Origin of the sequence: Caldivirga maquilingensis IC-167, from assembly GCF_000018305.1 — an archaeon.
In the GTDB taxonomy this organism is placed as follows: Archaea; Thermoproteota; Thermoprotei; order Thermoproteales; family Thermocladiaceae; genus Caldivirga; species Caldivirga maquilingensis.
On the sequence record NC_009954.1, the window covers coordinates 230686 to 346028 of the forward strand.

117 protein-coding genes, 2 tRNA genes, 1 pseudogene and 1 CRISPR repeat array (2 of these 121 only partly in view) are annotated in these 115343 nt (G+C 42.8%); of the genes and pseudogenes, 57 read left to right on the top strand and 63 right to left on the bottom strand.

The window, feature by feature from the left end; genetic code table 11:
* Positions 1-398 carry the 3' portion of a M48 family metallopeptidase gene (locus tag CMAQ_RS00990; protein WP_048062587.1) on the top strand. 1294 nt of this gene lie to the left of the window's left edge, so only the last 398 of its 1692 coding nucleotides appear in the window; its start codon lies beyond the left edge, outside the window; the stop codon is at positions 396-398.
* Positions 399-646: 248 nt separating this feature from the next.
* Entirely contained in the window at positions 647-1783 is a 1137-nt protein-coding gene (locus tag CMAQ_RS00995; protein ID WP_156769804.1) for a hypothetical protein, read from the top strand.
* A 39-nt stretch (positions 1784-1822) separates the two neighbouring features.
* A CRISPR array of direct repeats spans positions 1823-2185; the repeat unit is 25 nt; unit sequence CTTTCTAATCCCTTTTGGGATTTTC.
* Between the two features lie 846 nt (positions 2186-3031).
* Here the strand turns inward: CMAQ_RS00995 and CMAQ_RS01000 are convergent.
* Positions 3032-3403 (bottom strand): hypothetical protein, encoded by a 372-nt coding sequence (locus tag CMAQ_RS01000; protein WP_012185264.1) that lies wholly within the window; start codon positions 3401-3403, stop codon positions 3032-3034.
* Positions 3404-3557: 154 nt separating this feature from the next.
* Here CMAQ_RS01000 and CMAQ_RS01005 point away from each other — a divergent pair, with 154 nt between their 5' ends.
* From CMAQ_RS01005 to CMAQ_RS01020, 4 genes are read left to right on the top strand one after another with little or no spacing between them, the layout of a single operon-like run.
* Positions 3558-5741 carry a sodium-translocating pyrophosphatase gene (locus CMAQ_RS01005; protein ID WP_012185265.1) on the top strand — a complete coding sequence of 728 codons (2184 nt, stop codon included), beginning with the start codon at positions 3558-3560 and terminating at the stop codon, positions 5739-5741.
* Positions 5742-5794: 53 nt separating this feature from the next.
* On the top strand, positions 5795-7036 hold the full coding sequence (gene eno, locus CMAQ_RS01010) for a phosphopyruvate hydratase (protein ID WP_012185266.1): 1242 nt from the start codon (positions 5795-5797) through the stop codon (positions 7034-7036).
* 31 nt (positions 7037-7067) lie between these two features.
* Positions 7068-7769 (top strand): ribosome assembly factor SBDS, encoded by a 702-nt coding sequence (locus tag CMAQ_RS01015; RefSeq protein ID WP_012185267.1) that lies wholly within the window; start codon positions 7068-7070, stop codon positions 7767-7769.
* A 42-nt stretch (positions 7770-7811) separates the two neighbouring features.
* The gene (locus tag CMAQ_RS01020; RefSeq protein WP_012185268.1) at positions 7812-8492 is read left to right on the top strand and encodes a translation initiation factor IF-6; all 681 of its coding nucleotides are present in this window, start codon (positions 7812-7814) and stop codon (positions 8490-8492) included.
* 148 nt (positions 8493-8640) lie between these two features.
* On the opposite strand, the gene CMAQ_RS01025 is transcribed toward CMAQ_RS01020, so the two are convergent.
* The 4 genes from CMAQ_RS01025 to CMAQ_RS01040 all read right to left on the bottom strand — a co-directional run bounded on the left by CMAQ_RS01025 (position 8641) and on the right by CMAQ_RS01040 (position 9815).
* Positions 8641-8841 carry a 30S ribosomal protein S27e gene (locus CMAQ_RS01025; RefSeq protein WP_048062588.1) on the bottom strand — a complete coding sequence of 67 codons (201 nt, stop codon included), beginning with the start codon at positions 8839-8841 and terminating at the stop codon, positions 8641-8643.
* Positions 8842-9035: 194 nt separating this feature from the next.
* Positions 9036-9296, bottom strand: coding sequence for a 50S ribosomal protein L31e (locus CMAQ_RS01030; RefSeq protein WP_012185270.1), 261 nt, complete (start codon positions 9294-9296; stop codon positions 9036-9038).
* A 4-nt stretch (positions 9297-9300) separates the two neighbouring features.
* Positions 9301-9459, bottom strand: a complete 159-nt coding sequence (locus tag CMAQ_RS01035) for a 50S ribosomal protein L39e (RefSeq protein WP_012185271.1) — start codon at positions 9457-9459, stop codon at positions 9301-9303.
* A gap of 5 nt (positions 9460-9464) precedes the next feature.
* On the bottom strand, positions 9465-9815 hold the full coding sequence (locus CMAQ_RS01040; protein ID WP_012185272.1) for a DNA-binding protein: 351 nt from the start codon (positions 9813-9815) through the stop codon (positions 9465-9467).
* Positions 9816-10120: 305 nt separating this feature from the next.
* Between CMAQ_RS01040 and CMAQ_RS01045 the strand changes: the two genes are divergently transcribed.
* The gene (locus CMAQ_RS01045) at positions 10121-11395 is read left to right on the top strand and encodes a Glu/Leu/Phe/Val family dehydrogenase (RefSeq protein ID WP_012185273.1); all 1275 of its coding nucleotides are present in this window, start codon (positions 10121-10123) and stop codon (positions 11393-11395) included.
* 51 nt (positions 11396-11446) lie between these two features.
* On the opposite strand, the gene CMAQ_RS01050 is transcribed toward CMAQ_RS01045, so the two are convergent.
* Entirely contained in the window at positions 11447-12949 is a 1503-nt protein-coding gene (locus CMAQ_RS01050; protein WP_012185274.1) for an APC family permease, read from the bottom strand.
* Between the two features lie 120 nt (positions 12950-13069).
* On the opposite strand from CMAQ_RS01050, the gene CMAQ_RS01055 reads away from it, so the two are divergent.
* A complete protein-coding gene (locus CMAQ_RS01055; protein WP_012185275.1) occupies positions 13070-14122 on the top strand; it encodes a M42 family metallopeptidase in 1053 nt (350 codons plus the stop codon).
* Positions 14123-14188: 66 nt separating this feature from the next.
* Here CMAQ_RS01055 and CMAQ_RS01060 read toward each other — a convergent pair whose 3' ends face one another.
* Both CMAQ_RS01060 and CMAQ_RS01065 read right to left on the bottom strand, forming a co-directional pair.
* Complete coding sequence (locus CMAQ_RS01060; protein ID WP_012185276.1) at positions 14189-15361, bottom strand: UxaA family hydrolase; 1173 nt, start codon at positions 15359-15361, stop codon at positions 14189-14191.
* A complete protein-coding gene (locus CMAQ_RS01065; protein WP_012185277.1) occupies positions 15358-15678 on the bottom strand; it encodes a UxaA family hydrolase in 321 nt (106 codons plus the stop codon). The genes CMAQ_RS01060 and CMAQ_RS01065 overlap by 4 nt, the downstream gene beginning before the upstream one ends.
* Before the next feature lie 110 nt (positions 15679-15788).
* Between CMAQ_RS01065 and CMAQ_RS01070 the strand changes: the two genes are divergently transcribed.
* From CMAQ_RS01070 to trxB, 3 genes are all read left to right on the top strand, one after another.
* Positions 15789-16667 (top strand): NAD(P)-dependent oxidoreductase, encoded by an 879-nt coding sequence (locus tag CMAQ_RS01070; RefSeq protein ID WP_048062849.1) that lies wholly within the window; start codon positions 15789-15791, stop codon positions 16665-16667.
* A gap of 49 nt (positions 16668-16716) precedes the next feature.
* On the top strand, positions 16717-17346 hold the full coding sequence (locus tag CMAQ_RS01075) for a V-type ATP synthase subunit D (protein ID WP_012185279.1): 630 nt from the start codon (positions 16717-16719) through the stop codon (positions 17344-17346).
* A 77-nt stretch (positions 17347-17423) separates the two neighbouring features.
* Entirely contained in the window at positions 17424-18455 is a 1032-nt protein-coding gene (gene trxB, locus CMAQ_RS01080) for a thioredoxin-disulfide reductase (RefSeq protein ID WP_012185280.1), read from the top strand.
* Positions 18456-18584: 129 nt separating this feature from the next.
* Here the strand turns inward: trxB and CMAQ_RS10630 are convergent, their stop codons facing one another.
* From CMAQ_RS10630 to CMAQ_RS01090, 3 genes are all read right to left on the bottom strand, one after another.
* A complete protein-coding gene (locus CMAQ_RS10630) occupies positions 18585-18728 on the bottom strand; it encodes a hypothetical protein (RefSeq protein ID WP_156769805.1) in 144 nt (47 codons plus the stop codon).
* Between the two features lie 125 nt (positions 18729-18853).
* Positions 18854-19090, bottom strand: a complete 237-nt coding sequence (locus CMAQ_RS01085; protein ID WP_012185281.1) for an Lrp/AsnC ligand binding domain-containing protein — start codon at positions 19088-19090, stop codon at positions 18854-18856.
* A gap of 123 nt (positions 19091-19213) precedes the next feature.
* Complete coding sequence (locus CMAQ_RS01090) at positions 19214-19417, bottom strand: hypothetical protein (protein ID WP_156769806.1); 204 nt, start codon at positions 19415-19417, stop codon at positions 19214-19216.
* A 179-nt stretch (positions 19418-19596) separates the two neighbouring features.
* Here CMAQ_RS01090 and CMAQ_RS01095 point away from each other — a divergent pair, with 179 nt between their 5' ends.
* On the top strand, positions 19597-20223 hold the full coding sequence (locus CMAQ_RS01095) for a superoxide dismutase (RefSeq protein WP_012185283.1): 627 nt from the start codon (positions 19597-19599) through the stop codon (positions 20221-20223).
* Between the two features lie 9 nt (positions 20224-20232).
* On the opposite strand, the gene CMAQ_RS01100 is transcribed toward CMAQ_RS01095, so the two are convergent.
* The 9 genes from CMAQ_RS01100 to CMAQ_RS10510 form a co-directional block, all read right to left on the bottom strand.
* Complete coding sequence (locus tag CMAQ_RS01100) at positions 20233-20490, bottom strand: hypothetical protein (protein WP_048062589.1); 258 nt, start codon at positions 20488-20490, stop codon at positions 20233-20235.
* A 100-nt stretch (positions 20491-20590) separates the two neighbouring features.
* Positions 20591-21082 (bottom strand): Lrp/AsnC ligand binding domain-containing protein, encoded by a 492-nt coding sequence (locus CMAQ_RS01105; RefSeq protein WP_012185284.1) that lies wholly within the window; start codon positions 21080-21082, stop codon positions 20591-20593.
* Between the two features lie 138 nt (positions 21083-21220).
* Entirely contained in the window at positions 21221-22240 is a 1020-nt protein-coding gene (locus CMAQ_RS01110; protein ID WP_012185285.1) for a hypothetical protein, read from the bottom strand.
* Between the two features lie 185 nt (positions 22241-22425).
* Positions 22426-24213 (bottom strand): V-type ATP synthase subunit A, encoded by a 1788-nt coding sequence (locus CMAQ_RS01115; protein WP_012185286.1) that lies wholly within the window; start codon positions 24211-24213, stop codon positions 22426-22428.
* The gene (locus tag CMAQ_RS01120) at positions 24210-24809 is read right to left on the bottom strand and encodes a V-type ATP synthase subunit E (protein ID WP_048062590.1); all 600 of its coding nucleotides are present in this window, start codon (positions 24807-24809) and stop codon (positions 24210-24212) included. The genes CMAQ_RS01115 and CMAQ_RS01120 overlap by 4 nt, the downstream gene beginning before the upstream one ends.
* Before the next feature lie 223 nt (positions 24810-25032).
* Positions 25033-25329 (bottom strand): V-type ATP synthase subunit F, encoded by a 297-nt coding sequence (locus CMAQ_RS01125; RefSeq protein ID WP_048062591.1) that lies wholly within the window; start codon positions 25327-25329, stop codon positions 25033-25035.
* A 46-nt stretch (positions 25330-25375) separates the two neighbouring features.
* Complete coding sequence (locus CMAQ_RS01130; RefSeq protein ID WP_012185289.1) at positions 25376-25861, bottom strand: hypothetical protein; 486 nt, start codon at positions 25859-25861, stop codon at positions 25376-25378.
* Positions 25862-25867: 6 nt separating this feature from the next.
* Positions 25868-26146, bottom strand: coding sequence for a DUF211 domain-containing protein (locus CMAQ_RS01135; RefSeq protein WP_012185290.1), 279 nt, complete (start codon positions 26144-26146; stop codon positions 25868-25870).
* A 98-nt stretch (positions 26147-26244) separates the two neighbouring features.
* Positions 26245-27228, bottom strand: a complete 984-nt coding sequence (locus tag CMAQ_RS10510; RefSeq protein WP_012185291.1) for a DUF8196 domain-containing protein — start codon at positions 27226-27228, stop codon at positions 26245-26247.
* A gap of 239 nt (positions 27229-27467) precedes the next feature.
* On the opposite strand from CMAQ_RS10510, the gene CMAQ_RS01145 reads away from it, so the two are divergent.
* From CMAQ_RS01145 to CMAQ_RS01170, 6 genes are all read left to right on the top strand, one after another.
* On the top strand, positions 27468-28793 hold the full coding sequence (locus tag CMAQ_RS01145) for an MFS transporter (RefSeq protein ID WP_198002082.1): 1326 nt from the start codon (positions 27468-27470) through the stop codon (positions 28791-28793).
* Positions 28790-29647, top strand: coding sequence for a carboxylating nicotinate-nucleotide diphosphorylase (gene nadC, locus CMAQ_RS01150; protein WP_012185293.1), 858 nt, complete (start codon positions 28790-28792; stop codon positions 29645-29647). Before CMAQ_RS01145 ends, nadC begins: the two co-directional genes overlap by 4 nt.
* A 249-nt stretch (positions 29648-29896) precedes the next feature.
* A complete protein-coding gene (locus CMAQ_RS10325) occupies positions 29897-30259 on the top strand; it encodes a hypothetical protein (protein ID WP_052290676.1) in 363 nt (120 codons plus the stop codon).
* Between the two features lie 136 nt (positions 30260-30395).
* Positions 30396-30602 carry a hypothetical protein gene (locus tag CMAQ_RS01160; RefSeq protein ID WP_156769807.1) on the top strand — a complete coding sequence of 69 codons (207 nt, stop codon included), beginning with the start codon at positions 30396-30398 and terminating at the stop codon, positions 30600-30602.
* A gap of 202 nt (positions 30603-30804) precedes the next feature.
* Complete coding sequence (locus tag CMAQ_RS01165; protein WP_012185295.1) at positions 30805-31494, top strand: helix-turn-helix domain-containing protein; 690 nt, start codon at positions 30805-30807, stop codon at positions 31492-31494.
* A 99-nt stretch (positions 31495-31593) separates the two neighbouring features.
* Positions 31594-32049, top strand: a complete 456-nt coding sequence (locus tag CMAQ_RS01170) for a peroxiredoxin (protein WP_012185296.1) — start codon at positions 31594-31596, stop codon at positions 32047-32049.
* Between the two features lie 38 nt (positions 32050-32087).
* Here CMAQ_RS01170 and CMAQ_RS01175 read toward each other — a convergent pair whose 3' ends face one another.
* The 6 genes from CMAQ_RS01175 to CMAQ_RS01205 form a co-directional block, all read right to left on the bottom strand.
* Positions 32088-33395, bottom strand: a complete 1308-nt coding sequence (locus CMAQ_RS01175; protein WP_012185297.1) for a hypothetical protein — start codon at positions 33393-33395, stop codon at positions 32088-32090.
* Positions 33396-33709: 314 nt separating this feature from the next.
* On the bottom strand, positions 33710-35098 hold the full coding sequence (locus CMAQ_RS01180; protein WP_012185298.1) for a glycoside hydrolase family 28 protein: 1389 nt from the start codon (positions 35096-35098) through the stop codon (positions 33710-33712).
* A 256-nt stretch (positions 35099-35354) separates the two neighbouring features.
* Complete coding sequence (gene fni / locus CMAQ_RS01190) at positions 35355-36488, bottom strand: type 2 isopentenyl-diphosphate Delta-isomerase (protein WP_012185299.1); 1134 nt, start codon at positions 36486-36488, stop codon at positions 35355-35357.
* Positions 36489-36847: 359 nt separating this feature from the next.
* A complete protein-coding gene (locus tag CMAQ_RS01195) occupies positions 36848-39211 on the bottom strand; it encodes an ABC transporter substrate-binding protein (protein WP_012185300.1) in 2364 nt (787 codons plus the stop codon).
* A 133-nt stretch (positions 39212-39344) separates the two neighbouring features.
* Positions 39345-40448, bottom strand: a complete 1104-nt coding sequence (locus tag CMAQ_RS01200; protein ID WP_012185301.1) for a hypothetical protein — start codon at positions 40446-40448, stop codon at positions 39345-39347.
* Positions 40449-40699: 251 nt separating this feature from the next.
* The gene (locus tag CMAQ_RS01205) at positions 40700-41680 is read right to left on the bottom strand and encodes a glycoside hydrolase family 172 protein (RefSeq protein ID WP_012185302.1); all 981 of its coding nucleotides are present in this window, start codon (positions 41678-41680) and stop codon (positions 40700-40702) included.
* A gap of 217 nt (positions 41681-41897) precedes the next feature.
* Here CMAQ_RS01205 and CMAQ_RS01210 point away from each other — a divergent pair, with 217 nt between their 5' ends.
* Complete coding sequence (locus CMAQ_RS01210; RefSeq protein WP_012185303.1) at positions 41898-42104, top strand: hypothetical protein; 207 nt, start codon at positions 41898-41900, stop codon at positions 42102-42104.
* Between the two features lie 211 nt (positions 42105-42315).
* Here CMAQ_RS01210 and CMAQ_RS01215 read toward each other — a convergent pair whose 3' ends face one another.
* Entirely contained in the window at positions 42316-43659 is a 1344-nt protein-coding gene (locus CMAQ_RS01215; RefSeq protein WP_012185305.1) for a sulfatase family protein, read from the bottom strand.
* Between the two features lie 9 nt (positions 43660-43668).
* Positions 43669-43980 carry a hypothetical protein gene (locus tag CMAQ_RS01220; protein ID WP_048062596.1) on the bottom strand — a complete coding sequence of 104 codons (312 nt, stop codon included), beginning with the start codon at positions 43978-43980 and terminating at the stop codon, positions 43669-43671.
* A 167-nt stretch (positions 43981-44147) separates the two neighbouring features.
* On the opposite strand from CMAQ_RS01220, the gene CMAQ_RS01225 reads away from it, so the two are divergent.
* The 3 genes from CMAQ_RS01225 to CMAQ_RS01235 all read left to right on the top strand — a co-directional run bounded on the left by CMAQ_RS01225 (position 44148) and on the right by CMAQ_RS01235 (position 46848).
* Positions 44148-44798, top strand: a complete 651-nt coding sequence (locus tag CMAQ_RS01225; RefSeq protein WP_048062597.1) for a hypothetical protein — start codon at positions 44148-44150, stop codon at positions 44796-44798.
* Positions 44799-44902: 104 nt separating this feature from the next.
* Entirely contained in the window at positions 44903-45679 is a 777-nt protein-coding gene (gene nucS / locus CMAQ_RS01230) for an endonuclease NucS (protein ID WP_232203778.1), read from the top strand.
* Between the two features lie 293 nt (positions 45680-45972).
* Positions 45973-46848: an SMP-30/gluconolactonase/LRE family protein gene (locus CMAQ_RS01235; protein ID WP_012185309.1), complete on the top strand. Its 876-nt coding sequence runs from the start codon at positions 45973-45975 to the stop codon at positions 46846-46848.
* 3 nt (positions 46849-46851) lie between these two features.
* Here the strand turns inward: CMAQ_RS01235 and CMAQ_RS01240 are convergent, their stop codons facing one another.
* Positions 46852-46998 carry a TFIIB-type zinc ribbon-containing protein gene (locus CMAQ_RS01240; RefSeq protein ID WP_156769912.1) on the bottom strand — a complete coding sequence of 49 codons (147 nt, stop codon included), beginning with the start codon at positions 46996-46998 and terminating at the stop codon, positions 46852-46854.
* Between the two features lie 163 nt (positions 46999-47161).
* Between CMAQ_RS01240 and CMAQ_RS01245 the strand changes: the two genes are divergently transcribed.
* The 3 genes from CMAQ_RS01245 (at position 47162) to CMAQ_RS01255 (ending at position 49347) form a co-directional block, all read left to right on the top strand.
* The gene (locus tag CMAQ_RS01245) at positions 47162-47800 is read left to right on the top strand and encodes a hypothetical protein (protein ID WP_012185311.1); all 639 of its coding nucleotides are present in this window, start codon (positions 47162-47164) and stop codon (positions 47798-47800) included.
* 62 nt (positions 47801-47862) lie between these two features.
* The gene (locus CMAQ_RS01250; protein WP_012185312.1) at positions 47863-48777 is read left to right on the top strand and encodes an ornithine cyclodeaminase family protein; all 915 of its coding nucleotides are present in this window, start codon (positions 47863-47865) and stop codon (positions 48775-48777) included.
* Positions 48778-48783: 6 nt separating this feature from the next.
* Positions 48784-49347: a DUF6884 domain-containing protein gene (locus CMAQ_RS01255; protein WP_012185313.1), complete on the top strand. Its 564-nt coding sequence runs from the start codon at positions 48784-48786 to the stop codon at positions 49345-49347.
* 465 nt (positions 49348-49812) lie between these two features.
* Here CMAQ_RS01255 and CMAQ_RS01260 read toward each other — a convergent pair whose 3' ends face one another.
* Positions 49813-50097, bottom strand: coding sequence for a MoaD/ThiS family protein (locus tag CMAQ_RS01260; RefSeq protein ID WP_012185314.1), 285 nt, complete (start codon positions 50095-50097; stop codon positions 49813-49815).
* Between the two features lie 434 nt (positions 50098-50531).
* On the opposite strand from CMAQ_RS01260, the gene CMAQ_RS01265 reads away from it, so the two are divergent.
* The gene (locus tag CMAQ_RS01265; RefSeq protein WP_012185315.1) at positions 50532-51689 is read left to right on the top strand and encodes an alkaline phosphatase family protein; all 1158 of its coding nucleotides are present in this window, start codon (positions 50532-50534) and stop codon (positions 51687-51689) included.
* Between the two features lie 5 nt (positions 51690-51694).
* Here CMAQ_RS01265 and CMAQ_RS01270 read toward each other — a convergent pair whose 3' ends face one another.
* Positions 51695-52129 (bottom strand): metal-sulfur cluster assembly factor, encoded by a 435-nt coding sequence (locus tag CMAQ_RS01270; protein ID WP_012185316.1) that lies wholly within the window; start codon positions 52127-52129, stop codon positions 51695-51697.
* Positions 52130-52329: 200 nt separating this feature from the next.
* Here CMAQ_RS01270 and CMAQ_RS01275 point away from each other — a divergent pair, with 200 nt between their 5' ends.
* Positions 52330-53787 (top strand): dihydrolipoyl dehydrogenase, encoded by a 1458-nt coding sequence (locus CMAQ_RS01275; protein ID WP_156769808.1) that lies wholly within the window; start codon positions 52330-52332, stop codon positions 53785-53787.
* 8 nt (positions 53788-53795) lie between these two features.
* Here CMAQ_RS01275 and CMAQ_RS01280 read toward each other — a convergent pair whose 3' ends face one another.
* On the bottom strand, positions 53796-54647 hold the full coding sequence (locus CMAQ_RS01280) for an ARMT1-like domain-containing protein (protein ID WP_012185318.1): 852 nt from the start codon (positions 54645-54647) through the stop codon (positions 53796-53798).
* Positions 54648-54701: 54 nt separating this feature from the next.
* Here CMAQ_RS01280 and CMAQ_RS01285 point away from each other — a divergent pair, with 54 nt between their 5' ends.
* The 6 genes from CMAQ_RS01285 (at position 54702) to acs (ending at position 63193) form a co-directional block, all read left to right on the top strand.
* A complete protein-coding gene (locus tag CMAQ_RS01285; RefSeq protein ID WP_012185319.1) occupies positions 54702-56153 on the top strand; it encodes a cobyric acid synthase in 1452 nt (483 codons plus the stop codon).
* Positions 56154-56206: 53 nt separating this feature from the next.
* Positions 56207-57490, top strand: a complete 1284-nt coding sequence (locus CMAQ_RS01290; protein ID WP_012185320.1) for an amidohydrolase — start codon at positions 56207-56209, stop codon at positions 57488-57490.
* Between the two features lie 921 nt (positions 57491-58411).
* Positions 58412-58711, top strand: a complete 300-nt coding sequence (locus CMAQ_RS01295; protein ID WP_012185321.1) for an ATP-binding cassette domain-containing protein — start codon at positions 58412-58414, stop codon at positions 58709-58711.
* 465 nt (positions 58712-59176) lie between these two features.
* Positions 59177-59932 carry a DUF1614 domain-containing protein gene (locus tag CMAQ_RS01300; protein ID WP_156769809.1) on the top strand — a complete coding sequence of 252 codons (756 nt, stop codon included), beginning with the start codon at positions 59177-59179 and terminating at the stop codon, positions 59930-59932.
* A 24-nt stretch (positions 59933-59956) separates the two neighbouring features.
* Complete coding sequence (gene nagA / locus CMAQ_RS01305) at positions 59957-61102, top strand: N-acetylglucosamine-6-phosphate deacetylase (RefSeq protein WP_012185323.1); 1146 nt, start codon at positions 59957-59959, stop codon at positions 61100-61102.
* Between the two features lie 90 nt (positions 61103-61192).
* The gene (acs, locus tag CMAQ_RS01310) at positions 61193-63193 is read left to right on the top strand and encodes an acetate--CoA ligase (protein ID WP_012185324.1); all 2001 of its coding nucleotides are present in this window, start codon (positions 61193-61195) and stop codon (positions 63191-63193) included.
* Here acs and CMAQ_RS01315 read toward each other — a convergent pair.
* Positions 63177-63899: an HAD family hydrolase gene (locus CMAQ_RS01315; protein ID WP_012185325.1), complete on the bottom strand. Its 723-nt coding sequence runs from the start codon at positions 63897-63899 to the stop codon at positions 63177-63179. The genes acs and CMAQ_RS01315 overlap by 17 nt on opposite strands.
* A gap of 124 nt (positions 63900-64023) precedes the next feature.
* Between CMAQ_RS01315 and CMAQ_RS01320 the strand changes: the two genes are divergently transcribed.
* Both CMAQ_RS01320 and CMAQ_RS01325 read left to right on the top strand, forming a co-directional pair.
* A tRNA-Arg gene (locus tag CMAQ_RS01320) sits at positions 64024-64098 on the top strand.
* A 156-nt stretch (positions 64099-64254) separates the two neighbouring features.
* Complete coding sequence (locus tag CMAQ_RS01325; protein ID WP_052290677.1) at positions 64255-64638, top strand: PIN domain-containing protein; 384 nt, start codon at positions 64255-64257, stop codon at positions 64636-64638.
* Here CMAQ_RS01325 and CMAQ_RS01330 read toward each other — a convergent pair whose 3' ends face one another.
* Positions 64639-65520, bottom strand: a complete 882-nt coding sequence (locus tag CMAQ_RS01330) for a fumarylacetoacetate hydrolase family protein (RefSeq protein ID WP_012185327.1) — start codon at positions 65518-65520, stop codon at positions 64639-64641.
* A gap of 285 nt (positions 65521-65805) precedes the next feature.
* On the opposite strand from CMAQ_RS01330, the gene CMAQ_RS01335 reads away from it, so the two are divergent.
* Positions 65806-67563: an aldehyde ferredoxin oxidoreductase family protein gene (locus CMAQ_RS01335; protein ID WP_232203780.1), complete on the top strand. Its 1758-nt coding sequence runs from the start codon at positions 65806-65808 to the stop codon at positions 67561-67563.
* On the opposite strand, the gene CMAQ_RS01340 is transcribed toward CMAQ_RS01335, so the two are convergent.
* Both CMAQ_RS01340 and CMAQ_RS01345 read right to left on the bottom strand, forming a co-directional pair.
* The gene (locus CMAQ_RS01340; RefSeq protein ID WP_012185329.1) at positions 67550-68476 is read right to left on the bottom strand and encodes a homoserine kinase; all 927 of its coding nucleotides are present in this window, start codon (positions 68474-68476) and stop codon (positions 67550-67552) included. The genes CMAQ_RS01335 and CMAQ_RS01340 overlap by 14 nt on opposite strands.
* On the bottom strand, positions 68458-69237 hold the full coding sequence (locus CMAQ_RS01345) for a thioredoxin family protein (RefSeq protein ID WP_012185330.1): 780 nt from the start codon (positions 69235-69237) through the stop codon (positions 68458-68460). The genes CMAQ_RS01340 and CMAQ_RS01345 overlap by 19 nt, the downstream gene beginning before the upstream one ends.
* A 150-nt stretch (positions 69238-69387) precedes the next feature.
* On the opposite strand from CMAQ_RS01345, the gene CMAQ_RS01350 reads away from it, so the two are divergent.
* Complete coding sequence (locus CMAQ_RS01350; protein WP_048062856.1) at positions 69388-71268, top strand: aldehyde ferredoxin oxidoreductase N-terminal domain-containing protein; 1881 nt, start codon at positions 69388-69390, stop codon at positions 71266-71268.
* A gap of 8 nt (positions 71269-71276) precedes the next feature.
* Here the strand turns inward: CMAQ_RS01350 and prf1 are convergent, their stop codons facing one another.
* A complete protein-coding gene (prf1, locus tag CMAQ_RS01355; RefSeq protein WP_232203818.1) occupies positions 71277-72383 on the bottom strand; it encodes a peptide chain release factor aRF-1 in 1107 nt (368 codons plus the stop codon).
* 156 nt (positions 72384-72539) lie between these two features.
* Here prf1 and CMAQ_RS01360 point away from each other — a divergent pair, with 156 nt between their 5' ends.
* Positions 72540-73709 carry a DUF763 domain-containing protein gene (locus CMAQ_RS01360; RefSeq protein WP_012185333.1) on the top strand — a complete coding sequence of 390 codons (1170 nt, stop codon included), beginning with the start codon at positions 72540-72542 and terminating at the stop codon, positions 73707-73709.
* A gap of 20 nt (positions 73710-73729) precedes the next feature.
* Here the strand turns inward: CMAQ_RS01360 and CMAQ_RS01365 are convergent, their stop codons facing one another.
* The 3 genes from CMAQ_RS01365 to CMAQ_RS01375 form a co-directional block, all read right to left on the bottom strand.
* Positions 73730-73936: a hypothetical protein gene (locus tag CMAQ_RS01365; protein WP_012185334.1), complete on the bottom strand. Its 207-nt coding sequence runs from the start codon at positions 73934-73936 to the stop codon at positions 73730-73732.
* A gap of 128 nt (positions 73937-74064) precedes the next feature.
* Positions 74065-75252, bottom strand: coding sequence for a hypothetical protein (locus CMAQ_RS01370; RefSeq protein WP_012185335.1), 1188 nt, complete (start codon positions 75250-75252; stop codon positions 74065-74067).
* Positions 75253-75335: 83 nt separating this feature from the next.
* Positions 75336-76163 (bottom strand): putative RNA uridine N3 methyltransferase, encoded by an 828-nt coding sequence (locus tag CMAQ_RS01375; RefSeq protein WP_012185336.1) that lies wholly within the window; start codon positions 76161-76163, stop codon positions 75336-75338.
* Between the two features lie 97 nt (positions 76164-76260).
* Between CMAQ_RS01375 and CMAQ_RS01380 the strand changes: the two genes are divergently transcribed.
* The 8 genes from CMAQ_RS01380 to CMAQ_RS01415 all read left to right on the top strand — a co-directional run bounded on the left by CMAQ_RS01380 (position 76261) and on the right by CMAQ_RS01415 (position 83662).
* Complete coding sequence (locus CMAQ_RS01380; protein ID WP_012185337.1) at positions 76261-77664, top strand: FAD-binding oxidoreductase; 1404 nt, start codon at positions 76261-76263, stop codon at positions 77662-77664.
* Entirely contained in the window at positions 77654-77962 is a 309-nt protein-coding gene (locus CMAQ_RS01385; protein WP_012185338.1) for a 4Fe-4S dicluster domain-containing protein, read from the top strand. Before CMAQ_RS01380 ends, CMAQ_RS01385 begins: the two co-directional genes overlap by 11 nt.
* A 73-nt stretch (positions 77963-78035) precedes the next feature.
* Positions 78036-78881, top strand: coding sequence for a hypothetical protein (locus CMAQ_RS01390; RefSeq protein ID WP_012185339.1), 846 nt, complete (start codon positions 78036-78038; stop codon positions 78879-78881).
* Positions 78881-79366, top strand: a complete 486-nt coding sequence (gene aprB, locus CMAQ_RS01395; RefSeq protein ID WP_012185340.1) for an adenylyl-sulfate reductase subunit beta — start codon at positions 78881-78883, stop codon at positions 79364-79366. Before CMAQ_RS01390 ends, aprB begins: the two co-directional genes overlap by 1 nt.
* 5 nt (positions 79367-79371) lie before the next feature.
* A complete protein-coding gene (aprA, locus tag CMAQ_RS01400; RefSeq protein ID WP_012185341.1) occupies positions 79372-81279 on the top strand; it encodes an adenylyl-sulfate reductase subunit alpha in 1908 nt (635 codons plus the stop codon).
* Positions 81280-81289: 10 nt separating this feature from the next.
* A complete protein-coding gene (gene sat / locus CMAQ_RS01405) occupies positions 81290-82666 on the top strand; it encodes a sulfate adenylyltransferase (RefSeq protein ID WP_012185342.1) in 1377 nt (458 codons plus the stop codon).
* A 5-nt stretch (positions 82667-82671) separates the two neighbouring features.
* Complete coding sequence (locus CMAQ_RS01410; RefSeq protein WP_012185343.1) at positions 82672-83031, top strand: DUF6955 family protein; 360 nt, start codon at positions 82672-82674, stop codon at positions 83029-83031.
* 100 nt (positions 83032-83131) lie between these two features.
* The gene (locus tag CMAQ_RS01415; protein WP_012185344.1) at positions 83132-83662 is read left to right on the top strand and encodes a nicotinamide-nucleotide adenylyltransferase; all 531 of its coding nucleotides are present in this window, start codon (positions 83132-83134) and stop codon (positions 83660-83662) included.
* A gap of 80 nt (positions 83663-83742) precedes the next feature.
* On the opposite strand, the gene CMAQ_RS01420 is transcribed toward CMAQ_RS01415, so the two are convergent.
* Both CMAQ_RS01420 and CMAQ_RS01425 read right to left on the bottom strand, forming a co-directional pair.
* A tRNA-Met gene (locus CMAQ_RS01420) sits at positions 83743-83817 on the bottom strand.
* 57 nt (positions 83818-83874) lie between these two features.
* Positions 83875-84324: a VOC family protein gene (locus tag CMAQ_RS01425; RefSeq protein ID WP_012185345.1), complete on the bottom strand. Its 450-nt coding sequence runs from the start codon at positions 84322-84324 to the stop codon at positions 83875-83877.
* A gap of 77 nt (positions 84325-84401) precedes the next feature.
* Here CMAQ_RS01425 and CMAQ_RS01430 point away from each other — a divergent pair, with 77 nt between their 5' ends.
* Positions 84402-86942 carry a M1 family metallopeptidase gene (locus CMAQ_RS01430; RefSeq protein ID WP_012185346.1) on the top strand — a complete coding sequence of 847 codons (2541 nt, stop codon included), beginning with the start codon at positions 84402-84404 and terminating at the stop codon, positions 86940-86942.
* 90 nt (positions 86943-87032) lie between these two features.
* Complete coding sequence (locus tag CMAQ_RS01435) at positions 87033-87236, top strand: hypothetical protein (RefSeq protein ID WP_048062601.1); 204 nt, start codon at positions 87033-87035, stop codon at positions 87234-87236.
* A 507-nt stretch (positions 87237-87743) separates the two neighbouring features.
* Here the strand turns inward: CMAQ_RS01435 and CMAQ_RS01440 are convergent.
* Both CMAQ_RS01440 and CMAQ_RS01445 read right to left on the bottom strand, forming a co-directional pair.
* Complete coding sequence (locus CMAQ_RS01440) at positions 87744-88049, bottom strand: hypothetical protein (RefSeq protein WP_012185347.1); 306 nt, start codon at positions 88047-88049, stop codon at positions 87744-87746.
* Positions 88050-88057: 8 nt separating this feature from the next.
* Positions 88058-88384: a hypothetical protein gene (locus CMAQ_RS01445; protein WP_232203782.1), complete on the bottom strand. Its 327-nt coding sequence runs from the start codon at positions 88382-88384 to the stop codon at positions 88058-88060.
* A 331-nt stretch (positions 88385-88715) separates the two neighbouring features.
* On the opposite strand from CMAQ_RS01445, the gene CMAQ_RS01450 reads away from it, so the two are divergent.
* From CMAQ_RS01450 to CMAQ_RS01465, 4 genes are all read left to right on the top strand, one after another.
* The gene (locus tag CMAQ_RS01450; RefSeq protein WP_048062603.1) at positions 88716-89774 is read left to right on the top strand and encodes an L-threonylcarbamoyladenylate synthase; all 1059 of its coding nucleotides are present in this window, start codon (positions 88716-88718) and stop codon (positions 89772-89774) included.
* Positions 89775-90006: 232 nt separating this feature from the next.
* On the top strand, positions 90007-90777 hold the full coding sequence (locus tag CMAQ_RS01455) for a hypothetical protein (protein ID WP_048062604.1): 771 nt from the start codon (positions 90007-90009) through the stop codon (positions 90775-90777).
* 8 nt (positions 90778-90785) lie between these two features.
* A complete protein-coding gene (locus tag CMAQ_RS01460; protein ID WP_156769810.1) occupies positions 90786-91160 on the top strand; it encodes a hypothetical protein in 375 nt (124 codons plus the stop codon).
* A 63-nt stretch (positions 91161-91223) separates the two neighbouring features.
* Positions 91224-92582 (top strand): aspartate aminotransferase family protein, encoded by a 1359-nt coding sequence (locus CMAQ_RS01465; RefSeq protein ID WP_012185352.1) that lies wholly within the window; start codon positions 91224-91226, stop codon positions 92580-92582.
* 97 nt (positions 92583-92679) lie between these two features.
* On the opposite strand, the gene CMAQ_RS01470 is transcribed toward CMAQ_RS01465, so the two are convergent.
* From CMAQ_RS01470 to CMAQ_RS01500, 8 genes and pseudogenes are all read right to left on the bottom strand, one after another.
* Positions 92680-93018 (bottom strand): DUF2175 domain-containing protein, encoded by a 339-nt coding sequence (locus tag CMAQ_RS01470; protein WP_012185353.1) that lies wholly within the window; start codon positions 93016-93018, stop codon positions 92680-92682.
* A gap of 713 nt (positions 93019-93731) precedes the next feature.
* Positions 93732-95927 carry a cbb3-type cytochrome c oxidase subunit I gene (locus CMAQ_RS01475; protein WP_012185354.1) on the bottom strand — a complete coding sequence of 732 codons (2196 nt, stop codon included), beginning with the start codon at positions 95925-95927 and terminating at the stop codon, positions 93732-93734.
* A gap of 98 nt (positions 95928-96025) precedes the next feature.
* The gene (locus CMAQ_RS01480; protein ID WP_012185355.1) at positions 96026-96649 is read right to left on the bottom strand and encodes a helix-turn-helix domain-containing protein; all 624 of its coding nucleotides are present in this window, start codon (positions 96647-96649) and stop codon (positions 96026-96028) included.
* Positions 96650-96704: 55 nt separating this feature from the next.
* Complete coding sequence (locus CMAQ_RS01485) at positions 96705-97241, bottom strand: hemerythrin domain-containing protein (protein ID WP_012185356.1); 537 nt, start codon at positions 97239-97241, stop codon at positions 96705-96707.
* 116 nt (positions 97242-97357) lie between these two features.
* Positions 97358-97711 carry a DUF488 domain-containing protein gene (locus tag CMAQ_RS01490; protein ID WP_012185357.1) on the bottom strand — a complete coding sequence of 118 codons (354 nt, stop codon included), beginning with the start codon at positions 97709-97711 and terminating at the stop codon, positions 97358-97360.
* A gap of 158 nt (positions 97712-97869) precedes the next feature.
* A complete protein-coding gene (locus CMAQ_RS01495; RefSeq protein WP_420805659.1) occupies positions 97870-98997 on the bottom strand; it encodes a nitrite/sulfite reductase in 1128 nt (375 codons plus the stop codon).
* A 51-nt stretch (positions 98998-99048) separates the two neighbouring features.
* Positions 99049-99231: pseudogene (locus CMAQ_RS10995) on the bottom strand (nitrite/sulfite reductase); the annotation flags it as partial.
* A 116-nt stretch (positions 99232-99347) separates the two neighbouring features.
* Complete coding sequence (locus CMAQ_RS01500; RefSeq protein ID WP_012185359.1) at positions 99348-99713, bottom strand: indolepyruvate ferredoxin oxidoreductase subunit alpha; 366 nt, start codon at positions 99711-99713, stop codon at positions 99348-99350.
* Between the two features lie 188 nt (positions 99714-99901).
* Here CMAQ_RS01500 and CMAQ_RS01505 point away from each other — a divergent pair, with 188 nt between their 5' ends.
* Complete coding sequence (locus CMAQ_RS01505) at positions 99902-100735, top strand: DMT family transporter (RefSeq protein WP_012185360.1); 834 nt, start codon at positions 99902-99904, stop codon at positions 100733-100735.
* 36 nt (positions 100736-100771) lie between these two features.
* Here CMAQ_RS01505 and CMAQ_RS01510 read toward each other — a convergent pair whose 3' ends face one another.
* From CMAQ_RS01510 to CMAQ_RS01540, 7 genes are all read right to left on the bottom strand, one after another.
* Positions 100772-101128, bottom strand: a complete 357-nt coding sequence (locus CMAQ_RS01510; RefSeq protein WP_012185361.1) for a hypothetical protein — start codon at positions 101126-101128, stop codon at positions 100772-100774.
* Positions 101129-101342: 214 nt separating this feature from the next.
* Positions 101343-101825 carry a PaREP1 family protein gene (locus CMAQ_RS01515; protein WP_012185362.1) on the bottom strand — a complete coding sequence of 161 codons (483 nt, stop codon included), beginning with the start codon at positions 101823-101825 and terminating at the stop codon, positions 101343-101345.
* Between the two features lie 280 nt (positions 101826-102105).
* Positions 102106-103170 carry an RNA 3'-terminal phosphate cyclase gene (rtcA, locus tag CMAQ_RS01520; RefSeq protein ID WP_012185363.1) on the bottom strand — a complete coding sequence of 355 codons (1065 nt, stop codon included), beginning with the start codon at positions 103168-103170 and terminating at the stop codon, positions 102106-102108.
* Between the two features lie 147 nt (positions 103171-103317).
* Positions 103318-104667 carry a signal recognition particle protein Srp54 gene (locus CMAQ_RS01525; RefSeq protein WP_012185364.1) on the bottom strand — a complete coding sequence of 450 codons (1350 nt, stop codon included), beginning with the start codon at positions 104665-104667 and terminating at the stop codon, positions 103318-103320.
* 7 nt (positions 104668-104674) lie between these two features.
* The gene (locus CMAQ_RS01530; RefSeq protein WP_012185365.1) at positions 104675-105637 is read right to left on the bottom strand and encodes an ATPase domain-containing protein; all 963 of its coding nucleotides are present in this window, start codon (positions 105635-105637) and stop codon (positions 104675-104677) included.
* Between the two features lie 93 nt (positions 105638-105730).
* Positions 105731-107296: a PINc/VapC family ATPase gene (locus CMAQ_RS01535; protein WP_012185366.1), complete on the bottom strand. Its 1566-nt coding sequence runs from the start codon at positions 107294-107296 to the stop codon at positions 105731-105733.
* Positions 107297-107394: 98 nt separating this feature from the next.
* On the bottom strand, positions 107395-108138 hold the full coding sequence (locus tag CMAQ_RS01540) for a DUF364 domain-containing protein (protein WP_012185367.1): 744 nt from the start codon (positions 108136-108138) through the stop codon (positions 107395-107397).
* A 336-nt stretch (positions 108139-108474) separates the two neighbouring features.
* On the opposite strand from CMAQ_RS01540, the gene tmk reads away from it, so the two are divergent.
* Entirely contained in the window at positions 108475-109092 is a 618-nt protein-coding gene (gene tmk / locus CMAQ_RS10515; protein WP_012185368.1) for a dTMP kinase, read from the top strand.
* Here tmk and CMAQ_RS01545 read toward each other — a convergent pair.
* Together CMAQ_RS01545 and CMAQ_RS01550 are read right to left on the bottom strand one after the other, a co-directional pair.
* Positions 109006-111198, bottom strand: coding sequence for a hypothetical protein (locus CMAQ_RS01545; protein ID WP_048062605.1), 2193 nt, complete (start codon positions 111196-111198; stop codon positions 109006-109008). The genes tmk and CMAQ_RS01545 overlap by 87 nt on opposite strands.
* Positions 111131-112000 (bottom strand): ABC transporter ATP-binding protein, encoded by an 870-nt coding sequence (locus CMAQ_RS01550; RefSeq protein WP_012185370.1) that lies wholly within the window; start codon positions 111998-112000, stop codon positions 111131-111133. Before CMAQ_RS01550 ends, CMAQ_RS01545 begins: the two co-directional genes overlap by 68 nt.
* 118 nt (positions 112001-112118) lie before the next feature.
* On the opposite strand from CMAQ_RS01550, the gene nuoH reads away from it, so the two are divergent.
* Genes nuoH through CMAQ_RS01565 form a run of 3 tightly spaced genes read left to right on the top strand, consistent with a single transcriptional unit; the run spans position 112119 to position 113919 of the window.
* Positions 112119-113204: an NADH-quinone oxidoreductase subunit NuoH gene (gene nuoH, locus CMAQ_RS01555; RefSeq protein WP_012185371.1), complete on the top strand. Its 1086-nt coding sequence runs from the start codon at positions 112119-112121 to the stop codon at positions 113202-113204.
* Position 113205: 1 nt separating this feature from the next.
* Positions 113206-113706, top strand: a complete 501-nt coding sequence (locus CMAQ_RS01560) for an NADH-quinone oxidoreductase subunit I (protein WP_012185372.1) — start codon at positions 113206-113208, stop codon at positions 113704-113706.
* 3 nt (positions 113707-113709) lie between these two features.
* Positions 113710-113919, top strand: coding sequence for a hypothetical protein (locus CMAQ_RS01565; RefSeq protein WP_012185373.1), 210 nt, complete (start codon positions 113710-113712; stop codon positions 113917-113919).
* Between the two features lie 20 nt (positions 113920-113939).
* Here the strand turns inward: CMAQ_RS01565 and CMAQ_RS01570 are convergent, their stop codons facing one another.
* A complete protein-coding gene (locus CMAQ_RS01570; RefSeq protein ID WP_012185374.1) occupies positions 113940-115133 on the bottom strand; it encodes a citrate synthase/methylcitrate synthase in 1194 nt (397 codons plus the stop codon).
* 40 nt (positions 115134-115173) lie between these two features.
* A protein-coding gene (locus tag CMAQ_RS01575) for a hypothetical protein (protein WP_012185375.1) crosses the window boundary here: on the bottom strand, positions 115174-115343 show its final stretch. Its footprint extends 382 nt past the window's final position; only the last 170 of its 552 coding nucleotides appear in the window; the start codon falls outside the window, past its right edge — the gene reads right to left on this strand; it ends in the stop codon at positions 115174-115176.

Genomic DNA, 115343 nt, shown 5'->3' on the forward strand with positions numbered 1-115343 from the left:
TAATACTAATCACAGGCGTAATAATCATAGCCGCATTTATATTCACCATTGAGTTACTGTACTCCAGTAATAACTCAACCCTATTCACTCTACTCATTGCAATTGCACCGATTACAGTACTATTACTGACAAGGCTACTGTTAAGAAGCGCCGAGAAGAGCGCCGATGCTGAAATACTTGAGGCTGGTTTCAATCCAAGAGCATACATATCTGCACTGGGTAAACTAGCTAGGATCACTGAATTTCCTAATGACATCGACACCATGAGCAAGGCATTACTCACCCACCCAACACCCCTATCCAGGGCTCTTAGAATAGCTGATGAGTACGGAATACCTAGGGAGGAAGCCATTAGAATATTCCATGGTCAAGTTGATTATAGGTCAATGAAGAATTAAGATTCATGTTTAAGCGGAGAATCCCATATATTTAGATAGTTACTGTTAATGTATGATTCAATACCATGATAAAGTAATGATCCTTACATTATTTAAGTGAAATCAAATATCCTGTCTTCTCGGAAATTTAATAAAACTATAGGGAATCCAAGGAACTCATAATGAAGTATTAAGACTAGTGGCTTAGCGATTAATGTGCATAAGGTTAAAGGAAGGTGTTAAAAACTAGGTTATACTACATAATTATAATGCTTATTCGTGAGATTAATCGTGGTGGTACTAGGGGGTCTGAATACGCATATGTTATGTTAAATAATGAGTTAGTTCATGTTTCGGAGGCAGGTAAGAGAATTAGATGTGATGGTGATTTATGCGTATATGAGGTTTTAGCCAATGTTAATTATGTTTACTTCTTCTCCTTCAGTAGAAGTGGCTATAGTTCCGTTGTAAGATGTTTGCCTGGTGATTATCCCGACATTATGATAGACAACAGCATATGTGAGGTTAAGGATGTTGAGGAGGTGCTCAATACCTGGCTTAGGGGTATTAAGTTTAGGATTAGAGATCCAGAGTTGAACAAACTACTCAATGAGTTGAATTCGGACTTCGCGATCATGTCTAGTGAGGTAAAGAGTTACTGGGGATCCGTGGGTGGTGTGTTCAAGGCTGTAGGTCACGCTGCCCGGTTTAATGAGTTTCTTAAGGATCCGAGGATTTATTACTTCACAGGGATGAGCATACCCAATGATAATGGTAGGGTTAGAAGTATTAAGGTCCTAATGTCCATAATGTATGAGAACTGGGTAGCTATGAAGACCGCTAAGGTGCTGGGTGTTAGAGGTCTCATTAGGAGGAGTTGGGAAGCAAACACAACTAGCTCTATTAGCATGTGGTTTGAGCAGGGTAGTGATAACAGTTTCGCCATACTGGATACTACGTATGGTCCCATTACCATGTGGATTGAGTTCCAGTGGGATCCAGCTATTCACGTATTTCTTGACGCTGAGATAATTAAAAAGAATGGTAAACTGAAGTTCATTAGGAAGCCAGGAAGGAAGGCTGTTAGGCCAGATATAGTACTAGTTAAGGGAGCATTCGATAACGTGAATGCCTTAATGCAAGCTAATAAAGATATTGACGTATTAATAGAGTGTAAGACCTTGCCTTACAATGAATGGGCTTCTGATGCGGATGAACAGGTAATGCAATACCTAAGTAACTTCAGACCCAAGAATATGGCATTAATCACAAGGTACGGCATACCAATCAACATTAAGAATAAGTTGACGAAATATGGAATAAGGGTTATAGATAACGTAAAACCAAGTAGCATGATAGAGAATGAATTAAGTAATTTCATTCAAAACGCCTTTAGCAGTCTATAACACCATGCCCAGCACATGGCCTACACATACTTTGATGACCTTTCTAATCCCTTTTGGGATTTTCTTTCTCTCTCTTTCACACTACGTACATGGATACAGATATATCTTTCTAATCCCTTTTGGGATTTTCTAGTGACACGAAGTTCACTGTATTCGACATTAAGGTAGACTATACTTTCTAATCCCTTTTGGGATTTTCTTGTTTGGTTGAGAATCTGCTCAATAGCGGAGTAAGCCGATCTTTCTAATCCCTTTTGGGATTTTCATGAAAAATTCATGTTAAATTAATTAGAAAAATCATGATTTTCACTTTCTAATCCCTTTTGGGATTTTCTTCACAGTCGGTAACTGCCACACCTGGTTACCGTTAAACCCCACTTTCTAATCCCTTTTGGGATTTTCCGATTTATTGGCTTTTTTAGGGTTTTTAAATTTTACCCTATTACTTGCTTTACTCACCATCAGCACACACCATTCCACCATCCCACACCCCCACATTACTGTGCTGATGATAAACCATAACCACCCAATGGTTGTGCTAATTGAAAGAAATGAAGAATGAAAATGAAACTGTGCCAATGATAATATATAGAATATATATTCAATAGTAGGAGGATGGCCAATGTAAATGGTGAGTGTTTTGGTGATTGTGGATATAAGTGAGTGTGTTGGTTTAATCATTATAAGGCCTTATCTAGCCATAAGGTGTCTTATGCTTAATGCTGGAGTTGGGGGTTGTTGATGTGCTGATTGGTATAGGCCTTAGGCTGGTTAACATGGTATGAGGGCTAATGGTAGTATGGTTATGGATCCTAGTGGTGATGCTATATTACTTAAGAAGACTATTAGTGGTATTGTACTCCATGAGTGTTGCAATGCTTGACTTCAATTATATTAACATGAATATGAGCTAGACGCTATGATGCCTAGGATAAGGTTAAGTTGTATTATTAGTTAAAAGCTTGTTAACTTTAGTGAGCATCAGTTCGTATTGAAGAAGCCTAATTAATAAAACTACATTGATTTGCAATTCTGGTAACTAACACCCCTTAAATAATTCCCTATCTAAAGGCGATACTTAGTATTCGTATTAGTGATTGCCGTAGTTGCAATAAGTGTATCTTAAAGTAGTGAATTGATGTTAGTGAGCTTAGGTTAAGGTTGGTGGAATACTTTCTCAATGCTCGGTGGCTTGGAAATGATAATCGTGAATTCATTTTTCATAGGGGTGTTGCTTATGTTGAGTATTCAGCCCTTTAACTCGATTTTATAAATCCTTAATGGTTCCATGGCCTTATCATCAACGTAAATATAGAAGATTAATGAGCCGGGCACAATATACCTTACATCCTCCACCGACATCTCCACTCTATCACTCGGTACCTTAGCCCCCGCTACCCTTAGGGCTATTGCTGATTCCTTATTATTAAGCATGTTGAATATTTTAAGGCCTTGGGCGACGTAATCGTTGAATTCGTTTATGAAGGATTTAAGTGGAATCTCGGTGAATTTAACTATGGCCATCTCCTCCTCAGTTAATATTGCCGGTGTGAACCAATCTATTAGAAGTATTCTGCCTGTCTCCTTACCTGATTTCTTCTGCCTCTCCTCAAGTAACATTAATTAGATACTTGGCTTATTTGTTTAAAAGCTTTAAGCAGTGGTCTTATGAGTGTTATTGGGAAATATGGTATCACTTTCATAATTATGAATATAGTGCACTCAGTATATTGCCATAAATAATCCTTATAAGACCTATTTACTAATCCATAGTATGGTTACTTCACTAAACCCCCTAAGCCTCCCCCTAGTAATACCATTAATTGGGTTAGCGTACGCACTATACAATACTCACTGGGTCCTCTCAAGGGATCCTGGAGATGAGAAACTGAAATGGATAAGTGATCTAATAGCTAAGGGTGCGGGGGCATTTCTTAAAAGGGAGTATAAGGTTATTCTCCCAACGGGCCTAATCCTAATGTTAATAATAGGTGCCACATATTACTTACTCTTCCATTCACCATCATTAGCAGCCTACTCAATGTTATCATTCGCCCTCGGGGCCGTGGGTAGTGGATTAGCAGGCTACATTGGTATGTATGTCACAACCAGGAGCGCCTCAAGAACGGCTGCAGCGGCTAGGGGAGGTATTGATGAGGCTCTTAAGGTTTCCTTCAGGGCTGGGAGCGTCATGGGTATTATACTGGCCAGTGTAGCGGTGTTAACAGTATCATCACTGTACTTAGCCTACTCCGCATTGGTTAAGGATTGGGCATTAGCCATAGCCCCCGTGGCCCTTGGTGCAAGCCTAATGTCACTCTTCATTAGGGTTGCTGGGGGTATTTACACTAAGGCCGCTGACTGGGGTGCGGACATGGTTGGTAAGGTTGAGTCAAACATACCTGAGGATGACCCAAGGAATCCAGGGGTTATAGCTGATAATGTGGGTGATAATGTTGGTGATGTTGCAGGCATGGCCAGTGACGTCTATGAGAGCTTCATAGTTGTCCTCACCGGGTCACTCATATTAATCTCAGTATTCAATATACCTAAGGTATTCGCATCACTAATACTATCAGTAACATCACTAGTACTCCTCTCAACACTACTGGGTATACAGGTGGTGAGGGGGAGGGTTAGTGGGAGGGATTTAGCCTTAGCATCAATGAGGAAGCTGGGTAATTCCCTAATAGTAACCGTGATCATTAGTTCACTACTTATCATAATTTACTCAATACTGGTTGTTAAGCCCTTGGAGGCCATGGCCCTCTCAATCAGTGTAATAATGGGTTTCGTAACAGCTGTGGCCGTATTATACATAACCCAGTACTTCACCCACTACACCTACGGACCCGTTAAGGATATTGCTAAGCAGGCATCATTATCAGCATCAAATGTAATAGTTGCAGGTTACTCATACGGCCTACTAAGCGCCACGCCAGTAATACTAATAGTTGCAGTAGCCCTCGGGGTATCATTCTACCTCGGTTACGTTTACATCCCAGCCTCAATGCCCATTGAAGGTGGTATAATGGGTACGGCCTTGGCTTCAGTTGGCTTACTGAGCTTAGCAGGCATAGTTATTTCACTTGACTCCTACGGACCCGTTAGTGATAATGCTAATGGTTTAGTGGAGATGGCTGGGCTTGGTGATGAGACTAGGATGGTTACTGACGCGCTTGATGCAATAGGCAATACATATAAGGCTACGACTAAGGGTTACGCCATAGCCAGTGCCGGTTTAGCATCACTAGTGTTATTCATAGGCTTTATTTATGAAGCAGTAAGCTACAGTAATCCAGCTAATGGCGCCTTAACCGTTGCATTAAATTACCTTAATGTAATTAATCCACTACTCCTCGTGGGCATACTAATGGGTGCTGTCTTAGTTTACGTATTCTCATCAAGACTACTCACAGCCGTGGGTAAGGCCGCCTCTGAGCTTGTTGAGGAGATTAGGAGGCAATTCAGGACGAGGAGGATTCTCGAGGGTTTAGATAAACCTGATTACGATAGGGCAATAGACATAGCCACTAGACATGCCTTAAGGGAATTCATGCCTCCCGCATTACTGGCTGTGGCAATGCCAATAATAGTTGGCTTAACCCTGGGTTGGGTTGCCTTAGCTGGCCTAATACTGGGCACTATAATAGTTGGATTCCCCAGAGCCCTACTAATGGCTAACGCTGGTGGCGCATGGGATAACGCTAAGAAACTCATTGAGGCTATGCTTGACCCTGAACTTGGGGGTAAGGGTAGTGTAGCCCATAAGAACGCAGTCATAGGTGACGTGGTTGGTGACCCATTCAAGGACACTGCGGGGCCATCCCTGAACCCATTAATAAAGGTGGTTAACACAGTATCAATAGTGTTCGCGCCTGCAGTAGCCATGGTTAGTGCCGTAAACCCAGTGGCCCACTTAGGTTACTTAATACTACTGCTTATTCACCTGCTTTAATGAAGCATTGAGTGTTAGAAACACATTTTAAACCCAAATTAAGTGGTGAATCCATGGGGACTAGGATAAGTAGATTAGGTATTAGGAAGGTTTTCACAGGGAGGGGTGATTTAACCGTTGAGGTTGAGGTGCATCTTGATGATGGATGGGGTAGGGCTATTGCACCAGCTGGTGCATCAAGGGGTAAGCACGAGGTTAAGTACTTCCCAGATGAGGGCGTTGATGCAGCTATAGACGTCTTCAAGAGGTGGGTTGAACCAGGCCTAATAGGCATGGATGCTGTTAACCAGGTCGCGGTGGATAAGAAGCTTGAGGAGATTGATGGAACCTGGGACTTCTCTAAAATAGGGGGTGCTGTGGCTGTGGCTACATCAATGGCTAATGTAGTGGCTGTGGCTGATTCAAAGGGATTATGGCCGTATCAAGTGATTGGCGGTTCATTAGCCAACGTGATACCATACCCATTAGGCAACACTATTGGTGGTGGTAAGCACAGTAGGGGCCTTGGGCCTGATTACCAGGAATTCCTAATCCTACCCTACGGTGCACCCGACATATATACAGCCGTATACACTAACATGGAGGTTCATAGGGAGGTTGGGAGGATACTGGCTAAGGAGGACCCAACCTTCGCTGGTGGTAGGAATGATGAGGGGGCGTGGACTGCTAAAATATCCACTGATAAGGCCCTTGAGGTACTTAGCTCAGCTGTTAAGGAGGTTTCAAGAAGACTTGGTGTTGAGATTGGCCTAGGTATTGATGCCGCATCATCAAGTATGTGGAATGGTAAAGCCTACGTATACACTAATGAGGGGAGGGAGTTAACTCCAAGGGAGCATTTTGAAAGGATTAAGAGTATAATTGAGAAGTATGATTTAATTTACATTGAGGACCCATTCCATGAGGAGGATTTCCAATCATTCGCTGAGTTAACGGCATTGTTTAAGGATAGGCTTATTGTTGGTGATGACTTATTCACAACCAACCCAGATAGGTTAGCTATTGGTATTCGTGAGAAGGCGACTAACGCCGTTTTAATTAAGGTTGATCAAATAGGTACTGTGACGAGGGCCCATGAGACTGTTAGGCTTGCGTTAAATAATGGCTACAGGATAGTGGTTTCACACAGGTCTGGTGATACTGAGAGTGGATTATTAGCACACATAGCCGTTGGCTTCAAGGCACCCATAATTAAGACAGGCATAATGGGTAGTGAACGCGTTGCCAAGGCTAATGAACTATTGAGGATTTGGGATCACTTAAGTGGTGTAGCCAGGATGGCTAAGATTAAGTAATGTTTTTAACTAACCGAGTTGGTTAACACGCATGTCTAGTAAGAGGGTGGTTACGGTTAAGTATGATGCTAAGGGTGAGCATTTCGAAATAATTGTTGACCCTGAATACGCCCTTGAATTTAAACTAGGTAAACCAATAAGCCTAGATAAGGTTCTCATAACTGATACCGTTTTCAGGGACTCCAAGAGGGGGTTAAGGGCCTCTGAAATAGCCCTTAAGAGAGTCTTCGGAACCACTGACCACAGGAAGGCTGCTGAGATAATACTAAGGAACGCTGAGATACCGTTAACCTCAGAGCAGAGGAGGAGGCTTATTGAGGATAAGAAGAAGCAGATAATAGATTGGATTAGTAGGAATTGCATCGACGCTAGGACAAAAGCCCCCCTACCACCCCAGAGGATTGAGTTAGCCTTAAATAACGTGGATGTGGCAATTGACCCGTTTAAAGGTGTTGATGAGCAGATTAACGATGTGTTAAAGGCTCTTCAAAAGGTCATACCAATAAAGGTTGCTGTAGCTACCCTGGAGGTAACCGTTGGCCCTGAACACGGGCAGAGGGTTAAGTCAGCCTTAGCTAGGATGGGTAGGATACTTAAGGAGCAGTATGATGAGTCAGGTAACTTAATCCTTCAACTGGAGGTGCCGGCTGGGTTGCAGGATACTGTTATTGGGAAGGTTAATGAAATGACCCATGGGGAGAGTGAAGTTAAGTTACTTGGTGTGTCGACTTAATTTTGAATATGGTTTATAAAACGGTTTAATTAAACGGTTCCAGTGTCAGTCAGTAAGTTTGACATAGTGCCCATTAGGATTTACGGCACAGCCAGTATAGGTGTCTACATGGCTACTAATGATGAATACGCCTTAATACCCATGGATTCCCCTGAGAAGATTGATAGGCACATTGAAGAAACCCTTAAGGTTAACGTTGTTAAATTAACCATAGGTAGATCCCCGCTCCTAGGTGTTTTCACAGTCATGAATAATAACGGTGTACTAATACCCTCAATAATTAGGGATGAGGAACTTGAGCAATTAAAGAAGTCACTGGGTGACTTAAACATCACTATCCTACCATCTAAGTACACGGCTATAGCTAATTTAATACTGGTTAATAATAAGAGGGGGTTAGTGTCACCGATAATTGAACGGGAGTACGTGAATCTAATTAAGGATAATTTAGGCGTTGAACTTGAGGTTAGGGATATTAGGGGATTATACATAATCGGCTCACTAGCCGTTGTTAATGATAGGGGTGTGTTGGTTTCCCCTGAGGTTGATGAAGGTGATGTAAGCTTCCTTAGGGAATTCTTTGGCCTAAGGGTTGGTATAGGTACTATAAACAGGGGCATTAGCCTAATTAGGAGCGGCATGATTGCTAATAATAAGGGTGCTGTGGTGGGTGACTCAACCACTGGTTTCGAAATGATGAGGATAACGGAGGTTTTGGGTTAATGACCATTCAGGACGCCCATTAATCTTCACTTCCTCTGACTACCGTCATCTCATCACCAGTTAACAACACCAACCACCTCAAATTTAAACCTTAACCACTCAATCTGAGGCAGGATGAGTTGAAAGGTACCTTAATTGAAGTGGGTTATTAATCAAGCACCCTAACCACTGTACCCAGTACCTCAGCCCTACCCCCAGTTGGCCTGGCTAGGAGGTTACCGCAGACTAGGCATCTAACCTCCACAGTGGCGTGGTCAAATATTATCTGCTCATTACCGCATTGGTTGCACCTAACCCTAATGAACCTTGACTTAGGTGCTGGTATTAACACGCTCCTGAAGTTAGGCATACCATCCATGCAGCCCCATGGGTTTATAAAGATTACACTAACATGCACTTGAAACACCTAAATATGAGCCACCCACCATACCATTAGCATTAAGGGCCCGGGAATTAATTTAATAACCTGCATTCACGTTAATACAGTAACACATACGCATTACTATTATTTAATTTAAATAACCATATTTAATGCTCCTGGAATCAACCCTGGTACTCAACTAATACTGATCCATCCTCACGCTTAGTTACCTTAACCTTAATTCTTGATGGTGGTTTTTGAATACCCCTGCTCCAGAGTAGATTATTTAGGTTTTCATTTAACTTAACCTTATCCTCATCAACCTTAACATACCTAGCGATTATTCTCTTAATGAACCTAGCTGCATAAGGCGCCCTTATTCTCCTTGACGCCTCCTTAACATCCCTTAGGTTTATCGTGAGTATAATCTCATTACTCGACATTCAATCACCCTAACTTAAGCTTAACCCTCCTCCAATTCCTACGCTTAGTATTGTACGTAACCTTCCTGTCTGTTTTAACCATGACCCAGGCTGGTGGATTCCTATTAGACTTCCCTGCTGACGCCAGCCTGAGCTTGAAGCCCAATGGCTTATGGGTAGCCATATTACTCACCTGAACCTTATCCTATACTCCCTCCTGGTTTGGCTATAGACCGTTTCCAGTATCTTTTTAAGTTCTTCGTCTGTTATAGGAACCTTAATTCTACCTGACTGAGCTAGGGCAATTAACTGATTCTCAATTGATTCAACTAACTCAGGTTTAATAAGCCTAAGGTTATCAAGCCTACTCCTAGCCTCTGGGGTTAATATAACCCTTATAACAGCCCTCCTCTGAGCCTCCTCAGCCCTCTTCCTCTCCTCTTCCTCAGCCTTACGCTGAAGCTCCTCAAGCCTTCTTCTCCTAGCCTCCTCAAGCTCATCCTCATCTTGAATATTATCCTCATCGTCGTAGTAACTCATACATCACTAAGTTGCGCATTGGCTTTAAAAACCTAATGCCGGTCGCCTTCATGAAGTAAGCATCATGGTCATGAGGCGATTAATCAATGATTATTACCCAGGCTTTAAGTTAAGTGTAAATTGCTTCCTTATTTTACAAACTACTAAGTGTCAATAATAACTATGAAGCATTTAATCCACTTTAAGAACACATACCTTTACATAATGAAGTAGGGGAATATAAATTATATAATAATATATTGTATTAAATAAAATAACTAGAAAACTTTATAAAGGCATGCAGATAGTACCCTCAGGTGAACTATATGAACTCTGTACTGGGAATGCCCACGCAGTCAATATTCCTCCAGGACACGTTGAAAACTTTAATGAGAGCTGTTGAAGTAGGGGGATTCGATAAGATTGTATATGATTACTTATCCAGACCCATGAGGGTTATCGCCGTGTCAATACCAGTTAGGGTTAATGGGTCAATTACAATATTTGAGGGCTACAGGGTTCAGCACAATAATGCCTTAGGTCCATTTAAAGGCGGTATTAGATTCCACCCAGAGGTTACCTTAGGCGATGACATTGCATTAGCAACACTCATGACGCTTAAGAACTCCCTAGCCGGTATACCATACGGTGGTGGTAAGGGTGCTGTGAGGGTTAATCCAAAGACCCTTAAGGCGAAGGAACTTGAGGAATTGGCAAGGGGTTACGTTAGGGCATTATACAGTGCCCTAGGACCTGATGTTGATATCCCAGCACCGGACGTTGGAACAAACCCACAGATAATGGCCTGGATGGTTGATGAGTATAGTAAAATAGCTGGTAAGAACATTCCCGCAGTATTCACCGCGAAGCCTATTGAACTATGGGGTAACCCAGTGAGGGAGTACGCCACTGGGTATGGTGTAATAGTTGCTGCTGAAACCTTCATGAAGGAGCTCTTCGGCTCAGGATTAAGTGGAGCCAGGGTTTCAATACATGGGTTCGGGAACACTGGGCAGTGGGCGGCATACTGGGCCAGTAAAATGGGTGCTAAGGTTGTAGCTGTGGCCGATACCTCAGGTACGGTTTACGACCCCAATGGTATTGATGTTAATAAGGCCATGGAGGTTAAGAATAAGACAGGTAAGGTTATTGACTACCCCGGTGGCCAGAAGCTTAAACCCGATGATGCATTATACGTTAACGCTGATGTACTGGTACCAGCCGCAATAGAGAACACTATTAATGCAAGTAATGTATCAAGGGTTAAGGCTAAGTTAATAGTTGAGGGTGCCAATGGGCCAACAACCCCGGAGGCCGAGGAGTATTTGACGCAACACGGCGTAACCATAGTGCCCGATATACTAGCCAATGCGGGTGGAGTCATAATGAGTTACCTGGAGTGGGTTGAGAATCTCCAGTGGATGACTTGGAGTGAGGATGAGACAAGGGATAGATTAGGGAAGATTATGGAGAATAATTCAAGGAAAGTAATGAATAAGTACAGTGAGTTAAAGGTCAAGAATGCCACTGTAAGGGATGCTGCATTGGTGCTAGCCATAGAGAGAGTGGAGAAGGCAATGAAACTAAGAGGATGGATTTAATCAGTTGGCTTAAACAATAAAGGTTTATTTAAATTATTTTCACATAAAGTATTATTCAGGCGGTATTTCCATGAACACCAGTGATATATCTAGTCCCCTTCTTAAGTTAATGTGCCTTGCTATGAAGTATATAGCTATCCCCACCAACACAGCTCCTATTTCAACACCGTATGCTAATGGATTACCACCCCAGATGCTTGGGTACTCTAGGAATTGATAAGATATGTAACCCATAACCCCAACCATCAGTATACTTGCCACGGCTAAGGTTACCCTAACACCTCTACTTAACTTAACCTTATTAAGAATAGCCGCAACCGCCGCGGCTACGCCGACTAGGGCGAAGTATATTAATGCCTCCACCACTGCACCGTATAGGCTTGAGAAGGTGCTGTATAATGCTTCAGCTGAGGCTATTAATGCTGCTGTTATGACTAAGTCGAATAAATGCGCATAGACTGGGCTCCTTAGACGTGGACTTACGTATGAGAAGAACTCCGGTAGTATCCTATCAAAGGATAATGCGAATAAGTAGCGTACGATCACTATGGCTCCATAGGCTAACACCGCCAAGTACCATAACACTGACCCAATCCCTATTATCCAAGCCAACACCACATTACCTGAGGCAACCATTGCCGCTGACCAGAAGTTAACGTAACCATTAGCCATAGCCATTGTGGAGAACCTAAACCCCATTGAGTAATACATTGCTGCGAAGCCGAGGGTCACCATGATCATTGATAAGACTGCTGATGTCGGTAGATTCCAGTTAATGGCGCGCCTACTCTTTATCTCCGATGCTATTGCAGGTGCTGCCTGAAGCCATGGGTATATGTATATTGCGAAGAAGGGTAGCATCATTATTGTTGGGCCTAGTGCGAAGTATGGGCCAGTGTACTGTGAAGCAACCTTACTATACGTTACACCACTTGGTAAGAGTGAGCTGACTCGACTTATAACCACTGATTTAGGTACTACGTATAGTACCGCTAAGGCTAAGAAGAGTGTGACTATTGATGCAATGGTTAACACAGTCATTAACCTAATACCATACTTAGTACCCATTATGTTCACGAAGACTACTATGGCGAAGTAAAGGATGCCGATTCCAATAACCTCAAGGGGGGTGAAGCTGATGTTAATGCCTAGGGTTGATAACATTGTACCCAACTGCCCCACCCCAGCTATGGCTATTAAGGCATAGTAGGCCAGTGACTCTATTATGAAGCCTACGACAAGGCCTACTACAAGCCACGTGAACCTTGGGCCAAGTAGCCTACTAACCCATACGTAGTCTCCTCCTGTTCTTGGTATGTGTTTTGTTAGTGTTGTGTATGTTATTATTTGTGGTATTGATAGTGTGAAGGCTATTATTGATGCTGCAACTAGGTTAACACCAGACACTGAGGGTAAGGAGGCTAGTGTAAAACCAACAGTACCCAAAGCAGCACCAACAGACATATTAGCAACATTAACACTAACAGCATCAACAAAACCAGCCTCCCTAACCAAACCAGTAGAACCCCTAACAAACAAACCCTTATCGCTCACGCAACTCCTTAATTAAACCAATTTATAAACCATTTCCCTTAATTAAATGATTCCTTTAATTACTTAATTAAATTTATATGTTAAACTAATTGTTAAATACGCTTAAATCCCAGGAGCATTATGGATGCCGCAACATTATCTAAACTAACCCTTGAGATTGGCCCATCAGGTTTCGAAGATAGGGTGATAAGAACAATAATAAGCATGATTAGAAATCGTGTTGATGAAGTTAATGTAGATAACATGGGTAACCTAATAGCGAGGATTGGTAATGGTCCTTTTAAACTAATGATAAGTGCCCATGCTGATGAAGTAGGTGTTATGGTTTCACACATTGATCAAAGAGGCTTCATTAAGGTTGTTCCAATAGGTGGGATTGATCCATGGGTTATGATTGAGCAGGAGTTAGTTTTCATGGGACGTAACGGTGACATATATGGCACTGTTGGTGTTGATCCACCGCACTTAAGGAGGGATAAGCCTCCATCCAGGTTTGAGGAGCTTTACGTTGATGCCGGCTTCACCTCTAATGATGAAGCCTTTAAGGCAGGTATATTACCTGGTGTGGCAGGGACCTTTGCGGCGTCATTTAGGGAGAGGGGCAGTGTAGTAATAGGTAAGGCGTTAGATAATAGAGTCGGCTGCAGTGTACTTGTGGATTTAGCTGAGGAGGCTGGGGGAATGGTTACCGGTGACTTATCCCTTTACCTGGTTTGGAATACGCAGGAGGAGGTTGGGTTAAGGGGTATAAATGCGGCTGTTAACGCCATTAACCCAAACATGGCCATTGTCGTTGAAACAACCGTTGCCGCAGATGTTCCAACTAATCCCGAGAATGAATGGATAACTAGGATAGGTAATGGTGCTGCAATTAGGGCTTTAGATAGATCCATGATAACTAACCCACGGTTACTATCAGCCGTATTGGAGTTAGCATCATCAAGGGGAATTAAGTACCAGGTTCAAGTCAACCCATATGGTGGCACTGACGCCGGTGCTATACATGTCCACGGTACAGGTGTACCAACAGTAGTTGTATCTACACCAGCCAGGTATATCCACACACCCCACTCAGTGGTTAATCTCAGTGATGTTGAGCAGGTTAAGTCAATGATCACCCTAATAGTGAGGGAACATGCTGAATTAAGTAGGGTAATGAGGATTCAGGCTTAATCAGTGTTATAACTAATTTAGATTTAGAAAATTAATTTAAATTTAAAATAAATGATCAATGCGTATTTAGAAGGATGGTATTATCTTATGTATCATGAATTCCGTATGCCCAAGTAACTCAGCCTTAGTATGCCTACCTCTGGCGACCTCAAGGACAAGGTTAAGTAACCTCTCCCCAGCCTGCTCAACAGTCTCAGTGCCATTAATCACGGTGCTTGCATCGAAGTCAATGTTCTCCTTCATCTTACCGTATGTGTATGGGTTAGCGGTCACCTTAATCACCGGGGCTATTGGATTACCGGTTGGAGTCCCCCTACCTGTGGTGAACACTACTAGTGTTGCTCCCCCAGCCACCATACCCACCACTGACATTATGTCGTAACCTGGAGTATCCATTATCCAGAGGCCCTTACCCTTAACCTCCTCCGCATAATTTAATACGCCTTGAATCTGCCTTGACCCACCCTTAATTATGGCACCAAGCGACTTCTCCTCAATTGTGGATATGCCTCCAGCTATGTTTCCAGGGGCTGGTTGAGTACCAACTAAGTCAACGTTATGTGATGCAGCTAATTCAACCCACCTCCTAATTGCATTGTAAACCTTATCAGCCACCTCCTTTGATGCAGCCCTCTTAGCTAAAATATCCTCAGCCCCTATCATCTCAGGGGTCTCCGATAAAATAACTGTTCCCCCTAAGTCAATTAACCTATCTGACACATAACCCACAACTGGATTTGAGGCTAAGCCTGATGTGGCATCTGAACCACCGCATTCAACACCCATTACTAGTGATGATGCATCCACTTCAGTTGGCCTCTGGGTAAGAGTCTCCTCAGCCATCCTACTGAGCAACTTAACACCCTTCTCAATAGCCGCTGGTGTACCACCGTTCTCCTCCTGTATAACCACCCTCTCAACAGGCTTACCTGTCTTGGCTATTTCATCAGCAAGTTCATCAGCCTGAATCTGCTCACATCCAAGGCCAACAACTAATACTGCACCCACATTAGGGTTCTTAGCCATTCCAGCAAGAGTCCTCTTAGTGACTTGTAGGTCTGGTTCAAGTTGCCCGCAGCCGAAGGGATTCTCAATAGCCACTGCACCCTTTACCTGATCAGCAATTCTACGGGTTACTATGCTTGAGCATATTACTGTTGATAATACTAGGACGTGGTTCCTAATACCAACTCTACCATCTGGCCTAATGTAACCCATTACCGTTGGCCTACTGCTCATGCACCCTCACCCCTACATACACTATGCACTGAGGTTAAGCTTTCAAGGTTATGAACATGAACATGCTCCCCGGCCTTAATATCCCTCTTAGCCCTACCTATGGTGTGACCATACTTCACCACTAGACTGCACTTGGGTATATCCTTTAAGGCGAACTTATGGCCGAAGGGTATGTTATCAATAAGTTTAACAGTTAATCTCAGCGACCCTACGTCAAGCGTTATTAAACTACCTGATTTCAAGTCCCTTAAGGCAACTGCAACATTATCACTAGGACTAAGTACAATAGCCTCCTTAACCGTTGATTCTGCCTTCACATTAGCCTTCCCGCATTAGGTTAATTAAGTGTTTCCAGCTTATTCACTTTACCTAATCATTAATTAAATGCACTGCTTTAAAACACTCTGCCCGTGTTTTAATTATGGGTATTAGGGTTGGTTTCATAGGTTTAGGAACCATGGGTGCCCCAATGGCTATGAATATTCATAAGGCAGGATTCCCATTAATAGTGTATAATAGAACCCGCAGTAAGACTGAACCCTTTGCAAGGCTTAATATCCCAGTAGCCTCCTCACCAAGGGAGGTTGCTGAGAAGTCTGATGTAGTGATATGCATGCTAACTGATGCGCCGGATCTTGAGCAGGTATTATTCGGGAAGGAGGGGGTTGTGGAGGGGAGGCATGAGGGGCTTATTGTGGTTGACATGAGCACTAACTCACCTGAATACTCCTTGGAATTCCATAGGAGGTTGAGGGAATTAGGGGTTGAATTCCTGGATGCACCGGTTACAGGTGGGGATAAGGGTGCTAGGGAGGGTGCATTAACCATAATGGTTGGGGGAAACCGCAATGTCTTCGATAGGGTTAAGCCAGTCTTCGAAGCCATGGGTAAGGTAATAATATATGCAGGTGACGTAGGGTCTGGTCAACTCTTGAAGTTGATTAATCAAGTGGTTGTTGGTTTAAATACATTAGCCATGGTTGAGGCCCTTACGTTAGCTAAGAGAACTGGAGCCGATATTAGTAAGGTTCAGCAGGTCTTAACCAGCGGTATGGGTAATTCAGAAGTAATAAGGCAATTAATGCCCAGGATCCTTTCAGGTGATTTTAAACCTGGCTTTAAGGCCTCCCACTTAAGGAAGGATTTAAAGTACGTAATTGACTTAGCCACGAAGTTAAATACACCAATGCCCGGTGTTAGTATTCTACTTCAACTTTACAATGCCCTCGTAGCCCTTGGGCTTGGGGAGGAGGGGACTCAGGCCTTAATTAAGCTCTACGATACATTAACCCGGACTCAAGCATGACGTAGATTAAAACTTTAATACACCCCATATCAAATACTAGTGAGTAGTTATGTCGATTTCAGCCCTCCAAAGACCGACACCATCTAGGCTAATGTTAATTAGGTTAAGGACCCAGGAGACACTTTACAGGAGGATTAGGAAGACCGTGGAGGATGCTAGAAACGCAACACTACAGAGGCTAAGGGCACTTGTACCAACACTGGAGGAGAGGAGGAAGTTATCCTATGGGGAAATCAGTAAGGTTGCTGAACTTTACCAAATGGCTAAGAATAGGATTGGTGCAGCTGCATTAAGTGTAATGGCTTCATCAACTAAAATTAGGGTTGATGGGTATGTTGAGGATAGGGTCATAGGTGGTTTAAAGTTCGGTATACTTAATGTTAAGGGTTTCGGTGGACCAACATACGGCATATACAGTATACCGGCTGAATTAGATTCATCATTAACCAGCCTAGTGTCTATATTACCCATGCTAATGGAGTACGTTAACCTAGAGAACATATTCTACACACTCCTATACAGGGTTAGGGAGTATCAAAGGATGATTAACGCAATAGATAACGTCATACTACCTAGGATAAGGGACTCAATAGCCTTCATAAGGCTTGCCCTCGATGAAATGGAGAGGGAGGATTTCGTGAGAAGGGTTATAATAAATAGGATAATTGGCACGGAGTAATGATACTTACCTAGATTAAGGCAGGGAAGAGTGAATCTAGGGAAGGGTTTATAAATTATGCACCCCTTGGAGTGGCTATGTCATCCGGAGGCTTATTAACTTCAACAATGCTAAACACAACAGGATTGGAATTATCTGGTGAAGTCGCGGAGAAGCTTAAGGGTAAGGTACTTGATACAGTAATAATAGGCGGTGGGCCAGCTGGCCTTAGTGCGGCAATGTATGCAGCCAGGTTTGGTTTAAGCACCGTTGTAATAACTGAAGAGATAGGTGGTCAAGTTGGTAAGGCCGGTTGGGTTGAGGATTATTTAGGCTATGTTAGGATAACTGGACCTGACTTAGTTAATAAGTTTGAGGAGCATGTAAGATACTATAATGTCCCCATATTAATTGACTCGGTGGAGAGGATTACTATTAGTAATGATTTATTTAAGGTAACCACAGTGTCTGGTGATGAATTCACCTCTAGGACTGTGATAATTGCAGTGGGTGAGAGGAGGAGGAAATTGAATGTACCAGGGGAGGATAAGTATAGTGGCAAGGGAGTAAGCTACTGCGCCCCCTGTGATGCACCCTTGTTTAAGGATAAGGTTGTTGCAGTTGTCGGAGGCGGTGACTCAGCAGCCTCATCAGCATTACTTCTAACAGAATACGCCACTAAGGTTTACCTAATACATAGGAGAAGCAGCCTTAGGGCTCAACCCATATACCAGGATTTACTACTTAAGAATAGTAAAATTACTATAATTTGGAACACAGTGGTTAAGGAACTTAAGGGTGATAAGGTCCTTAAGTCAGCTATCCTACAAAGAACCGATACCGGTGAATTAATGGAATTACCCATTGATGGTATCTTCATTGAAATAGGTGCAGAACCACCCGTGGAGTTCTTTAAGGTTATTGGGCTTGATTTAGATAAGAATGGTTACATAAACGTTAACACAATGATGGAGACTAATATTAAGGGTATTTACGCCGCAGGGGATTGCGTATCCCTAACACCAAGGGGCTTTAGGCAAATCATAACCGCAGCCGCCCAGGGGGCATTAGCGGCGTATTCGGCGTATAACTATATTCTCACAAAATATGGTCAAAACAGGGAGAAATAACTTCATTTAAGAACAGGTTAATCACTGGGCATTAATCAAATCTCGGTTAACAACCTACTCCAAGTTAAATAAACCCTTAAAAGAAAAACATAATTTAAAATCATTTAAGCCTTAAGGCTTAGTAAATGATTAAGCGGTTAGCTTAATCATAGTGTTTGACTTAACCTTAACATTAAGTAGTGTTAGGTTTGAGACCCTGTACCCAAGGCATAATCTAGGGTACAGAATTAGGCAAGGTGAGTACAGGTAACCCCTTAAATTAACTACCGTCACTACACTCACCGGGTAATTATTCATGGAACTGTATTAAAAATCTTACGTGAACATATGCTGCAGATTCTAATGCATTTTTATAATGAATCTTAATAATACTTACATGTATTATTTATAGTTCTATATTAATGCTTTCTAATCACCATTGCTGTTAACGTTCTTTCAACACCATCAATTGAATGAATCATTTTTATTAAGCTCTCTAAGTCATCAACCCTATCAACCTCCGCTAAGGCTATTATATCATATGGCCCAGTAACAGAGTAAGCCACCTTAATCCAATTAATTGATTTTATCTTCTCTGACACCTCAAATACCTTCCCAACCCTGGTCTGTATTAGGAGGAAAACCTCAAACGCCATAGTTAACCTTACGTTCACTAATTTATAAATATTAGCGTTAAATTAGTATTAATAATATGTTTAATAAACATTGTTTCACATATTTAATTCGCCTTTAATGTAAAACCCTCATTATGCAATGATTCAACTACGCCTAATTACTCCAATATCCCTAATATATTGTATAGCCTGTAACCCAGTTAACACTATGTTACCGGTTATCAATATGGGTGTGGGTAATTCATCACCGTAAGCCTTAATTAACTTAACGTTAGTAATGCCCTTACCTAACAATTCCTTTACCAGGTTCATTGTTGACTCATCATATATCAATGTAATTGCTTCCATACCATTAATTCTAATTGAGCGATTTTTAGGTAGCGGATAATATAAGTGGTTATCCCCTTCCACACTACCCTATTAGGGAACTTTAATTTAAACCCCATTATACACCACTTAAAGTTTAAGTCTTAATACTGAGATTAACAGCGAAGTATTGTTTATAAAGGCCTAGGCATCAAGCCAGTATGGCTGCGCAAACCCTATTCAAGAGGTATGAACTACCACCTCTACCATATAATGTGAATGCGCTTGAACCATACATAAGTGGTCAGGTAATCGACGTACACTATAATGGGCATCATAAGGGGTACGTTAATGGAGCCAATGCAGCCATTGATAGATTAGAGAAGATAATTAAGAACGAGGTAACCAGTTACGATATACAGGGGTTATTAAGGAACCTGTTCTTCAATATAAATGGGCATAAGCTTCACACGCTTTACTGGAACAGCATGGCACCAGCGGGTAAGGGTGGTGGAACACCTGGTGGCTACCTTGGTGACTTAGTAATTAAGCAGTTTGGCAGTTACGATAAGTTTAGGAACCTCTTTAATGAAGTAATGAGGTCATTACCAGGTAGCGGATGGGCGGTACTCTACTACGATACTGAGACAGGTAACTTAGTCTTCACAACCTTTGAGAACCACTATAATCAGCACATAGCTGAATTACCTGTAATCCTAATAATAGATGAGTTTGAGCACGCATACTACCTGCAGTATAAGAATAATAGGAACGCTTACCTTGATGCAATATGGAACGTCCTCAATTGGGGAGAAGCTGAGAATAGGCTTAGGAAGTACATTAAGTAAATTCAGCAGTCAGTCTTTAAACAGCTTCCTACTCCTTTTATTGACTCTACCTTTACCTGAAGCCTTCATTATCATGCTTGCCCCAATTAGGTAGAAGCCCAGTATGAATAGGAGTAGGGTTGACGTATACATGATTGCCATTAGACGCTTGAAGAAGGGGAAAACAATAAACAGTAGCAGTGGTGCAAGTATTATTAAGGAGCTTACTGATAATACGTGGTTAAGGTACTTCCTCACATCACCGGGTTTACTTAAACGATGCTTCACGTTAATTAACGTTGAGTCGGCTTAATAAAGGTTAGCTTTATTTTCAGTAATCTTGAAATTAAAATATGCTTTTAAGTCTTTTAATAAGGGGATTACTTGACTACTCCTTAATTACCTCCAGTGATATGAATGTTCTAGTGTCCTCAATACCCTCCATTTGGCTCATTATTCGGAGCAGATCATTAATATGTATCTCCCTGGCTATTATTATTAAGTCATAGTCACCGGAAACCCTGTAGGCCTTCTCTATGGGCATTTCCTTAAGCTTCTCGTAAACCTGCTGCCTATACTTAGGTGCAACCTTAGCCATAACTATAGCCTCTGCACCACTCATCCTGAGAACCCTCAGCGCCTTCTCAGTGACGTCAACGAACTCTCTCCCAGTCCTTATTAATCCAAAGTCCTTAAGCTTCTTCAAGTGCACTGATAGGGCCTGCCTAGTCATGCCTAGTTCCCTAGCTATCTGGTCTTGATCCGCGTAAACAGTGTACACTCTCAGTGGTTGAGCCTTCTTCAGTAGGAACTGCAGTATTTGAAGCTGCCTTTCCGTTAGTTCTCTCCCAATAGGCTCAGACTCAACCTGGCTCTCCATATTTATCGAGAAACTAAAAACAGTACCGGTATATATACTTATTGGTTTATCTACACTATATGCTAAAGGAATAAGATATTGTCTTTAAAAATGGACTCAAACTAAGAATACTCTACCTTATTCTATTTAAATCTTTCTCTAAATCTCAACATGAATCCTCCTACCTGCAGCGTAGTGAATCAATATATCAATAAAGGCAGCATACAGGAGTACTAATGATACGTAAATCACCCAGGAACCAGTATATGGGTAAATTAACCTAAGTAACGCAGCCCCCTCAATCAGTACTGGTATTTCGAAACCATACCCCCTGGGCCATAGCCAGAGGTAACCGGGTATAAGCATGGGGATGCATAGTGAAGACATCATTACTGCAATATAACCTATCAACACCATGTGCAGTGCATCAAGAGGCGTAGCATAGATTGAGACAGCCAATGACACAGCTAAACCAAACCTACCCAACACAGCCCCCACTGGGTATGCCACGGAGAGACCGGTTCGCTTAGGTAATGATGACGGGATCCCAAGCGTCATTAACCCAAAGAGTGCAAGTAAAGCAACTGAGTAGGAGTGGTTTATGAAGTACATTAGAATAGGCATTGTGAAAAAACCCAAGTCAAGGTAACTTGGCCTACGCCTATCCTCCACCCTCCTCATTAAACTGGTTAGTGAGGAGAGGGGGAAGCCTAATAGGGATAAGGGATTATTAGTCAATATTACTGTTAAAGCTGATAATAGACCAATCACAGTGAATGCATTTGGGTAAAACAAAGGTATTTTACCAAGCCCCCTCTCAACGAAGACTAATACGTATAGTAAAACCCAGGCAATTAATAGTATCCTCCAAGCCCACTGATTAAGAATGTACGCTAAGGACCAGGATACAGCTAAGATCCCTATGACTAATGAAACTAGGCGTGAAGGCATGAACCTAGTGAACCCAGTGTGTTGACTATACATTACGCTTAGGTAGAATAAAACCAAGCCACTAATCATTATCCTACCATGAATCCCAGTGTAATTCACAGATAATACTGGCCCAGTGACTAGGAGAATTAATGATACTATTAATACTGCCTGAGATACCCTAACCTGGTACTTAAACAACCTACCGTATGAGGCTGGCGTCAGCTTCTCAGTGGCATGGCCTAGCATTGATTCATCCTTAGGTTAAACTTTATTAAGAATTACTTAAGTTGCCCCCAGTGATGAACACTCCTGATTATGAAGCGGTGAATAAGCCATGCCCCAGACTGATGAGTAATGCCTTATTTATCACCACATGATTCTTCATACCACCGGCTTTTTAAGGAGCAATAAGTATTAGTTATTTTTAAGCATCATTTACTGAACTTAGCCATGAGTCCCCTTATATCATCAATTAGCTTCCTCTCGTAATCAGCCAGGACCTTATAGTCACTGCTCTTAACCTCCATCTTAAGCCTAATAAGCCTCCTCACTGAGTCCAGTTCCCTAATTGCATTAGCCGGTACACCAGCGTTAATGGCCTCTGAGCCAACCCTATAGTAGGTTATCATTAATCTAAGTAGCCAATACTGCTTCTCCGGCGCTGATGGCGTATCCACTGGGTTGAATGCATCCTGTTTAAGGAAGCCTTCACGTATCATTGATGCAACGTTAAGGATATGCTTCTCCTGTTCACTTAAGGCCTCGCTTCCAAGTATCCTAACAATTTCAGATAACTCAGCCTCCCTAGTCAATACCTCTATGGCTATTCTCCTTAACTCAACCCAATCCTCACCAACAGTCTTACTGTACCAGGAGGCTACTGAGTCCACGTATCTGCTGAAGCCTTGAAGCCAATTAATGGCTGGGTAATGCCTAGAGTAGGCTAATCTAGCATCAAGGGGCCAGAAGGCTCCAATGAACCTTAACGTATGGCTAGTCACCGGCTCAGTGAAGTCACCACCAGGTGGGCTTACTGAGGCTGCTATGGTTAATGAACCTAAACCACCGTTAAGTAACTTAACCTTACCAGCCCTCTCATAGAATTCAGCAAGCCTAGTGGGTAAGTAGGCTGGGAACCCCTCCTCACTGGGCATTTCACCAATCCTCAACGCCACCTCACGCATAGCCTCAGCCCAACGGCTTGTGGAATCAGCCATCAATAATACGTCGTAGCCCTGATCCCTGAAGTACTCAGCTATTGTTGCACCCATGTATATACTTGCCTCCCTGGCTGCAACAGGCATATTGGATGTATTAACTATTATCGTCTCCCTCTCAAGCAACGGCCGCCCAGTGGCTGGGTCAGATAATTTAAGTAATCCCTGCAATGCATCAGCAGCCTCATTACCCCTCTCACCACATAGTACTGGGACACTGTACTGGGTCATTGCGTAAAGCATCAATGACCTAATGGTCACCGTCTTACCTGAGCCAAATGGACCTGGTATTGAGGCTGCCCCACCCTTAGCTATTGGGAAAACAGTATCAATTACCCTTATTCCAGTTATTAAGGGGTCACTTGGAGGCAGCTTCTCCTGGAATGGCCTTGGTCTCCTAACGGGCCACTTATGCCACATCTTAACCTTAATTAAGCCATCACTGGTCTCTACCTCCGCGATATCATCATTAAGCGTGTAGTCACCCTCAGGGGCAATGTACTTTATGATGCCGGGCTTATATAATGGGGGATAAAGTATCCTATGCTCTATTAATTGGGTCTCAGGTACAATACCAAGTACCGTGCCGACGTTAACCTTATCACCAATCTTAACCTTAGGTATCCACCTCCACTTCCTACTGAAGTCTAATGGTGGGGCTCTATCATAATTAATACCCCTGGCTATGAATGGGCGCCCAGTTTGATCAAAAATAATCTTCAATGGCCTCTGTACACCATCATAAACCTGACCAATTATCCCAGGTCCAAGCCAGGCACTAAGCATTTCACCAGTCCTAACCACTGGTTCACCTGGCCTTATTCCAGTGGTATCCTCGTAAACCTGTATGAAAGCATTCTCACCCTGAACCCTAACTACTTCACCAAATAACCCTAATTCACCCACGAACACTAACTCATATAGTTTAGCCCCAGGTAACTCAGCCTTTATTACTGGGCCATTAACCACAAGTATCCTACCGGTGCCTTGACTACTCATCATTGCTTAACCACCTCATCAGCAACCTCCTTAATTATACTCCTTATATAGTCTATCATGCGGTTTAACACGTCATCGATCGTTGCCTCATATGTCACTGAACCATCCTTAGTGGAGGCTATTAAACCCAACATATCCTCGCTTCCATCCTTAAACTCCACGCTAATCCCCATCTTTGCGGCCAGTGATGAAATAATAGGCTTATCCCTTGGTGAACACGTTATCGTTAATTCCTTAGACTGTGTAATCTCAATTGCTTGATTAAGGAGAACCATCATTAACTTACCATATGCCTCACTACCCCTTTCGGCGTTAATACGCTTCTTAATACTGTTAATGACATCGCTTGCTAATTCATCGATTAACGCCAGGTACTCTGCCTTAATGCTCATTGATGCATCATACAGCTTATACTCCCTATTCAACATTGCCTGCCTATCCGCCTCCTCAAGTTCACTACTGTGTCTTTTAATCTCATCTTCAACAGTACTCATTAACTCAGCCTCATACTTTAGGCTAAGATTACTAATCCACTCCTCTGAATCAGCCTTAACCTTATCCATTACACTATTTATTAATCTAACCAACTGCTCAGACATACTTAACAGTGGTAAGGGGAGTGCTAGGTTTTTAAGCATATGCTAGTGCAACTATGGTCATGATCATTAGATTTTTGTAAATTAACCCCCATCTTCATAATGCATTAAGCACTAGTAATATGAACGCTAACTATCTTAACATTGAGTACATGGTTTCGTTTATTATTCACAATGCATGAATCATTAAATGAGTTAAGACTACGCCGAGTAACCAGTATGGGGCTTAAATACCTAACACTGATCTAAGTATTGCCATGTAGTTAACCTCCTTACTCTCACCACTGCTCAAGGCAGGTACCTCAAGTATTAGTGGTTTCCTAACCCTTGTCCTTAGGTTAATGAACTCTTGACCAGCCTCACCACTTACATTACTTGTAACAAGTATTGCGGCGACATCATCCATACTCATGAACTCCTTAATCCTAGGTACAAGTGACTTAGGGTCCACTACATAGCCTTCGAATCCAATTAACCTAAACGCATTAACTGTATCCTCATCACCAAGCACTATAACCCTCATAATCCAGATACACTTAAATCCCCTATTAATGCTTAATCCCATGAAACTACACAATGCTTATTGATATGTAGTAGACCATTAATGTTAACACTATGGTTAATGCAGCCAATGGTAGATACCTTGAATCAACAAGCCTAGATAATGCATACATGAATATTAAGGGAGGCGGCAGGTAAAGTAACACTATAAGTGGCCCAGTCAACGTAGTGAAGGCGTACTTAATTGCCAGTGAAGTTAAGGAGCCAGCTAATGATGCTGAAACCCAGTAGACTGTATCCAGTATTGAACCTAAGATTAGGCTCTTATGTAATGCTGAACCTATTAAGTAACCCCTCCTAACTAGTAGCCTCCTTTCAATATTCCTTAAATACGATATGTTCATGACATAGCTTGACAATAAACCAGTCACTGCATTAGTTACAGCTGTTACCGTTAGTAGGATTATTAAATCCCCCTTGGTTAAGTCCTCAAGAATCATTGCAGTATAGTAACCATCCAATACCCCGAGAACCATATATACGTTAAGCCTCATCACTCACTAACCCTTTAGAATATATTCCCCCACTGAAACCTCATCAATACTCCTTATGACTGCACCATTAACTTCAATTACCTTCTTAACATCATTAAAATCCAATGAACCCTCCATAATCACTTTAAGGCCAAGAACACCCACGTCAGTTTCCTCAACCTTAATGTAGACTGCATCAACCCCGGTTATCCTACCCAACTCACTTGCTAACTTAATTATCTCGAGTTCACTGGGTGCATCCACATCAAGCACAATTCTCCTTAATAATGATCCCTTATCCCCCATAGTAAATACTCATTAAATTCAGTAGCTTGGTTAATAAACTTTAACTAAAGCCACTACGTGTTGACTAACACTAGAGTTGGCTAATGGTTCCCTTAAGATCAAAGGGGTGACTTAGTCCTCTCCTTCATGCTTTCAATTAACCAAATCCCCCTCCTCTCAGACTCCTCCATAGCACCAGGCATTGCCCTTAAACAATAAACTACCTTAACTACCTTGCCTGGGAATTTACCTGGAAACATACTAATCGCCTTACTTATCTTTTCATCTATTCTAGCGATTAACCTAGGTCCAACCCTAGTCTTAGCTTCACCAATAATAGTTACTTGATTATTAGTCCCATAAACATCGAACTCAAACCTAGAGTTAAAGATAATCCTATCAGTACTTAGTTCAATACCCTTACCCTTAAGTAAATGCATTACTACATCATTAGCCTCCTCCTCAATGGATGATGTTAAATTATCTAGGGTCCTCTTAATATCATTAATATCTTTCCTCATTCTTCTTATTTCCTGCCATATTTTATTATTCTCCTCCCAAAGCTTATTCTGTCCCTCCCTTAAAGCCTTAACTTCCTCCCAAAGCTTATTTTGTCCTTCATGTAATGCCTTTAATTCCTCCTCATGCCTTTGTTCCACTTCTCTTAACGCCTTTATTTCTTGCCATATTTTATTATTCTCCTCTTTTATTGCTTTGATCTCTTCCCATATTTTATTATTCTCTTCCCTTAATGCCTTTAATTCCTCCTCATGCCTCTGCTCCACCTCCCTCAAAGCCTTAACCTCCTCCCATAGTTTATTCTGTCCTTCTCTTAATGCTTTAACCTCCTCCCAGAGCCTATTCTCACCCTCCCTCAATGCCTTCAACTCCTCCAGTACCTTATCCTGCTTACTTAATGAGTCCTTAAGTATATTAAGCATTGAGTTAGTGACATTAACAACACCACCAACAATCTCAGTAAGCCTATCAATAGAAGCCTTAACATCACTAATACCAAGCTTAGCAGCAACAGCAAGCCTAAACTCCTCATCCTCATCCAAAGCCCTCAAAAACCTCCTCACCTCCTCAGGACTAAGACCCATCCCAACCAAAAAAGTAAACTAAACTAATAAACCTTACGCAAACCTAGTTGTAGGATTAATAATACCACTCAATATGGTGACTGAAGCATGCTAGTAACTAAGCACGTTAATTCTGGGATTAAACACATGATTAATGATCTGTGGCTTACTTTGCACTCTTAGTAATTGTGGGCTTAGTGGTTTAAGCGTGAAAACCGCATGGTTAAGTTAAAGGAGGTATTTGTTTAATGATCATTAGTATGCGGGTGACTGAAGTCCCAAGGATTGTTAAATCCACGGTGTTGGCTGCTGGGTTGGGTACAATGCTTGATTACTATGATTTTCTACTGGCTGCTAATGCAGCTGGCACAGTGTGGTTAAGCCTGTATTTTGAGCCTGCCTTTAAGGTACCGGGTATAGCCTTATCTCTGGCAATGGTCACCTACGCTATTGCCTATGTTATAAGGCCTCTTGGGGCATTCATATTTGGGCACATTGGTGATAGGGTGGGTAGGCGGTTTACCCTGGTTTTAACATTAGTATTAGCTTTCGCATCAATGGTTATGATGGGGTTGACTCCGACTTATAGTCAAATTGGCGTATACTCAATAATAATCCTACTGGTGTCTAGGCTAATACTTGGTGTAGGCTTTGGTGGTGAATGGGGTGGTGGCGCCACTTGGATTAGTGAAGTAATGCTGGCTAATGGGTACGGTGACTTAGAGGGATTCTGGGGTGGTGTGTTTCAGGTGTTTGCAACGGCGGGTATTGCTCTTGCATCATTAGCCTTCTCACTCGCATCACTACTAACGCCTCATCAATTCTTCTACTCATGGGGGTGGAGAATACTATTCCTAATTGGTGCCGCGGTAATATTAGTGGCTGCGGTGATTAGGCATAGGTTAATTGAATCACCACTCTTCATGGATTTAATCAAGAGGGGCGGGGTATTGAGGTACCCTGCCCTTGAAGTCTTTAGGAGGGAGTGGGTTAAGGTACTATTACTTGCCTTCGCCTGGTTCTACATAACAGCGGTAACCGTGGTCGCGGTGTTACCCTACTCAGTGACGTATGTAACTAGGGTATTAGGGTTAAGGACATTAATGGGTATGCAGGCTAACTCATTCATACTACTATCCTACGCAGTATCCTTACTAACAGGTGGTGTTGCATCAACACTCATCAGTGGCTTGTTATCGGATAAGCATAATCCATTAATAATCTTAGTAATCGGCTCAGCGGCAACGGGAATAATGAGCATATTATTCTACCCATTATTGGCTACAGGTAACCCAGTAATAATGCTTACCGCCTTTGAGGCATACATGGTCTCTGAGTACATGGGCTTTGGTTCACTACCGAAATTATTCACACTATTATTTCCAACAATGTATAGGTATTCTGGTTCAGGGTTAGCTTACCAATTAGGTGGCTTACTCACTGGATTAGCATCAGGGTTAATTCTACCTATAATCATAAGTACCTTAGGTTACTCAGCCTGGTATGCGGTATCAGCATTAATGGTTTCAATATCCCTAGTCTCATTAGCCTCATCACTAGTACTACTCAGGGTGACCTCTAAATGATGCCCCAGGAATTAGCTCAACTACTCTTAAACCTGGTTAAGGAGGATGCACCTTTAGGTGACGTCACCACTGAAGCCATTATAGGTAATGTGGAGGTTAAGGCAGTGGTGCTGGCTAAGGAGGATGGCTACGCATGTTGTCTTCCTGATTTTGCCGAGGCATTAAGGATTCTTGGATTAAACGCAAATGCCTTGAAGCGTGACGGTGGGTATTTTAACCCAGGTGAATCATTAATGATGATTTCAGGTAACGCTAGAGTGATTTTAACCATTGAGAGGAGTCTACTTAACGTACTGAGTATAATACTTGGTGTGGTTAAGACTACTAGGGAGGTTGTTGAAACCGCTCACAGGGTTAACCCAAGGGTTAAGGTTGCTGCAACTAGGAAAACAATACCATGCTTAAGGTCATTGATTAAGAAAGCTGTTACCGTGGGTGGTGCTGATACGCATAGGTTATCATTAAGTGATGCCGTGTTAATTAAGGATAATCACCTAGCCATAATCGGTGATGTTGAGAAGGCTGTTAAGGAAGCTAGGGATAAGGCAACATTCATGCATAAGATTGAGGTTGAGGTAAATAACATTGATGATGCTGTTAAGGCTATTAAAGCTGGGGCTGATGCAGTACTTATTGATAACGTCACACCAATACAGCTTAGGCAAATAATAAGTACACTTGAGTCGTTGGGGTTACGTGAAAAAGCCGTAATAGAGGTCTCTGGGGGAATTACACCAAGCAACATTACTGAGTACGCTGAAGCCAATCCAGATATAATCAGTACAAGTTACATAACAATGAAGGCTAAGCCAGTTGACATAAGCCTTGAAATCACCCAGACTACGAAGCCTTAATTAATCTAAGACCCTAAGGCTTAGGCATTAATTAAATCTCATGGAAATTTAAGCTGATTAATAGATATTGCCTCAGTCACCTGGTACCTATCATTACTCGCCTATGGAGCGATAGAGGCTGTTAGATACTGGTTCGCCCTTGCCTTTGATAGGGTTTGGCCAAGCTTCTTCGCTCACCTGAGTCCAAGATTTGGAACACCCATTTACGCACACTTATTTGACCTAGGAATCTCATCGGTCTTAATAATTATGGTTGGCTTATTCTACGGCACATTCACCGCACTCTACGGTGCCGCTGTGGCTGCGTTACTGTACTTCATGGCTGTTGGCGCCGCTGCGGTAATAATGAGTGTGAAGAATTCATTAAAGATCAGCAATACAGTTAGAGTTGCCTTAGTAATCACTGGTTCATTGACAATAGCCGTGATGACTTACTTAACGTACCAATTCCTAGAGTACCCAAGCATCTGGGGTGGTAATCCATTAGCCTACGGTGTAGTGATTGGGGCAATACTACTTGGCATTACATTATACGCCACATCAAGTTACATTAATAGGAGACGGTATGGAATTGATATTTCAATAACGTATACTGAAATACCGCCGGAATAAAAGGGTTTAATGAAGTACACTGTCTGGTGAGTTTCTATATAGTTTATTTATATATGACAATATTATTTATTGATTTTAATCATTGCTACGAAAGGTATATAAAGCCTCAACCCTAAGGAGTACCCAGGTGAGTGAAATGAGTATAAGATCAATAATAGGTATAGGAAAGGTGACTAGGATGAGTGGAAAAGTGGTTAACATTAATGTGAACCACAGCAATGCTAAGGAGTTAGGCATACACAATGCTGAAGATAACACTATTAACGCAATCATAGTGCCAAGCTTCAATATGCCAATAGTATTCGTTTACGATGAAAGGAATAAGGTGTATAAAACACCTTAAGACTACCTAGAATACCATATATTAGTTATTTAGGGTTAAATCCTAAGATTAATGAGCAAGGATAATGAGGATTGAGTTATTGAGTTAATTGACTAATAAATTATCTTTAAGTATTTATGATTATATATATTTTAGTAAAATCACTGCTTTAATTTTCCTTACTGAGAAAAACTTTAATACCAGTAAATATGTTTACATTACTATGCGTAATAGCTTTTCATACCTTAGCTTTGATTATGTGCACTCCACTGACTGGACTATGGGCACTGCGGATGATAATTACGTATTCCACGTGCTTAATTCTTATGTTGATGCCTTGAGGGATTATGTGTTTGAGTTTGCGCTACTTAAGGTTTGGGGTAGGCGTGATCTTAAGCATTTACTGGGGGTGTTTAGTAGGCATAGGAATGTTAAGGGTGTTGTCTCCCTTAGGCCTCTTAATGATGGTTACCCTAAGAGTATTCAAATAACCCTCAAGGGTGATTCATCAGACAGCACCAGATACATAGCCCACATGCTGGGGGGAATAGAGGTTAAGGCAATTTATGAAAACGGTATAGAACACTGGGGATTCCTATTCCCTAACGATGAGTCAGCTAAATCATTTCTAAACATGGTGAATAAGAAGGGTATTGTTAAGAGGTATAATTTGAATGAAGCGGATATGGATAATATAATGGCTAATGCCTTAAGGAAAGCAGAATTATTATTAACGCCCAGTGAATATAAGATAACTAAGATAGCCTACAGTAAGGGTTACTTTGAAGTACCCAGGTTGATTAAATTGGATGAGTTGGCTAGGGAGTTAGGCCTATCCAAGGCCACTATTGATGAATACATTAGGAGCGCAATACGTAAAATACTTGAGCATGTATTCACTGATGAAGCCTAGGCAATAAGACTGGGTAAATCGTGGACTCAGATGAGGCAACCGGTTTCCCTGGTTTCACAGCTGCATAAGGTATAAAAGGTATGAGTTAAATATTGATACATGGTTAAGGAGGGTGAAGAGGCACCTAACTTTGAGTTAAGTGACCATAATGGGAGTACCATTAGGTTAAGTGACTATAGGGGTAGGTGGATTGTACTCTACTTCTTCCCCAAGGCATTCACCCCAGGTTGCACCATTGAGACTAAGGAATTCTCAAGGTTATGGGATGAACTTGAGAAAATGGGTGTCACCGTATTCGGTATAAGCACTGATTCAGTTGAAACACAGAGGAAGTTCGCTGAGAAGTATGGTGTTAAGTTTAAGCTACTTAGTGATCATGATAAGAATGCATCTAAGGCGTATGGTGTATTAGGGTTAATTGGTATGGCTGAGAGGGTAACCTTCATAATTAACCCGGAGGGTAAGGTGGTTAAGGTAATTAAGGGTGTTAAACCTGATGAACACCCCGTTAAGGCGCTGGAGTATTTAAGGGCAGTGATTAAGGTTAATAAGTAGTAATCACTTTAGGGAGCTTTATTTAAATTAAACCTCACTTAATCCTCCTCAATCACCTTAACCCCCAGTAACTTAGCGAACTCCTTAACCTCACTCCTAAAGTCACCATAGATTAATACCCTGTGGTAACCATTATCAACAACCCACTTCTCAGCAACCTTACTGGCGTCACCGGAGGCAACAAGCTTTGTTGCGCATAATTGCTTCCAGTAAATGTTATCCACAGCCTTAGCAACGTGAATACTTAAAACCCCTGTAATTGGGTTAAAGCCCATTACGGTAACAGGCTCATTAATAGGTAACTTAACATGTATTGAAGCATGCTTACTGCCTCCATGAGCATCAGTAATTATGTAAGGTACCTCAGGCCTGCTTAAACCATGTGGATTAGTTGGTGCATAGCAGTGCCAGTAAATGAACCTACCATTAACCACGTCCACACCTGGGTCATTAACGAAACCAGGCCTATTAAAGAGGTATTTCCCAATCAGCAGTGGTATTATTGAGTACACATCTGCCTCACATACTGGTGTAATATCCTCATACCAAAACTGCATATAGCCTAAGCATGGCCATGCATCTATTAAGCCTGTATTAACGTTCATAATGCAGTCGAAGGCCATTACATTAGCCCCAGTGTCCCTTAAGGCTGCCTTCATGGCTAAGTAAAGCCTAGCGGCCTTAACTACATCAATCCTTGATGGGTCAAGGAATTGAGATGCAGTCTTAATCCATCTTTCAGCCCAATCCTCAGCATCCCTTGAATCAACTACATTATAGTACTTATCAATGAATTCCTTAAGATCCATGAATATGAACGTTAAACCAAACCTCCTCTGAAGCTCAGCAACAGCCCTGGAAACCTCAGTGGCGTTTGGGAATGCCCAATTCATGTAACTTATGAGATTCCTAGCCGTCACCAACAGGACCCTACTCCTCCTAATCTTATCGAGGGCAATAAGGTACTTAACCTTATCGATAACGCTCTTACTTAAAACATCCTCAGTAACCACGCCAAGGATTGGGTAACCCTCCCTAACAGCGTCAGCAACATCAATCAGGAAGTTGGGTGAACCCTCCATTGTCCTAGCAACGTAAAGTATGGGCTTACCACTCTTCAGAATAGTCCTAACAATACCCTGAGCCATAACCCTAACGTTGAAGATGAGGAAACCCGAGGCATCGGCCTCAGACTTAAGGAGCATTAAGGCTTCATCAACATTACTAACACTGTACGGCTTAAACTCAACATCAGGGTAAGCATCCTTTAGAACCCTTAAAACATCATCCCTACTCAGGAATTCGGACTCGAAGAAACCGAGGAAAACCACTGGTATATTAACCATGAATCAGAGTGACTCAACACCTTAAAAGTACTTACTAACCATAAGTATCTAAACACGTTTAAGGGAAGCTAATGGGGGCTTTATACCTGTGCTTAATCTAATCGGTAAACGTATCTATACTTGAATTTATAACTAAATCCTCCACTCTAATGTTAGGTTCATAGTAGGGGTGATTATGAGGCGTGGATTGAGTGTCCTCAATGAGACTTATTAATGAATTACTCATAACATTGTTGATTATATCCTTAATTCAATGTGAAGTATAATAAATTCAACTCCATGCATCCTCAATCACCCTGCTCTTATTGAACTATTTACTCCATGGATAAGCCGCTCACGTCGTCTAACGTTATGTTTCTCACGTTACTCATGGTTATGACTGGTATCGCCCTTGAGTTCACCTTAACATTACTGAGCCTAATACTTGAGGCGTTTTCAATGTGAATACCCTTGTTTGATGTTATTCTAGTATTCTCAATTATAATGTCTTCAATGGGCATTTCAGGTAACCCATTTATTAGCACCGCCTGGTCTGCCCCATCACATGATGTGTTCCTAATAACCACACCCCTAATCTTAGGCGTCCTCTCTGATACTGGTTCAACAGGCCTTTTCTCATAGAACATATCCACTACCACTGCCTCATGAATTATGTTCCTCATGTAGATGTTGTTTACGTAAACATTCTCAATTAAACCACCCCTACCCCTAGTTGTCTTAATCCTAACACCCCTCTCAGTACCATCGAATACACTATCCTGAATTGAAACATTCCTAACACCACCTGACATTTCACTACCAATAACGAATCCACCATGCCCCCTCTTCATTAAGCATCCTGAGGCGTGAATATTCTCTGAGGGTATGCCAATCCTCCTACCCTCCTCATCCCTACCAGACTTTATGACTAAGCAATCATCACCAACATCAATCATACAGCCCCTTACCTCAACGTCACTTGAGGAATCCACGACAACACCATCAGTGTTTGGTGAGTAATCTGGGGCAATACTACTAGTGTTTATTAATGTAACATGCCTTGAGTAGAGAATGTGTATTGTCCACATGGGTGAGTCCTTAAACGTAACCCCTTCTATGGTCACGTTCTCAGCATTATAGAGTTGAAGAAGCTGAGGCCTAAAGAACTCCCTATACCTCTCACAATCCTCAGTACTCGGCTTCCCACCTTCACTGGTTATTTTCCTGAAGGCCTCAGCACCCTCCATGGCATTCCTAGTAGGCCACCAGGTTTTACCATCATCACCAACAACACCCCCTGATTCAACAAGCCTCCTCCAGTAATCCTCAGTAACGCGAAACCTCCTAATAGGCCACCATGCGTAACCCTGGCCATCAAACACACCCTCCCCAATAATCCTAACATTCCTAACATCCTTACCGAATATTAACGGCATAACACCACAATGATGAACCCCCTCTCTCCTAGTCTCAATTATTGGATAGGACTTGTAATCGGTTGAGAATTTAACCACAGCACCCTTATCAATGAGTAACATTACATTACTCCTCAGAATAATGTTCCTTGATAAGTAGTTGCCTGGAGGAATATACACAATACCCCTAGTCTCACTGGCTTGGGTAATAGCTTCATTTATAGCCCCAGTACTATCATCCAAACCCTTAGGATCAGCACCATACTCAACAACATTATACGTCCTACCTGAGGGAAGAGAATTAATCATGGTAATGCATTAATAATGTTCCAATTTAAAAGCATTTCTTATCCAGCAGTACGTCATGTAGGTATTAATTAGGGGTGGTTAAGGTTATGATTAATGGTAATCATTATTAAGGGCAAGGACCCCTACAAGGTAAGTGGTTTAATGCCTAATGTAATGAGTAAAACAGGTGTAAGTTTAAATATTGTTAAATTATATTCATGCCATATGAAACACCTGATAACTGAATCCACAAGTAGCCTAAGGAACATTATTAGCTCTAGTGCTCCGTGGTGTTGAACACCTTATTAATGAGCATTGAGGCTATTGGTTTTATTTGGTTGTATATGTTTGTTGTTAGTTTGCATTTTACTCCTCTTTGTATTAGCCATAGTAGTATTGGTAGGTTTGCTACTACTGGTGTTTTCTTTAAGTCCTCCACTCTCCTTGATCCTGTTAGGAACATTGTTGCCTTGAACTCCCACATTAACTTATTAATCAACTCCCTCACTGCCTCATAACCCTTTAATGCCGATACCAGCATTGGTCTTGACATTGTGAATGCATCTGCACCTAGGGCTATTGCCTTAGCACCATCTAAACCATTCCTAACACCACCAGAGGCTATTATCACACCATCGTAGACACTGCTCACTTCGCAAATGGATAATACAGTGGGTATACCCCAATCCCTAAACACATCAGCCTTACTTAATTCACCACCCCTAATTGCCTCAATCCTAATGAATGATGTGCCACCGTGGCCGGCGACATCAATTGCATCGGGTGGAATACTGTTAAGCATTCTAGCAACCTCCATGGATACACCATTACCAACCTCCTTAATTATTAAAGGCCTATTAACAACCCTCCTAATGAGCTTCAACTTACCTAAGACACCGCTGAACCATGGCTCACCCTCAGGTTGGAATAATTCCTGTGCTGGATTAAGGTGTATTGCCACTGCATCAGCGTTAATCATATCCACTGCCTCATTAACCCAATCCACTAAATCCCTATCACTAAGCCTAGAAACCTGGGGTGCACCTAGGTTGGCTATTTTTAGGGCGCTTGGTGCATTATCCTTAACAACCCTGAAGCTCCAAGCGGTCTCAGGCTTCATTAATGCTATCCTCTGTGAACCAACATACATGCCTATCCCAAACTCCTCAGCGGCCTTGGCTAAAACAGCATTAACCCTACCAGCAGTCTCAGTACCACCGGTTAAGGCACCTATTATGAATGGGAAGCTAAGCCTCTTATTAAACAATTCAATGGTTGAGTCAACATCATTAAAATCCATCTCCGGTAAAGCATTGTGAATTAATTGAACACCATCAAACAATGAATCACCAACCTCAACATCACTACTTGAAGCAATCCTAATATGCTCATCCTTACGACCCCCAATCATCCAAAATAGTTTCAATCAATACCCTAATAAACTTTGTTAGGTATCTGGAATAGTTTATCGAATAAGAAGCCTTAAGCTTCATGAATATTAATGTTAAGACATTAACTGCAATGAGCATGCATGATTAAGGTGATTATGATTGAGTATAGCTATAAGTATAAGGCTACAAATACAGCATTACTTCTAAGGGATTGAATTATTTTTGATCCATGATTAGTGTACCAGCGGTTTCGGCTCATTTTTAAGCTAAGTTAATAGGCATTGGCAGTTAATCCCTGAAGGGGACTCACTTTAATCAGAGGATTTAAGAAAAACTTAATTTTAAATTTAAGACCATTGACTTAACGTAAATCATTACCTCATCTTCTTCTTAGTGTTATTATTGCTGCTACTATGGCTATGACTATTACTATTATTACTATTCCTGCTATTAGTGCTGTTGATATTACTGGTTTAGTCACGGTTACTGTGGATACTGCTGTGGTTGTTGCTGTACTAGTCACTGTGCTTACGGCAGTGGTTGTGACTGTGCTTGTAACAGTGCTAACAGCAGTAGTGGTTACTGTTGAAGTAGTAGTTGAAGTAGTGGTTACTGGTGTAGTGGTTGATACTGGAGTATACGGTATATGGAAGTACGATGCAACACACTGCTGTAGGCTTGGATCAGGATTAGGAATACCTAGGTAAGCCGCAAACTGAGGATACTTAGTCCAAAGACTACCATTAGCGATTAATTGAGCTAAAGGTGGTACATTTGGCGGCGGAGCTATTGCTCCAAGGTCAAGCCATTCCCTAGGTGAACCTGCCCATACATTCCATTGGCCACCATTCTCATGAGCATCCAGTATATTGTAGAACATAATTGATGCATAAGGTAATGCACACTTATAGAGCCATAGCGGATCCATGTAACTTGGCTGATAAACTTTTATATATGGGTAATAGACTATCGGTATTACAGGAACATAGTAATCATACCATGCAAATAAGACCTCCGTTAAGTACTCATATAAATTGCTTCCTGGAGTTGACACATCATATGTATTAAACCAATTTGTTAAATTAATGTACCCAAACGTTGAGTTAACACACGTCACAATAGTGCCGTTTAAGTAAGGTGGAGTACTATTATACATTGATGGTACAGTAACTGTTACTGGTGAGCAGTACCAGCCAGTGATCTTGCCGTTTGACGTAGTAGGCCATGCGAATGGCCAAGGCTTACTGATGTTTATGAAAGTAGTAATCCAGGATTGACTAGATAAATAGGTCCATGCGGATTCATAACTATGCACTAGAAATTCTGGCGCCTGAATCTCTGCGGCCTCCCACTCAAGATGAGGCCAAATGGTACCAAAATATGTACTTAAATCAAGGCTTAATTCCTTCGTGGGAACACCGAAAGCTGACCATTCCTCAGCAACAACCTCACCTTGAGTCATAAAGTATGTCCAGCCACTTGGACCAGAGATTAAGATTGTTAATGATGTACCATTAGGTAAGTACCATTGACCATTCTTATAGGTGAGGCCGGCAGACTTGAGTAAGTCACTGGCATAAGTTAAGTTATATGTGCATGGGATGTAGTATTTCAGGACTGATGCCGGGAAAGTGAACGCTACATTTGGTGTAACAGGGGCAGGATAAGGTGCTGGGGAAGATATCCATGATAATGAGACCTCAGTCCTATTTACAGCGTAACAGAAGGCTTGCCTTACTTGAGGTAAGTTGAATGGATATACGTAAGGATTGAGAGCAATACCAAATGACCAGAATCCAGGATACCAAAGAACAGCATAACCTGGTGTACTGTTTATGATTTTAAGCTGCTGAGCAGTCCAGCCAACACTTATGTATCCCATGTTTTGGTGAGCCTCAATCATTGTTAATATTGAGGCTGTTCCCCCTGGGATGAACTTATTAATTATAGTTGGATCATAATAAGTCCATGACTCCCATGGTAATATTTTAAGCCATGTTGCTAGAAGTGGTATACCATTAAAGTATAAGGGCTCTAGTGTATATGCTACAAAGTTAGAGCCTATTGAGGTCATGTAATATGGGCCAAGACCCCAGTATGGTGGTACAAACTTCGTTATATTCGTTGAACCAAATTCTATGGCTTGTGTTACATTCATTGTTTTTAATGCATCGACTATTGGTTTCCAAACTGAGTACGGTGTTGGTGTATTACTTGTTAAGATCCAGTATGGTATGTATGGTGCCCACTTCTGGAATAGGAATTGAATAGTGTAGTTGTTTAGTACTCTAACGTCTTCATCAACAAGGGATTGGTTTATGAACGGCACATACCAACCAAAAGCCTTCATACCAATATAGAAGTAGGCGTAAACATCCCATGCGGTGAAAGGCATTGTAGCTGAACCATTAAACCAATAAATATCATGCCTAAGGTAAATCGTTAAAATACCACTACCATTAGGCAAAACCTCAACAGTCCAATTCTTAGCTAAAATCGGTAATGGCTGACCTGTGAATACGCTCCAAAACGCTAATGGTGGGGCTGATGTAGGCCACCAAATATCATTACCAGGAGCATATGGATTCCATACTGGGCTACCAGGAACATATAATAAAGTACCCCATGTCGGTATTACGAATTGCGGCTTTTGTTGCGCGTGTGCTGTTATTGAGCTGTACAGTATGATTACTGCGGCTATTATGATTACTGGTAGTATCGTGTTTTTATTGAGTTTAGGCATAATTTTTATTAATGCTAATGGTTAATAATTTTTGCTACAATATTGGTGATTAAACATGTTTTAGTAAGTGATTGCTTCTAATGAATTTAATTAAACCATATTCCTAAAACATGTTTACCCCCTTATGAGTAATTTAACCCCACAGGTTAATGACCTTACTTAATCCCCTCCTTAACGTGTACCCATCACTAAGATACCCAATAACGTATGAACCCAATATGACATTACTTGACTCCACGTAATCTGAGTTAGGGGGATTGGTGTTGGCGTTGTTAATTCTGAATATGTTCCCACCACTATTGTCAAGTATTCCTAAATTAGAATTATGCTCTATTACATTAATCATGATTTGATTCCACATTGATCCACCGTTAGGCATTGAACCAGTCATGTCTAGAATTATCCCCACATTATTACCGTAAATGTGTTGAATAAAGAATGTGTTAGCCTGCACACCAAGTGGGGTTTCATTATTACCTATTGTGGCTAAGCCCACCTTATTGAATGTTAATAATCCTATTGTAATAAGATTGTTAAAGAATCCCGCTGCTGGTAATCCACTTATGTTTGGGTATTCATTTGGGTTACCACCCTCATTAATTAATACACCTATGTTACTAGAGTATGAGACCCCAGGTATATCAATTACACTATCATTGACCTGGGACATGACTAAGCCATTAATATTATTTACCGCATACATGGAGGCATTAATATACGGTAAGTTGATTCTTGAGAAGTATATTTGACTACCACTGCTTGGTGATAATATTACTAATGCTGAGTTACGCCTAGTGGGGAAGTAAGGTGAAGGCTGTATGATTGAACCTGGTTCACTCACTACATTTAAGTAGTTGTAGTATGAGGCATAGGGTGGAAATGCCTCCCTGAAATCAATGCTCTCATTAACTTCATATGTACCTGGTTTAATAAGCAAGCTCACCCTACAGTTACCACCCCTTGATAAGCAATCATTCCCAATGTAGTTTAACGCCTCCTGAATACACGCTGTATTGGAGTTCACGCATATTCTTAATCCATGCCAATCAATTGCATAATAATACCCATTTTTCTCATAAACTATAATACGGTATCTACCCCATGCCTCAATAAAGTCACTTACTGAAGCACCCTCCTGAGTATGATTAATTGAATTAACCGCTCTTAACCCAGCGTATACTAATCCCCCTGCACCAGCAGCCGCACCTAGGATCTTAAGGAACCTCCTCCTATCCATAAGCCTAAAGGTTTACCCAGCCTTAAAACTAATACACTATGATTAATTTATAACATATATAAATAACATTATTTTAATAATGCTAAGTTTACCGATTAGTGTCCTAAAAATGTTTAGTACCCACCTTTTTTATTAGAATCCTTAAATACAGGGTAACTGATTGTATTTGCAACTTATGATCTATCGGCACGCTATAGGGTAATTAATGGATCAGCGGCAATAGCGTTAAGGGCGTATGTGGTTGGGTTTACTTAACTTAATTGCCCACAGTTAATTCTATTGAATTCCTTATGTGGCTCGATTTGATACCAGTAAGCCACACTCTCATACCTTGCCAGTACTTCATCGTATTCACCGTGGTGTATCATGACTCTTAATTCCCTTTGGAATGGTATTGGGTCAGGTATGTGGAATCTATATGCTAGGATCCTAAACCTCCCCTCATCCTTAATTATTAGGCCGTGGAATGGTGCATTGAATGGACCCTTAATGAAGTACCAGCCGCTTAGGAAGTAATCCTCAGTACCCGTTGAGCCGTATGCTAATTCACCATCAGCGTAAATCATCATATTGCCCTCAAGGAACCCTAAACCACCTGAGGGTGGGTTGGCTTGGCTTAAACCCTCCATAGCCAGTACAGTACCCATGTAATGCCCCTTCCCTGAGGCATGTAGGATTAAATACGGATTACCTAATGTTGTTGGGTTTTCACTACGCCATACTGCGTGAAGCCTACCCATATTACTAATATCCACACCCTCATAGTAACTAATCATGTAGTATAGGTGATCAACATCAAGATCACTGCAGTTCTCAACCTCAATAATAGCCTTCTCAAAGGGCATTGGAAGGAATGTATAATATCCACCACTGGTAGTACCCATTACCAGTGAGGAGTAGTGGTAATACTCGGTTATAGTGTTTGTTGAGTAGCATGAGCCGAAGAAGCATGATAATGGTGCCTCAATACTTGGGTTTGATTCACCATCCCAATAAGCCCTAATAATAAGTCTCCTCAAGTAATCTTTAACAGCAGGCTTAGAGAAACCACCAGCAATGGTTAACCATAGGCTAACTATAATGCCAGGACCATTAATGCTGAGTAAAGTTACCTTACCATGAGCAGGTATTGAGTAATAGTCAAGCCACTTCTTATGCTCCTCATCAGTATAATGAGTACTTGAAACATACCTTAATTTACCAGTCCTAAACCTAGGTAAATCAAGTAACATTGATTAAAACCACTTCATATATTTAAATTTTACCCATAAGCCTCACGGTGAGCTTAATGAAGGTTTCTCAACATTGGATTCAAAAGTCCGTAATTCTGGGTCATCATCATGAATTACCCCATTACATGGCCACCAATGATTAGGAGTGGCATTGTTACCTGTGGCCCAGCCTCCAGGTGCTTCACAGTGGTGTGTTAAATGACCTTAGTCTACACTAATGGCCCTAATTCATAACACACCTAAGTACTATGGCCTAGTAATTAATTCAAGGGCTGTAGTTACAATAAGCTACATAGTGGCTAAGGGTAGGGATGCATTAAGCTCTAACATTAGACTTAGGTTGGTGAGTGAGGTGGTTGGGTTAGGGGATAAGATTAATATTGATGGCTATGATTATGAGGCTTCCTTCAGGTTTAAACTTTGAATTTTATTGTTGGGGCTAAGGCAATAACATACTTAATGGGTATTAGAATGCCTAAGAATAATGGGGGAACAATAATAGTGGACTTCATGGGATATTAACATAAAATATTAACCGTGAAATGTAAGCAATAATATTCTTCATTTCTTATAACTCATACGTTTAAGATTACTAGGCTTTTATCCAACCTATTAACTTGTTGAAACAATCTTACTCATGGTTTTATTGGTACGCTTATTTCCTGCAGTATTAATGGGTCATTGGCTCCAGCCACCTCCCTATACCTCCTCTCAATTAATCCAAGTAGCCTTAATGTAATTTCACCTTCCTCGGTTGCCATGTTCCTTGATTCAGTTGGGTCTTTAGCTAAATTATATAATTCAACGTGGCCACTCCTCCTACCGTATGTATCATTCCTAATCCACTGTATTAGCTTCCATTCACCAACCCTAATCATCCTAGCAGTCTGCCTAGTATTCTCAAGACTGAACACTGCATCATGACCCTTAGACTCACCCCTAATAACCTTAAGTAGGCTTAAGCCAGTCATGTATTCGGGAATCTTTAAACCTAGTGAATCTAATATTGTTGGTGTTATGTCGGTGTTTTGAACAAATGCATCATACTTAACACCCTTGGCTTTACCACGCCCAACCTCATCAATTAACTTATCAGGTAGCCTAATGATTAATGGTGTCTTAACATCCCACTCATATAAGCCGTGGTGCTCGTAGTATACGTTGTGTTCACCAAGACCCTCACCATGATCTGATGTTAATACTATTAATGTATCCTCAAGTAAGCCAGTATTATTAATAATGCTCATTAATTCACCAATCCTCTCATCAACGTAAGCAGCCTCACTATCGTAAAGAGCCCTAATGTAATCAGGGTCATTAACGCCGGAATTAATTAAATCCCTTATCCAACTATCCTTAAGTAGTAATCTACCCCAAGCTGTTGAGTTAAGCCTACTAACCAAATCACCCTTACTGTAATCCCCATGATAGAACTTCTCAGCATAAGGCTTAGGTGGTATATATGGGGCGTGGGGATCCCAGTAATGTATAAAGAGTAAGAAGGGTTCATTCTTATACCTATTAATTAATTCGAAGGCATCCTTAACCTTAGCATTAACATACTCACCATTAACCTTAATACCGTTAGAAATCACCACTAAACCACCAATATCAATGTAGTACCTGTAGCCCCTAGCGAACCATCCAGCATACATGTGTGTGGCTAAGTTATCAACAGCTATAGTTAAGTAGCCGGCTTCATTAAGTATCTGTGGTAGAGTTAATATGCTTCCACTTAATTGAACCTTACCACCATGACTAACTATACTGTGTATTAATGGTGTTGTTCCAGTAAATATTGTTGTGAAGGATGGGTGAGTGGGTATGGCTTCAGCGTAATGATTCGTAAACGCCACGGAGTCACGGCAGAGGGAGTCAACATTAGGCATAGTTGGGTAACCTGAGCCGAGGCAACCAACCCTATCAGCCCTCAAAGTATCTATAGCTATTAGGATAACGTTGAAATGATCATTAACCATATTAATCACCTACATTACATATAATTGATTATACCATTCATATGGATCCCTCTCCCCTGTTGGTAATGGTTCCAATTTACCACCTGCATCACTAATTATCCTGCTGAATAATTCCTTAACCTTATCGGTGGCTTCATTTACAATATTTCTCTTAAGCTCTGCATCATTCCTAAGATCGTACAATTGAATATTGAGGCCTCTTCTATCACTAATTAACCAGTACTCATTATCACGATACATCACGTAGTTACCGAACGCTGATGTAACATAACCCCTCGCAGCACTCCCCTTACCCTCAACATTATACCGACCACTAACCATGATTACTCTAAGCAGTGATACTTTATAAGCATTAGACATCGTAATTCACCTTAACTTGTTTGTTTTTGTGCGGGTTGTTGGTGCCTTATAATGCCTTTCACTGTGTTAACGTGTTGGGTGTTGTTCATTGTGTTAATGCTTAAATATGTTTAATGACCTTGATTAATATGATTAGTAGGCGTGGTGTATTGCTTGGTGTTGGATTGGCTCTTGCAGGTGCCACTGCTGGTGGTGTTTATGAGTATTTTAGGGGTTTTCAAGCATTACCCCAATCCTCAACCACTACAACCACCGCACTTACTACGCATCCTGAAATCCATACTGCTGGTTTTGGTTGGGAGGTTGTTGATCTTCATAATAATGGTGCTGATGCCTATTTTCAAGCATTAAATGATGTGATTATTCATTGGATTGACTTGGATGCATCATACATGCTCATTAAGCCACCAAGTAGTGAGGGGTTTGCTGAGGTATTGATAACTGTTGGTAAGGCATCAACACCATCATTCAGTAAACCACCTCAAGTATATCAAACACTACCCCAATCAACATCATTCACACCAATAACCATAGTTAATCCAAATAATCTGCAGACTGTTGCAGACGCATACCCAGGGGAGGGTTTCCTGGTGAGGCTTATCTTGAAATCATGGGTTCCAAGTAATGGTACTGCATCATCAGTTCAGAGGCATGTTACACTATACCCAGGTGTGAGGATTAGTAATGGGGAATACTTAATATTCCACATGGACCATGCAGGAGTAGGACCATTGGACTGCGAAATACAGGCAACACTAGGATACAGCCTAATAACTTAACAGATGAAGGAAGCATAAATGCAGCCACCACTGCAGTTGAGTAGCATCCTTAATCTAAGGTACGATAAAGGTTTCATTATAGCCCTATAGTACTTAGCGTCTGTGTGTTTTTTAAAGTTCTTGGTTGGTTGTGTATTTGGATGCTGGGTTACTTGGTTAATCCACCTATTGAGGATGCTGCTCGATTCGTAAGTAGGTATAAGGGTAGTGGGGTGGTTTTGATTTATGGTCAGGTGGAGGCTACTTACAGTGGTAGGGCTGCTGCCCAGATTAGGTTAATGCCTAGGCTGGTGGTCACTAAGCCTGACGGCGTCTTAATGATTCATGAGGGGCGTAGGGAAAAGCCCATAATATGGAATCCACCTGGTTCCCAACTCTTCGTCTCAGTGGATGATGGTGAACTCATCCTTAGGAGTATTAGGCGTAGTCCAAGGGAGTACGTTACAGTGAATATTCCTGAAGTGTACCTTGTCGCCTCAATGGAGTTGGGGTTGAGTGAGGATTTTAAGGTTATTGGCAGTGAGAGGGATATTGTTGATGCCATTGTGGCTAACCCGGGTTTAATTGAGGATGGGTTCAGGGTGATTAGTAGGGAGTATGAGACCATGGTTGGTAGTATTGACTTGCTTGGTGAGGATAAGGCAGGTAACCTAGTGGTTATTGAGGTTAAGAGGAGTGGGGCATCACCTGAGGCCGTTCACCAGCTTAAGAGATACGTGGACTACATCACCAGTAAGAACCCTGGTAGGGTTGTTAGGGGTATATTGGTGGCTGCCTGGATTTCAGCATCAGCCTACAGGTATCTTAAGGATTATGGATTAGAGTTCAGGAGGTATACGCATGCTAACCTCACTGGATTCAGCCTTAGGAGTAATGGCTAATGTACGCGCAATGAATTACTCGCAGCGAATGATTTCTCAATGAGCAGGATTAATCAATAACCCTATTAGTAACTCTAAATCTAATGATGACCTCCCGGCACCTAAAAGTTCCTTCAATCCATTCTGGAGACCCCCAGCTAACAGCTTCATATAATCCTTGCATTAATTCAAGGCCTCGTAACCTCAATACTGAATGTAGAGCAGCATGGTTAATCATGCATGCGAAGTCTGTACTTTATGGGATTACACCCCTAGGTGCTGAATACTTATTAAGGTTAACCTGAGGATTCCTCATGGCTTCAGGATTAAGTAAACCCACGGTTCTAAGTAATGCGCCAAGGTCCATACTGGGTGAGGGACCGGTTTGGCTTCCTGAGTCTGGTGTATTGTATTGGGTTGATATACTTGGTGATAGGGTTCACTCATATAGGTTGAGTGATGGGTTGGTTAACTCAATTAAGGTTGGCCCATACCCAAGCTGCGTAATGCCTAATGATGACGGTAATTTAGTCGTTACCATAAAGGATAAGGTAATCCTAATTAATCCACGGGACGGCTCGGTAATAAGGACGTTAGCCACTGTTAATGAGGGGACTAATAATAGGTTTAATGACTGTAAATGCGACCCCATGGGCCGTCTAGTGGCTGGTACAATGGATATGGGTGAAAGAAACCCCACTGGTTCACTCTACGTCCTTGATTCAGGGGGTTTAAGGAGGATACTGGGTTCAGTAACCATATCTAATGGTATTGCTTGGTCCAGTGATGGTTCAGTAATGTACTATATTGATAGTCCAACAAGGAGGGTTACAGTGTTTAAGTATAATAAGGGTGAGGGGGCCTTGGAGGGGGTTATTGGTTACATTGATTTATCAAGCTTCCCCGGTGTACCTGATGGTATGACTATTGACTCTGAGGGTTACCTATGGGTTGCATTATACGGTGGTGGTAGGGTTCTTAGGATTAATTCAATTAACCGTAGTGTTGTTGATCAAGTGGAGTTACCGGCTCAATACACTACGTCATGCACCTTCGGTGGGGGTGACTTAAGGACATTATTCATAACCACTGCAACGGATAGGAGTAGGCAGTCAAGTGGCCCGGATGGGTATGTGTTTAGCCTTAGTCTTAACGTTAAGGGTACTGTGGTTAATAAGTGTAGGTTCTAGGCGTTAAACAGCGGTTATTGAACTTCCCTTGAATATCCTAACCTTAATAACGATATTGTAGCCGCAGTAGGGGCACCTTATTGTGCTTGCTGATCTTCCAAATATCTCAAGCTCACTCTTACCGAAGGTTCTACCGCAGCTTAGGCACATGTATATCTTCCTCTCCTCAATACCCTCCTCACCAGTCTCCTGCTCCTCAACGGTATTATTACCCTCACTCACAATTCCAGTAACCCCCAACCCTTAAAATACGTTTCCACGCATCATGCTTATCCTAAACGATACACCCTTATATTACCTGGATTACTCATGAATGATGTATAAACCGTTTTCAGAGGATTTAAGCTGTGATGAGGTTAAGAGAATTGAGTTAATGGGTGAGAGCGCGATTAGGGCTTATAGGAGGGTTATTTCAATATTTAAGTCAGGTAAGCCAGGCCTCTACATGCTGATGGGTGATTATGGGTCAGGTAAGACGCTTATTGTTAGGAAGGCTACGGCTGGGTTAAGTAGCGGTAGGGTTGTGGTTAAATCCTTTAAGAGCATTAATGATGCCGACTTATCCTGCTCAGGGGGTAGGGCAATAATGGGTTACGTCATTGACAGCTTCGAACTATTCTTCCAAAACCCCCAAGCCTACGCTGAATTAGCTAGAAATTACGTAATATCTGTTTCACAATACTACCCAGTCCTACTTGTAGTGAGCCTACCATTAATCATAGGGGATATTAGCGGTTACGGTGATGTAGTGAATAGGGTTGGTGAAATCCCTGAGGGTAATAAGATTAGGATCACCTTCACACCAGAGGAGACTAGGAGCATACTCGGTAGATTAGGCATTAGTATTAATGAGCATGTTAAACCCTACATCCTTAAGACACCTGGCTTAGGCATTAGGGCATTATCACCAGGCAAGGGGAGTGATGAAGTAGTGGAGATAATAGTGATTTAGCATATTACTCACTTCACTGTGTAGGGCTTAATCCTTTAATTCAACCTATTGATTACCCTGTAATGCTCAGATTCATACCAAGGGAGCAGTTAATGCAAATGATTAATTACAGTGAGTTAGTTGAAACAGTGAGGGATGCCTTAATTAAACTACATAAAGGGCAGGGTGAATTACCGCCTAGGTTCAGTGCAAGCATTAGGGGTAATTGGTGGGGTTTAATGCTTGGTTACGTTGAGGGAATGGGGATTGGTGTTAAGGTTGTTAACCTATACCCCGGTAATGCTGCTAAGGGTATTGAGACAATACATGGAGTCGTCATACTGTTTAATGAAACTGACGGCACACCCCTCTTAGCAATGGATGGCTCATCATTAACTGGATTAAGGACAGCGGCCGCATCAGCCTTAAGCATAATGGCTACAGACGCCTCCACTGATGTGCTTGGCTTCATTGGTACTGGGGAGCAAGCCAGGTACCATGCCTTAGTGTTTTCAAGATTATTTAAGGTGAGGGAGGTATACGCCACCAGTAGGGGGTTGGGTAGGTTAATGGGATTCATTAATTATGTTCAGGAATTAGGCATTAAGGCTCATGCAGCCGCCAACGTGGAGGAGGTTATTGATGAATGCGGCACCGTGGTTATTGCAACAACCTCAACATCACCCGTATTAACCATTAAACCAAGGCCTGGCTCACACGTAGTATCCATTGGGGCACCTAAACCAGTAAATGAGGTTAGCAGGCCTATTCTAGAAGGCGCCTCATGCATACTCGCCGATAATAGGGAGGCAGTGCTTAATGAGGCTGGGGAGGACTTCACGGGCCTGAGGCTAATGGATCTCTCCGAGGTGCTTTCAGGTGATGCAAAGTGCGTGAGGGGTAATGGGTATACTGTCTATAAGTCTGTGGGATTCTCAACACTTGACGTTGCAGCCGCCTACTACGTGTATAGTGTCTACACTAAGGGTAGTGTGTGATTACCTATGTTGAGGCGTGGGGTTGGTGCATTAATCTACTGCAGTGCCCGTAAAAGGGTGAGTGTACCTAATCCGCCTGGGTTTGATATTGAGAATGAGGATAAGTATAGGTTAAGCCTACCCTCATTACCTGCATTTGAAATGTACACTGGCCTTGAGTTCACTAAGACGATTCAATACCTTAACCTTAAACCAGACTCAGTATTCATCCTCTCCGCCAGATACGGCTTAATACGTGGGGATCAGGTTATAGTACCTTATGAGGCAAGATTAACCTTAAGCAACTACAGGGCTGTGGTTGATAACTGGATTAAGAGAATGAATGGTAATAGGGGGGTTGATTACTTCATTAATACTAGGTTTAACCTACTTGTGGTTAGGTTATCTAAACCCTACATGTTGGCTATGGATCACTTAACCAGTAAACTGGGCATTAACCCATGCGTTGGTGATAGGATAATGGTGTATTCACCAATACTAGGTCCATTTAACACATGCCCCAATGCCGAGTTAATTAGGGTTAAGGGGCAGGGTGACTACGTTAAGAGGATTAGGAATCTGCAGCATTAGGATATTAACTCTATGAGTTAATAATATACCCTTAAGCGCCGCGCCATCAGATGCTAAGGCAAATTATGGTATTCTCAATGCACCTCCTCCATTCTCTCAAGCTTAATTCCACAGCAGGCTAATTAATGAACCCATAAAAGAGATGCATGGAGCTAAGGTCTGACCTCCTCCTCGTCCTTTAGGGTGGGGGTTTGTGGCTACATCCCGGGCTCTTGCCTGGTTCAGCCACTGGCTGGGTCTCCGGCCCAATTACCCCTATCCCTCCCGTGAGGGAGGGAATTGGGGTTATGTGTTCGGCGTGGGGGCGTTGGGTGATGCTCAACACAGCTTTATCCCACGTTTGGAAGCAGCCCCCACACCTACCCCTAGAATACACCAGAGCACTTTCTTACCATCCCCACCATAAATGACGAGACTTTCAGTTGTAAAACCCTACATTATTATGTATAAGAATAGGGATTTAACTTAACCACCATCTATTGGTGGTAGGAGAACTACTTCGTCACCATCCTTTAATACCGTGTCTAAGCCCTTAACGTAGTCTATGGCTCTTCCATTAACTAGAATATTATAACCCTCTCTCAATCCACTATCATCACTAAGCAGTGTCTTTGAAATATTGGGGTTAACCTTCTCATCAATTATTTTCAATAAATCCCTTACACTTATCCCATCAGGTACATTAAGCTCCATTCTAAGCGTCTTAGCCATTTCATAGAATAACGCCAGGAACTTAACAGTAACCTTCATTAATACAAAACACGCCTAGTGCACTAATAAATCTTTTGCATTAGTTCACTAAACTACGAGACTTCACCTTATTAACGCCTAGATCCGTATTACTTCGAAGACCCATTCCTTCGCACATACGGTATTATTACTAAGCCTGAGTCATTTATATATGATTTAGCATGTGTTTAAGACCTTATGATCCTCTTCCTTACCTTAAAGGGGTGGGTTACTTTGGGAATTCTATACGTTAGCCCCCTTGATGCGGGTTTAATCGCCTACTGGTTCACTTGAACATGGCCTTGTTTAGTTAACACTAACTAAGATTATTAACCCTACATATGATGCCTAAACAAGGGAGGTATCATAAGGGATGGGTCTTTAAGTATATAAGGTGATTACCTAGATTAGTGCAGTGGTATTAATGTTAAAAACACTAATGCATCCTCCCCATTATGAGTGTGGTTAAGCCTGATTACAGTGGAGGGAGTTTGCTTAACTTATCATCATCCATATGCGACTTCCTGGGTGTTAAGAATCAGCACCCGAGGCTAAGGAGTATTGATGGTGTTCAGGGTAGGAGGATACTGCTGCTTCTCATCGATGGTTTAGGTTATGTCCATTTAAAGCGATACTGCAGTAATTGTGAGGAGGCTAAGTGGCTTGGTAATGTTGAGGAGTTAACTAGTGTATTTCCATCAGTGACCTCAACAGTCTTAACAACATTATCAATGGGAGTACCCCCTGGGGTTCATGGTGTATTGGGCACGGTCATGTATGTTAAGGAGGCTGGTAGCTTGGTTAATACTTTAACAATGGGTTTAATGCCTGATGGGAGGAGGGGGGAGTTGAGGGATATTGGCTATGACCCTAGGGTTATCTTCTACGGTGGCTCAACAATATTTGAGGAGGCTAAGTTAAATGGATATAATTCACTGGTTATTACCCCAAAGGGTATAAGCGGGGGCTTATCAGACTTAATATACAGGGGTACTGAGGTTAAGGAGTACGTGAGCGTTTACGATGCCTTAGTACTAGCCTCCAGGGCCCTTGAGAATAACACCCTCGTGTACGTTTACATACCCACCCTGGATTCGATTCAACATGAGTATGGCCCAGAGTCCGAGGAGTATAGGGTTGCCTTAATTGAGCTACTGAATACACTAGGTAGGTTAATTAGGCATCTGCCTCAATCAACTACAGTAGTGTTAACTGCTGATCATGGTCAAGTCCAGGTTGGTCAGGGTGATGTAGTGAACTTAAGGGTAATGACTAGGTTACTGGATTCATTGTCAGTGGCGCCTTACGGTGAACCAAGGGCTCTTCAACTCAAGTTAAGTGACAAGTCACTTAAGAATGAGGTTAAGGATGCCTTATCCTCAATGGGTAGGAAGCTACTTATTTACGATTCAAGTGAAGTTAAGGAACTATTGGGTGGGGTTACTGAGTACACTGAACAGAGGATGGGTGACCTATGGGTTATACCACTCGACACCACTGCCTTAATCTACCTGTATAGGCTTAATGATGATAAGGTGGCTAAGTTTAAAGGTCATCACGCTGGTTTACTTGATTACGAAATGAAGGTTCCCTTATCCATAATAAACCTTTAAGTCAACTACGCTTGATCCTGGGGCTCCTCCTGGGCCTGGGCCTGCTGCTCCTGCCACTGCTCCACTATGTCGTAACCGTATATTGCCTTAAACATCTCCCTACCAAGTGGCGTCATCCTGAGGGGTGTCCACGGTGGATCGAAGACTACGTCAATATCGATATCTGATGCATCAGGCACGGCAGCCTGTATGGCTTCCCCAACCCTGTAGCCTAAGTCCTGGGAGAGTGGGCAACCCACGGCTGTTAGGGTCATTTTAACCTTAAGCTTATTCCCATCCTCAAGCGTAATATCGTATATTAGGCCTAGGTCATATACGTTAATCGGTATTTCAGGATCATAAACATCCCTAAGAGCCTCCACTATCCTCTTAACCTTCTCCGGAGGTAGATTAGTGGTGAAGTTAACCTCCTCATCAACATTAACGTTACTATTACTCATGACACTCACCTACAATATGCCATTAGTGTCACGTGTTTAAAAACCTTCCGGCATAGGCAAGCCACACTTAATCACGTAACTCACCCCCAGTGAAGACTACATGAGAAAGTGTTCAAGTCAAAAATATGAAATTAACATGAGGTAATGCTAATTTTATGACCTATTAGGCTTTATAGATATTGATAATGCCAACCCTATTCATGTCACTTGGAAAATATGAGAATTTCCCACCAACTGATGCTGAATTCGAGGATCCGCCAAGGGCTAGTAAATACGATGTAGTAGTGATTGGTGGTGGGGGCGGTGGGTATCATGGTGCCTTTGAGTTAAGTAAAGGTGGTTACAGTGTATTGCTTGTGGATGATAAGGGTAACCTGGGTGGTAATTGCCTATATGAGGGCTGTATACCATCTAAGGCTGTCTCAGTGTCCCTTTACCTACTTGAGAAGTTAAGGGGTATATTAAGCTCAGTGGGTAATAATGATGCTGAGAAGGTTAGGCTACTTTGGGAGAATTTAATAGATCATAAGGATAATGTACAGTACCTCAGGTATCTTCAACACATTAGGGAGATTAAGGAGCATGGTAATGTTGACTTCGTTAAGGGTATTGCTAGAGTTATCGATAATCATAGGGTAATCGTTGAGTCAATAGACGGCTCCTGGAGAAGGGAGGTGGAGGGAAGATACCTACTTGTGGCCACAGGTTCATTACCAATAAAAATACCCGTACCTGGCGCCGACCTGACCCTCGGTAGCCAGGAGTTATTCGGGTATAGGACTAAGTTAAGGAGAATCCCCAGTGACGTAGTCGTGATAGGTGGAGGCTACATAGGTGTTGAGGTAGCCTCAGTGTTAAGTGGCCTTGGTGTTAAGACCACTATAGTTGAGATGCTGCCCAGGATATTAAGCGGCTGGGATTCAGGCATAGTGTCTATGATTGAGGAGAAGTTGAGGAGTAGGGGTGTCGCAATATTAACTAACTCAAGGGTAACAGGCATTAAGGAGGAGGGTGGGCAGAAGATTGTTGAGTACAGTAGACCTGATGGGAGTGTAGGTTACGTAACCGGTTCAGAGGTTATAATGGCTGTTGGTAGGAGGGCTAACGTTGAGGACCTTAGTCAACTGGGTATTGTTGATAGGAATCACGTTGACGTTAACAGCGCCATGGCGACTAAGGTACCTAACGTGTACGCCGCAGGTGATGTAATAGGAAGGTACATGCTCTACCACGCCGCTGTGAAGGAGTCTGTGGTGGCTTCATGGAACATAATGATGGGTAGACAAATCTTCGAGGTTAACTTCAACACAATACCCATGACAATATTCACCGAACCTGAGGCAGCAATGGTTGGTTTAAGTGAGGAGGCTGCTAAGGCTAGGGGCATTAACTATACTGTTGTCCAGTACCCGCTTAGCGATGACTCATACGCACAGATCATAGGGGTGAGGGATGGCTGGGTTAAGTTAATTATTGAGAAGGAGACCCAGAGGATTATTGGTGGGGTTATTTACGGTGAGGCCGCCTCAATGATGATTAATGAAGTGGCGTTGGCAATAGCCGTTAACGCCAGGGTGAAGGACATTGCCCTACTAGCCCATGCTCACCCAACTATCTTTGAGTCAATAGATAGGGCTGCCATTAGGTACAGCCTATAATTGCGTACTCAATGCCCTGAATTTAAGTACCTTGAATGCAGTATTATGGGTTTATTAAACTCAACGTTAAGCATCCTTTGAAGCGGCTTACACTTAACCTTGAGTAGGAATAATGAATTGGGATGCCTTATACCAGACTCCAGGTAAGCCTCAAAATTACCCACACCCTTTGATATCACTAAGTCAGACTTCTTAATGTAATTATCGTAGATTGCATCACTCAGGAAAGCTGGGTAACGGTTACCTGTGTTAACAATGTTGACGTTACTGTCCTTAATCATTCCCCTAACGTAATCATAGGTTACGTCGGTTTCATATGGCTTAAGCCTAGTTACAACAGTCACCCTTGAATGGGTGGCTAGCTTACTAATTAATACACTATCCACAGCGAATTCACCTGCATTATCAACAACATACGTAACCTCCCTGGCACTCCTCATTATATTTGATAATTCATCCTCATTAATGCCTAACCATATTGGCTCCTCATTAATACTACGTATAAGCATGTCCTCATTAAACGTGTAATTAAACATCGGTACATCAACTGAGTTAGCGGCTGCAGCCACCTTAATCAACTCAACCTCACTGGCATTAATAATCCTAGGCACAATTACCTCCCTGGCTATCTTCTCATAACGATCCTTCTCACTGACGTAAGGGTCCTCTGAACCAACTATACTTGATAACTCCTCGAAGGAGTTAGCAAATGTCCTAGACCTACCGAGAGGTAGGTCATTAGCTATCCTCACTATTATCCTCCTAACTGATTCAGGATCAGACCTATTAAACTTCTTTAACTCACTAAGCCTAGACGTTAAGGCGCATAAGGTGCATTCTGCATAGTCTATATACTGCACAATGAGGGTTAGGGAGGTAACCTAAATAAAGATTACCTAAGTTACTCACCGCCAGTGAAGAAAAGCATCTACATTCTAGCCACACAGTCCAACAGCGGGAAGACAATACTAGTCACGGCACTACTTAGGTTGGTAAATAGGAGGAGTAGAGTGGCCTCACCCTTTAAGGCCCAGAACATGAGCCTAAATAGTTACCCGGCGTTAAACGGTGGTGAAATAGCCCTAGCCCAGGCAATGCAGGCCTACGCCTCTGGTCTTGAGCCATTAGTTGAAATGAATCCAATACTCCTAAAACCCATTGGAGACATGGCCAGTGAGGTTATCGTAATGGGTAGGCCAGTGGGTTTAATGGAGTACCGTGAATACAGTAGGAATCCACTGGATAAGTGGAGAATAATTAGGGTGGCATTGGGTAGGTTAATGACTTTAACCAACGGCTTAATTATCGGTGAGGGTGCTGGGAGTGCGTATGAACCAAACATTACCAATGATGTGGCTAACTTCAGGCCTGCTGATTACCTTAATGCAGATGTATACGTTGCACTGGATATAAGTAGGGGTGGAGCCTTCACGAGCGCCCTTGGGTTATATAATTCAGTACCGGTTAAGTGGAGGGAGTTGATTAAGGGATTCATTATTAATAGGTTTAGGGGTGATTCAAGGATACTTAATGATGCTGTTAAGTGGCTTGAGGAGAAGACTGGTAGAAGGGTTGTTGGTGTGATTCCTGAGATTAATGAGGCTCATTACCTATGGCCTGAGGATTCAGAGGCCATGGTTGATTTCGGTAATGGGTCAATTGACGTGGCCGTGGTTTCATACCCTGGAATATCGAATTTCCATGAATTCAACGTATTAGCCATGGAGGATGTACACGTTAGGTTCGTTAAATGGCCTGACTCCCTGGGTGAACCAGACTTACTCGTGCTACCTGGTGCCAAGAACACTGCATTAGCCATGGATTGGCTTAGGAGAAGTGGGCTTGATCGTAAGATAGTTAAGATGGCTGGTTCAACACCCATATTAGCCATATGCGGTGGCTTCCAACTACTCACTGAGTACATGAGTGACCCAACTGGTGTTGAGTTCGGTAACCCAGGTCACGTTAAGGGGCTTGGGTTAATTAAGGCTAGGGTGGTTTACCGTGAGGATAAGATCGTGGCCCACAGTAAGGCTATGCTTAATACTCTTCCCGAGAAGCCCATTAGGGGGTATGAGATACGTAGGGGTAGGTTAACGTATAATGGTGATGAACCAGGCATGATTATTATTGAGAGGAATAGTAACCCAGTGAATGAGCCTGACGGCTACTTTAATGAGGATAGGAGAATCTTCGCAACAAGCCTACATGATGTTTTAAGCAACCCTGAGGTTAGAGGCATTGTTTTAACCATGGCTAAGGGAAGCAGGGTAACAACCAGTGAGTACACGTCAATTAGCGCACTGCTTCACTGGATTGATGAGTTAGCCGCAGTTATTAACAGTAACTTAACCATTGACCTATAATTCATTAGTCCAAGCCTCAATACTATTTTAAGGGTAACGCAATAAGTTAATTCGTGTTATTGCTTAGGAACTGCAGATACGTGATTACGCCCACGGAGGATGGTGGTGTTAAGGTTATGGAGAATGCAAGCGTATTGATTAATAATGGTGTAATAGAGGGGGTTGGTGATGTTAAAGCCAGTGGGGTTGATGTTATTGAATGCGAAGGTGTAGCAATACCAGGTCTCTTCAATGCTCATACTCACTTAGCCATGACGATGTTTAGGGGGCTTGTTGATGGCTTGGAGCTTCAGGATTGGTTAAAGGTTATCTGGGGCATGGAGAGGAGGCTTACAGAGGAGGCTGTGCTTATGGGGTTTGAACTCGGCTTAATCGAATCATTAATGAGCGGTGTAACCGGTGTGCTTGACATGTACTTTAACCCAAACGTAATTAATCTAGTGGAGAAGTATGGAGTGAGGGTTTTCGAGGGACCGACATTCATTGATGAATTCGAGAATCCCAGGCTCACTGAGAATAGGTTAAGGAACCTTATAGCTGAATCACAGGGCCATAGCCTAATCAAGCCTGTATTGAATCTTCACAGCGTATACGCTAATAGTGAGGATACTTTAACGAGGGTTAGTGAACTTAAGGAGGAGCTTGGCTTAAGGCTACACACGCATGTTAGTGAAACCAGGTGGGAGGTTTACAGGATTAGGGATAGGTACGGTGCCTACCCTGTGGAGGTCCTGGATAAGTTTAAGCTACTCGACTCAAAGTCAATACTAGTCCACTTAGGTTGGGTAACCAACTGGGAGATTGAGTTAATACTTAGGTCACAGGCAACCGCGGTTCACTGCCCATCATCAAACATGAAACTGGCCACAGCTGGATTCTTCCCAATAAGGGAATTAATGAAGGGTAGCAACGTCACCCTTGGCACTGATGGGCCAGGTACAGGGGATTCCCTGGACCTATTTAAGGAGATGAGACTTGCAGTACTACTGCAGAGGAATAATTACTGGGATGCCTCAGCATTAACAGCTGAGGATGCCTTAATCATGGCCACTAGAAACGGCTATAGGGCGGTTGGGTTAAAGGGAGGCCTAATAGAGCCAGGTTACCTAGCGGACATAGTAATCCTCAACCACGAAGACCCCAAGGTCAATCCACTGAATAAACACAACATAATTAAAAACATAGTCTACTCATACACAGGGAGTATGGTTAAGATGAGTATCATTAACGGTAAGCCAGTATACGGACCACACAACAGGATTAAACTCATTAAAAGAACCAAGGAACTAAGCCAAAAACTATCGAATTACATAGAGAAATTACTAAACAACCACTAACACCTACGCGAAAACACATCCCTTTACTTCCAATCCCTCTTGGGATTTTCACCTGGCATATGTAATAGCAGGAGTAGGGGTCGTGGCTATCATCTTTCTAATCCCTTTGGGGATTTTCGGTTGCAGCCACACTCCACATGTTGATAAAGACGTATAAGGAACTTTCTAATCCCTTTTGGGATTTTCAAGGAAAGTAATGTCACAATAATTTATGTAATTATTGTTAACTTTCTAATCCCTTTGGGGATTTTCTGAGTTATTGGCTTTTTTAGGGTTTTTAAGTTTTACTCCATGGCTTGTTTTATTCACCATCAGCACAACCATTCCGCTATTCCTCACCCCCACATCCCTGTGCCGATGATAAACCATAACCACCCAATGGTTGTGCTAATTGAAAGAAATGAAGAATGAAAATGAAACTGTGCTGATGGTAATATATAGAATATATATTCAATAGCAAGGAGATAATCAACGAAACAGTGAGTGCCTTATTAGCATATGGTTATTCAGTATGTTTAATGGTCTAAAGACTATCTTGGTGATGTAGATGTATGAGTGAGAGTTGCAGGTTAATTATTATGATGTTGCATGGTTGGGGTTATTGATATATTGTAATTATGCTTCAGTAATTTTAGTGTGGCATTGTTCTTTATCCTGATTTATTCAACAGGAGATTTAGGTAGTGTTAATTATAGCCTTATTAGTTTTAACAGCATCTACTGGGTAAAGCAGTGCTCTATTGCATTTTGACCTATGTACTATTGGTAATGTCTTAAGGTGGCTTCATGGTTAGTGGGGGTTATTGAACTTGGTTTTAGTAATATGTTTAATAGATTGTTAATTGTGATTTTACATATAGGTATGTTGGTTCAGGTTTTGAACAAGATAAGTCTTTATATACTCTAGATTTCACTTTTCTTGATGCTGGAGTTAAGGGATGCTGCTGTGAAGGTAAGTAAGGAGGTTTTTGGTGTGGTTAATGCAACCATGAGTATTAATGATGGCATAGCCGTGGTTTTAGGTCCTAATGGTAGTGGTAAGACTACATTGCTTAGGGCTATTAGCGGTATCATACCCTATGAGGGTAGTATTAAGGTTGATGGTATCGAGGTTAGGGATGCAGTGGGTCTTTCGCAGTTATCCAGTAACCTACCTGAAATATACAGGGTAGCCTATGACGTCTCCGGTGTCTTAAGGAGCCTCAACATACCTAAGACTTGAACACATTAAGGTGTGAGGGGTTGATTGAAATTAGGAGAACCTAACAGTAATGGGTGTTAGAACAGTGGTTATGATAATGGAGCAGGGTAAGTTAATGGTTAAGAAATACATGGAGATAATGAGGAGGTTATTGAATAATGAATAACCATGATGCAGATCCCTAAAATAATAATTATGACTTAAAGTTACTAAGCAGGCTTAAGGGTATTAATGTTAATGCCTCAGTGATGGGTATGGTGGTTAAGGGTAGTGGGATGGGGAGCACTCATTAAGGGATCAATGCTTATTAATTATAGTGCGTCATGATGAATGGGTATTCATTAATTTAATCATTAATCATGGGGTTAGGAGATGATTAATATTGCCAGTGTGATTAAGCGGGTGGTTTTTAACTATAATCACAATGCACATGGCTTAGTCGTTTACCCAGTGGGCAATGCTTAAATCCCTTATTCAGTGGGCTTAGTGAGGACAGTGAGGGTTTTGATTTACTGGCCCTTTACTAGGACTAGGGGCATAATGTATGTTCTACTATCCGCTATAACGATACCCGTTTACATGTTTAACCTAGCTACGGCATTATCATTAATAGGGCTTCAGCAACCATACCCCATGGTAATTGGCCTATTGATTACGGTTGTTAGTTTAGCGATGAGCGCAATACATGTTGTTGTTTATGAAACCAAGACCACGGTGTATGTACCATCATTCACGTACCTGACATTCTTCGGGATGACCTTTAAGATACCCACTATCTCAACGCAATCAAGGAGGACAATGATATCCTTAAACGTTGGTGGGGCATTAATACCGGTGGCTGTTTCCATGGCTTTAGCCTACATGCTGTATGTAAATTACCCAAGATTAATCATCCCCATGGTTGCGTCAGTAGCATTGACTGCAGTAATGGTTAATAGGGTGTCCAGGGTTGTACCAGCCATAGGCATAGTGACGCCGGCCATTGTACCACCCATACTGGCTGCCTTCATATCATACATGACGGTTGCCTTCACTGCTAACCCCTACATATTCGTAACACCGGTGGTAGCCTACATAACTGGTGTCTTAGGTACATTAATAGGCGCTGACTTACTTAACCTACGTAAAGTCATAGGTATAGCCCCAGTGATTGCTGATATTGGTGGTGCAGGAACCTTTGATGGAATATTCTTCACAGGGATTCTTGCAGTATTCTACGCATCCCTAGTATCAACGCTTTAAAGCTGGGTTAAGTTGGATTAATGCATGGTTCAGCGTAGGGTTAGGGTGGATAAGCTATATACCCCAATGCACGTACTCCATGATGCGGTTCTCGTAGTGGAAAACGGTAAGGTAGTGGGCTTGGAGGAGGGGGGTTCCTTTGATGTTGATTACAGGGGTTACTCAGCCGCACCAGGGCTTGTGGATACTCACACTCATGGCTGCGGTGGAATTGAGGTAACCTTAATTAAGGCAACTAATGAATTAGGTAAGTTAGCAGAGTGCTACGCTAAATTCGGCGTAACCTCATTCCTCCCCACCACTGTTTCCGCGTCCCATGAAACCTTAATGAGGGTGGCTGGAGTTATTAGGCAGTATAAGGGTGATGGGGTTAAGGGGGCTAGGGTCCTCGGCCTTAACCTAGAGGGCCCTTACATAAACCCTAAGAGAAAGGGGGCTCAGAATCCATCAGTGATAAGGTTACCTAATGTACATGAGTTTAACCAGTACTATGAGGAGTCAGGGGGCTTAATAAGAGTAATGACCATCGCCCCCGAGGTTGAGGGTGCGTTAAGCCTTATTCAACACTTATCCAGTATTGGGGTAATACCCAGCATAGGCCACACTGACGCCGACTACGGCACAGTAATGAAGGCCATAACCCTAGGCGCCTCCAGGGCAACGCACTTGTTTGATGCAATGACGGGTATTCATCATAGGGAATTGGGGGCCGCCATGGCTTTACTGGATTCTGAGGATGTTTACATTGAGTTGATAACTGACTTAATTCACCTGAAGCCTGAAACAATATTATTCGCATTAAAGTACGCTGGCTTACATAGGGTATTAGCGGTAACAGACTCAATATCAGCCGCAGGCCTTGGTGAGGGGGAGTATGAGTTAGGGGGTTTAAGGGTTATTGTGAAGGGTGGTAGGGCAACCCTACCTGATGGTACATTAGCTGGAAGCGTATTAACCATGGATAACGCCCTAAAGAACCTAGTGAAGATTGGGTTAAGGCTTAGTGATGCATTAAGGCTTACTTCAACTAATCCAGCTCAATCAATTGGTGAAAGTAACATCGGGTGCCTTAAGCCAGGTTGCTTAGCCGACTTCATAATACTTGATGATGACTTAAGGGTAATGGCCACGTACGTTAATGGCTCTATTGTTTACGCTAGTGAAATATGATGATTTGAATAATAATTAATTATGTTACATTTGTAAATAGTCAATCAATTTGAGAAATATTTATAAGCATAATGTGAAAGACCTATTTTTATGTCAATTAGTGAAGAGAATCTGCCTTATAAGGAGAAGATTGAATTAAAGTCCTGGCCAAACTCCACGGATATAGATTCCTACAGGAAAATGCACGGTAAAAGCCTTGAGAATATTGAGGAACACTGGGCTAACGTTGCTAAGGAATTGGATTGGTTTAAGCCCTGGGATAAGGTTCTTGTGGCTGATCCTCAACCACCATTCTACAAGTGGTTTGTTGGAGGTAAGTTAAACGCATCATACCTAGCCGTTGATAGGCATGCCAACACTTGGCGTAGGAATAAGTTAGCGATAATATGGGAGGGGGAGCCAACTGACTCATCAGGTAACCCACTGGAGGTTAGGAAGTTAACTTACTATGATTTATACAGGGAGGTTAATAGATTGGCTTACGCAATTAGGAGTAAGCTCGGCTTAAGGAAGGGGGATACGGTGACGATATACTTACCCATGATACCTGAATTACCAATACTAATGCTTGCATTAGCCAGATTAGGGGTTATTTTCTCAGTGGTCTTCTCAGGGTTCAGCGCCCAGGCATTGGCGGATAGGGTAATGGATGCTAAATCTAAGGTAATATTCACCGCCGACGCCTTCTGGAGGAGGGGGAAGGTGGTTAGGCTTAAGGAGGTTGTTGATGAGGCATTAAAGGGTATTCAATTCGTTGAGAAGGTAGTGGTGTTTAGGAGAATGGGTCTTAAGGATACACCAATGGTTAATGGTAGGGATATTTGGTGGGATGAATTACTAAGCGATGTACCCATGAATACCTACGTTAAGCCCGAGGAGATTGAGAGCGAGCACCCACTCTACATCCTATACACCTCCGGCACCACTGGTAAGCCTAAGGGTATTGTGCATGATACTGGAGGCTACATGACACTCCTCCATGCCACAATGAAGTGGGTCTTCGACATTAAGGACACTGACGTATACTGGTGCACTGCCGACATTGGTTGGGTAACTGGGCATAGTTACATTGTCTTTGGACCATTAATGGAGGGTGTAACCGAGGTAATGTATGAGGGCGCCCCAGACTACCCAACCCCAGATAGGTGGTGGAGGATTGTGGAGAGGTATGGTGTAACCATACTGTACACCTCACCCACGGCGATAAGGACATTCATGAGGTATGGTGATGATTGGGTTAAGGGCCATGACTTCTCAACAATAAGAATACTTCACAGTGTGGGTGAACCAATAAACCCTGAAGCCTGGAAGTGGGCTTGGAAGTGGCTTGGGAGGGGTAGTGTACCCTTTGGTTCAACATGGTGGATGACTGAAACAGGGGGCATACTAATAAGCCACGCACCTGGATTAGCCTTAATACCTCTTAAGCCTGGGACTAATGGATTACCGTTACCTGGCATTGACGCCGATGTGGTTGATGATGAGGGGAAGCCTGTTCAGGGTAAGAGGGGTTACTTGGTTATTAAGAAGCCGTGGCCTGGAATGTTGATGACTATTTGGGGTGATCCTAATAGGTATATTCAGGTGTATTGGAGTAGGTTCCCAGGCATGTACTATGCCGGTGACTGGGCTATTAAGGATGAGGATGGTTACATATGGGTTTTAGGTAGGGCCGATGAAGTCATTAAGGTATCCGGCCATAGGCTTGGTACATATGAAATAGAGTCAGCCCTAGTTTCCCATAAGGCCGTAGCCGAGTCAGCGGTGGTCGGTGTCCCTGACCCTGTTAGAGGCGAAGTCCCAGTGGCCTTCGTTGTACTTAAGAGTGGGGTTAACCCAAGCCAGGAATTGGTTAAGGAGTTGAGGAATTGGGTTAGGACTGCAATAGGCCCAATAGCTGAACCAGCAAACATAGTCTTCGTCTCAAAGCTACCTAAGACTAGGAGTGGGAAGATAATGAGGAGGCTGCTTAAGCAAGTACTCATGAAGCAGCCCCTCGGTGATACAACCACCCTGGAGGATGAGACGAGTATTGATGAGGCTAAGAAGGCTTATGAGGAATTAGCCAGGGAGCTTAACCAACAGGGGTAAGGCATTTAACCAGCTCCCCGTTACATGATAAAATTAATTCAATAACCTCCACCACGCCATCACCATCAACACCCTTAGTCACGTAATGCGCAATACTCTTAATCTCAGGTAATGCATTATCAACAGCCACCGCTACATCAGCCATCTTAAGCATTGGTGCATCATTCTCCCCATCACCAATAGCCACCACTGCACTTGGCTTAATCAGCCTCCTAAGCATCCTAATTGCATAACCCTTATCAATGCCACTGGGCATTAACGCCAAGGTCCCCCTATTCGGCTCAACCTTAACATTATACTTAGCAGCAATACTTCGTACTAATTCACTCTCAGACGTGAAGAGGCTTACCTCACCCTCACTATACTTAACACCATTCTCCATCAACTCCCTCTTAATACTAGCAACTATACTTAACCAATTGGTGGGTGCAGTATTAATCCTTAAACCACTGGGGGTGAGTATTACTAGTCCATTCTCAAGGGCGAAGTAGGCACCTCTAATTCTCCCAATTATGGATTCAACATGCCGACGCGCCCCACTGGTTACAATGGCGAATTCATTACCAGCATTAATGAATTTATCAATAGCATTTACAACATGATCCTTAACAGTGAATTCATTAACCCAATCACCGGATACATTAGGCTGAGTCACCTTGCTCGCTAATGTGTAGTGGTAATCCACCGCGAGTAAAACATTATTCATTAATTAACCCCAGTTTAAGTATGCTTTTTAACCTTTGACACCATGATAATTACCCTCAACCTTATTAACCATGTATAACACCCACCATACTAACAGTTAAAAAGCCTGAAGCATCGGGTAATCAGGCCCCGTGGCCCAGCATGGATAGGGCGGCGGCCTGCGGAGCCGTAGGACCCGGGTTCAAGTCCCGGCGGGGCCGTTGAATTCTCACAGTTACTCCGCAACATCACCATGAAACCCACGTAGGTAAAAGACCAGGAAATAAGGCGCTGGACGCAGGTGTAATTTCGCTATGTGTAACTTAAGGGTTATGCTTCCCGCATATTATTAATAAACCCACTCCAGGTTAATGCATGTGGGTGTTAGCGTAGTAGTCTTTGATACCAGTGCCCTACTCTTAGCTGTAACGGAGAGGGTTGATGTTATTAGTAATGTTAAGGAAACTGTTGAAGACTTAATAATACCTGTGGTGACTGTTAGTGTTATTAGGGAATTATGGCTACTGTCTAAGAGAGGGGGAAGGAGAGGGAGGGCAGCCTCACTGGTGCTTGATAATATAGTACCCCGTTACTTCTCAATGGCTGCATTAAACGGTAAGGCTGATGACGACGTATTGAGTTTAGCCAAGGAAACAGGTGGATTCCTGGTGACTTGTGATTCTGAGCTTAGAAGGAGGGCTGAGGGCAGTGGGGTTCCTGTAATATACTATAGGAGGGCTTTAAGGAGGTTCACTATTTAATTACTCAACCTTAAGCTTAATAACAGGCGTCGTTAACGTACCTACCCCACTAATACTGATTTCAACAACATCACCATCCCTTAATGCAGCATCCCTACCAGGCAGTATCCCGGTGCCGGTCATTAGGATTGTACCATCAGGCACGGTGTTATTCCTTATAAGGTACTTAATCTGTTCATCAATCCTCCTCCTCATACGCTCAGTGCTCACCTCCCCCTCGTAAATGGCTTTACCACTCCTAATTATCCTTAGCCTAATTTGAAGCGAATATGGGTTCTTAACCTCATCAGGCGTAACCACGAATGGACCGAAGGCACAGCAGCCATTGTAGACCTTTGATTGAGGCAGGTAGAGCGGGTTCTCAGCCTCAATATCCCTTGCCGACACATCATCAATAATAGTGTACCCAATTACCTTACCACTGCTTGTTATCACAACACCTAATTCAGGCTCAGGGAGCGTCCACTCTGAGTCGCCTCTAACAGCTATTGGTTCACCATGCCCAACACACCTATTGGCTGTTGCCTTAAAGAATATTTCAGGCCTCTCAGCATCATAAACCCTCTCATAAATAGTTAATTCACCAATCCTAGCCACCTCACCCTCCTCAGAGTACCTCCTCCTTGAAACTTCATAACTAATCCCACTTCCCCAAACCTCAGGTGGGTCATAGGGCTTAGTGAACCTTAAACCACTACTCCTATAGTCCCTACTCAGTAATTGATTAACATCAATATTAACCTCAGCTCCAAGACCTATTACCTTACCATTGGCATAGCTAATAAGGGCCTTTACAGGATCAACACCGAGTTCAAACACCTTACCATCCACCACAGCGTATTGGAACGTTGACTCCCCGTTAGTTAACCTGAATATCCTCATATAAAGAACTCCGCTTATACATTTTTAAAGTATTGCACATCATTAGTCGTTAAATTCTTCGCGAAACCATGAACCTAGGGTACGGCACCTCTCAACGCTAACATAATTATTCGCAACCCTTCACTTAAGTTAACTAATGCAGGATCCAAGGCCTAACCCTAAGGGAATAAGAACCTAACACATGTAAAAAATAACCATTACGTATACGGTGTCTTAAGCGTGATGCAGCAACGTTTAAATACATAAAATGTTAAAGCCCTTATGCATGGTTATGCTGGACGTATCGTGCGTTTCAACTTAAGTAATGGATCCTTGACTATTGACAACGTTAAGGAATCGTGGGCTAGGTTATTCATTGGAGGCAGGGGACTGGGGTTGAGGCTTATAATGAGTATGGGGCTTAAGTTAAGTGACGTTAACCCATACGGCCCTGAGAACCCACTGATAATAGCCACTGGACCTTTAGGTGGTACCAGGATACCACTGGCCACTAGGGCTATTGCACTATTCAAGTCACCCCTCAATAATAGGTGGAACTACTCAACAGTGGGGGAAACATTGGGAGCCTACCTAAAGTACTCAGGACTTGATGCATTAGTATTAACTGGGGCATCCAGTAAGCCTGTTTACCTCATTGTATCTGATGGTAAAGTTGAGGTTAGGGATGCTAGGGAATTATGGGGATTAGACACTGTTGAAACTGAGAAAACGCTTAAGCGTTCCTTCAGGGACTCGGCGGTGTTAACCATTGGCCCAGCCGGTGAGAACAAGGTACCATACGCAGCCATTAATCATGAGGAGTGGAGGCAATTCGGTAGAACAGGCGGTGGCGCTGTGATGGGTTCTAAGATGATTAAGGCCATAGTTTTCCTACCTGTCTCAAAGAATGTTGACGTGGCTAACGCTAAGGAGTATGAGGATTTAGTTAAGAACCTTGGTAAATTATCAGTTACTAATCCTGGTGAACAATCATTAAGAAATGGTGGCACGGTCAGGCTCATTGACGTGGGTAATAACATGGGCTTCTTCCCAAGCATCTACTGGACTAAGGTGGTTATGCCTGGGTGGGAGAGGATATCGTGGGAGAAGGTGCTTAAGCCAAGTTACCTACTTAAGAATGGTGCATGCCTATACTGCCCAGTGGCCTGCCATAAGGTCGTTAAATCCAGTAGCGGTGGCTATGACCTAGAGTACGAGACCTCAATGGCACTTGGCGGGTTAACTGGCGTTAATGACCCGGAGAAGTTGATTGAATTAGGTGAATTAGCTGATAGGCTTGGCTTTGATTCAATAAGCCTAGGCAACTCAATAGCCTTCATAATGTACCTAGGGGAGAAGGGTATTGTTAAGGATGCACCCAAGTGGGGTGACTACGAGGGTATTAGGAGACTAATTATTGATACAGCCTACAGGAGGGGTTTAGGTGAGTTAGCTGCATTAGGTACTAGGGGTATTGGTGAGAAGCTTGGTGTAAGTGACTTAGCTATTCATGTTAAGGGCCTTGAACCAGCGGGCTATGACCCAAGGACCCTCAAGGGCATGATACTTAATAACGCCGTATCAGAAAGGGGTGCAGATCACCTCTGGAGCATGGCGTACTCCATTGATATAGCCGGTCAAGGTGGAGGCAGGTTCGCCACAGGTAGTGAGAAGGTTGCTGCGGTAATGGATTTTGAGGAGCGTAGTACGCTCTACGACTCAATGCTGTTGTGTAAATTCGGTAGGTACATATATGATTGGGAGATGATGCGTAATGTACTTAACGCAGTCACGGGCTTCAACTACACTATTAATGAACTTAAGGAGGCTGCTCAAAGAATAATAGTGATGCACAGGTACATGAATGGAACAACCATAGAACAGGATAGACTACCACCCAGGTGGCTTAAGGAGCCTGTTATGTATGAGGGTAAGAGTTACGTCGTTACTGAGGAGGAGTGGATGAGCATGATTAAGGAGTACTATAGGTTAAGGGGCTACGATGAGAGAGGTGTACCGAAGACTGAGACCTTGGTTAAATTAAGTATACTTAATAATGATTAATTTCCCTAGCCCCCTCATTGGATGGCTTAGTTAAAATAACCACTGGACTTAACCCAGCACTCATTAACTCGGTTTTAATCTCATTAACCTGAGGCTTCTCCTTAAAGAAAGCCGCTATGGATGGCCCAGCTCCACTTAATATTACGCCTAAGGCGCCATGATTCTCAAGCACACTCTTAACAACACCCCAATGCTCATAAGCCTTAACCCTGTAGGGCATTGCAACCCTATCATTTGTGATAACCCTTGAGAATAAGTCTAGGTCATTCATTAAAACTGACGCAACTAATTGGGCGACATTAGCCATATTCGCAACCACGTCGCTTAACTCATAGGCCTTAGGTAGGATACTCCTCATGAAACCGGTGTTTGGTTTAGAACCCTCAATAACCACCACTATGCTTAACTCAGGGAAGTTAACCCTAATAACCCTCCTAATCACTGGGTTGACAAGAACTAAACCACCCAGTAGTGATGCGGCTACATTATCCATATGCCTCACCCCAGCTGAGGCTAATTCACCGTAGGAGGCTAATTCAACTAAGTCCCATTCACTCAGGCTTAGGTTAAGTAACTTATTCAATGCGTAAGCCACAGCAGCAGATGTTGCACCACTACTCCCTAATCCACTGGCGGGTTTAATACGCTTAATAACCTCAATCTCAATCCTCCTCCTTAACCCAGCTAACTCAATAGCCCTAGTAGCCACCAAGTAGGCTGAGTTCCCATTACCCTCACTGGGTAGGCTGGAGGCGTATTCACCGCTATTCCTTATGAATACACCATCACCATCAGTTACCTTAACCTTAACAATATCACTTGGTGGATTAATGGCAAGCGCAGCAACATCAAAGGCAGGACCAAGGTTGGCTATTGATGCGGGAGCCTCAATAATCAACTCCTCAGTACCCAATCCGAATCACCCCTAAGCTCCTCCTGCTCTGAGGCGACCCTACTCATTAATTCATCGAAATGAGCCTTAATGTATGACCAAAGCTCCTCAATCTTACCCCTGAATTCATCATCATTAAGGCTATGAGGCACTAAACCAACCCTACTAACTGAACCCCTAACCATGGCCCAGTGGGCAATTGATTGAAGATTATAGTTACCTAACACATCAGTACCATTAACCTTACCGTTAAGCCAGTAAACCTCCCTAGTGAAGTTAGTGGCTATTACCCTAAGGAACCTCTCCTTATTATTCTCCACAATACTCCTGCAGTTACCGTCATTCTTAAGAATATCAACTAGCCTATTTAAATTACCATCACTGTAGGTGGATAAGTTAGTTATTGCCTTAAGGAACTTCACATCATTGGTGAAGGCCCTGCAGTTAACATTAATGTAGAGCCATAGTGCAGTGGCCACTGAATCCAAAACACCCCTAAGGAATCTCTCAATTAACTCCTCATCACTTAACATGACTCTCTCAGTATGTAGCCCAGTATCAAGAATACTCTTAAGCCTCTTAAAGTCAACAACACCCGCAAACACTAAGTCACCATCTATGAATATGCTTGGTACTGACCTAACACCCCTCTCCAAGGCTGCGTGAGGGTCAATGGATGTGTCGTAGATTTTAACCTTATCTATGAATCCCCACTGCTTCAGTAGCCTTATTAGGGAATGGCATGTTGAGCACGTTGGATGCACGAAAACCTCTACCTCCATTATTCAATCCCTTAAACTATATGGTTAAAAAACTTACTACAGTTAATTAATGAATCAACTATATATTCATATATACTGGGTTCACCCAGTACCCTACGTTACACCATTAACAACCTAAAGATATTTCTATTAGTCAACTATATGAAGCATATGAAGGTACTTAATGTTGACTTAACGAGCGGAAGCGTAAGCATAACTAGCGTTGAGGCGCAGGGACCAGTAACCCTAGGCGTCAGGATACTGAGTAATGAGGATACTTACAGTAAGGATCCACTGGATCCAAGTGTACCCTTCATTATTGGTATAGGCCCCTTCGTTGGAGGTAAATTACCCGGCGTGCATAGGGCTATTGCAGTGTTTAAAAGCCCAATGACTAAGACTATTCACGTTGCCGCAATAGGTGGTGTTGCCTATAAGTTCATGGGTTCTGGTATTGATGCAGTGGTCGTGAGGGGACGTTCTGGGAAGCCCACTGCCCTATTCATATCAAGCGATGGGGTTGAGGTAAGGCAAGTTAACCCAGTGTACTCTTATAGTGGGCTTAATGGCGTTTACGCCTTCACTAAGTACCTAATGGATTCCTTCAACGACTTCTTCACTAAGTATAATGCAAGGGCCATTGTAGTGGGTGAGGCGGCGTTGAAGACTTATAATGGTGCATTATTCTCAATTGACGTTGATCCTAGGAGGAGGGAGTTTAAGCCTGGTGCCGAGGATACTGCAGCCAGGGGAGGGCCGGGTACTGTAATGGCTCAGGGCCATAATTTAGTAGCCATTGTAGCCGGTGGTTCGGTTAAGGCTAGGTACGTTAAGGTAACTGACATGAATCTAATTAATAAGATGTCCATGGAGTCCTTTAAGAAGCCATTCATACAGGTTATGGGTGAGAAGACTATTAAGTATAGGTATGACCCAAGCATGGGTACTGGTGGAACATTCGGTGTGAATTACCCGCATTATAGGGAGTTGCTACCCCTCTTTGGCTATAAGTCAATATACATGCCTAGGGATATTAGGGTTAAGCACGTTGAGGCTATAATTAACCTATTCTGGAAGCCATTCAATGATGAAGTCTTCGTTAAAAGTAAGTCATGGTACAATTGCGGTGACTTCGGTTGCTCGGTTGTGTGTAAGAAGGTTTGGCGTGGTAAGAAGGTTGACTATGAACCATTCCACGCAGCTGGCCCATTCATAGGTAATTACATATTCCAGGAGGCCGTTAAGGTAGTTGACTTAATCGATGAATACGGCTTCGATGCAATAGAAATGGGACATGTGATTGCCTGGGTCTTCGACTCCATTGAAAACGGCCTACTTAAACCTGAGGAGGTTGGCTTAAGTGATAAGCCTATTTTCAACCCCTATGAATTCGCGCCTGAGAGGGATTCGTTAAGGAATGCTAAGTTGGCTGGTGAATTAATTAATGGTTTAGTTAATAAGTCAACCCCAATACTCAGGATGATTGCTGAGAACGGTATTAGGGTCTCGGCTAGGAGGCTTAATGAAATGTTCAGTGATAGGGTTAAGGCAACGGGTAAATCATTCAATGACCTAGTGGTCTACGTGGCCTACGGTGAGTCAGGTTACATGACGCCTAACTTCTACTGGACCCCAGGTATGGTTGCCCCAATGTACATACTTGGTAGGTACTGGACCAATTACTCTAATACATTCATGAAGCCTGAGGATTACGCTAAGTCAGCTTTGGAGAGGGCTATTAATGAGGCTTTAATTGATGATGCTGGGATATGCAGGTTCCATAGGGGTTGGGCTGAACCAATGCTTGAGAAAATGTACAGTGAGTTCACTGGAATGAAGCCTAATAAGAATCTTTACAGGGAGTTGGCTGAATACTCAATTAAGGCTGGGGCACAACCCAAGCCCTGGGAGAGCAGTAGGGCTGCTGACGTTGTTGCAACCTTAGCTAAGGAGATTGGTTCCAAGGAGTGGGTATTTGAGAGTAAGAGTGATTACACTGAATGGTGGATTAGGTATAAGGTTGCATTAGATAAGCAACTCGGTGTGGCTTAAAGTTAAGTCTACTGAGTTAAGCTTTGACTGGCGTTTTCCCACTCCTCAATTATCCATGATGGGGTAGCCAATATGGCCACGTATCCGCCGAAGGTTTTGCTTAGGGTTAGGCTCTCCTCAACGCTATTCGGTATGACTACTAGGTCTATTTTCTTACCCCTAAGCATTGTTGTTAATTTAAAGATCTCATCCTCACCAATATCCTCACTTATTAACACAACCTTGGCAATACCCTTCTCAATGGCGTTCAACACGTTATCCCTACCATAGACTATGTAGTCAGGCTTCTTAACGGCAATATACATTACCTCCTCCATCAGTTTCTTAGCCTTAACATACTCAGTCTCCTTAAGCTTATCCTCAGAGGCCTTAATAGCCTCCAATACACCACTAATATCTGCACAGCAGGCGGGTACTATTGCAATTATCTTATCCATGAGTCTACTATCTAAGCCACCCTCCTTAAGGAAGTCCTCCTTAGTTGGCCCTGGGCCAGCTACAATAATACCCTTAAGGTTCGGTATTTGAAGCAGTATCTTATTAGCATCCTCGGCAACGAGCTTATAGAATGTCTCAGCCAGGTGTTCAGTCTGTCTCTTAAACCTTAAGGCTGATTGACCACCTGCATGATGCTTATTGGGTACGAAGAACTCGACCTTATCCACTATCTCCCAGTAACTACCCTTAAGTAACGCTATGACAGCCTCCCCCCTCTCAATAACTATTATCCCGAACACTGATGATGATGCCGATATCATATCCTCAAGGAGCTCAGTGTGGAAGCGAGTATCGCAGACGTACTTATACGTACTTATCTTATATGGGGGTATTATAGCGTACATGACCCACTTATAGCTACCCGGCTTCTCCATGTGGAAGCCTCCGAATACCGCTAAACCATTGGGTGGTGCTTTAGCCGTACCCTTTAATGCGTTAATTATCCTCTCCAAGGCATCTTGAACATGAGTCCTAGTTGTCTTATCCTTAATGTTACTTGCAACCGACCACTCATTCCTAAGCATGTTTAAGACATCTGGTATTGGCCTATCCCCATTAATGTAGAGTGATATTAAGGTTGTTGCATAACCCCTGTATTTCTTCAGTAATTGAATCATTATCTTCAACTCCTCCCCATCTGTTATTCCAGTGCGTCCACCTAGGACACCATCAACCTTTAACAATAATGCTTTATAAACCTTTTCCCCGCATGTAAAAACACCTACAGGTTACTGATCGAATGATTTATTAAGCCTAATTAGACGGTAAGTAACGTGGGGTTAACGGGATTTGCCGACTTACCACTGCATGAGGGGCATGTTCCACCCTGGTTATTCAGCAGAATGATTAAGTTAACCTCATTGATAATTAGGTTAATGCACGATGAGTACGGTGTTAAGGGTACAATAAGGCTCTTCAGTAATCCAATCTTCTTCCAATCCTTCAATAACATAATAGGAATGGACTGGGACTCCTCGGGAAGCACCACCGTGACCACCGCTGCGCTTAAGGAGGCGTTGGGGTCATTGGACATTGGAATCAAGGTGGTTGGGGGTAAGGGGGAGTATGCGTTGAGGGTTCCAGATGAGTTAAGGGAATTGGAGAAGGTCTTCAACATTAATTCAGAGGAGTTGATAACTGTATCAAGGTTAGTGGCTAAGGTGGATAATGTCGCCCTCCAGGATGGGCATAGGCTATACCATCACTCAATGATTGTTGGGGAGGATGGGACGTGGGCTGTTATTCAACAGGGCCTTAACCCTGAAACCAAGTACGCTAGGAGGTATCATTGGTGGATGGAGACTAGTTTCATTAATAACCCCCATGAGGGAATCGTGGGGGTTAAGGGCAACTACGCGTTAAACACCGTCAGCAGCACCAGTGAGGAGGCGCGTTCAGCGATTATTGATATTGTTAATCAGGACCCAGTTAAGGTGAGTAGGGATTTAGCTAGGGTGAAGTCCATGATGAGGGGTTATGGGAATAAGTCAATCCTAAGCTACATAAATGACACTAATGATGAGTCACCATCCTACTATAACCCTAGGCTCAACATTATTGTGAACAGGGGGTTAAGCATAAGTGAAGAGGCGTTGAGAAATGCCAGGGGTGTTGACTCATTCAAGAACCTACTGTTAATTAGGGGTATAGGGCCTAGTACCATGCTTGCCCTAGCCCTAATAGCGCAATTAATTTACGAAGCACCAGTGGATTGGACTGACCCGGTTAACCTCGACCCTAGGAGGTTTGCATTCGCCTTGGGTGGTAAGGATGGTTCACCATACCCAGTGAGTAAGGAAGTATACGATACGGTTCTTGATCTTTTAAATAGAATAGTAGATAACATTAATAGGGATGGTGGTTTAAAACCATATTTAAGGCATATTGCCAAGGTTGCTAAGAAACTTAACCTACCTATTGATTTAGTTAAACCAACTTATTAAGCCATTGATTCAGGCACGCATTACGCTACCTTATACATCCTGGTCTTTTCATCGTACATTAACACTATTGGTGATGGGTAAACTGATGGTATTATAATCACTCTTCTATCCTCAACAGTATTAGTCGCTAATGCACCATTACCTAACTTAGCGTCTGCATTCCTCATTGGACTCCTTATTGTCCTAAGCGTACTACTTATGATCTTCACTGACCCTCTTATACTCATTTTACTCACCTCAAGTGCACCTTGGGGCTAGGGCTTTATATAGCTTTCTGGTATGTGAAGTGTACGCTATAAATAGGTTATTATTAATAACATAAACTATATAGTTACTGCATAATTCATCCTGGAATCTAAACCAAGCTACTGTACTTGATTACATTAACCCCAAGCATTCTTAGGAAAACCATTAATTCATTCACATAGTTACCGGGGACAATAACATGGTGATTCGCCGGTGCGTAATTAAGTATCACCGAGGAGTCGAAGTTAACCTTAATCTCCGCCTGGGTCCTGCATGCATTAAGGTTCAAGTTACCTGACCTGTTCAATAACCCAGTGAACACGTACACATTATTGAAGTCAGATGAAACTGAGGCAGCGGTCACTGTCCTGGCATTAATCTCAGCTGATATTGAGTATGGGTTCCCTGATTCGTAATGAGTCACAACCTTACCTGACTTAATCATGTTAAGGGCTATTGTGCAGTGCGACATACGTACTAGGTTACCTTCAATATCATTAACATTAGCAATCCAGCCACTGTAACCTGTTAATGCGTGAAACACCATCATTAGGAACAGTGACTTTAAGTCATACTCACAGGCCGTTAACCTACCCTCCTCGTTTAGCTTCGCTAATGCTAGGCATGGGGTTACCCCGTGCTTTATTAAGTATGGGAAGCAATTCAACGCTAATGCATCGTAGTTTCTTGCAATGCCTAGTAAAGCCACGTAAACCTTACCCACGTTAATTAACTTATCCAGTGGAACCTCGAAGGCTAACCTATCCAACACATCATCCATGAATGATTTAGCGTCAGTATTCTTCACCTTATCAACAGCCTCCTCAAATAGGCTCATGGGTATTGCATCAACCTTAGCATTAAACTTCCTCTCAAAGGCCTCACCCACACTCCCCTTATCATCAACACCCACTAGGGCCACCTTAGATCCCTTAATCCTAAGTATAGACTCCATTACCTTAACGACCTTAGGTACATCATTAATACTATCCAAGTGATAAATAGACGCCGCAACCCCCCTCTCCTCCAGAATTGCCCTAGCCGATATTGCTGAGGCTAAGCTGTTATTTAATGAGTGAGATAGTATCATTGCGCTTCTAATTCCATTAAGGTCAACGAACCGTGCAACCATTCTACTGACTCCCCCTGATAATATTAGTAATACTGGTATTGAGTCACCAACCTTAACGTTGCCTACATCATCTTCACTGTAGATGACGGCGTCAACGCCATTTAATGCACTAATCCTATGTTTATGAATCGGTGAAGCAAAGCCCACCACTATTACTTTACCCATAAAGTAAAGCTCAACTACAATGCTTTTAATACTGACTTCATCACTAAGTAATGAATTAAATGCATGTTATATGGCTATCTACTTCATTTACCTTCGCTTGAAATGGCGTTAATAATGTTAAGTATTGATAAAACCGCTATTATAGCCTCCTCAGTCCTTATGGTTACAAGCCCTTGATTAGGCACGAAGTTCACGAATAATGATGAATTAAGCACATCCCCTAATCCCTCACCCTTAAGTATGTCGTCAACACCCATGCGTGGGGATCCGAAGACGACTACAACATCCTCATCCTTAAGCGCCCTTAGTTTATTAATCTCATTAATAACACTGTTCCCCTCCTTACCTGTGAGTATTAGGTTCCTTAATTTAACTAAGTCCCTTAATTCAATTATATTAGCACTGTAGCCTGCATACACCTTACTACTCTTCACCACATGTCCCCTGTAAAACCTATTACTAATCATTGAGTCTATTGAAACCAGTAGCATTGACTTAATTGGGTATGGTTTAGGTACCTTAACGTAAGTATCCTCACCCACCTTAACTATTGAGTAATACCCCTCCCACCTAATCACTAAGCCAATCCTCACGTCCCCTGTCCTTGGGTTAGATTTCCTATGACCAAACACTGGTAGTGTTAATGGTTGAAGTAACCCAGCAAGCCTTAGGTCAGGGTCTATTCCAAATAAGTCCTTCCTTAAATACGGTGGAGTCACTAGGTACTCCAGGTTCTTCTTTATGAATGATGCTTTCCTTAAAGGTTCATCACCCTTAAAGGTGTAGATTAATATGCTCCTAACCCTAAATATTGCCGCCGCCCTACCTATGTAGCCTATCTTCCTAACAGCCTCCTCCTCCGTGGTGGATTCCTCAGTTACATTGTACGGTATTGCAATACTAATATTCATTAATCACCACCACTGCTTTAATGCTTTTGTCCGTTACCGTGCCTTTTAAGGTTGGCCTGCGGCTAATGCTTAAATCCCTTAACTAAACCAGTTAGTAATGAATTTTGAAGCCTTTAGGGTTGAGGTTAGGAGGATTATTGATGAGGATAGGATTATTGAATCCCAGGGGGAATTAATGCTATACTCCTATGACGCCTCCCCAGCTGAACAAGCTATGCCCAGGATGGTTATTCAACCATTAACCACAGGCGAGGTTTCCGAGATACTTAAGCTGGCTAACGAATACCTAGTGCCAGTAGTCCCAAGTAGTGGTAGGACAAGCCTGCATGGTGGACCAATACCGTATAATGGTGCCGTGGTGATTGACTTAATGAGGATGAATAAGGTGCTTGAGGTTAACTTAGAGGACAGTTACGTTCATAGTGAAGTCGGGGTTAGGTTAGATGAGCTTAACGCTGAATTAGCAAGGTACGGGCACTTCTTCCCACCTGATCCGGCAAGTAGTGCCGCAGCCACAGTGGGTGGTTCATTGGCTAATGGTGCAGGAGGTATGAGGGGGGCTAAGTATGGTACTGTTAAGGACTGGGTACTTGGGGCTGAGGTTGTTTTACCAACAGGTGAAGTGACTTTCATGGGTTGCAGGACACTGAAGTGTAGGGCTGGGTATGATTTACTAAACCTAATAATAGGTAGTGAGGGGACACTGGGGGTGGTTACTAACGCCTACCTTAAAATATGGCCACTGCCGGAGGCTGTGGTTAGGTTAAGGGTTTACTTTAAGAGTATTATTGATGCGGCTAAGGCTGTTGGGGTTATTAAGTCTAGGGGGTTCAGGCCATTGATAATTGAGTTCCTGGATGAGGGGACTATGGAGGCTGTTTCAAACTACGTGAGGGAATTCAAGTACCCTGAGAGCGCTGAGGCCATGTTAATAATTGATATTGATGGTCCACCTGAGGCCATGGATAGGTACGTTAACTCAATGGTAACCCTACTCAAGGAGACAGGGGGCTTTGAGATTGAGTGGACTAGTAATAGGGATGAAATGGAGAAAATATACATGGCTAGGAGGGCTGCTTACCCAGCATTACTTAGATTATTCAGTAATGATAGGGTGATGCCTGAAGACATATCAGTACCCCCATCTAAGCTACCTGAGGCGGTGAAGGGGATTAGGGATATTGGTGATAAGTATGGGTTGAGGATAGTTACGTGGGGGCATGTTGGGGATGGTAACCTTCACCCAAACATAATCTATAACCCAAGTGACCAATCCTCAATATCAAGACTACACGCAGTTACTAGGGAAATAGGCCTACTCGCAATTAACCTAGGCGGTACTGTGAGTAGTGAGCATGGTATTGGGGTCCTTAAGAAGGATCTACTGGTTAATGAACTTGAAGTTAAGGGTATAGCCCAGTTAAGGTTAATGAAGGCTATAAAGAAGGCTTTTGATCCAAATAACATTCTTAATCCAGGTAAGGTGATTGATGTTGATTAATGATGAAGCTAAGTTAATTGTTAATGAATATGCCTTAACCAGATGCGCCCGCTGCAACTTCTGCGAGTCCGTTTGCCCAACATACATTGCATTTAGGCGTAGGGTTTATGGACCAAGGGGTAGGATATGGATAATAATGTTCCTTTCTCAAGGCGTTAAGCTAAGTAATGATGAGTCCACAGGCCTATTAACATGCCTAGGGTGTAGGGCATGTGACCTAGTATGCCCAGCAGGCATTAGGATAGCTGAGGCTATTCATGACGCCAAGGTTCTACTGGTTAAGGCTGCTTTAAAGTAGGCCTAATGTTAATTGCGAAGGGTAGGCTTATATTGTTAAGGCATTTAAGGTAAATTAACTAATCCCTCATTGTATGATCGAGTTAAAAATACCAATACCACATGAGTGGATAATACTAGGCGCTGTTGGGCTTCTCATTGAAATGGCCATAGGATTCATTATACAAATACGCAGAGGCATACTATCATTATCCAGCCTAGGCAACTTCATACCGATAAAAGGACCCACACGCAACTGGGGTAGTGGGGGTGCTTTATTAGCGGCCTTAGCCGCTGCATTCGCATATCCATTCTACGGTGCACCAATGACCTCATGCCACAGTCAAGCATCATACCTCAGTAGGCCTAGGGTTAAGGCTATTGCGCATGCATTGGTTTGGTGGGGTTTCGTATTGGCTGCAGTATCCACTACCCTGGGCTTCGCATTTGATGAGTGGGTTAACTCAACAACATTCATACCCGGTGGTAAACTGGGTGAAGCAGGACCCTACGCAGTCATTGGAACCGGGGCCCTTGGCGGTGTATTGATAGTGGTGGGTTTCGTATTAATGATGGTGGCTAGGTGGCAGGGAACCATGCCTATTAATGAATCAGCCTTAACTGACGTCTTCCTTTGGTTAGCCTTCCTAACAGCCCTAAGTGGCTTTGGGGTAATGGGTGTTGAGTTAACAATACCTGGTAATTACTTAGCGGTTGAGTCAGCCTTCAGCGTACACATAATCATTGTCCTACTCATGTTCGCCACAATGCCTTGGACTAAGTTTGGGCACGCCATATACATGTACGTGTGGCAGGTCTATGATAGGTATAGGACTTGGAGGGGTATTGAACCTAGGCTCCTTGGCCCATGGAGCGGTGAATTAGCTGAGAAGGCTCTTCACTCACATCACCCTGCACATAAGCCCAAGGTGACCAGCTGATGCCGTCCTACGTAATCCCCGCCAAGTGCACTGGGTGTGGGGATTGTGTTAACATTTGCCCAAGCCACATAATGAGGTTCACTAAGTCAGGTGTATTAGGTAGGAAGGCCGTTAACATTGAACCTGAGTCATGCTGGGAATGCTACAATTGCGTTAAACACTGCCCACAGGGTGCGGTGCAGATAAGGGGTTACGCAGACTTCACGCCATTGGGTGGTTCAGTTGAGGTTTATAGGGATGAGAAGACTAATAGGGTTTACTGGACTATTAGGTATAGGAATGGTAGTGTTAAGCACTTCGTCTTCCCAATAAGGACTAAACCATGGAATTCAATAAAGCCCCCTGAGGAGTACCCAGAACCCCCAAGGGAGTTGCTGAGGACGCCATACTTATCCTTTGAGCATGATAAGTTAGGCGGCAATAAACTTGGTGTTGAGTTACCCACCTACAAGGTACCTGAGGTGGTTAAGGCTGAGGTGAGGTGATTAGTATGGTTAGAACCAGGGTTAAGCAGGTTGACTCAGACATATTAATAATCGGTGGAGGCATGGCTGGAACTGGGGCTGCTTGGGAGGCTAAGTACTGGTGTAGGGGTTGTAGGATAGTGCTTGCTGAGAAGGCTAACATTAATAGGAGCGGCGCAGTGGCAATGGGGTTATCCGCAATAAACACTTACCTAGGCTTAAAATGCAAGGAGAATACTGTTGAGGATTACGTCAAGTATGTTAGGGGTGACTTAATGGGTATTGTGAGGGAGGACTTGGTTTACGATTACGCTAGGCACGTTGACTCAACGGTGCACTTGTTTGATGAATGGGGATTACCCATATGGCCTGCACCCAATGGGTGCTATGTACGTGAGGGTAAGTGGCAGATAATGATTCATGGTGAATCCTATAAGGCAATTGTGGCTGAGGCAGCTAGGAAGGCTATTGGTGATGATAACATAATGAATAGGGTAATGGTAACTCACCTACTGAAGAGCCCCAGTAATCCTAATAGGGTTGCGGGTGCATTAGGCTTCAACGTTAATGATGGAACAATCTACGTCTTTAAGGCTAAGGCAATCATAATGGCTGCAGGCGGTGGTTCACAAATATATAGGCCTAGGTCACAGGGTGAGGGACTTGGTAGGAGCTGGTACCCGCCATGGTCCTCGGCCTCATCATACGGTATGATGATTGAATCAGGTGCAGTAATGACGATGTTTGAGGCTAGGTTCGTTGTACCCAGGTTTAAGGATGGATATGGACCAGTGGGGGCTTATCAATTAATGTTGAAGACCAGGATAAGTAATGTTAATGGACAGGACTTCTGGAAGCCGCACCTTGAGGAGATTAGGAAACTCTACAGTGGTAAGGGTAAGTACGTTGACTTACCCATAACCCCAACCACACTTAGGGTTTACGCCCAACGCCTTGAGTGGATTAATGGCAGGGGGCCAAGCCTAATGAGGACTGATGAGACCGTTAAGAAGGGTACTGATAGTGAGGCTATTGCCTTCGAGGATTTCCTGGACATGACCATAAGCCAAGTCGCCATTTGGGCCGGGCAGAACCATGAACCCTCTGAGAGACCATATGAGGTAATAACCACTGAACCCTACGTAATGGGTTCACACGCCACTGAGTGTGGTGCATGGGCAAGTGGACCTGAGGACTTATCACCGAGGAAGATTGATGGGTTACCTGATGATAGGGGAACCCAGTACTACTGGGGTTATAATAGGATGACTACGTTAGATGGCTTATTCTGTGCTGGAGATGCATGTGGTGCTAATCCGCATAAGTTCAGTAGTGGCTCATTCACTGAGGGGAGACTTGCAGCTAAGTCTGCTGTGCTTTACCTTATGGATCACAGTGATGAGCGTATTGACATTGATAAGGGGCAGGTTGACTCAATGATTAGTAAGCTGGTGGAGCCCTTGGAGCGTTGGGAGGAGGGGAGGTATAGTGTTGTAACTGGGCCAAGCACCATGCATCCAGTGGACCCTGGTAAGATTTACTGGAAGCAGGGCCTATTCAGGCTTCAGAAGATTATGGATGAGTACGCTGGCGGTTGGTCAACAATGTATACTACAAATGAGTGGATGCTTAATAGGGCTATTGAACTACTGCAATTCCTGAAGGAAGACTTCATTAATTACGCTGCTGCCCGGGATTGGCATGAATTAATGAGGACTTGGGAGCTTTGGCACAGGATACTGACCGCTGAGGCTGTGGTTAGGCACATGTTATTCAGGAAGGAAACCAGGTGGCCAGGATACTACGTTAGGGCGGATTACCCAGCATTGGATGATGAGAATTGGCACGTTTTCGTTAACTCAAGGTATGATGCAAAGACTGGTAGGTGGGAGTTATGGAAAGTCCCAGTGATTCACATAATCGAATTCCCATGAGGTGATGCCGGTGAGCCTAAAGATTCAGACTCCTCCTCCACATGGGGGGAAGCTTGTTGATGCAGTGATTAGGGATGAGGGTAAGGCTATTAGCATGGCTGCTGGGGCACCGGCATACGACATAAAGCCCACGAGGAGTATTATTGACGGTAACCCCATTAGGAATATTTACAGGGAGATAATGAGCATAGCCTACGGCTTCTTCAGCCCACTGGATAGGTTCATGAGTAGGAATGAGGTTGAGAACGTGCTTAAGGAGAGGAGGCTCCTTGATGGTTGGTTATTCCCATTCCCGATAATATTCGACATAAGTGAAGAAGATTTGAGGAAGCTGGGTGTAAAGGAGGGTGATAGGGTTCTGCTTAGGCTTAAGGGTCAGCCCTTTGCAGTACTTGACATTGATGAGGTTTGGAGATTTGATCCCAGGGATATTGCTGATAGGACGTTCGGTACACCTGAAAGGAACCCTGAGGTTGTTAAGAGGAGGTTTGATGAGAAGCACCCAGGCTGGTTAATATACAGGAGTATGACTGGCCTAGCCCTAGCAGGCAGGGTGTATGTTATTAATGAACCGGTTTTCAAGGATCCTTACAACAGGTTCTGGTACCCACCAGCTAAGTCCCGTGAGGAGATTAGGAATAGGGGCTGGAGAACAGTGATTGCGCATCAAACTAGGAACGTACCGCACACTGGCCATGAGCATTTAATGAAGAACGCAGCATACATGGGTGATATTGAGCCATGCCACGGCATACTGGTTAACGCAATAATAGGGGCTAAGAGACTTGGGGACTTCGTTGATGAGGCTATACTTGAGGGTCATGAGGCAGTTAATAAGTATGGTTACATAAGTCCGAGGAGGCATATGGTTACAATGACCCTATGGGACATGAGGTACGGGAACCCACTTGAATCACTCCTTCACGGTATAATTAGGCAGAACATGGGTTGTACACATCACATGTTTGGTAGGGATCATGCAGCTGTAGGTGACTATTATGATCCATACTCAACTCAGATACTTTGGGAGAAGGGTATACCAAGCTTCGGCCTGCCTGCACCGCCCTATGATGTTGATAAGGGGCTTAAGATAAGGCCGGTTAACATTAAGGAGTTTTGGTACTGCCCTAAGTGTGGGGAAATTGCGTACAGTGATACGTGTGGTCATGTTGACGTGGCTCAGAGGTTCAGTGGCTCGTTTATTAGGGGTTTGATTGCGGAGGGTATTGAGCCACCACCAATAATATTTAGGCCTGAGGTCTATAGGGTTATTGTTAAGTGGTGGAGGATTTACAATTACCCATTCGTCAACAAGAAGTACCTTGAGTTAAAGGAGAGGGAGCTTGAAGTTGACTTAAAACCAATGGAGGTGAGCAGTAGGAGGTGATGGGCATGCCCTACAAGATAGCTGTTATCCTAGATAAGGCAAGGCTTGAGAGGATAAGGGGTACTGGTCTCGAGAGTATTGTTAAGGACCTCTATGGAGGATACTTGAAGGTTATTGAACTTAATGTACCTGATGATGCTGCTCAAAGGATCCTTAAGGAATTCCCAAGGGCTAGGATTGACGCTAGGGGATTCATTGAGGAAACCCCAATTGCCTTTAAGAGGGAGCTATTTGAGGTTATAGTGCAGTTAAGGAGCATTGGGCCTGAAGTCTTCGGTGAATTACTTAAGCCCGAGAGGCTTAACAAGGTTAAGGAGGCAGCGGCTAAGGAAGATGAATACTTACCACCACCTCAACTAGCCTAACTGCGGTTAAGGGTTCTTTCAGTTAAGGTGTTAAACCTATTATAATTTTATGCTCAACCATAATGCACAAAAACACCTCTAGAAAAGCCAATTGATCCAAGTGAGGCCACTGTTCATAGGTAGGTTTCAACCGGTTCATTTAGGGCACTTAAGCGCAATAGAGTGGGTGCTTAAGCAGGATGGAGTGGATAGGGTAATAGTGGGTATAGGTTCATCAAACCAATCCTTCACCTTCAAAAACCCCTTCACCGCCGGTGAGAGGATAGACATGTTAACTGAGGCGCTTGACTCAATTAACGTTAAGTACAGTATATGCACAATACCTGATACAGGTGGTTTGGCATCAATATGGTTCTCCTACGTTAGGAATTACTGCCCAAGCTTCGACTTAATTTACAGTAATGATGAGTTCACGAGACTGGCATTATCATACTGGAAGATACCAGTATTCAATACACCGTTATTCAATAAGGAGAAGTTAAGCGGCACTAACATTAGGTTACTGATGGCTCTTGGTAAGAAGGAGTGGACTTCACTGGTTCCTGAACCAGTAAGGGAATTCATAGAGAGGATTAATGGCGTTGAGAGGGTTAGGAAGCTTGCAGTAATAGAAGGTGTAGTAAAGGAGTAAGCCTTAAATCAACGACAGTGTTTACTTATTACGCATCATTGATTAGGCAGTATTTTAACATTAATAATAAATCACACTGATGCCCCGGCCGGGATTTGAACCCGGGACCTTCCGGTTATGAGCCGGACACTCCACCCAGGCTGAGCTACCGGGGCTTAGTTAACATTATAGGCATGGATTTTATAAGCTTTTTCATAAATTAAACCAACCCATTACTTCTCATGGTAAAGCAACTCAATCATAGCGCCTAAACTCCCCTTAGCATCAACGTAAACATAACCCCCACCCTTAAATTTACCATCCTGCTCCACTGAACCACCAACACTAAGTAGCTCCTTAACGGCGTCATCAATGTTACCCACGTTGAAGGCTATGTGGTGTATTCCCGGCCCATGCTTCTTAAGGAATTCACTCCAGGTACTTGGCTCACCCACCGGTTGAATAAGCTCAATAGTTATGTTATTTAACCTAAAGAAGGCTAACTTAGCCCTACCCCTTGAGGGAACCCCTCTAAACCTCATTCCAGTTTTCTCCCACTCCTCAGTCTCAATTATTTGCGGTTCATTAACATTAAGTATCTTAGCCCATGCCTTAACGGCAGCCTCTATGTTTGGAACAACCATGGCTACTTGAACCACCTCCCTGAATTGGGCATTAGCCATAATTAACACTGGGGCTGTGACTTAAAAGCATTATTAATGCTGGTAATGCTTAATTAGGTCTTAGTAACCCCTAATACATGTCCTTTGAGAAGGCAACATACCTAATGGGTAGGGGTTTCACTTACCCAGACTATGAGCCACAGTACCAGAGGTACTACGGCTACATCATTAAGCACTTAAGCCTAACCCTTAGGTTGAATTTAAGTGAAAAATCCATTCAAGGCGATGCAAGGTACATCATTAATGTGATTAATGATAAGGGTTACTTGGATTTCGATGCAGCGGAAATGAACATAACCTCGGTTACTGTTAATGATTCACCAACGCGCTTTGAGTATGATGGGCGTTCACTGAGGGTTTACTTAAATAAGGGTGGTGAAGTTGCAGTAGCCATAAGTTATAGCGCTAAGCCAAGGAATGGTGTACACTTCATACTGCCTGATGAACACTACCCCAATAGGAGACCTGTGATTTGGACTCAGGGTGAAAGTGAGGATAATCACTACTGGATACCATTGCCTGATTACCCAAGCATGAAGTTTACCAGTGAATTAACAATAATAGTACCTAAGCCTCTCACCGCTGTATCGAACGGTTACCTGGTTGAGAGTAGAGATTTAGGTGGGGAGACTCTTTGGCATTGGAGGCTGGATAAGCCGCACTCCTCATATCTAATAGCCTTCGCAGCCGCTGAATTCGACGTGATTAAGGATAACTGCGGGGGTATTGAGGTTGAGCACTATGTGCCTAAGGGTTACGGTGAGTTAGCTAAGTTTAGCTTCCACAGGATATGCGATATGATTAACTTCTTCAGTGAGTACACGGGGGTTAAATACCCATGGCCAAACTATAAGCATGCCGTTGTAAGTGAATTCGGCGGCGGTATGGAGAATACTACTGTAACCATATTAACTGATACTACGCTTCATGATGAACATGCCCAATGCCCTGGGGCTAAATTCCCCTGCCCTGGTTCAGAGGATTTTTCCTCTGATGGTTTGGTTGCTCATGAGTTGGCTCATCAGTGGTTTGGTGACTTGGTTACTACTAGGGATTGGGGTAATATTTGGCTTAATGAAGCCTTCGCAACGTACATGGAGGCATTATACACAATGCACGCTAAGGGTCTTGATGAGTTCATATACGAACTCTACAATAACCTTAAGGCCTATCTCAACGAGTATAGACGTTACTCAAGACCCATTGTAACCAAGCTATATAAGTACCCTGAGGAGATGTTTGATAGGCACACGTACGAGAAAGGCTCCCTAGTACTACACACGTTAAGAAACATAATAGGCGAGGAAAACTTCAGGAAGGGTATTAACATGTTCCTAACCAGGTACGCCTACGGTAATGCGGAGACTGAGGACTTCAGGAGGGTTATGGAGGAGGCTGCGGCCAGGCCCCTTGACTGGTTCTTTAATCAATTCGTCTACTCAGCCGGTCACCCTAGTATCAAGTACTCGTGGAGTTATGATTCAGGCTACTTAAGGATTAATATTAGTCAAACCCAGGGTGAGGACTCGTACCCAGTTTACAGAATACCCATTGAACTGGAGGTTGGTTACCAAGATGGCTCAACTGAGTTAATTAAGATTAACCTTGAGTCAAGGGACAATACCATCTACCTACCTGTTAAGGGGAGGCCAGCCTACATTTGCCTTGATCCAGGGTTTAAGGTGGCTATTAAATCAGTTACCAGCAGTAAGAGTGTTGAGGAGACTAGGGCTGAGTTGAGGAGTAGTAACGTGGCCTGTAGGCTTGAGGCCATTGAGTCATTGGCTAGGGATACTAGCTTAAGGTCTATTGAAGCCTTAACCGAGGCTTTACTTAATGATAAGTTCTGGGGTGTTAGGGCTGAGGCTGCTAGGGCATTGGGTAAACTTGGGGTTTCTGACGCCGTCAAGCCCCTTATTAATGCCCTTAACGTTGAGAAGCATCCCAGGGTTAGGCGCGCTATAGTTGAGGCTTTAGGTAACTTTAAGGGTAATGGTGACGCTGCTAAGGTGTTGGCCTCAATTTTAGTGAATAGTGGGGAAAGTTACTACGTTAGATCCAATGCGGCTGAGGCTCTTGGTAAAATTGGTATTAGGGATTACTTTAATGAATTAGTTAAGGCTCTTGATTACCCAAGCCATAATAACGTTATTACTCAAGGTGCATTAAGAGGCTTAGCTGAACTGGGTGGTGATGATGCGGTTGAAGTAATCCTAAGGTATACACAGTTAGGTTACCCAACCCTAGTGAGGGCTACTGCTGCGCAATTACTGGGTAGGTTCGTGGATAATAGGCGGGTTTACGATAGGTTAATGGAGCTTCTAAGGGATCAGTACATGAGGGTTGCTTCATCAGCCTTAAGCGCAGTGGAGTACTCCATGGATCCGAGATTCCTAGGAATCCTAGATTCCATAGCCTCAGGCGCAGCCCCAGGTTTCATAGCCGCTGAGTTAAGCGGTAGGTTTAGGAGGTATGCTAGGGATGTTGCCGTTAAGATAAGGGAGCAGTTGAGTAAGGGTACTGAGTACGCTAGGTTGAGGGAGGAGATTGAGCAGGTTAGGGAGGAGCAGAGGAGGCTGGTGGATAGGGTTAGTAGGCTTGAGGCTAAGGCTCAATGAATTAAAACCGTGAACTGCTCATTAATCGTTTAAAAAGCTAACCATGTTTTTACCTGATACACTTATTTAAGACACATGCGCAATTAAACCATGGGTCTTAGGGTTAAGATTGGTGTGAGTGGAGGTAACGTAATTATGGTACTTATGATACCCATTGAGGATTATGAAGAAGCCTACAGGGGCGCATTATTAATGTATAAGTGCCAGGGTGAATCAACTAAGAATCCACTAGCCAGATACATTGCTGACTCACTTAAATACCTTGAATCAATAAGGAATTGTAAGGAAACTTAAGTAAACAACCCATAAGGGATCCCTGGGATGGTTGGCTAAGCCTGCCATGATTAATGGTGATGTGCTTACTCCTTAAGACGAGGGGGTCATTGATGCAACTCCATATTTAATTACAATACCGTTTAATGGTTTTATCCTTTGTAGTAGGTATTATTGTAATTATTTCGACTTTCTGGAGCTGAACCTGGTAAGCATATATCACTATGAGCACAGTACCAGTGCATTTACTTATGGATGCGCAGTAAATGTATTGGTCATCTCTAATTCTAGTGTATTCCCTATTGCACGCATATTCTATCGCCTTTTTAATTTCCTGTTCAAAATCATTTACGCATACTCCACTATTCCTTAATTCTATGGATTCTTAGGTTGAGTCTTTGCTTCGCATGGTTTGGTAACTCACATGGATTAATCATTGCCAGAACACTGACCAATTAAGCATTAAACACGGTACACCAGCTTGATCCCTGTAATCTGGGTAGAATGAAATGTTTGTTGGTTTCACTATTACATTTTTTCACTACCATCATTTAATCTAAGTTTTAAGTTGCCATCACTAATCACCTCTATTTTCTCAGCCTTTGCCGGCCTGCTCATTATAACGCTTGGGTTACATTGGGGACCAGGCCTTGGCTTATTTGTCCTTGCTGAGACAACTACATTTACCCATATTGAGTATTTATCTTCATACTTAAGAACCTTAAACACCACTGGATACGCCTTAATTATTAATTCTTCATCATTAACCAATGCCTTAATAACTATAGGCTTTATTGAGATTATTTCAAAGTCTAAATCAAGGTAATTATACATTAAAACCACTATGAGGCCTTATCCGCCCAATGACTTGCCTTAATCCTGCTTACGAATGATGCTAACTCCTTATCCTCAGGCTCAATACTAATGTAGGCTAGGTTACCCTCCTCATCAATACCCACTGTAACAAAGGCCAACCCTTCCTCTGACTTAATTGGTGATTTATTGCTTACGATTATTAATATATTACCGAATTTGTTATCGATATTGATACTAATCGGTAAATAATTAGTAAATTCCTGAGTAATATAACCAGGATTACCAACGTAAGTTGCGGACATGCTTACACCATAAGATCCACTCATGTATTGTGCGTCTAAATTAGAAAACATTAACATAAGTTGTTTGCTAGGGAATAAATAGTTTTCTACTATACCGGGAAAACACATCATATTACGCGAAGATACCTTCTCCTTACCTTAGGGGGAATTGAGGGTTTCCTTGGAGTAGTTCATCAGCTTGAGTTTACTGTCTTCATCCTCATCACTTCATTAGCCTAGTGGTGGATTATAGGTTGGGTCTTCAACTCAATTACCCTCACCTCCATGAGACTTGGGATATGTAATTATATTGAATCACTATTCAATACTATGAATTAGCATTAAATTCAAGTGAGCCAGGTGAGTAAAGTTTTATTACCCCATCATGCTTATGTACTGCATCATGACACGGTTAATTAAGGTTGATGCAGTTAACCCTGATATGGCTCTCATAAGGATTGCGGCAGATGTAATACTTAAGGGTGGTTTAGTAGCCTTCCCCACTGAGACTGTTTACGGGCTTGGTGCATCAACCTATAATGATGATGCAATTAGGAGGATTTATGCCGTTAAGAATAGGCCCATGGATAATCCAAGCATAGTTCACATATCATCCTTTAATCAACTCTATGAAGTAGCTGAGGATATTCCCAGTGAATTAGAGGAGAGGCTTAAGGTGGCTTGGCCTGGTCCATTAACGGTTATTTTAAGGAAGAGTAGTAGAATTAGTGAAGTCGCCTCCTGTGGATTAAGCACCGTAGCGGTCAGGATGCCTGCTCATCCAGTGGCCTTAGCTTTAATAAGGGAGAGTACACCAATATCAGCACCCAGTGCAAACATATCTGGTAAGCCCAGCCCGACTAGGGCTGAGCATGTTATAAAGGATCTTTGGGGTAAGATAGACTTAATAATTGATGGTGGTGAAACATTCTTCGGCGTGGAGTCAACAATAATAGACTACACCAAGAAGCCCCCAGTCCTCTATAGGCCTGGTCCATTCACCGTGGAGGAGTTGAGGAGGATTTTCGGGGAAATCAAAGTACCTGAACAGGCCCTTGGGCTTGGTCAATTCAAGGAGGCCCTTGCCCCAGGCATGAAGTATAGGCACTATGCCCCGGATAAACCACTCATTGTAACTGAGTGCAGTAGCCTAGATGGCTTAGTTAAGTTGACTCTGGATCTAGCTAGTGATGAGGTTAAGAGAGGGAAGAGGGTTGTGGTGCTTTGTAGTAGTGAAACATGCAGTACTTACGTGAAGGCTGGGTTTAAGGTCATTGAGGCTGGGTCAAGGGGCAACTTATACACTGTGGCTAAGAATCTCTTTCACTCCCTTAGGTTAATTGACTCAATGGATGTTGACTTAGCTGTGGCTGAGGGTTACCCTGAGGTTGGGATTGGGTTAGCAATCATGAATCGTCTAAGGAAGGCGTCAGGCTACAGCATGGTTAAGTGCACTACTTAATACCTAAGCCTTAGGTTTACCTGCCGGCTATTGAACCTCATGCTCACTTCCCTATATTTAGTCCATACCTCATTGAGGATACTCAAGGTTACTCAAGTAACCCCGCGTGCGTCTCGACGGAATTTCAACCTCCTGCTACATGTGTATGCTTAAGGATTCATTAGTCTTGGTGAATAATGTTAACAACTATATTTGGCTAAAACATTTAAATCCTAACCTAAGGCAGCCACTAATGAACACTGATACCCTCATAACGTATATAGCCATTGCAGTAATAGCGGCAGCAGTAGTCTTCTCAGTATTTGCCCATGCGTTTAAACCCAGTAAGGGCCCTGACTTCACACCAACCTACACAGTGCTTAATCAACATATAGGTGATATAATTAACATGTCCTCAACCATGGGTCTACAGTACGGTAACTCATCCGCACCAATCTGGGTAATCTACTTCCTTAACCCCTACGATGACGCTAACTACACTTTAAACAATGTATTTAATTCAACAATAATGAACATGATTAAGAGCGGTGAAGTTAACTTAATTGTAATTCCTAACACAATATCATACTACAACAGCGGTAGTGTTCTTCAGAAATTCCTACCACTATACATCTGCACCTACAATGTTAATAAAACAGCATCACTGGAGTTCCTTCAGTGGTTTAGCCTTAAGGTTAATGAGAACTCCACCCTTGCCTTAAACATAACCCTAAGTAACATGACTAGTGAATTATCTAACTTAGGCGTAAGCGTTAACTACACTGCATGCTACAGGGAATTTAACTTAACAGTCAGCAACTACTTATCATTCATGCTTGACGTCCTCTCATGGGCCTACGGTCTACAGACCCCTAGTAGTTATGTTTTACCAAATGACTTAGTGTTGGTTGGTGTTAATAGGGTTAGTGGTGTTGCCGTGGTGGATGAGAACATCGCTGGCTACACACCACCCTTAGGTGTACTGATTAATAATATCATGACTCAGAAGCCATTTTATGGTTGATAATGGTCATGAATATTAATGATATCTTTGACTTAACCTCAACGTACTTATCCGTCCTAAGGGTTGAACACATAATGCTGGCTAAGTTAATCCTAAGTACAGTTAAGGGTGAGGTTAACTGCAGCAGGTTAGTGAGGGTATTAGGTGGTCATATTGAGAAGGAGGGTAGGGTTTTATCTAAGTATGGTATCGCCATTAATTCAATGCAGGCCTTAAGTAGGCTTTATAATGAGTATTACGAGGAATGCCTTGAGGATAAGGTTAATGGGCGATTGCTCACCGAGTTGCTTAAAGTTATTAAGGATCATGATGAGGAGTTAGCCTTAATAATGGATAGGTTAATTAATGAGTACTTCACAAGCATTATAAATGAGATTCATTAATGCTGAGGACATAATAATGCAGAAACCGTTAATAATCATTTAAGCTAACCCTGATTGTTAAGTATGCTGAATTTACAGGATAGGGTTCAGGAATTGGTAAAGAGACTTGAGGCGGAGTACTCGGCTAAGACCAGTAAGTCAGCTGAATTCTTCAGGAGAGCTTCCAGGGTGCTTCCAGGTGGTACTACTTACCAGGTAAGATTCTTTAAACCATACCCAATCTACGTCACTAAGGCTAAGGGTGTCTTAGTATGGGACTTGGATGGTAATTCCTACGTCGACTTCTGGATGGGCCATGGAGCCCATATAATGGGTCATTCACCTGACTTCATTATTAAGGCTGTTAATGAGGCTACGTTAAATGGAACACACCTAGGCTACCCCAACACCCTTGAGGTGGAGTACGCTGAATTACTAACTAAGGTTGTGCCCAATGCTGAAATGGTCAGGTTCTCAAACAGCGGTACTGAAGCCAACATGTACGCTGTTAGGCTTGCCAGAGCCTACACTGGTCGTAGATACATTATTAAGATTGAGGGTGGTTGGCACGGTGGCTACGATGCACTACACGTTGGTGTTAACCCACCCTTCGAGGGCCCTGAGAGCCTGGGCTTACCCGAGGAGCACATTAAATACACCCTGGTGGTTCCTTACAATGACTTAAACGCCCTTGAGAAAGCCTTGAAGACCCATGATGTGGCGGCAGTAATAATAGAACCAGTGTTAGGCTCAGGGGGTTGTATTGAACCTCAGCCCAATTACCTACGTGGTGTCAGGGAGTTAACCAGTGAGTATGGTTCATTACTCATACTTGATGAAGTGATAACTGGGTTCAGGCTTGCTCTGGGTGGTGGGCAGGAGTACTTTAACGTTAAGGCTGATATAGTTACCCTGGGTAAAATAGTTGGAGGCGGGTACCCAGGTGCTGGTGCAATAGTATCTAATGCAGAGGTGATGGAGCTTCTTAACCAGGTTAAGAGACCAGACGCTAAGTCGAGGAGCTTCCACGGTGGCACATTCACAGGCAACATAGTTACCTTAACTGCAGGCTATACGTTAGTTAACTACCTTAGCAGTAATAGGGGGGTTTATGAGCAGTTGAATTCACTGTGGGATTGGGCTAGGAGGAGGATGAATGAGGTTTGTGAGACTCATGATAGGTTATGTTGGGTCACTGGGGTGGGTAGTATGATTGGGATTCACTTCACTAGGAGTAAGCCGGTTAACGTTAGGGAGGCTTACCAGCTTAGGATTAATGAGCAGTTATATGATTTAATGCACTTGTACATGAGGATTAACAACATATTATACATGACTGAGCACATGTCTCACCTACTGCCATCAATACTACACACTAGGGAGCATGCTCAAAAACTCATTGACTCCCTAGATAACATGCTAAGCATGATAACCTCCAAGTAGTGCAAGCATTAATCATTAATTTAAATTACGGCTTAGGCATTAACCTTAATCAACTTAGCGACTCAGGTTAATAGGATATTGGGTATTAAAGCAACTCCTACGGAATATTAACACCATACTTACTCTCAATTAACTTAAGCATATCCACATTGAGCTTAGCAGCCTCACCCTCCAGTAGTTTACGCCTAGAGCTTATTACCTGTTTAACTGAGTCATCGGAAATCACCTGCTCACTCTCCTTAGCTAGCACTATGCCTTCATGAATATGCCTATTAATGGTTAAGATAGCCAATACATCTGAAGGCACCTTACCATTAAACTTATCATTAATAGCCTTAACTAGGCAGGACCAGTGAATGGGACCACCCTTAATGAAGGTGAATAATTGACCATCCACAACATTACCACCGCATACCATGCACTTCCACTCAGCCATAACCCGCCTTAATTAATCATATTTTTAATCCCTACGCGGTTGATAATTTACCTTAATGCCAGAACACACTTAACCTCATTAACACTCTCTATGATTAGGACAATAACGCCTGGACTTTAACATGTATGAAGTTGCATTGAATATGGGTAGGTAAAGTAATCGGGATCAAGGCACTTACTGATACCGGAGTCATGTCAACTACTGTACCTAGGTCATTGACTAATGAACTTAGCAGTAGCAGGTCCTGATGGCTTGATTTATTCTTCATTAAGTGTCGATGCTAAGGAACCTAAACATTGTTAAACATTCCTCCAACTCCATCAATCAATAGCCTTGCTTCATCTACTGTTAACTTAGTTCATGAAAACCCACACATGGAGATCATAGCTTATACTTCAGTCCTCAAGAAGCCAGTCACTTAACATATGGGCTAACTTTAAACTAATCTTGAATAAGAAGGAGCATATACCGTTTACATTCCTTAATAGCTTATTGACTTTCAAGTAAATTATTGCCGCTCATGGTTCCCTGAAGGATTGAGGCTTACATTAGAGTAAGATGATTAAAAGGAATTAACCACTATTACAGTTTGAAGGAGTGGGATGTAACTTAAGGGGTAATTTAAATCGGTGAATTCTTAGGATTTAGTCTTAATAATCATGTGCTCATTCATTTAAAAGAATTGCTTAAATTTTTAAAGTTATGGGGTTTCATTAATTGACTGTAGTAAGTGATATAGGTTTACTTAAGGCGCTCCTTATCCTTAATAGCATTGCCACGAGGACTATAGCTATACCCACTGCTGCAGTTAAGTCCCCTATCATCCTTAGCCAAACAAAATCATCCACTATGGGTATTTGCCAGAATCCTAAATGACCACTTGGAGTTACTAGGGTCTTTATGAACCAGAAACCGTACTGTAGCTCATACTCGAATTGAAGTACACCAAGGGGTAGTAGGGATAGTAATGCCTGTAGGTAGAAGCCTACGCCATAAATAACTGCAGCCCATCTCATATATCTAAGGATCCTATCATTAAATGCACCAGATAGGTAAAAGGCCACAACCCACATTAGTATGCTTGGTAGGCCATATGCTAATGGGAAAGCTAAGTGGGCGTGAGTCATGGTGGTTTGAACATCATGCAGGAAGTAGTTTAACACAGGCATGTTTATTAAGCCTGCCCCAAAGGCAACAACACCAATACCCCCACCTATACCAGCCACTAAGGCATAGGTCAGTAGGGTTTTCTGGAACTCTGTCTTAACCTCACCCCTACGCCAAAGCAGTATGACATAAATTATTACGAAACCCAGTGGTATAGCCTCCAGTGTACTCACCACTGCACCAACATACATCCAGAAGGTTGGTAAACCATTGAAGTAGTAATGGTGGGCAGTACCAATCATACCTGTGACTATCTCCAGTGTAGCATCCATACCAGTAACCACAATACCAAGCCTTGGTGGTATTAACCCAGCTATTACCAGGAGAACCACAATCACAGTAATCACTATGGGTGGCCAGAAACCCTCAACGAAGGCATGTATAGTCATCCACCTAAAGTACTCATCAACCTGGAAATCCGGCCAAGGACTAATAATGGGTAATGCCCCTATGAAGGCGCCAGCTGCCGTACCGGCTATGGCTATTGATAGTATCTTGGCAAACGGCCTTAACACCTCGGGAGCTGTCTTAGATGCTTTATTCCATAAATACGATACATAACCAAGTATGGCAGTTATTAAAATCAGCCACAGGGTACCCTGTGTAGTCACGTCCCTGCCCTGTGCACCCACAATGAACCACCAGGGAGCTGGAATTAACTGGAGGTAGCTTAACCAAATACCGAGAAGTGTGCCTAATGATACTAAGACACCAATAATAATTATTGCCGCGACCTGCCTCTTAGTTACATTAAGACCAAAATACGGGAATACAAAGAACGAGAACGCTATCCAAGTTATTGCAATCCAGAGGATGGCTAACGTGTAGTGCAGTGCCCTAGCTACATTAAATGGTAGTATTGGTATGAGGTTTAACCCGTATAGTGAAGTCTCCGTATAAAGATGCATTGCGTAAGCCCCCAGTAGACCCTGAATCCCAAGGCCAACGCCAGCTATGAAGAATGCTAGTAGCGTTAATTTCTGAGCATCATTAGGTGGTGGTAATTGAATGTTTAGCCTTGGCTCATGCCAATAATCCATTAACTTAAGGACAACGTAACCAGCCAGTGGCATTACAAGTAGCATTATGGTGAATATCATTAACCAGGAGGAGTAGGTTACGTTAGCAGTGGGGCCTATTAAGCCGGGCATGTATGGGAAGCCATTAGTGTAACCCTGCATTGCAATAATACCACTCCAGGCGAAGTACGCTGTTAAATCCTTAATTATGGTTTCATTGGTTATTAAATCCGGCTTCAACCTAAACTCCTCGGCAGCTGGGCCAAGCATCTGGGAGTAGAATTTAGTTGCATTATAGAAGCCTTGGGCAAATTGATTACTCACAATAATTACATCACCCTGGGGTGTAGGGTCTACCTTAGGCATTAGCTCCTGCTTAATTAAGGACATTGCGCTTGCATTACTTTGAGGGACTGCATCGAAGCCTAGGCTATGGGCTGCTGAATCCTCAAGTATTCTTAACGTGTATGAAGTGAAGTCTACGCCGAAGTAACTACCCATGCCTAGTATTGAGCCATAGTCCATTAAACCATACTTCTGGAAATAATACTTACCCCAAATAATGTCATTACGCGTGAAGAGTACGGTACCATTCTCAGTCTCCACAGCGGTTGGGATTGGTGGTAGGTGGGTGAAGGTGTACCAAGCCATTATACCGTATATGACGTAGACCAGTATAGTGACCCCTAGCACGATCACAGGCCAAATGGATTTACCATTCATACTCCCACCTACGGCTTACTTCCCACTACCCTCAGTTAAGCTAATTATCTAAGATTTTAGATAATGACCCATGCCAATTATGATTCACGTAATTTAACTTAACTATGGGACCCGGTCTCACTTAACGTGTGCCTAAAGTAATCCTCAAGAACCTTCTTAATACCCCTCCTTATCAATACTGTTAACGTAGCCGGGGATATGCCCAATTCCTTAGCAAGCTCACTAATGCTTACGCGTCTCTTATCATCAAACAACCCCCTACTGTAGGCCAATTGAAGAACCTCAAGTTGCCTACTGGTTAGTGTCTTAACCTTAATAGCCTGAGCATACACTACTTCAGCCTTGACACTTTCATTCAGGAAATCCTTCATGAGGCTTCTTAAGTAACCCCTTGACGGCAGTAGGATACCGTAGATTACGGTATTGGAATCTAGGGATTTACCCTCAATTACCATAAAGCCACCATGACCCAGTACCCTGCATGAGGAACAGCTTGGAGACTCAATCCACATTACGTTCTCGTTAACCTTACGCATCCTTAATCCAGATTCCCTTAGTAAATCAAGTTCATGACGTGTTAAGGGCCTATTAGTGCTTATTAAATGAGTTGATTTACCATCACTAATATTTATCATTAACACATCGAAGCCCAAGTTAAGCTTACTTAACGTATTCTGAACAAGGCAATCATTGCGGTAAGCTTTAATCAAAACCTTAATCATAAAGCATCACTCTAATTACCTATATTTTACCTATAAATTTATTCCCATAAATCTCTTAATCAATGCTTAAATACTTTACCTTAAGCTTCTCAATAACCTGAAGCCACTTATCATGATCCACCTCGGCTTCAATATCCTCAATACTCCTACTGCTTTCAACATTATCTAAGTCCATTGCCTGAGGGAAAAGCACCTTATCCTCCTTCTCCATATGCTGATTAAGGTGTCCAGTCATCAATGCTAGATAATCCATAAGCGTGTCCTTAATTGATTGATCACCATTAATTAATCTGCTTAATAATTCCCTATTCAACCTTATTAAATACCTGAATATTCCATGATCCATCACCATTACATTCACTGGACTATTCTCAAAGGGATATAGTTTAATGTTTATTGATGGGAACAATATAACCTCCTCCTTAACATGATGACACTTATCCACGAAGAACTCATAGAAATCCAGTAGCATATTTATATCACTTGGATCTAATAGCTTCTCCGCAAGCATCTTATCAACTATGCTCACTGATACCTTGATTACATCATGGTCATTCATAAGGTTATTCACTAAATCCTCAACACTAACCATACTTACCCCTTTCAATCTGCACTATCATTAAGTTTACTTAAGTTACCGAAATCATATCATTAAGCTTACCGAGTACCATTAATTAGAGGCATCATGTATGAAACTTTAATACAGAATCATGAGGATTTATAAAGCTCTAAGTACTCCTTTAAGGCTACAGCATTATTATACTGCGATTTAGCCGAGTAAAGTAATGTAATAGTCTTACCTTCCTTTACCATATTCTTAAGGATAGCCACCTTAGGATTACCTTCCAATTCCTTAAAGTACCTTCTCTCGAATTCAATCCACTTACTAGGATCATGATTAAACCACCTCCTCAACTCATCACTAGGGGCTACATCCTTAAGCCATAAATCCACCTTAGCCTCCTCCCTACTAATCCCCCTAGGCCATAGCCTATCGACAAGTATCCTCACGCCATCATCACTTGATGCTCGATCATAGATTCGTTTAACTTTAATGGACACACATTGATTATAGTATACTTACTTATTAATATTTCTTAAGTTACCTTTAATTGAGATACATTGAAGTAAAGTACCATGTTTTAAAAGAAGTGAGGTGAAATCACCTTCACTGGGTAAGGGATGCGGACTTAGGTTAAAGGGTGGGGATAATGCTTGATTTAATCAGGTCCAAATAATGCAGTAATACTATCATTGGGTGGTTGAAATGATGGTACTTGCCTCCTTAACTCATCCCTAATGGCGTCAATACCAGTCCTCACCGCAAACTCCCTTATGTTGGGTGCCTTAGACTTCACATACATGCTTAATATAACCTTGGCCGTTAACTCAGCTTCACTGGGGTCGATAGTGCCTAGTATAAAGCCTAATTGCCTTGACGCACCCCCTATTGTGACCAGTATCCTTGTTTTGAAGCCGAAAGGCTCGAAGCCGATGTCTGAGACCCAGCTCATGCCGCAATCATGGGTACAGCCACTAATGCCGACTCTAATATGCTCCTTTAATCCACTGATATGTACGTGTATTTTACGGCCTAGGCTCGTTGTGTCTATTAGACCTGGCGGACAGAGTTCACTACCAACGCAGGCAACTGTTATTGGGCCCTCTGGGTAGTATGGTCCTGGTTCCTTAATTTCACCATTAATTCCCCTAATCTCCTTAACATTATCCCTAATGGGTATGTAGATGCTTTGATTATTAAACAACACTACGTAGCCTAAACCATACTCATCAGCAGCATGCGCTAACTCATCTAATTCACTGGCGGTAACCCAGCCCGTTGGGTAATGCATCTTAATAACCCTGGTGTTAATGAATGTTGGCTTAACGTCGGGTGGTTTAGGAAGCTTTGACTTAACCTCTCTAGCCACTGCCAATACCTCCTCCTTAACTTTATCGAATCCATTAAGCTTAATGAACCATTTAAAACCCCTCCTCTCCCCACTCCTCTTAAAGACCTCAACCACACCAACTATTAACGGTAGTATATCCTCCAGTTCCACGTCACTGAAGGCTAATTTAGCTGTGAATGCATGTTCACCAATACCCCCGCCTAGGTATATGTTGAATTTACCATTAGGCTTAGCCACAATTCCCACATCCTGGCTCACAGGTACTGCACAGGCCCTCTCACAGGCTGAAATCGATATCTTAATCCTATGCGGTAATGCCGACCCCTCATACTCACCCTTATACCTGAAGTAATCCCCTATGAATACTGATAAGGCCTCGGCATTCACGTGGGCCAGTGGGCAGTGGTTACTGGGGCATGGTATTGGATTCCTGATGCTATTGCCGCAGGAGTCCCTTGGGTCAAGTCCAGTATCCTTAAGCTTAGCCGTAACTTCATCGAAAAGCCTGTAATCGATTTTAAAGATCTCAACATCACCCCTGGTCCCAAGCATTACCCTACCATCACCATACCTCCTACTAACCTCTGCAATAACCCTTAATTGGCTTGAATACCACTTACTTGGGTCACGGCCAATACTCTGCCTAATCCTCACCGAGACCCATGGGTTATCACCACGATTCTTGTAAACCCCCTCATGCCTCCTTGGGTAAACCAACTTATGTACATCAGAATACTTGAACACAATTAATCACTTTTAATGACCCTCATCCCTAGGTTACTTAACTATTGAGTCACTTGAGCAGGCTTCCCAGTTATCCCATACTTCTTAGCCCACTCCTCGAAAACCTTCTGCTCCTCCGGCGTTAATTGCCTACTAAACCTGTACCAATTATCCTTAGGCCTAGCTGTCTCAGGGGATTCAGGTGTCTTCCAAATGCAGTTAACTGGACAGACTGGGATGCAGGAGAAGTCGTCGATGCACCAATCCCAAATTAACCTAGCTTTCCCATTCTCATCAAGCTCCCATGCATTGGTTGGGCAGACACTAACACAGGCACCGCAGCCTATGCATATGTCCTGGTCATCAATAACCCTCATGTATTTCCTTAAACCCTCTGGGGTTGTGGGTATTTCACTACGCCTGGACATGAAGCCTCACCAGTTGAGTTAACCCACTGTGGGATTATACATATTTCTATAGGTACTGTTCACGTTGATTCACCATTAAAGTCCACATGCACCCTAACTAATGATTAATGAAAGCACTCCATTAGGGGAAGTCATTAACTTAAGCATGGGTTAATGCTTTAAGGCAATTAGCCTCCCCCTTAACCCTAATGCTAATAATTAATGCCGCCCCAGCATTATCAACAGCCTTCATTTGGGCGTGGGCATCAGTGACGTATAAGGATTTCATGAGTAGGTTAAACCCATTAACCGTTAACTTCCTTAGGATGCTTTACACCACCATTGCCTTAGCTATTCCAGCGGCCTTAATTGGCTTTAACGCTGGGGCTATGTGGGGTTCATTAAGTGGTCTATTATCCTTAGCCTTAGGTGACTCCATGTACTTAATGGCCATTAACTACACTGGAGTCTCAGTGGCTGCCCCAATATCATACTCCTACATACCCCTCTCAGTACTTATGGCTACCCTACTGGGTGAACCATTAACAATACTTAAGGTTACCTCAGGATTACTGATAATGCTCGGTGTATACATGTTATCCAGGGAGAGGACTAAGGTAACGCTTAGGGGTGTGACCTTAGCCCTCGGTACCGCGGTTGCTTGGGCTCTTGGTCAAACCATGATAAAGGTGGCTGACGTTAATGGCTTAAACCCAGTATCCATAGCCTTCATTAGGGTTGCCACTGCGGGATTAGTTCTACTGCTGGTTAACCACATGATGCATAATAATTTAGCCACCGCCATAAAGGCAACTATACGCACCCGCCTACCCCTAGTGGCTGTACTGGACCTGGGTATTGGGGTTGCCTTATTCGCATACTCAGTTAACCTAATAGGACTTGGCTTAACAGTAATAGTAACGGGCTGCATGCCGTTGATAGCTCAGGTAATGGCTAAGTTCATGGTTGGGGAAAGAATAACCGTGACTAAGATCACTGGGGCAGTGGTAATAGTACTGGCAATAACCACAGCCTTCCTATAGGGCTTAAATTAAGTTAATTGCAGTATATTCAATGATTCAAGCTAAGTTAATCACAATGGCTAGTATTATAGCGAATTCAAGGAGCTCATAGAAGCCGTAGTACATTAACACCTGCTTACTCGCATACCTACCCAAGTAGCCCTTAAAGTAGGCGAATACACCGATTAAGTGAATGATTAACATCAGTACGATTAGCAGCATTAACCATGTTGGCAGCATACTTAACGCCAGTGAACTAACTAATACGTAGTATAGAACCTCAAAAACTGAAACATAAACACCCACCCTCCTAGGTATGCTTAAGCCTCTAAATCCTAGGTATGAACCTGCAGCATGAATAAACAACATGACCACTGAACTAGGTAGTATTACTAGGGACGCGGGTACACTCACTAGAAGGTAACTAACTAGGTTAAATTTACTTTACCCATGTTACCTGGAACCTTAACCTTAAGGGTAAGGTTACGTATCCTCTACCTCATGAATAACTTTAATGCTTAAACGTGGTGGTGAAGCTAAGTTGATGGCTAATCAACTAAGGGTCAGGATAAGGGTTTATGAACATGGGGTTAGTTGATACATAATGGAAAAACCATTACCCGCATATTTAATTATGCGATTCCATAACGCCTACTATTCCCCTTAACCTATTCACTAGGTTAAGAACAGCCTCCCTATGCGCCTCAAACCCCTCCTTACTCATGAAGTTATGGTAAAAGTTTGCGTGTAGTCTTTCAGCCATACTGAAGTTCACTAAAATTGACTTATCATTAGTCTCCTTATATAATTCTTCAATAATAATATCATAATCCCTATGGCTATAATGCTCCCAGCTCCTTGACTCAGCTATAGCATTAAGCAAAGCAGTAACAGCACCCCAGTACTTTTCACCAGCCTGAGTCAAATCACCCTTGGCATATAGCTCCTCAGCTGATTTAAGGTAATCCTCATGTAGGCTCAGATAAAGCTTAACCCTATGAGGTGGATCAAGCCTCTCAGCAATTAAATCAATAATGAAGGCCTCAACATCCCTACCACCAGCTAACTCCCTTAATAAATTAACTAATTGAGGCGAGAGTACTAATGACATGCCTGGTAAATCACTGTGTACCTACTTAAAAACATTATTTAAATCAATTTAAGCAGACACTTCCTCCATCCCATAGAATTAGCCTAAGGATAATTAATGCGCTTTACGTCTCCCCGAGGGTTTTAAGAACTAATGATTAATACTGGTGACTATGAGGTATGAAAATAAGGGATGAAGTAAACAACATTAAACCAGGAATGCAGGATTACTTATTATTAAATTCCCTACTATCCTGCTGTAGGTAAATTTTACGCATTACTTGACGTGTATTTATGATGGTTTAAGGCTTCCTTGGCGCGGTAATTGGGTTAATGGTTACTTTAACTTTCTTATTATAGTTCATGGTTTCTATATTGGCATTTAGGAATAGTTTAACAATACTTATATTCGTTGATAGGTGTGATGTTAAGTTTACCACAGTGTACTCTGATCTGCCTTCAGCTAGGGCTAGGAATGGGATAAGCATATCACCCATGTGGTCATCGAAGGCCGCCCCCGCATTAATTACTGCCGCAAGGGCCTCTGCAGCCTCCCTACCAACATCCTCCGCTGGTTTACCGCGTTCACCCAGTGAGTCAGCTCCAATCCTCTGCCCATTAGTGGACTCAGCCCATAGTGTTATTCCTGAACCAGGCCCTAGGTGGGGATCCTTACCCTGCTCATAGTACTCGAGGCTAATGCTGGGTTTTAGGCCTAGTTTACTTAAATAATCCTCAGCGGCCTTAGCCTGCCTAACCGCTACATGGCTTGGTAACCTAACTGCATGTGATAACCCCCAGATCCCTTTTAATTCACCAAGCTCAGTTATGTTGATTGGCTTAAGTCTACCAGCTGGCTTAACGGTAACCTTAACCTTACCGCCACCCCTTGGGTAATGACCCCTCCTAATTAATTCCACTTTAATCCCCACACCCATTAGGGATAGGTTGTGAGCCAGTACGAAGCGTACGTAATCTATGGGAGGGGCCTTAGGTACATCTGTACCACCGGTGATGTCAAGGGTGACTTCACCACAGTTCACTACGGCTAATACTGGTAGTAGGGTTTGGAGCACTAGGCTTATGCTCCCTGCAGTTCCAATATCAATACTGTAGTCACCGCATTTAACATCCCCTGGTTCGAAGGTTAGGCTTAAGGACCCCTTATATGCTCCATCAACCTTAGCGTTACTGATCCTTGCAGCAGCCATGACACTGGCCAGGTGCTGGGGCTGCAACCCTGGATTACTTCTCCTAGCCCTAATGTTAATTATCCTGAAGGGTTTACCAGTGATTATGGATAGGGCTAAGGCAGTCCTCAGTATCTGTCCGCCTCCCTCACCCATTGAGCCGTCTATGGTTATCATGCCCATAATACCCACTGGGCTTGGTTAATAAACCCTAAGTACTGAAGTGTTCATCACTTTAATTAAGCCTAAGTTTATTTAAGGGCACCCTAATATTGCTGTTAGTGATGAGAAGGTTTCCGGAATGAGGAGTGATTGGTTCACCCCTTACTGACCCTGATTAATGCTGAATCTCCTGAATAGGCTTCCCAACCTGCGTTGACTCTTCTTAAGGCTACTCATCATTCTACTCATCTCATTATAGTACCTCAGTAATTCCCTAACATCCCTCGGCGTCACCCCTGAGCCCTTGGCTATTCTCCTAATCCTTGATGCGTTTAATATATTTGGGTTAAGTAACTCCTCCTTAGTCATTGATCTCAATATTGATAACCACTTCCTCATCCTGTCCTGGGCGTTCATTAGTTGATCATCATTCAATTCCTTTAACTGAGGCATTAACCCCATGGGGAGCATTTGAAGAATCCTACTTAATGGGCCGAGTTTACCCATGGCTTCAAGCTGCTTCATTAATGTTAATAAGGTGAACTTACCGGTTTCAATATCCTCAAGAACCTCTTCCTCCTCCTCCATTGCCTTAACCTTATCCAGGAGTGACTCAACATCACCCATGCCCATTAACCTAGCCACAAACCTCCTTGGGTTAAAGACCTCAATATCCTCAATATCCTCACCATTACCAATGAACTTAATTCTAGCCCCAGTCTTAACCGCGGATACAAGGGCCCCACCCCCCTTAGCCGTACTGTCGAGTTTAGTTATGAATATTGAGTTAACTGGAACATACTTACTGAAGGCCTCTGCCTGAGCCCCAACCTGCTTACCATTGGTTGCATCAACAACAAGCATTACTTCATTGGGCTTCACGGCCTCGTAAATCTCCTTAACCTCACTGAGGAGCTCCTCCTCATTCCTATGCCTACCAGCAGTATCTATTATTATTAAATCAGCCTTACTGCTAATCATTCTACTTAAACCAGCCTTAGCTATGTTAACGGCGTTGCCTAGGCTTGGGTCACCGAAGAACATTGCCTTAACCCTCTCAGCTAATTGCCTCAACTGGTCAAAGGCCCCAGGCCTAATGGTGTCAGTCTCAATTAAACCAACCTTAAGCCCCCTCTTAATGTAGAAGTTAGCTAACTTACCTGCCGTGGTTGTTTTACCACTACCCTCAGTACCCACCAGCATTAGTATGTAGGGCTTGGTCTTAACCTCAACGTCAGGCTCCTTATCACCACCAAGTAGGTCGGTGAGTTTCCTGTAAAGTAAGTAAACCAAATAGTCCTTAGCTGTTAAGCCTGGGGGGAGTTCCTTAGCCTCCTTAAACTCCTCCTCAATGCTCTTGGTTAATTCGTAAACCAGCTTAACGTCGACGTCAGCCCTTATTAATGCCCTCTGCAGATCCCTAAGTATGCTCCTTAGGGTTTCCTCATCAATTAAGGTTGAGCCCCTGATCCTACTTATTATGCTGCCTATGGCGTCCATTAAGTCTCTCATTAATCAATCACTGGGTTGTGTATGGGTAGTAACTGTACTGGTACATGCTTTGCTGAACGTACCTAAGCACATCAGTTAAAGTACCCCTTATGATTATTCCCTCACCCCTTTGAATCTCGTAAACAAGCTTCATTGGTGATATGGGCATCCACCTCATCTTCCTAATGTACATTACCCTAAGTATCTGGTGGGTAATGGGTTCCTCGAATAATTGAAGAATAAGCACACCACCAGCCAGGTACTCCTCAACACCAAACCTACTAACCTTAGTGGCCTCACCAGTGGGTATTTCCGATGTTAAAAGCGTGGTGGTGTCCTTATAGCGTTTAAGTTGAAACACCAATTCCCTTAAGTACTCCCTAACCCATAGGAGATCCTGGTGGCCTGTTATTATTAATGGCGCTATGGGATCAACCACAACCCTCTTAGCCTTATTCTTCTGAATAACATCAATAATCATCCTAGCCACATCCTTAGGGTCAAGTGAAAGAGTAGTGCCCTCCTTGGAGTATAGCTTGAAATGGGTCCTGAAGTCATATATTATTACCCTGTTCTGCTTCTCATAGGCGTCAAGATCCCAGCCCAAGGCCTCATAGGCACCCCTCTTAACATCCTCACTGGGTTCATCAACACTAATGTATATGCCTGACTCACCAATATCGGCTCCAGTTTTAAGGAATTTAAGACTGAATATAGTCTTACCTAAACCCGCCTCACCGGCAACTAGGTAAACCTCACCCCTCTTAAGGCCACCGTAGAGTAAGGCATCCAAGTAAGCTATGCCCGTGGGGGCCTTATTAGCGTACATGCTGTACTGCATTTGCGCCGTGTAGTACTGGGTTATGTCGAATGGGTAAGTCTGGTTACTGTAATTGTTACCACTGTACGTGTTGTAGCCTCCATAGTCGTATGTATAGTATGCGTATTGCGATGAATCTGCAGCAGCATCATTCTCCTTTCTTAAACCCATATGCCCTAAACCCTAGGTGGATATTTATACTTTTACCTTGAATTCACCATTAGTTTAAGCAATTAAATGGCTTAATTAATGAACACTAGTTAATCACTGCCTAGGCTCAATCCTAACATCAACCCTAAACCTCCTCTTAATCCTACCAATCCTAGGCAGGCCCTTGGATAAAACTAACCCATAGTACTCCTGAGGAACCTTGATAACTAGGACATCTTCCCTCGGCTCCACTATAACTTGATCAAGCGGCACATACTTACCAACCACCTTAAGTAACTGATTCATAGCCCTCTTATTAACCTCCACACTCCTCCTCTTCAAGGGAACTACGAAGGTTTCCTCACCAAAGACGTAGACCTCGTACTCAGGTTCCTCCGTTATGAAGTCCTTAACAACAACCACCGGTCTGGCTAAATCCTCCTCCTTTAAGCCAGCAGGTATCTTAACAGTCATCTCCAGTGAGTAAACCTTACTAACCAACCCCTTATCTATGAAGATTACAGTATCCACTATTGAGGGTAACATGCCTAATTCAACCCTACCTATGAATCTTTGAATTGAGTCTATGGGCGATGTCGCATGGATGACGCCAACCATGCCTATTCCAGCCAACCTAAGGTCAACGTAAAGTTGAATATCAGCGGTATCCCTCATTTCATCAAATATTGTGTAGTCCGGCCTCGATAATAGGAGGATGTCATGAAGCTCCTCCGGGGTGGCCAGGTTCTTGGAGAGTTGAGTAACCTGGTCAGGTAGAACCATATCCCTCGGTGACTCAATGGTCTTAACCACCTTATTCTTGGATACGAAGAATTCAGCCAAGGCCTGAGCGAAGGTGGTTTTACCAGCGCCTGGGGCACCACCAATCAGTATACCCTCAGCCCTCTTCTCAAGCCTCTCAACAACCTTGGGATGGAGGTTATACTCCTCAACACGCTTCTTAACCAGTGGCCTAACAGCGGTTATCTCTATGCCGTCTGATACAGGTGGGAAAACAGCCACTATCCTAATATCCCTATACTGAACTATCAGTGAGTGGCTTCTCTTAACCTCAATAACCGCCCCATTACCACCACTGTAGGCTGTTGAGATAACTTCCCTAACCAGCCTCTCCAGGTACTCCTTGGAGAGGACCTTATTATCAAGGTAAACCAACTCCCAGTTACCTGGCGCACCCCTCTTAGCCATGGGTAGGGTGTTCTCCTTAAGGTGTATTGACATTGTGTCAGGGTATTTTTGGAACCACTTCTCAATCTCAAGGGCCCCAGTCCCCTTACCGATGTAAATGTACCTAATACCCATTGCCTCGCAAACCTTCTTAACCATAGCATCACTAGTTATTAAAACCGCCCCCAATTCCCTAGCAGTGTTTAAAACAAGGCTCTCAGGGTCCTTTAAGTCAGCTGACCTTGGTATAACGTCAACGTACTCCACAGTAATCCCCTCAATCTTAGAGGCCATGTCATGAATAGCAGCCACCTCCTCAAGCCCAAGTATACCCAGTGAAGAACCAACCTTAGCGTCATCCTCAAAGTACTTAACGACACCAGTATGAATCAGTAACCTACCCTTAAGCCCATTACTCTGCAGATACTCCTTCAGAGACCCATCTAGGAAGACTGACGTATCCGGAATATAGATTTCCCCAGCTGCAAGCATTAAGTACCAGTTAATGCGGATACACTGAGGCTTAAAAACTTATGAGCCTTAACTCACCTTCAATATTAGTTAAATAAGGTAATTAACCCTCATGGTAATTAACGAGCCTTAACAATAAAGCTTACGTCACCCTCCATCCTCTCTGGACTTATCATCCCACACCCCTGACTGATCTTCTTCATGAATGAGTATGGGTTATTAACCCTTACACCAGCCAGTAAGTCGATTCCAAAGTCGAACATTAAGTCAAGCATCGGAGTGCTTGGGCCAAGTAGAATAACGTAGGCATTAGTCCTCTTAGCCAATTCCAGTAACCTATCAATTGATTTATTGATTATTGTTGACGCCGTAATAACCACCACTTGACTATCCTCAATAACAGTCTCAGCTGCAGTGGAGGGTAGAATCCCATTAACTGGATCTATTAGGAATGGGTTAAGCTCCAGGACAACTACCTCCCTTGCAACCTCCTTAAACCTTGTAAACCCAGGGAATCTACCAACCATAACAACCTTCTTACCTTTACCATACTCTAAGGCTAGGTCTAATCCATTAACCTCAGCATCACCCTTAGGTTCAATAATCGAGTTCACTGCTGCTAACCCAACACTAGCCTCGAGGAGGTTCCATGACCTTAAGTACTCCGCTAATTCACCAACACTCATCTCCTCTAAGTGACCAAAACCCCTAACGCTAGCGTTACCGGTACGGTAGGTCATTGAAACCCCGCAGTATCTTGAGTAGACACAGGTCCAGGAAACACCAATTACTGCGTTCTTAACCTCAGTATTATTCTCCTTAGCGTATGATATTAAGGCTTCAATAACCCTACTCTTAGGCATGGATTCAACTCAAGGCCCAGTGGTTTAATACTTTGCACAGATAAATCCCTATAATAAACTTAAGGGTAACTCATGAGCCCTAGTTCCTTAACACAATTCCCTAAATAAGCCTCCAGGAAATGCTACTCAATGGGATGCGGGGAAAACTATTAAGTATTATTCCGCATTACCCTGCCCAGTGATGTAACCACGCAGGCCCTTGAGTTAATGATGAGTGACCTAAAGACTGATGCCGCCTCTCCTCATTAATATAGGGTTAAGAAATCACTCAACACCTTAAGACTAAGATTGGTTTTATTTAAAATCCAAGCCTCCCCTACCTTTAAGGAGCCGTATATGTGTATTTTCGTTGACGTTGAGGGTATTGATGGGGTTGGTAAATCCACTGTAATTAGGCTTACCGCTGATGAATTAAGGAGGAGGGGTTACTTGGTTTATACCACAAGTGAACCAAGTGACTCACCCATTGGCTTATTCATAAGGAGGAGTATACTTGAAAGTAACCTTGAGGTGGAGCCAATGGCCTTAGCGCTCCTATTTGCCGCAGATAGGGTGATTCACTATAATAGGGTTATTAAACCTAAGGTTAAGGAGGGTTACATAGTGATCACTGAGAGGTATATTGAATCCTCCGTGGCGTATCAAGGTTCCCAAGGCGTACCCGTTGAGTGGATAATTGAAGTTAACTCAATGGTGGCTGAACCAGACCTAGTTATAGTGCTTAATGCACCATTAAACACCGTGGCGAGTAGGTTAAGCAATAGGGGAATGCTTGAGTACTTTGAGAGGAATACTGACTTCCTTAGGAGCGTCCAGGAGGTTTACCTTAGGAGGGCTAGGGAGCGTAATTACCCTGTTATTGATGCGTCAAGGGTGATTAATAATGTTGTTAATGACGTACTTACGCTTATTGAGGATAAGGCCAAGGGTAAGTGCAAGAACTATAATCAATAACCCGTAGGTACCCTTACTTATCCCCCTCATTGAACCACCCTTACCATTATCCGTATTAATAATAGTGATGTTGGATAACACTGAGGAAATATACCTCATGTTCAGTACTATGGGTAAATTCACCTCACTAGTCTGCTCAACCACTATATCAACCACATACGGTGATGAAGAATTAATGATCAAGCTACTTAAGTATTGATCATAAGTACCCTTGGCAATACCATAGTATGCTTCATAGGTGTTTAATTCATTAACCAGGTTAGCCCTCTGATACTCAATACTTTGATTAATGGCTAGGCTGAAGAGTAGGTATTGGCCCGTTAAGTTAAAGTACATGCTCATTAACCTAGCTGATGCATTCTGAAGCTGGGAACTAGTTTGAATTAGACCACTGGTAATGTTAGTTAAGTTACCGTACAGTGATGTGGGTACCGCTAACGCTAAGTTAAGCCTACCTAACGTTACGTTAAGCGTACTCGTCGTTGAGTTAAGTGTATTACTCAGGTAATTGAGGGCTATGTAAAGTGAGTATACGCTTTGATTAGTCTTAACAAGTGTATTGCTTATGTTGGTTAAGGCAATTACTAATGCAGTACCCCTGGTGTTTAATTGATACGCTAACTCGCTTAATTGCCTACTAGCCGTTAAAACACCCATCTCGGCACCATTAACATAACCCTCAAGTCTAAGCACCGTAGCCCTCATCACCTCCACATCCTTAATTAACCTACTTAATTCACCAAGTATACTGGATTTAACTCCACCATTAATGTTAAGTGAATTAACATCATTATACAGTTTAGTTAAATTATCTTGAACATAACCCAAGTATTGGTAGTATTCGGCTAGCGTAGTGTTAGTAGCGTTTAATATTGGTATTATCTCCATTAACGTAACGTTGTACTGCTCAATCTCCCCATAAGCATACACCACATCTGAAATAACCTGGTATTGAAGATTAATTATCTCATTATTCAACTGCGTTAAATTACTCATTATTTGCTTAAGGGAGTAGGACACCATTGGGATAGTGGAGTTAAGCTTACTTAAAACACCGTACTCAGCCCTCAGGGCGTAATCAACCTCATATACCTGAAGCAGTAGTAGACTCTCAATAACCCTGGTGGAATTCATGTAGTACGCTGACTGCCTATACAAGGCAGCTGTGGTGTTTAGTAAGTAAGATAACTGGTATAAGTCGTTTAAGAGTATCGTGGCGTTACTGCTTATAGGCCTTACGTAGGGAATATTATTGAATTCCGTAAGCGTGTTGTTTAATTGACCTATGGTTAACTTAAGGTAATTCAAGTAGTAGTATAAGTCTATTGATGATGTGAATATTAATGAACCCAAGTCTATTGCACTCCAATTACCTGAATTAGCCACAATGAATGTTACGTTTAAGTCAACGGAACCATTATTAGGTAATTCACCGGACCAGTACATGTAATTCCCAGTACCAATACCAGCAACACCAGTGGGTGGCGTGGAGTAGTAGTAATTAATACCATTCTGAAGCGGTATATATGCATTATAGGTTAGTGGTAGGCCTAGTGCATTTGATGCATTAACAAGCATTATTAATTTAACACCTGAACTACCGTTTATCACTTGACTGGGGGTTGTTGAGTCATTAATGAGGTACTTAAAGTTCATTATATAATTATTCACTAATGGGTTCTGGAACTCAACGTTAAGCGACATAGTCTCAAAGGAATTAATCGTAATGTTCCAGTAAATCTCATCACCCTTCAATACATATCCACTTGAGGCATATAGTATGGATGAGTAGGGTGGTAGTCTGAAACCCACGATAACGTTTAATGCCGTTGAGTTTTCATTAATCAGGTTAACACCATAATTAATGTAGGATTTAACACCACTACTAGTGTAGTAGTTAATGTAATTAACAGTGTATGTTACTGATAATGATGCATCGGCCTCAACAACATGGGTAACGTAAGGCAGCATGATTATTAATAAGGCGGCGATTAACCACGACTTCCCCCCAAGTAGGGGTAGGTTAATTAATAGGGAATTAATGCCTCTGATTCTCAATAACCTCCTCAAGTCGTGAAATCTCCTCCTCAATTCTACCAACATCATCAGCTAATCTACTGCGTCTCCTGGCTAATAAATCTATTTTAAGCCCCTCAACGTAATTCCTAATCATATCCCTCACGTTAACACTACTTACGTTAATCCTCTCCACTACGCCAGTCTCATAGACTCTACCACCCCTAATGTTAATTATCCTACTGCCTATCTGAGCTACGTCAGGGTTATGGGTTGCAATAACCATGGTTACCCCAATAGTCTTATTCAAAACATTAATGAGCGCCAGTAACTTTGATGCACTAACTGGGTCAAGGGCACCAGTGGGTTCATCCATTATTATTAAACTTGGATTAAGGGCAAGCGCCCTAGCTAACGCAACCCTTTGCTGCTGACCACCTGATAATTGATTTGGGTAATGATTAACATATGGCGTTAACTCAACTAACTCAAGCAAATACCTAGCCTTAGCCTCAGCCATGGCTTCATCATACATGCCACTCATTAACATGGGCATCATGACGTTTTCAAGCGCCGTTAAGTTCTGAATAAGGTTATACTGCTGAAACAGGAAACCAACCTTCAGTAGCCTTAATTTAGCCAACTCATTCTCACTCATATCAGTGACGTCAACATCATCCAAGTAAACCCTCCCACTGGTGGGTTTATCAAGCATACCCATTATGTTGAGCAGCGTTGATTTACCTGAGCCACTAGGGCCCATTATAATGACAACCTCACCCCTATACACGTTTAAATTAACATTAATTAATGCGTCAACATATATGGACTCAGATATGTAGTACCTCTTACTAACGTTAATCAACTTAACCACAGCGTTGCTATTACTCATTATAATGCATCAACGTTACCGATATTATTAACCTTTTCGTCCCACTGAACAGCCTCATAGTTGTTTGCATTAAGTAAAGGGCTAATCCTTAAATATAGAAGAGGAAAAGACCTTAACCATGAGTTACCTAGAGCCCATGGTGCAGATACCGTTCCTGCAGCCGTTGATTAACTTCCTACTTAAGGTACCTGTGATTGGGCCAATAGTTAACTTCCTACTATGGACACCTATCTTCGCTGTTTGGTTCGTCCCTGGCCTCATTGGCTTATTCATACCGCTAATATTTGTCATATGGTGGGAGAGGAAGGCTGCAGCAAGGGTTCAATGGAGGTATGGGCCACTTGAAATATCCAGGAGGATTGGTGGTGTCATACAACCTATAAGTGACTTAATAAGATACACGCTTCAGGAAATTATAATTCACCAGGAGGCTGATGAAGCCTACTTCCTACACATGCCTGTCTTCGGCTTCATATTTGCACTACTACCGGTCCTATTCCTACCCGCTGGGCCTCACGTATATGCAATAAACACAGGCTACAACATACTGATTGCAGCAGTACTCATATCAATATTTAACATCGTCATAATAGTGAGTGGCTGGGCTTCAACGGATAAGTGGGCCTACATAGGTACTGTAAGGGAGGCGTTCATGTACGCTGCCTATGAGGTACCATTCATGTTATCGGTAATAGCCATGATAATACTATTCGGTACAGCTGACCCATTCGCAATGGTTAACGCCCAGGTAGCCCACTACATACCTGGAGCCATACTTAACCCGATAGCCTTCATTGTAGCCTTCATAACCACGGCAATGGCCTCATCAAGGTTTCCATTCACTATTGTTGAGAATGATACTGATCTTGTTGTTGGACCATTCACAGAGTACGGTGGCTTAATCTTCGGCTTAACAATGACCATGAGTTACGAGAAAACCTACGTGATGACGCTGCTACTCTCAATACTCTTCCTAGGTGGCTGGAGCGGCCCATACATTGGGCCATTGGGTGATTTATCCGCACCACTGTGGCTTGGTGTTAGGGTATTCCTAGTCATGATGTTCTTCTCATTCCTAAGGGCAGTTTACCCCAGTTACAGGCTTGACCAAGCCTTAAGAATAGGATGGCGTACACTACTTATTCTGTCAGTAGTAAGTGTTATATGGAGTATAGTTATTAGGCTAGTGTTCCCGGTGATTTAACATGGCTAAGAAGGTGACGCAACCTAAGGTTAACCCAGTGGCTGGGCACTTAAATGCACTAGCGGTTGGGGTGAAGGAGTTCGTTAAACCCACCAGGTTCACTATACAGTACCCCAGGGAGAGGAGGTGGGTTATTGATAGGTTCAGAGGCTTCATGATTAATGATGTTGAGAAGTGCATATCATGCTTCCAATGCGCGTGGGCATGCCCTGTTAACGCAATATTCATGTACAGGGCGCCTAACGGTAAATACTACCCTGGAATAAGGTATGAACAATGCATACTCTGCCACTTCTGCGTTGACGCTTGCCCGGTTGGTTCGCTACAAGGTACGACGATAAGTGATGGGGCGTTCCCAGACTTGGAGTCAACGGTCTTTAAGCCAGAGGATATGCATAATCTACCTCAGTGGGATGATGAAGCGGAGTATGTGGTTAAATACGACTTCGATGAGAACGGTAACCTTAAGATAATTAAAATGAGGAAGAGCGAGGTGAAGTAAGTTATGGTTAAATGCCCAGTTTGCGGGAGGGATTACCAGAATACCCTTTCACTGCTTAAGCACGTTAGGTTGAAGAGTAGGTATGATGAATCCCATAGGGTGCTTTGGTCAGAGTACGTTAAGTTTAAGAGCGTTAACGATGGGTATGAGGATATGTTCACTGAAACAGACATATTCAGGGAGTTCCTAAAGCAGAGAAAGGCCTCATTTTAATATTTCTAAATAATTACGGCTTACTTCCTTTGATCAATTGGAACGTATTGAACATCATGTGGCCCAATGTAGCATGCCCTTGGCCTAAATAACCTATGTTCATTCAAGTACTCTATTGCGTGGGCTGACCAACCCACAACCCTGGACATGGCAAATATAGGAGTGTAGTACTCGTAGGGTATACCAAGCAGGTACATTGCTATACCACTCCAGAAGTCAATATTGGGGTAAAGATTCTTTGGTGCAAGCTTCTCTAAAACAACCTTCTCAACCTCCTCGGCTATCTGGTAGTAAGTCATGTTACCCTTCTTCTCACTTAACTCCCTTACAAGATCCTTATAGATCCTGGCCCTTGGGTCATAGGTCTTGTAAACCCTATGACCAACACCCATTAATCTCTTACCCTCAGCAAGAAGCTTCTCAACATAAGGTCTAGCGTTACTCGGGCTCCCAATCTCAAGGTACTGCTTCATTGCCGCCTCATTAGCACCACCGTGAAGAGGCCCCTTTAATGCCGCTATGCCAGCTACAATGGCTGAGTATAAGTCGGTCCAAGTGGATATGGCTACGTGTGTTGCGAATGTTGATGCAGGGACTTCATGATCAATGTGAAGCACTAGGTATAGGTCTATTGCCCTAGTGGATACTTCATCAGGTGTTGAACCGAACATCATGTAGAGGAAGTTGGCAGCATGGCTGAGGTCCTTCTTAGGCTTAATAACCCCTAACCCTCTACTGAATCTATAGTGGGCGGCTATTATTGTTGGTAGCACTGCTGTTAATCTTATCGCCTGATCGTAGAGGGCTTCCTTACTTAAATCCCCGGCCTTAGGGTCGAAGCCGGCTAAGGCTGATACAGCTGACTCTAGTACAAGCATTGGGTGAACCTTATTCTCAGCAAGAACCCTTATTATTGAGTAAATCTCCTCAGGTAAATCCCTATTAGAGGCAAGCTTCTCACTGAACTCCGAGAGCTCACTCCTAGTGGGTAACTTACCGTAGAGCACCAGGTACGCTGTCTCCTCGAAGTTGGAGTACTTGGCTAGGTCATCAATCCTATACCCCCTATACCACAGTATTCCCTTCCTACCATCTATATCGCTTATTGACGTTACCTTTATTAAAACATCCTCAAGACCATGTATTATTGGTCCACATGGGGACTCTATCACCTTTCCGCTTGTACTTATTTCAACTTTCCTAACAGACTCCATAGTTCACCTAGTTGAATTTATGCTTAAAAAGCTAATTTACCTATAAATATAACACCTTAAGTGTAGAGAATTCGACAACCACGTTACCCATGGCTTGTGAATTCAAAGCAGCAATAATAAGCCTACTTGTGGTTAAACCAGTGCTATTAATTAATGAGCACTCAGGAACTATTATTTTACCTTCATGAGCACTTACATATGCTTGAGTCG

Bases quoted from the DNA above. Each gene is read 5' to 3' on its own strand.
- CMAQ_RS00995 (WP_156769804.1), top strand. From the start codon at position 647: ATGCTTATTCGTGAGATTAATCGTGGTGGTACTAGGGGGTCTGAATAC.
- CMAQ_RS01000 (WP_012185264.1), bottom strand. From the start codon at position 3,403: ATGTTACTTGAGGAGAGGCAGAAGAAATCAGGTAAGGAGACAGGCAGA.
- CMAQ_RS01005 (WP_012185265.1), top strand. From the start codon at position 3,558: ATGGTTACTTCACTAAACCCCCTAAGCCTCCCCCTAGTAATACCATTA.
- eno (WP_012185266.1), top strand. From the start codon at position 5,795: ATGGGGACTAGGATAAGTAGATTAGGTATTAGGAAGGTTTTCACAGGG.
- CMAQ_RS01015 (WP_012185267.1), top strand. From the start codon at position 7,068: ATGTCTAGTAAGAGGGTGGTTACGGTTAAGTATGATGCTAAGGGTGAG.
- CMAQ_RS01025 (WP_048062588.1), bottom strand. From the start codon at position 8,841: ATGCCTAACTTCAGGAGCGTGTTAATACCAGCACCTAAGTCAAGGTTC.
- CMAQ_RS01030 (WP_012185270.1), bottom strand. From the start codon at position 9,296: ATGTCGAGTAATGAGATTATACTCACGATAAACCTAAGGGATGTTAAG.
- CMAQ_RS01035 (WP_012185271.1), bottom strand. From the start codon at position 9,459: ATGGCTACCCATAAGCCATTGGGCTTCAAGCTCAGGCTGGCGTCAGCA.
- CMAQ_RS01040 (WP_012185272.1), bottom strand. From the start codon at position 9,815: ATGAGTTACTACGACGATGAGGATAATATTCAAGATGAGGATGAGCTT.
- CMAQ_RS01045 (WP_012185273.1), top strand. From the start codon at position 10,121: ATGAACTCTGTACTGGGAATGCCCACGCAGTCAATATTCCTCCAGGAC.
- CMAQ_RS01055 (WP_012185275.1), top strand. From the start codon at position 13,070: ATGGATGCCGCAACATTATCTAAACTAACCCTTGAGATTGGCCCATCA.
- CMAQ_RS01060 (WP_012185276.1), bottom strand. From the start codon at position 15,361: ATGAGCAGTAGGCCAACGGTAATGGGTTACATTAGGCCAGATGGTAGA.
- CMAQ_RS01075 (WP_012185279.1), top strand. From the start codon at position 16,717: ATGTCGATTTCAGCCCTCCAAAGACCGACACCATCTAGGCTAATGTTA.
- trxB (WP_012185280.1), top strand. From the start codon at position 17,424: ATGTCATCCGGAGGCTTATTAACTTCAACAATGCTAAACACAACAGGA.
- CMAQ_RS01085 (WP_012185281.1), bottom strand. From the start codon at position 19,090: ATGGCGTTTGAGGTTTTCCTCCTAATACAGACCAGGGTTGGGAAGGTA.
- CMAQ_RS01090 (WP_156769806.1), bottom strand. From the start codon at position 19,417: ATGGAAGCAATTACATTGATATATGATGAGTCAACAATGAACCTGGTA.
- CMAQ_RS01095 (WP_012185283.1), top strand. From the start codon at position 19,597: ATGGCTGCGCAAACCCTATTCAAGAGGTATGAACTACCACCTCTACCA.
- CMAQ_RS01105 (WP_012185284.1), bottom strand. From the start codon at position 21,082: ATGGAGAGCCAGGTTGAGTCTGAGCCTATTGGGAGAGAACTAACGGAA.
- CMAQ_RS01110 (WP_012185285.1), bottom strand. From the start codon at position 22,240: ATGCTAGGCCATGCCACTGAGAAGCTGACGCCAGCCTCATACGGTAGG.
- CMAQ_RS01115 (WP_012185286.1), bottom strand. From the start codon at position 24,213: ATGATGAGTAGTCAAGGCACCGGTAGGATACTTGTGGTTAATGGCCCA.
- CMAQ_RS01120 (WP_048062590.1), bottom strand. From the start codon at position 24,809: ATGTCTGAGCAGTTGGTTAGATTAATAAATAGTGTAATGGATAAGGTT.
- CMAQ_RS01125 (WP_048062591.1), bottom strand. From the start codon at position 25,329: ATGAGGGTTATAGTGCTTGGTGATGAGGATACAGTTAATGCGTTTAGG.
- CMAQ_RS01130 (WP_012185289.1), bottom strand. From the start codon at position 25,861: ATGAGGCTTAACGTATATATGGTTCTCGGGGTATTGGATGGTTACTAT.
- CMAQ_RS01135 (WP_012185290.1), bottom strand. From the start codon at position 26,146: ATGGGGGATAAGGGATCATTATTAAGGAGAATTGTGCTTGATGTGGAT.
- CMAQ_RS10510 (WP_012185291.1), bottom strand. From the start codon at position 27,228: ATGGGTCTTAGTCCTGAGGAGGTGAGGAGGTTTTTGAGGGCTTTGGAT.
- CMAQ_RS01145 (WP_198002082.1), top strand. From the start codon at position 27,468: ATGCGGGTGACTGAAGTCCCAAGGATTGTTAAATCCACGGTGTTGGCT.
- nadC (WP_012185293.1), top strand. From the start codon at position 28,790: ATGATGCCCCAGGAATTAGCTCAACTACTCTTAAACCTGGTTAAGGAG.
- CMAQ_RS10325 (WP_052290676.1), top strand. From the start codon at position 29,897: ATGGTTGGCTTATTCTACGGCACATTCACCGCACTCTACGGTGCCGCT.
- CMAQ_RS01160 (WP_156769807.1), top strand. From the start codon at position 30,396: ATGAGTATAAGATCAATAATAGGTATAGGAAAGGTGACTAGGATGAGT.
- CMAQ_RS01165 (WP_012185295.1), top strand. From the start codon at position 30,805: ATGCGTAATAGCTTTTCATACCTTAGCTTTGATTATGTGCACTCCACT.
- CMAQ_RS01170 (WP_012185296.1), top strand. From the start codon at position 31,594: ATGGTTAAGGAGGGTGAAGAGGCACCTAACTTTGAGTTAAGTGACCAT.
- CMAQ_RS01175 (WP_012185297.1), bottom strand. From the start codon at position 33,395: ATGGTTAATATACCAGTGGTTTTCCTCGGTTTCTTCGAGTCCGAATTC.
- CMAQ_RS01180 (WP_012185298.1), bottom strand. From the start codon at position 35,098: ATGATTAATTCTCTTCCCTCAGGTAGGACGTATAATGTTGTTGAGTAT.
- fni (WP_012185299.1), bottom strand. From the start codon at position 36,488: ATGATTGGGGGTCGTAAGGATGAGCATATTAGGATTGCTTCAAGTAGT.
- CMAQ_RS01195 (WP_012185300.1), bottom strand. From the start codon at position 39,211: ATGCCTAAACTCAATAAAAACACGATACTACCAGTAATCATAATAGCC.
- CMAQ_RS01200 (WP_012185301.1), bottom strand. From the start codon at position 40,448: ATGGATAGGAGGAGGTTCCTTAAGATCCTAGGTGCGGCTGCTGGTGCA.
- CMAQ_RS01205 (WP_012185302.1), bottom strand. From the start codon at position 41,680: ATGTTACTTGATTTACCTAGGTTTAGGACTGGTAAATTAAGGTATGTT.
- CMAQ_RS01210 (WP_012185303.1), top strand. From the start codon at position 41,898: ATGGCCCTAATTCATAACACACCTAAGTACTATGGCCTAGTAATTAAT.
- CMAQ_RS01215 (WP_012185305.1), bottom strand. From the start codon at position 43,659: ATGGTTAATGATCATTTCAACGTTATCCTAATAGCTATAGATACTTTG.
- CMAQ_RS01220 (WP_048062596.1), bottom strand. From the start codon at position 43,980: ATGGTTAGTGGTCGGTATAATGTTGAGGGTAAGGGGAGTGCTGCGAGG.
- CMAQ_RS01225 (WP_048062597.1), top strand. From the start codon at position 44,148: ATGATTAGTAGGCGTGGTGTATTGCTTGGTGTTGGATTGGCTCTTGCA.
- CMAQ_RS01235 (WP_012185309.1), top strand. From the start codon at position 45,973: ATGGCTTCAGGATTAAGTAAACCCACGGTTCTAAGTAATGCGCCAAGG.
- CMAQ_RS01240 (WP_156769912.1), bottom strand. From the start codon at position 46,998: ATGTGCCTAAGCTGCGGTAGAACCTTCGGTAAGAGTGAGCTTGAGATA.
- CMAQ_RS01245 (WP_012185311.1), top strand. From the start codon at position 47,162: ATGATGTATAAACCGTTTTCAGAGGATTTAAGCTGTGATGAGGTTAAG.
- CMAQ_RS01250 (WP_012185312.1), top strand. From the start codon at position 47,863: ATGCTCAGATTCATACCAAGGGAGCAGTTAATGCAAATGATTAATTAC.
- CMAQ_RS01255 (WP_012185313.1), top strand. From the start codon at position 48,784: ATGTTGAGGCGTGGGGTTGGTGCATTAATCTACTGCAGTGCCCGTAAA.
- CMAQ_RS01260 (WP_012185314.1), bottom strand. From the start codon at position 50,097: ATGAAGGTTACTGTTAAGTTCCTGGCGTTATTCTATGAAATGGCTAAG.
- CMAQ_RS01265 (WP_012185315.1), top strand. From the start codon at position 50,532: ATGAGTGTGGTTAAGCCTGATTACAGTGGAGGGAGTTTGCTTAACTTA.
- CMAQ_RS01270 (WP_012185316.1), bottom strand. From the start codon at position 52,129: ATGAGTAATAGTAACGTTAATGTTGATGAGGAGGTTAACTTCACCACT.
- CMAQ_RS01275 (WP_156769808.1), top strand. From the start codon at position 52,330: ATGTCACTTGGAAAATATGAGAATTTCCCACCAACTGATGCTGAATTC.
- CMAQ_RS01295 (WP_012185321.1), top strand. From the start codon at position 58,412: ATGCTGGAGTTAAGGGATGCTGCTGTGAAGGTAAGTAAGGAGGTTTTT.
- nagA (WP_012185323.1), top strand. From the start codon at position 59,957: ATGGTTCAGCGTAGGGTTAGGGTGGATAAGCTATATACCCCAATGCAC.
- acs (WP_012185324.1), top strand. From the start codon at position 61,193: ATGTCAATTAGTGAAGAGAATCTGCCTTATAAGGAGAAGATTGAATTA.
- CMAQ_RS01315 (WP_012185325.1), bottom strand. From the start codon at position 63,899: ATGAATAATGTTTTACTCGCGGTGGATTACCACTACACATTAGCGAGC.
- CMAQ_RS01330 (WP_012185327.1), bottom strand. From the start codon at position 65,520: ATGAGGATATTCAGGTTAACTAACGGGGAGTCAACGTTCCAATACGCT.
- CMAQ_RS01345 (WP_012185330.1), bottom strand. From the start codon at position 69,237: ATGGAGGTAGAGGTTTTCGTGCATCCAACGTGCTCAACATGCCATTCC.
- CMAQ_RS01350 (WP_048062856.1), top strand. From the start codon at position 69,388: ATGAAGGTACTTAATGTTGACTTAACGAGCGGAAGCGTAAGCATAACT.
- prf1 (WP_232203818.1), bottom strand. From the start codon at position 72,383: ATGATTCAATTACTGAAGAAATACAGGGGTTATGCAACAACCTTAATA.
- CMAQ_RS01365 (WP_012185334.1), bottom strand. From the start codon at position 73,936: ATGAGTATAAGAGGGTCAGTGAAGATCATAAGTAGTACGCTTAGGACA.
- CMAQ_RS01370 (WP_012185335.1), bottom strand. From the start codon at position 75,252: ATGGGTAAAGTAATAGTGGTGGGCTTTGCTTCACCGATTCATAAACAT.
- CMAQ_RS01375 (WP_012185336.1), bottom strand. From the start codon at position 76,163: ATGAATATTAGTATTGCAATACCGTACAATGTAACTGAGGAATCCACC.
- CMAQ_RS01380 (WP_012185337.1), top strand. From the start codon at position 76,261: ATGAATTTTGAAGCCTTTAGGGTTGAGGTTAGGAGGATTATTGATGAG.
- CMAQ_RS01385 (WP_012185338.1), top strand. From the start codon at position 77,654: ATGTTGATTAATGATGAAGCTAAGTTAATTGTTAATGAATATGCCTTA.
- CMAQ_RS01390 (WP_012185339.1), top strand. From the start codon at position 78,036: ATGATCGAGTTAAAAATACCAATACCACATGAGTGGATAATACTAGGC.
- aprB (WP_012185340.1), top strand. From the start codon at position 78,881: ATGCCGTCCTACGTAATCCCCGCCAAGTGCACTGGGTGTGGGGATTGT.
- aprA (WP_012185341.1), top strand. From the start codon at position 79,372: ATGGTTAGAACCAGGGTTAAGCAGGTTGACTCAGACATATTAATAATC.
- CMAQ_RS01410 (WP_012185343.1), top strand. From the start codon at position 82,672: ATGCCCTACAAGATAGCTGTTATCCTAGATAAGGCAAGGCTTGAGAGG.
- CMAQ_RS01425 (WP_012185345.1), bottom strand. From the start codon at position 84,324: ATGGCTAATGCCCAATTCAGGGAGGTGGTTCAAGTAGCCATGGTTGTT.
- CMAQ_RS01430 (WP_012185346.1), top strand. From the start codon at position 84,402: ATGTCCTTTGAGAAGGCAACATACCTAATGGGTAGGGGTTTCACTTAC.
- CMAQ_RS01435 (WP_048062601.1), top strand. From the start codon at position 87,033: ATGGGTCTTAGGGTTAAGATTGGTGTGAGTGGAGGTAACGTAATTATG.
- CMAQ_RS01440 (WP_012185347.1), bottom strand. From the start codon at position 88,049: ATGTATAATTACCTTGATTTAGACTTTGAAATAATCTCAATAAAGCCT.
- CMAQ_RS01445 (WP_232203782.1), bottom strand. From the start codon at position 88,384: ATGTTTTCTAATTTAGACGCACAATACATGAGTGGATCTTATGGTGTA.
- CMAQ_RS01450 (WP_048062603.1), top strand. From the start codon at position 88,716: ATGACACGGTTAATTAAGGTTGATGCAGTTAACCCTGATATGGCTCTC.
- CMAQ_RS01455 (WP_048062604.1), top strand. From the start codon at position 90,007: ATGAACACTGATACCCTCATAACGTATATAGCCATTGCAGTAATAGCG.
- CMAQ_RS01460 (WP_156769810.1), top strand. From the start codon at position 90,786: ATGAATATTAATGATATCTTTGACTTAACCTCAACGTACTTATCCGTC.
- CMAQ_RS01465 (WP_012185352.1), top strand. From the start codon at position 91,224: ATGCTGAATTTACAGGATAGGGTTCAGGAATTGGTAAAGAGACTTGAG.
- CMAQ_RS01470 (WP_012185353.1), bottom strand. From the start codon at position 93,018: ATGGCTGAGTGGAAGTGCATGGTATGCGGTGGTAATGTTGTGGATGGT.
- CMAQ_RS01475 (WP_012185354.1), bottom strand. From the start codon at position 95,927: ATGAATGGTAAATCCATTTGGCCTGTGATCGTGCTAGGGGTCACTATA.
- CMAQ_RS01480 (WP_012185355.1), bottom strand. From the start codon at position 96,649: ATGATTAAGGTTTTGATTAAAGCTTACCGCAATGATTGCCTTGTTCAG.
- CMAQ_RS01485 (WP_012185356.1), bottom strand. From the start codon at position 97,241: ATGGTTAGTGTTGAGGATTTAGTGAATAACCTTATGAATGACCATGAT.
- CMAQ_RS01500 (WP_012185359.1), bottom strand. From the start codon at position 99,713: ATGTCCAGGCGTAGTGAAATACCCACAACCCCAGAGGGTTTAAGGAAA.
- CMAQ_RS01505 (WP_012185360.1), top strand. From the start codon at position 99,902: ATGCTAATAATTAATGCCGCCCCAGCATTATCAACAGCCTTCATTTGG.
- CMAQ_RS01515 (WP_012185362.1), bottom strand. From the start codon at position 101,825: ATGTCATTAGTACTCTCGCCTCAATTAGTTAATTTATTAAGGGAGTTA.
- rtcA (WP_012185363.1), bottom strand. From the start codon at position 103,170: ATGATAACCATAGACGGCTCAATGGGTGAGGGAGGCGGACAGATACTG.
- CMAQ_RS01525 (WP_012185364.1), bottom strand. From the start codon at position 104,667: ATGAGAGACTTAATGGACGCCATAGGCAGCATAATAAGTAGGATCAGG.
- CMAQ_RS01530 (WP_012185365.1), bottom strand. From the start codon at position 105,637: ATGGGTTTAAGAAAGGAGAATGATGCTGCTGCAGATTCATCGCAATAC.
- CMAQ_RS01535 (WP_012185366.1), bottom strand. From the start codon at position 107,296: ATGCTTGCAGCTGGGGAAATCTATATTCCGGATACGTCAGTCTTCCTA.
- CMAQ_RS01540 (WP_012185367.1), bottom strand. From the start codon at position 108,138: ATGCCTAAGAGTAGGGTTATTGAAGCCTTAATATCATACGCTAAGGAG.
- tmk (WP_012185368.1), top strand. From the start codon at position 108,475: ATGTGTATTTTCGTTGACGTTGAGGGTATTGATGGGGTTGGTAAATCC.
- CMAQ_RS01545 (WP_048062605.1), bottom strand. From the start codon at position 111,198: ATGATGTTGGTAGAATTGAGGAGGAGATTTCACGACTTGAGGAGGTTA.
- CMAQ_RS01550 (WP_012185370.1), bottom strand. From the start codon at position 112,000: ATGAGTAATAGCAACGCTGTGGTTAAGTTGATTAACGTTAGTAAGAGG.
- nuoH (WP_012185371.1), top strand. From the start codon at position 112,119: ATGAGTTACCTAGAGCCCATGGTGCAGATACCGTTCCTGCAGCCGTTG.
- CMAQ_RS01560 (WP_012185372.1), top strand. From the start codon at position 113,206: ATGGCTAAGAAGGTGACGCAACCTAAGGTTAACCCAGTGGCTGGGCAC.
- CMAQ_RS01565 (WP_012185373.1), top strand. From the start codon at position 113,710: ATGGTTAAATGCCCAGTTTGCGGGAGGGATTACCAGAATACCCTTTCA.
- CMAQ_RS01570 (WP_012185374.1), bottom strand. From the start codon at position 115,133: ATGGAGTCTGTTAGGAAAGTTGAAATAAGTACAAGCGGAAAGGTGATA.